At 68.8% G+C, this 115,039-nt stretch carries 109 protein-coding genes (2 of these 109 running past the window's edge); 51 read left to right on the forward strand and 58 right to left on the reverse strand.

The genetic code is table 11. The features are described 5' to 3' along the window. The 3 genes in view from QUE68_RS27650 to QUE68_RS27660 are tightly spaced (at most 60 nt apart) and all read left to right on the forward strand, a layout consistent with a single transcriptional unit that may run on beyond the window. Positions 1–376 carry the 3' portion of a glycosyltransferase family 2 protein gene (locus QUE68_RS27650; RefSeq protein ID WP_286274782.1) on the forward strand. Its footprint begins 974 nt before the window's first position, so 376 of the gene's 1,350 nt are visible here — the last part of the coding sequence; its start codon lies beyond the left edge, outside the window; the stop codon is at positions 374–376. A 60-nt stretch (positions 377–436) separates the two neighbouring features. Continuing rightward, positions 437–1,447 carry a glycosyltransferase gene (locus QUE68_RS27655; protein WP_286274783.1) on the forward strand — a complete coding sequence of 337 codons (1,011 nt, stop codon included), beginning with the start codon at positions 437–439 and terminating at the stop codon, positions 1,445–1,447. Then, a complete protein-coding gene (locus tag QUE68_RS27660; protein WP_286274784.1) occupies positions 1,444–2,268 on the forward strand; it encodes a glycosyltransferase family 2 protein in 825 nt (274 codons plus the stop codon). The genes QUE68_RS27655 and QUE68_RS27660 overlap by 4 nt, the downstream gene beginning before the upstream one ends. A gap of 9 nt (positions 2,269–2,277) precedes the next feature. Here the strand turns inward: QUE68_RS27660 and QUE68_RS27665 are convergent, their stop codons facing one another. The 6 genes from QUE68_RS27665 to QUE68_RS27690 form a co-directional block, all read right to left on the reverse strand. Further along, positions 2,278–2,952: a Crp/Fnr family transcriptional regulator gene (locus tag QUE68_RS27665; protein WP_284231437.1), complete on the reverse strand. Its 675-nt coding sequence runs from the start codon at positions 2,950–2,952 to the stop codon at positions 2,278–2,280. Positions 2,953–3,092: 140 nt separating this feature from the next. Next, on the reverse strand, positions 3,093–3,386 hold the full coding sequence (locus tag QUE68_RS27670) for a putative quinol monooxygenase (RefSeq protein ID WP_284230024.1): 294 nt from the start codon (positions 3,384–3,386) through the stop codon (positions 3,093–3,095). 40 nt (positions 3,387–3,426) lie between these two features. Next, positions 3,427–4,671 (reverse strand): NAD(P)/FAD-dependent oxidoreductase, encoded by a 1,245-nt coding sequence (locus tag QUE68_RS27675; RefSeq protein ID WP_286274785.1) that lies wholly within the window; start codon positions 4,669–4,671, stop codon positions 3,427–3,429. Further along, complete coding sequence (locus tag QUE68_RS27680) at positions 4,668–6,050, reverse strand: NAD(P)/FAD-dependent oxidoreductase (RefSeq protein ID WP_286274786.1); 1,383 nt, start codon at positions 6,048–6,050, stop codon at positions 4,668–4,670. The genes QUE68_RS27675 and QUE68_RS27680 overlap by 4 nt, the downstream gene beginning before the upstream one ends. Further along, the gene (locus tag QUE68_RS27685) at positions 6,047–7,495 is read right to left on the reverse strand and encodes an FGGY family carbohydrate kinase (protein WP_286274787.1); all 1,449 of its coding nucleotides are present in this window, start codon (positions 7,493–7,495) and stop codon (positions 6,047–6,049) included. The genes QUE68_RS27680 and QUE68_RS27685 overlap by 4 nt, the downstream gene beginning before the upstream one ends. Further along, positions 7,492–9,006 (reverse strand): amino acid permease, encoded by a 1,515-nt coding sequence (locus QUE68_RS27690; protein WP_286274788.1) that lies wholly within the window; start codon positions 9,004–9,006, stop codon positions 7,492–7,494. Before QUE68_RS27690 ends, QUE68_RS27685 begins: the two co-directional genes overlap by 4 nt. A gap of 149 nt (positions 9,007–9,155) precedes the next feature. Between QUE68_RS27690 and QUE68_RS27695 the strand changes: the two genes are divergently transcribed. From QUE68_RS27695 to QUE68_RS27705, 3 genes are all read left to right on the forward strand, one after another. Beyond that, positions 9,156–9,899, forward strand: coding sequence for a GntR family transcriptional regulator (locus QUE68_RS27695; RefSeq protein WP_286274789.1), 744 nt, complete (start codon positions 9,156–9,158; stop codon positions 9,897–9,899). Between the two features lie 133 nt (positions 9,900–10,032). Continuing rightward, positions 10,033–11,523 (forward strand): arylsulfatase, encoded by a 1,491-nt coding sequence (locus QUE68_RS27700; protein WP_286274790.1) that lies wholly within the window; start codon positions 10,033–10,035, stop codon positions 11,521–11,523. An 80-nt stretch (positions 11,524–11,603) separates the two neighbouring features. After that, positions 11,604–13,265: an acetolactate synthase large subunit gene (locus tag QUE68_RS27705; protein WP_286274791.1), complete on the forward strand. Its 1,662-nt coding sequence runs from the start codon at positions 11,604–11,606 to the stop codon at positions 13,263–13,265. Here QUE68_RS27705 and QUE68_RS27710 read toward each other — a convergent pair. Next, positions 13,225–13,740, reverse strand: a complete 516-nt coding sequence (locus tag QUE68_RS27710) for a hypothetical protein (RefSeq protein ID WP_284230040.1) — start codon at positions 13,738–13,740, stop codon at positions 13,225–13,227. The genes QUE68_RS27705 and QUE68_RS27710 overlap by 41 nt on opposite strands. Beyond that, complete coding sequence (locus QUE68_RS27715; RefSeq protein WP_284230042.1) at positions 13,740–15,107, reverse strand: molybdopterin-dependent oxidoreductase; 1,368 nt, start codon at positions 15,105–15,107, stop codon at positions 13,740–13,742. The genes QUE68_RS27710 and QUE68_RS27715 overlap by 1 nt, the downstream gene beginning before the upstream one ends. 117 nt (positions 15,108–15,224) lie before the next feature. On the opposite strand from QUE68_RS27715, the gene QUE68_RS27720 reads away from it, so the two are divergent. The 3 genes from QUE68_RS27720 (at position 15,225) to QUE68_RS27730 (ending at position 16,817) form a co-directional block, all read left to right on the forward strand. After that, positions 15,225–15,878 (forward strand): TetR/AcrR family transcriptional regulator, encoded by a 654-nt coding sequence (locus tag QUE68_RS27720; RefSeq protein WP_284230044.1) that lies wholly within the window; start codon positions 15,225–15,227, stop codon positions 15,876–15,878. Positions 15,879–16,076: 198 nt separating this feature from the next. After that, positions 16,077–16,430 (forward strand): hemophore-related protein, encoded by a 354-nt coding sequence (locus QUE68_RS27725; RefSeq protein ID WP_284230046.1) that lies wholly within the window; start codon positions 16,077–16,079, stop codon positions 16,428–16,430. A gap of 75 nt (positions 16,431–16,505) precedes the next feature. Then, positions 16,506–16,817, forward strand: coding sequence for a hypothetical protein (locus QUE68_RS27730; RefSeq protein ID WP_284230048.1), 312 nt, complete (start codon positions 16,506–16,508; stop codon positions 16,815–16,817). Between the two features lie 8 nt (positions 16,818–16,825). Here the strand turns inward: QUE68_RS27730 and QUE68_RS27735 are convergent, their stop codons facing one another. After that, a complete protein-coding gene (locus QUE68_RS27735; protein ID WP_284230049.1) occupies positions 16,826–18,064 on the reverse strand; it encodes a DUF7373 family lipoprotein in 1,239 nt (412 codons plus the stop codon). Between the two features lie 803 nt (positions 18,065–18,867). Continuing rightward, complete coding sequence (locus QUE68_RS27740) at positions 18,868–19,284, reverse strand: helix-turn-helix domain-containing protein (RefSeq protein ID WP_284230050.1); 417 nt, start codon at positions 19,282–19,284, stop codon at positions 18,868–18,870. Between the two features lie 263 nt (positions 19,285–19,547). Between QUE68_RS27740 and QUE68_RS27745 the strand changes: the two genes are divergently transcribed. The 3 genes from QUE68_RS27745 (at position 19,548) to QUE68_RS27755 (ending at position 20,742) form a co-directional block, all read left to right on the forward strand. Next, positions 19,548–19,682, forward strand: a complete 135-nt coding sequence (locus QUE68_RS27745; RefSeq protein ID WP_284230051.1) for a hypothetical protein — start codon at positions 19,548–19,550, stop codon at positions 19,680–19,682. A gap of 19 nt (positions 19,683–19,701) precedes the next feature. Continuing rightward, positions 19,702–20,274 (forward strand): chorismate mutase, encoded by a 573-nt coding sequence (locus QUE68_RS27750; protein ID WP_284230053.1) that lies wholly within the window; start codon positions 19,702–19,704, stop codon positions 20,272–20,274. Between the two features lie 255 nt (positions 20,275–20,529). Beyond that, positions 20,530–20,742 carry a long chain fatty acid-CoA synthetase Faa4p gene (locus tag QUE68_RS27755; RefSeq protein ID WP_349816702.1) on the forward strand — a complete coding sequence of 71 codons (213 nt, stop codon included), beginning with the start codon at positions 20,530–20,532 and terminating at the stop codon, positions 20,740–20,742. 49 nt (positions 20,743–20,791) lie between these two features. Here QUE68_RS27755 and QUE68_RS27760 read toward each other — a convergent pair whose 3' ends face one another. Both QUE68_RS27760 and QUE68_RS27765 read right to left on the reverse strand, forming a co-directional pair. Next, on the reverse strand, positions 20,792–21,292 hold the full coding sequence (locus QUE68_RS27760) for a nitroreductase/quinone reductase family protein (protein ID WP_284234316.1): 501 nt from the start codon (positions 21,290–21,292) through the stop codon (positions 20,792–20,794). Positions 21,293–21,317: 25 nt separating this feature from the next. After that, positions 21,318–21,941, reverse strand: a complete 624-nt coding sequence (locus QUE68_RS27765; RefSeq protein WP_284234318.1) for a DUF3159 domain-containing protein — start codon at positions 21,939–21,941, stop codon at positions 21,318–21,320. Between the two features lie 38 nt (positions 21,942–21,979). Between QUE68_RS27765 and QUE68_RS27770 the strand changes: the two genes are divergently transcribed. Beyond that, a complete protein-coding gene (locus QUE68_RS27770) occupies positions 21,980–22,996 on the forward strand; it encodes a CobW family GTP-binding protein (protein WP_284234320.1) in 1,017 nt (338 codons plus the stop codon). A 3-nt stretch (positions 22,997–22,999) separates the two neighbouring features. Here the strand turns inward: QUE68_RS27770 and QUE68_RS27775 are convergent, their stop codons facing one another. The 9 genes from QUE68_RS27775 to QUE68_RS27815 all read right to left on the reverse strand — a co-directional run bounded on the left by QUE68_RS27775 (position 23,000) and on the right by QUE68_RS27815 (position 34,798). Then, the gene (locus tag QUE68_RS27775; RefSeq protein ID WP_284234322.1) at positions 23,000–23,881 is read right to left on the reverse strand and encodes an endonuclease/exonuclease/phosphatase family protein; all 882 of its coding nucleotides are present in this window, start codon (positions 23,879–23,881) and stop codon (positions 23,000–23,002) included. A gap of 1 nt (position 23,882) precedes the next feature. Continuing rightward, a complete protein-coding gene (locus tag QUE68_RS27780; RefSeq protein ID WP_284234324.1) occupies positions 23,883–25,070 on the reverse strand; it encodes a metallophosphoesterase in 1,188 nt (395 codons plus the stop codon). A gap of 216 nt (positions 25,071–25,286) precedes the next feature. Next, positions 25,287–27,503, reverse strand: coding sequence for a hypothetical protein (locus QUE68_RS27785; RefSeq protein ID WP_284234326.1), 2,217 nt, complete (start codon positions 27,501–27,503; stop codon positions 25,287–25,289). 170 nt (positions 27,504–27,673) lie between these two features. Next, positions 27,674–28,078, reverse strand: a complete 405-nt coding sequence (locus tag QUE68_RS27790) for a YybH family protein (RefSeq protein ID WP_284234328.1) — start codon at positions 28,076–28,078, stop codon at positions 27,674–27,676. Positions 28,079–28,100: 22 nt separating this feature from the next. Then, positions 28,101–29,552, reverse strand: a complete 1,452-nt coding sequence (locus tag QUE68_RS27795) for an aminotransferase class I/II-fold pyridoxal phosphate-dependent enzyme (RefSeq protein WP_284234330.1) — start codon at positions 29,550–29,552, stop codon at positions 28,101–28,103. Beyond that, complete coding sequence (locus QUE68_RS27800; protein WP_286274792.1) at positions 29,539–30,717, reverse strand: amidohydrolase family protein; 1,179 nt, start codon at positions 30,715–30,717, stop codon at positions 29,539–29,541. Before QUE68_RS27800 ends, QUE68_RS27795 begins: the two co-directional genes overlap by 14 nt. Further along, positions 30,704–32,008 (reverse strand): aspartate aminotransferase family protein, encoded by a 1,305-nt coding sequence (locus QUE68_RS27805; protein WP_286274793.1) that lies wholly within the window; start codon positions 32,006–32,008, stop codon positions 30,704–30,706. Before QUE68_RS27805 ends, QUE68_RS27800 begins: the two co-directional genes overlap by 14 nt. Then, positions 32,005–33,492, reverse strand: a complete 1,488-nt coding sequence (locus tag QUE68_RS27810; RefSeq protein ID WP_284234337.1) for an APC family permease — start codon at positions 33,490–33,492, stop codon at positions 32,005–32,007. The genes QUE68_RS27805 and QUE68_RS27810 overlap by 4 nt, the downstream gene beginning before the upstream one ends. 49 nt (positions 33,493–33,541) lie before the next feature. Beyond that, positions 33,542–34,798, reverse strand: a complete 1,257-nt coding sequence (locus QUE68_RS27815; RefSeq protein ID WP_286275959.1) for a type I glutamate--ammonia ligase — start codon at positions 34,796–34,798, stop codon at positions 33,542–33,544. Positions 34,799–35,039: 241 nt separating this feature from the next. On the opposite strand from QUE68_RS27815, the gene QUE68_RS27820 reads away from it, so the two are divergent. Together QUE68_RS27820 and QUE68_RS27825 are read left to right on the forward strand one after the other, a co-directional pair. Then, a complete protein-coding gene (locus QUE68_RS27820) occupies positions 35,040–35,837 on the forward strand; it encodes a class II glutamine amidotransferase (protein ID WP_286274794.1) in 798 nt (265 codons plus the stop codon). A gap of 5 nt (positions 35,838–35,842) precedes the next feature. Then, a complete protein-coding gene (locus tag QUE68_RS27825) occupies positions 35,843–36,697 on the forward strand; it encodes a MurR/RpiR family transcriptional regulator (RefSeq protein ID WP_286274795.1) in 855 nt (284 codons plus the stop codon). 15 nt (positions 36,698–36,712) lie between these two features. Here the strand turns inward: QUE68_RS27825 and QUE68_RS27830 are convergent, their stop codons facing one another. The 3 genes from QUE68_RS27830 to QUE68_RS27840 form a co-directional block, all read right to left on the reverse strand. Then, a complete protein-coding gene (locus QUE68_RS27830) occupies positions 36,713–38,122 on the reverse strand; it encodes a mechanosensitive ion channel domain-containing protein (RefSeq protein WP_284234341.1) in 1,410 nt (469 codons plus the stop codon). Further along, positions 38,119–40,317, reverse strand: coding sequence for an adenylate/guanylate cyclase domain-containing protein (locus tag QUE68_RS27835; protein ID WP_284234343.1), 2,199 nt, complete (start codon positions 40,315–40,317; stop codon positions 38,119–38,121). Before QUE68_RS27835 ends, QUE68_RS27830 begins: the two co-directional genes overlap by 4 nt. A gap of 109 nt (positions 40,318–40,426) precedes the next feature. Beyond that, the gene (locus tag QUE68_RS27840) at positions 40,427–41,647 is read right to left on the reverse strand and encodes an FAD-dependent monooxygenase (protein WP_284234345.1); all 1,221 of its coding nucleotides are present in this window, start codon (positions 41,645–41,647) and stop codon (positions 40,427–40,429) included. Between the two features lie 95 nt (positions 41,648–41,742). Here QUE68_RS27840 and QUE68_RS27845 point away from each other — a divergent pair, with 95 nt between their 5' ends. Next, positions 41,743–42,216, forward strand: a complete 474-nt coding sequence (locus QUE68_RS27845; RefSeq protein ID WP_284234347.1) for a MarR family winged helix-turn-helix transcriptional regulator — start codon at positions 41,743–41,745, stop codon at positions 42,214–42,216. Here QUE68_RS27845 and QUE68_RS27850 read toward each other — a convergent pair. Next, a complete protein-coding gene (locus tag QUE68_RS27850; protein ID WP_284234349.1) occupies positions 42,185–43,321 on the reverse strand; it encodes an NAD(P)/FAD-dependent oxidoreductase in 1,137 nt (378 codons plus the stop codon). The genes QUE68_RS27845 and QUE68_RS27850 overlap by 32 nt on opposite strands. 50 nt (positions 43,322–43,371) lie before the next feature. Between QUE68_RS27850 and QUE68_RS27855 the strand changes: the two genes are divergently transcribed. Beyond that, positions 43,372–44,325, forward strand: a complete 954-nt coding sequence (locus QUE68_RS27855; RefSeq protein ID WP_284230091.1) for a DUF808 domain-containing protein — start codon at positions 43,372–43,374, stop codon at positions 44,323–44,325. A gap of 49 nt (positions 44,326–44,374) precedes the next feature. Here the strand turns inward: QUE68_RS27855 and QUE68_RS27860 are convergent, their stop codons facing one another. Then, positions 44,375–46,015, reverse strand: coding sequence for a PucR family transcriptional regulator (locus QUE68_RS27860; protein ID WP_284230092.1), 1,641 nt, complete (start codon positions 46,013–46,015; stop codon positions 44,375–44,377). 82 nt (positions 46,016–46,097) lie between these two features. On the opposite strand from QUE68_RS27860, the gene QUE68_RS27865 reads away from it, so the two are divergent. From QUE68_RS27865 to QUE68_RS27900, 8 genes are all read left to right on the forward strand, one after another. After that, positions 46,098–47,606 carry a CoA-acylating methylmalonate-semialdehyde dehydrogenase gene (locus tag QUE68_RS27865; RefSeq protein WP_284230093.1) on the forward strand — a complete coding sequence of 503 codons (1,509 nt, stop codon included), beginning with the start codon at positions 46,098–46,100 and terminating at the stop codon, positions 47,604–47,606. A 20-nt stretch (positions 47,607–47,626) separates the two neighbouring features. Further along, entirely contained in the window at positions 47,627–49,012 is a 1,386-nt protein-coding gene (locus tag QUE68_RS27870) for an aspartate aminotransferase family protein (protein WP_284230095.1), read from the forward strand. Positions 49,013–49,104: 92 nt separating this feature from the next. Then, entirely contained in the window at positions 49,105–50,364 is a 1,260-nt protein-coding gene (locus tag QUE68_RS27875) for an IS30 family transposase (RefSeq protein WP_454786199.1), read from the forward strand. 135 nt (positions 50,365–50,499) lie between these two features. Further along, complete coding sequence (locus QUE68_RS27880; protein WP_284230097.1) at positions 50,500–50,922, forward strand: DUF4189 domain-containing protein; 423 nt, start codon at positions 50,500–50,502, stop codon at positions 50,920–50,922. 55 nt (positions 50,923–50,977) lie between these two features. After that, positions 50,978–52,417, forward strand: a complete 1,440-nt coding sequence (gene sthA, locus QUE68_RS27885; protein WP_284234351.1) for a Si-specific NAD(P)(+) transhydrogenase — start codon at positions 50,978–50,980, stop codon at positions 52,415–52,417. A 38-nt stretch (positions 52,418–52,455) separates the two neighbouring features. Next, positions 52,456–53,208 (forward strand): alpha/beta hydrolase family protein, encoded by a 753-nt coding sequence (locus tag QUE68_RS27890; RefSeq protein WP_284234353.1) that lies wholly within the window; start codon positions 52,456–52,458, stop codon positions 53,206–53,208. Positions 53,209–53,234: 26 nt separating this feature from the next. Then, positions 53,235–54,167 carry an NAD(P)-dependent oxidoreductase gene (locus QUE68_RS27895; RefSeq protein WP_284234355.1) on the forward strand — a complete coding sequence of 311 codons (933 nt, stop codon included), beginning with the start codon at positions 53,235–53,237 and terminating at the stop codon, positions 54,165–54,167. A gap of 94 nt (positions 54,168–54,261) precedes the next feature. After that, positions 54,262–54,927 carry a hypothetical protein gene (locus QUE68_RS27900; protein WP_284234357.1) on the forward strand — a complete coding sequence of 222 codons (666 nt, stop codon included), beginning with the start codon at positions 54,262–54,264 and terminating at the stop codon, positions 54,925–54,927. Between the two features lie 19 nt (positions 54,928–54,946). On the opposite strand, the gene QUE68_RS27905 is transcribed toward QUE68_RS27900, so the two are convergent. After that, a complete protein-coding gene (locus QUE68_RS27905) occupies positions 54,947–55,627 on the reverse strand; it encodes a DUF4396 domain-containing protein (protein ID WP_284234359.1) in 681 nt (226 codons plus the stop codon). A gap of 127 nt (positions 55,628–55,754) precedes the next feature. Here QUE68_RS27905 and QUE68_RS27910 point away from each other — a divergent pair, with 127 nt between their 5' ends. From QUE68_RS27910 to QUE68_RS27920, 3 genes are read left to right on the forward strand one after another with little or no spacing between them, the layout of a single operon-like run. Continuing rightward, the gene (locus QUE68_RS27910) at positions 55,755–56,684 is read left to right on the forward strand and encodes an NAD(P)/FAD-dependent oxidoreductase (protein WP_284234361.1); all 930 of its coding nucleotides are present in this window, start codon (positions 55,755–55,757) and stop codon (positions 56,682–56,684) included. A gap of 1 nt (position 56,685) precedes the next feature. Continuing rightward, the gene (locus QUE68_RS27915; protein ID WP_284234363.1) at positions 56,686–57,879 is read left to right on the forward strand and encodes a cysteine desulfurase-like protein; all 1,194 of its coding nucleotides are present in this window, start codon (positions 56,686–56,688) and stop codon (positions 57,877–57,879) included. 46 nt (positions 57,880–57,925) lie between these two features. Continuing rightward, a complete protein-coding gene (locus QUE68_RS27920; protein ID WP_284234365.1) occupies positions 57,926–58,498 on the forward strand; it encodes a thiaminase II/PqqC family protein in 573 nt (190 codons plus the stop codon). Here the strand turns inward: QUE68_RS27920 and QUE68_RS27925 are convergent. Further along, entirely contained in the window at positions 58,495–58,824 is a 330-nt protein-coding gene (locus tag QUE68_RS27925; protein ID WP_286274796.1) for an STAS domain-containing protein, read from the reverse strand. The genes QUE68_RS27920 and QUE68_RS27925 overlap by 4 nt on opposite strands. Further along, on the reverse strand, positions 58,824–62,933 hold the full coding sequence (locus QUE68_RS27930) for a SpoIIE family protein phosphatase (RefSeq protein WP_284234369.1): 4,110 nt from the start codon (positions 62,931–62,933) through the stop codon (positions 58,824–58,826). Before QUE68_RS27930 ends, QUE68_RS27925 begins: the two co-directional genes overlap by 1 nt. Before the next feature lie 301 nt (positions 62,934–63,234). Between QUE68_RS27930 and QUE68_RS27935 the strand changes: the two genes are divergently transcribed. Both QUE68_RS27935 and QUE68_RS27940 read left to right on the forward strand, forming a co-directional pair. Beyond that, a complete protein-coding gene (locus QUE68_RS27935; RefSeq protein WP_284234371.1) occupies positions 63,235–64,224 on the forward strand; it encodes a TIGR03885 family FMN-dependent LLM class oxidoreductase in 990 nt (329 codons plus the stop codon). After that, positions 64,221–65,900: an alpha-amylase family protein gene (locus QUE68_RS27940; RefSeq protein WP_284234373.1), complete on the forward strand. Its 1,680-nt coding sequence runs from the start codon at positions 64,221–64,223 to the stop codon at positions 65,898–65,900. The genes QUE68_RS27935 and QUE68_RS27940 overlap by 4 nt, the downstream gene beginning before the upstream one ends. On the opposite strand, the gene QUE68_RS27945 is transcribed toward QUE68_RS27940, so the two are convergent. Then, complete coding sequence (locus QUE68_RS27945) at positions 65,893–66,732, reverse strand: cutinase family protein (RefSeq protein ID WP_284234375.1); 840 nt, start codon at positions 66,730–66,732, stop codon at positions 65,893–65,895. The genes QUE68_RS27940 and QUE68_RS27945 overlap by 8 nt on opposite strands. Before the next feature lie 347 nt (positions 66,733–67,079). On the opposite strand from QUE68_RS27945, the gene QUE68_RS27950 reads away from it, so the two are divergent. Continuing rightward, complete coding sequence (locus QUE68_RS27950) at positions 67,080–67,325, forward strand: hypothetical protein (protein ID WP_284234377.1); 246 nt, start codon at positions 67,080–67,082, stop codon at positions 67,323–67,325. Positions 67,326–67,363: 38 nt separating this feature from the next. Continuing rightward, on the forward strand, positions 67,364–67,612 hold the full coding sequence (locus QUE68_RS27955; protein ID WP_454786322.1) for a hypothetical protein: 249 nt from the start codon (positions 67,364–67,366) through the stop codon (positions 67,610–67,612). A 64-nt stretch (positions 67,613–67,676) separates the two neighbouring features. Here the strand turns inward: QUE68_RS27955 and QUE68_RS27960 are convergent, their stop codons facing one another. The 3 genes from QUE68_RS27960 to QUE68_RS27970 form a co-directional block, all read right to left on the reverse strand. Beyond that, entirely contained in the window at positions 67,677–68,315 is a 639-nt protein-coding gene (locus QUE68_RS27960; RefSeq protein WP_284230122.1) for a TetR/AcrR family transcriptional regulator, read from the reverse strand. A 72-nt stretch (positions 68,316–68,387) separates the two neighbouring features. Further along, complete coding sequence (locus QUE68_RS27965; RefSeq protein WP_286274797.1) at positions 68,388–69,713, reverse strand: S1C family serine protease; 1,326 nt, start codon at positions 69,711–69,713, stop codon at positions 68,388–68,390. A gap of 163 nt (positions 69,714–69,876) precedes the next feature. Beyond that, the gene (locus tag QUE68_RS27970; RefSeq protein WP_284234379.1) at positions 69,877–71,058 is read right to left on the reverse strand and encodes an ROK family transcriptional regulator; all 1,182 of its coding nucleotides are present in this window, start codon (positions 71,056–71,058) and stop codon (positions 69,877–69,879) included. A 71-nt stretch (positions 71,059–71,129) separates the two neighbouring features. Between QUE68_RS27970 and QUE68_RS27975 the strand changes: the two genes are divergently transcribed. The 3 genes from QUE68_RS27975 (at position 71,130) to QUE68_RS27985 (ending at position 73,987) form a co-directional block, all read left to right on the forward strand. Beyond that, positions 71,130–72,293 (forward strand): MFS transporter, encoded by a 1,164-nt coding sequence (locus QUE68_RS27975; RefSeq protein WP_284234381.1) that lies wholly within the window; start codon positions 71,130–71,132, stop codon positions 72,291–72,293. A 96-nt stretch (positions 72,294–72,389) separates the two neighbouring features. Beyond that, the gene (locus tag QUE68_RS27980) at positions 72,390–72,830 is read left to right on the forward strand and encodes a YciI family protein (RefSeq protein WP_284234383.1); all 441 of its coding nucleotides are present in this window, start codon (positions 72,390–72,392) and stop codon (positions 72,828–72,830) included. Next, on the forward strand, positions 72,827–73,987 hold the full coding sequence (locus QUE68_RS27985; RefSeq protein ID WP_284234385.1) for an RNA polymerase sigma factor: 1,161 nt from the start codon (positions 72,827–72,829) through the stop codon (positions 73,985–73,987). Before QUE68_RS27980 ends, QUE68_RS27985 begins: the two co-directional genes overlap by 4 nt. A gap of 21 nt (positions 73,988–74,008) precedes the next feature. Here the strand turns inward: QUE68_RS27985 and QUE68_RS27990 are convergent, their stop codons facing one another. From QUE68_RS27990 to QUE68_RS28010, 5 genes are all read right to left on the reverse strand, one after another. After that, complete coding sequence (locus QUE68_RS27990; RefSeq protein WP_284234387.1) at positions 74,009–74,725, reverse strand: NUDIX hydrolase; 717 nt, start codon at positions 74,723–74,725, stop codon at positions 74,009–74,011. Between the two features lie 9 nt (positions 74,726–74,734). After that, positions 74,735–75,565 (reverse strand): LLM class F420-dependent oxidoreductase, encoded by an 831-nt coding sequence (locus QUE68_RS27995; protein ID WP_284234388.1) that lies wholly within the window; start codon positions 75,563–75,565, stop codon positions 74,735–74,737. A 215-nt stretch (positions 75,566–75,780) separates the two neighbouring features. Beyond that, complete coding sequence (locus QUE68_RS28000; RefSeq protein WP_284234390.1) at positions 75,781–76,935, reverse strand: glycoside hydrolase 5 family protein; 1,155 nt, start codon at positions 76,933–76,935, stop codon at positions 75,781–75,783. Between the two features lie 185 nt (positions 76,936–77,120). Further along, complete coding sequence (locus tag QUE68_RS28005) at positions 77,121–78,488, reverse strand: MFS transporter (RefSeq protein WP_284230140.1); 1,368 nt, start codon at positions 78,486–78,488, stop codon at positions 77,121–77,123. A gap of 52 nt (positions 78,489–78,540) precedes the next feature. Beyond that, entirely contained in the window at positions 78,541–79,380 is an 840-nt protein-coding gene (locus tag QUE68_RS28010; protein ID WP_286274798.1) for an SDR family oxidoreductase, read from the reverse strand. Between the two features lie 64 nt (positions 79,381–79,444). Here QUE68_RS28010 and QUE68_RS28015 point away from each other — a divergent pair, with 64 nt between their 5' ends. After that, a complete protein-coding gene (locus QUE68_RS28015) occupies positions 79,445–79,753 on the forward strand; it encodes a hypothetical protein (RefSeq protein ID WP_284230143.1) in 309 nt (102 codons plus the stop codon). Positions 79,754–79,756: 3 nt separating this feature from the next. On the opposite strand, the gene QUE68_RS28020 is transcribed toward QUE68_RS28015, so the two are convergent. The 8 genes from QUE68_RS28020 to QUE68_RS28055 form a co-directional block, all read right to left on the reverse strand. Continuing rightward, a complete protein-coding gene (locus QUE68_RS28020; RefSeq protein WP_284230146.1) occupies positions 79,757–80,650 on the reverse strand; it encodes a sucrase ferredoxin in 894 nt (297 codons plus the stop codon). Continuing rightward, positions 80,647–81,882 carry a cupin domain-containing protein gene (locus QUE68_RS28025; RefSeq protein WP_286274799.1) on the reverse strand — a complete coding sequence of 412 codons (1,236 nt, stop codon included), beginning with the start codon at positions 81,880–81,882 and terminating at the stop codon, positions 80,647–80,649. Before QUE68_RS28025 ends, QUE68_RS28020 begins: the two co-directional genes overlap by 4 nt. A gap of 10 nt (positions 81,883–81,892) precedes the next feature. Further along, positions 81,893–82,141 (reverse strand): BatC protein, encoded by a 249-nt coding sequence (locus QUE68_RS28030; protein WP_284230150.1) that lies wholly within the window; start codon positions 82,139–82,141, stop codon positions 81,893–81,895. A gap of 113 nt (positions 82,142–82,254) precedes the next feature. Then, a complete protein-coding gene (locus QUE68_RS28035) occupies positions 82,255–84,546 on the reverse strand; it encodes a glycoside hydrolase family 3 C-terminal domain-containing protein (RefSeq protein WP_284230152.1) in 2,292 nt (763 codons plus the stop codon). Between the two features lie 70 nt (positions 84,547–84,616). Next, positions 84,617–86,845, reverse strand: coding sequence for a catalase/peroxidase HPI (katG, locus tag QUE68_RS28040; protein WP_286274800.1), 2,229 nt, complete (start codon positions 86,843–86,845; stop codon positions 84,617–84,619). Between the two features lie 36 nt (positions 86,846–86,881). After that, complete coding sequence (locus QUE68_RS28045) at positions 86,882–87,337, reverse strand: Fur family transcriptional regulator (protein WP_286274801.1); 456 nt, start codon at positions 87,335–87,337, stop codon at positions 86,882–86,884. Positions 87,338–87,501: 164 nt separating this feature from the next. After that, positions 87,502–88,179: an IF2 family translation initiation factor gene (locus QUE68_RS28050; protein ID WP_286274802.1), complete on the reverse strand. Its 678-nt coding sequence runs from the start codon at positions 88,177–88,179 to the stop codon at positions 87,502–87,504. A 23-nt stretch (positions 88,180–88,202) separates the two neighbouring features. Next, positions 88,203–88,760 carry a CsbD family protein gene (locus QUE68_RS28055; protein ID WP_286274803.1) on the reverse strand — a complete coding sequence of 186 codons (558 nt, stop codon included), beginning with the start codon at positions 88,758–88,760 and terminating at the stop codon, positions 88,203–88,205. A 276-nt stretch (positions 88,761–89,036) separates the two neighbouring features. Between QUE68_RS28055 and QUE68_RS28060 the strand changes: the two genes are divergently transcribed. The 3 genes from QUE68_RS28060 to QUE68_RS28070 are packed head-to-tail and all read left to right on the forward strand — an operon-like array spanning position 89,037 to position 92,191. Next, on the forward strand, positions 89,037–89,516 hold the full coding sequence (locus QUE68_RS28060; protein WP_286274804.1) for an SRPBCC family protein: 480 nt from the start codon (positions 89,037–89,039) through the stop codon (positions 89,514–89,516). Next, positions 89,512–91,107: a phytoene desaturase family protein gene (locus QUE68_RS28065; protein ID WP_455013544.1), complete on the forward strand. Its 1,596-nt coding sequence runs from the start codon at positions 89,512–89,514 to the stop codon at positions 91,105–91,107. Before QUE68_RS28060 ends, QUE68_RS28065 begins: the two co-directional genes overlap by 5 nt. A gap of 55 nt (positions 91,108–91,162) precedes the next feature. Further along, a complete protein-coding gene (locus tag QUE68_RS28070) occupies positions 91,163–92,191 on the forward strand; it encodes an iron-containing redox enzyme family protein (protein ID WP_286274806.1) in 1,029 nt (342 codons plus the stop codon). Between the two features lie 11 nt (positions 92,192–92,202). On the opposite strand, the gene QUE68_RS28075 is transcribed toward QUE68_RS28070, so the two are convergent. After that, positions 92,203–92,901, reverse strand: a complete 699-nt coding sequence (locus QUE68_RS28075) for a HemK2/MTQ2 family protein methyltransferase (protein ID WP_286275960.1) — start codon at positions 92,899–92,901, stop codon at positions 92,203–92,205. Positions 92,902–93,036: 135 nt separating this feature from the next. Here QUE68_RS28075 and QUE68_RS28080 point away from each other — a divergent pair, with 135 nt between their 5' ends. After that, positions 93,037–93,999: a glycosyltransferase gene (locus QUE68_RS28080; RefSeq protein WP_286274807.1), complete on the forward strand. Its 963-nt coding sequence runs from the start codon at positions 93,037–93,039 to the stop codon at positions 93,997–93,999. Positions 94,000–94,020: 21 nt separating this feature from the next. Beyond that, positions 94,021–95,229: an NAD(P)/FAD-dependent oxidoreductase gene (locus tag QUE68_RS28085; protein WP_286274808.1), complete on the forward strand. Its 1,209-nt coding sequence runs from the start codon at positions 94,021–94,023 to the stop codon at positions 95,227–95,229. Here QUE68_RS28085 and QUE68_RS28090 read toward each other — a convergent pair. Further along, positions 95,213–96,022 (reverse strand): YihY/virulence factor BrkB family protein, encoded by an 810-nt coding sequence (locus QUE68_RS28090; protein WP_286274809.1) that lies wholly within the window; start codon positions 96,020–96,022, stop codon positions 95,213–95,215. The genes QUE68_RS28085 and QUE68_RS28090 overlap by 17 nt on opposite strands. A 45-nt stretch (positions 96,023–96,067) precedes the next feature. Here QUE68_RS28090 and QUE68_RS28095 point away from each other — a divergent pair, with 45 nt between their 5' ends. Further along, a complete protein-coding gene (locus tag QUE68_RS28095) occupies positions 96,068–96,757 on the forward strand; it encodes a CDP-alcohol phosphatidyltransferase family protein (protein WP_286274810.1) in 690 nt (229 codons plus the stop codon). Here the strand turns inward: QUE68_RS28095 and QUE68_RS28100 are convergent. After that, positions 96,666–98,210, reverse strand: coding sequence for a phytoene desaturase family protein (locus tag QUE68_RS28100; RefSeq protein WP_284234420.1), 1,545 nt, complete (start codon positions 98,208–98,210; stop codon positions 96,666–96,668). The genes QUE68_RS28095 and QUE68_RS28100 overlap by 92 nt on opposite strands. Further along, a complete protein-coding gene (locus QUE68_RS28105) occupies positions 98,207–99,334 on the reverse strand; it encodes a glycosyltransferase family 2 protein (RefSeq protein WP_284234422.1) in 1,128 nt (375 codons plus the stop codon). The genes QUE68_RS28100 and QUE68_RS28105 overlap by 4 nt, the downstream gene beginning before the upstream one ends. A gap of 93 nt (positions 99,335–99,427) precedes the next feature. On the opposite strand from QUE68_RS28105, the gene QUE68_RS28110 reads away from it, so the two are divergent. Then, on the forward strand, positions 99,428–100,249 hold the full coding sequence (locus QUE68_RS28110; protein WP_284234424.1) for a carotenoid biosynthesis protein: 822 nt from the start codon (positions 99,428–99,430) through the stop codon (positions 100,247–100,249). Continuing rightward, on the forward strand, positions 100,230–101,801 hold the full coding sequence (locus QUE68_RS28115; protein ID WP_284234426.1) for an FAD-dependent oxidoreductase: 1,572 nt from the start codon (positions 100,230–100,232) through the stop codon (positions 101,799–101,801). The genes QUE68_RS28110 and QUE68_RS28115 overlap by 20 nt, the downstream gene beginning before the upstream one ends. Here QUE68_RS28115 and QUE68_RS28120 read toward each other — a convergent pair. Beyond that, on the reverse strand, positions 101,789–102,877 hold the full coding sequence (locus tag QUE68_RS28120; RefSeq protein ID WP_284234428.1) for a spore photoproduct lyase family protein: 1,089 nt from the start codon (positions 102,875–102,877) through the stop codon (positions 101,789–101,791). The two genes, QUE68_RS28115 and QUE68_RS28120, sit on opposite strands and share 13 nt — an antisense overlap. Positions 102,878–102,990: 113 nt before the next feature. Here QUE68_RS28120 and QUE68_RS28125 point away from each other — a divergent pair, with 113 nt between their 5' ends. Continuing rightward, positions 102,991–103,377, forward strand: coding sequence for a nuclear transport factor 2 family protein (locus QUE68_RS28125; RefSeq protein WP_284234430.1), 387 nt, complete (start codon positions 102,991–102,993; stop codon positions 103,375–103,377). Positions 103,378–103,406: 29 nt separating this feature from the next. Here QUE68_RS28125 and QUE68_RS28130 read toward each other — a convergent pair whose 3' ends face one another. Together QUE68_RS28130 and QUE68_RS28135 are read right to left on the reverse strand one after the other, a co-directional pair. After that, positions 103,407–104,645: a YihY/virulence factor BrkB family protein gene (locus QUE68_RS28130; RefSeq protein ID WP_284230184.1), complete on the reverse strand. Its 1,239-nt coding sequence runs from the start codon at positions 104,643–104,645 to the stop codon at positions 103,407–103,409. A gap of 67 nt (positions 104,646–104,712) precedes the next feature. Beyond that, positions 104,713–105,552, reverse strand: a complete 840-nt coding sequence (locus QUE68_RS28135; RefSeq protein ID WP_284234432.1) for an SDR family oxidoreductase — start codon at positions 105,550–105,552, stop codon at positions 104,713–104,715. A 159-nt stretch (positions 105,553–105,711) separates the two neighbouring features. On the opposite strand from QUE68_RS28135, the gene QUE68_RS28140 reads away from it, so the two are divergent. From QUE68_RS28140 to QUE68_RS28155, 4 genes are all read left to right on the forward strand, one after another. After that, positions 105,712–106,254, forward strand: coding sequence for a hypothetical protein (locus QUE68_RS28140; RefSeq protein ID WP_286274811.1), 543 nt, complete (start codon positions 105,712–105,714; stop codon positions 106,252–106,254). Between the two features lie 47 nt (positions 106,255–106,301). Beyond that, positions 106,302–106,796, forward strand: a complete 495-nt coding sequence (locus QUE68_RS28145) for a DUF417 family protein (RefSeq protein WP_286274812.1) — start codon at positions 106,302–106,304, stop codon at positions 106,794–106,796. A gap of 108 nt (positions 106,797–106,904) precedes the next feature. Then, the gene (locus QUE68_RS28150) at positions 106,905–107,540 is read left to right on the forward strand and encodes an RNA polymerase sigma factor (protein ID WP_286274813.1); all 636 of its coding nucleotides are present in this window, start codon (positions 106,905–106,907) and stop codon (positions 107,538–107,540) included. Further along, the gene (locus QUE68_RS28155) at positions 107,537–107,776 is read left to right on the forward strand and encodes an anti-sigma factor family protein (RefSeq protein WP_284230193.1); all 240 of its coding nucleotides are present in this window, start codon (positions 107,537–107,539) and stop codon (positions 107,774–107,776) included. The genes QUE68_RS28150 and QUE68_RS28155 overlap by 4 nt, the downstream gene beginning before the upstream one ends. 23 nt (positions 107,777–107,799) lie before the next feature. On the opposite strand, the gene QUE68_RS29590 is transcribed toward QUE68_RS28155, so the two are convergent. Next, positions 107,800–108,246, reverse strand: a complete 447-nt coding sequence (locus QUE68_RS29590; RefSeq protein WP_353507018.1) for an anti-sigma factor family protein — start codon at positions 108,244–108,246, stop codon at positions 107,800–107,802. Between QUE68_RS29590 and QUE68_RS28160 the strand changes: the two genes are divergently transcribed. Then, complete coding sequence (locus tag QUE68_RS28160; RefSeq protein WP_286274814.1) at positions 108,221–108,481, forward strand: hypothetical protein; 261 nt, start codon at positions 108,221–108,223, stop codon at positions 108,479–108,481. The genes QUE68_RS29590 and QUE68_RS28160 overlap by 26 nt on opposite strands. A 52-nt stretch (positions 108,482–108,533) precedes the next feature. On the opposite strand, the gene QUE68_RS28165 is transcribed toward QUE68_RS28160, so the two are convergent. Beyond that, positions 108,534–109,283 (reverse strand): GAF domain-containing protein, encoded by a 750-nt coding sequence (locus QUE68_RS28165; protein WP_286274815.1) that lies wholly within the window; start codon positions 109,281–109,283, stop codon positions 108,534–108,536. Then, a complete protein-coding gene (locus QUE68_RS28170) occupies positions 109,280–110,791 on the reverse strand; it encodes an FAD-dependent oxidoreductase (RefSeq protein WP_286274816.1) in 1,512 nt (503 codons plus the stop codon). The genes QUE68_RS28165 and QUE68_RS28170 overlap by 4 nt, the downstream gene beginning before the upstream one ends. A gap of 140 nt (positions 110,792–110,931) precedes the next feature. Between QUE68_RS28170 and malQ the strand changes: the two genes are divergently transcribed. Then, the gene (gene malQ, locus QUE68_RS28175; RefSeq protein WP_286274817.1) at positions 110,932–112,947 is read left to right on the forward strand and encodes a 4-alpha-glucanotransferase; all 2,016 of its coding nucleotides are present in this window, start codon (positions 110,932–110,934) and stop codon (positions 112,945–112,947) included. A gap of 23 nt (positions 112,948–112,970) precedes the next feature. Here malQ and QUE68_RS28180 read toward each other — a convergent pair whose 3' ends face one another. Beyond that, positions 112,971–113,981: a zinc-dependent alcohol dehydrogenase gene (locus QUE68_RS28180; RefSeq protein WP_286274818.1), complete on the reverse strand. Its 1,011-nt coding sequence runs from the start codon at positions 113,979–113,981 to the stop codon at positions 112,971–112,973. A 15-nt stretch (positions 113,982–113,996) separates the two neighbouring features. Then, positions 113,997–115,039, reverse strand: partial view of an L-arabinose isomerase gene (gene araA, locus QUE68_RS28185; protein ID WP_286274819.1) — the 3' portion only. 469 nt of this gene lie beyond the right edge of the window; only the last 1,043 of its 1,512 coding nucleotides appear in the window; its start codon lies beyond the right edge, outside the window — the gene reads right to left on this strand; its stop codon occupies positions 113,997–113,999.

Consider the following 115,039-nt stretch of genomic DNA (forward strand, 5'->3'; position numbering starts at 1 on the left):
GCTGACCGGGGCGTCGGCCCACGACCTCCGTCGCCAGCTCGGCGACGACGATCCCCGGATCGGCGTCGGCACCGTCCCCGCGCGCGTCCGGCAGCGGTGCCGCCACGTCGTCACGACCGTCGGCAGACCGGTGCTCCCGCGGTCCGCGACGTCGCGGTTGCTCGCGGCCTGCGCCGAGCCGGGGGTCGGCGAGGTACGGTCCCGCGTCGGAGCCGCCGAGGTGACCTGTCGTTCGTCGTGGGCGATGAACCGTGTCCGTCGCTGGGGCGCGGTCGCCGATCCGGCGCAGTTGCACCGGCTGTCGGAGTCCCGGTCGATCACCGCCGACGAACTCGAGCTGAGCGAGGGCCCCGTCGACCCCTCCCTGGCGTGGTGAGCCCCACGGGTTGGGGTGCGCGGCGAGCGGGCACACCATCGAGGACGGAAGGCTCGCCCCTTGATTGGCTACTACGTGCACCACCATGGCAGGGGTCACCTCGCCAGGACCACCAGCATCTGCGCCCAGCTGGACCAGCCCGTGACGGTGCTCACCTCGCTCCCCCTCGGCGAGCAGACTCCCTTCGACGAGGTACTGCCCCTCCCCCGGGATGACGGCGGCGGGCCTGCCGTGGATCCCACCGCGTCGGACGTCTTTCATTGGGTTCCGTTGCACCACGACGGTTTACGCGAACGCATGCGACTCATCGCGGACTGGATCACGGTCGCCCGGCCGGCTGCGTTCGTCGTCGACGTGTCGGTGGAGGTCGCCACCCTGGTGCGGCTGCTCGGCGTGCCGGTGGTCGTCGTCGCGATGCCGGGTGAACGCACCGACCGGCCGCACGAACTGGTGTACGAGCTCGCCGACCACATCGTGGCCGCGTGGCCCCGAGCCCTGTACCAGCCCGACTGGCTGCGACGTCATGACCACAAGACCTCCTACGTCGGTGGGATCAGCCGCTTCGAGGGCCGGCCACGGCCGGTCCGCCGCGACGACGGCGCGTGCCGCGTACTGACCCTCGGTGGCGCCGGCGGGTCGACCGTCGACGCCGCGATGATCGACCGGTACGCCGCCGACCATCCCCGTTTCCGCTGGAACGCCCTCGGCGTTGCCGGCGGACGGTGGATCGACGATCCGTGGGACGACCTGTGTGACGCCGACGTCGTGGTCGCGCACGCCGGACAGAGCTCGATCGCCGACATCGCCACCGCCGCCCGGCCCGCCATCGTGGTGCCACAGCTGCGACCGTTCGCCGAGCAGGAGACGACCGCTGGGGTGCTCGGCCGGTCGGGCCTCGCCGTGAGCCTGCGACGGTGGCCGGAGTCGCCGGAGTGGGACGAGCTGATCGACCGGGCTCTTCGCCTCGACCCCGAGGCATGGCGCCGGTGGCAGACCGCAGGCGCACCCGCCCGCGCGGCGGCCCAGATCGACGAGGTGGCGGCGCGTCGGGCCCCGGTCTCCGTACCGTGAGGACGTTCGTGGTGACCGCCGTCCGGGGGCGGGCCGCCCATCTGCGCCGCCAGCTCGAGGGCCTGGCCCGAAGTCACGATCGGCCGGCGGGCCACGTCGTCGTCGCCATGGCCGACGACACCGTCGCGGCGACCGTCCGTGCCAGCGGTAGCGCGGCCTGCGTCGTCGACCACCACACCGCGGATGGCCGTTTGCAGGTAGCCGGCGCCCGCAACCTCGGCGCCCGACGAGCCATCGAGGCCGGCGCGGAGTTGCTGGTGTTCCTCGACGTCGACTGCATCCCGGCGCCCGAGCTGATCGCCCGTTACCGGCAAGCCGCCGCCGACGGCCGGTACGCGGACGCCCTGCTGTGCGGTCCCGTCACCTATCTCCCGCCGCCGGAGCCGACCGGATACGACCTGCAGACACTGACCCGACGAATCTCCCCGCACCCGGGGCGTCCGATGCCGAGCGGCGATGCCATCCTGCAGACCACCGACTATCAACTCTTCTGGTCGCTGTCCTTTGCGGTGACCGCGTCGACGTGGACCAAAATCGGCGGCTTCTGCACCGACTACGACGGATACGGTGGCGAGGACACGGATTTCGGTCAGCTGGCGATGTCGAAGGAGGTACCGATGTTCTGGGTCGGCGGCGCCCACGCCTTTCACCAGTATCACCCGGTATCGGATCCGCCCGTCGAGCACCTCGCCGACATCCTGGCGAATGCAGCTGTCTTCCAACGACGTTGGGGCTGGTGGCCGATGCATGGCTGGCTAGACCAGTTCCAGGCCGCCGGTCTGATCACCCGGGACGCCGACGGCAGCCCACACCTCGTGTGAAACCGGTTCCTAGCGAGCGCGTTTCGCGAGTCGCTCGGGGTCGAGGATCAGTACGCTCTTGCCCTCGACGCGGATCCACCCGCGCTGACTGAAGTCGGCGAGTGCCTTGTTGACCGTCTCACGGGAGGCGCCGACCAGCTGGGCGATCTCCTCCTGCGTCAGGTCGTGGGTCACCCGCAACGCGTTGCCCTCCTGCGCACCGAAGCGCTGCACCAGCTGCAGCAGCTGCTTGGCCACCCGGCCGGGCACGTCGGTGAAGATCAGGTCGCCGAGATTGTTGTTGGTCCGGCGCAGGCGACGGGCCAATACTCGCAACAGCTGTTCGGCGATCTCGGGGCGCCCGGCTATCCAGGCCCGCAGCGCCTCGCGATCCATCGAGACCGCCCGCACCTGCGTCACCGTGGTCACGCTCGACGTCCGCGGGCCGGGGTCGAAGATCGCCAACTCGCCGAACATGTCGGACGGTCCCATGATGGTCAGCAGGTTCTCGCGCCCGTCCGGGGTGCTGCGGACGATCTTCACCTTGCCCGAGACGATGATGTACAGCCGGTCGCCAGGCTCGCCCTCCACGAAGATCGTGTGCCCCCGCGGGAAGTCGACGGGCTGCAGTTTGCCGACGAGGTCAGCCACCGCGCTGGGCTCGACGCCCTGGACGATCCCGCTACGCGAGAGGGCGTCCTCCACGTCGCCTGGATCCACCGACGACCTCACACCCGCTCCATTAGTGCGCACATCCTTGTGAGCGTAGGGCCTAGCCCTGCGCCGAGTGGCCACTTATGCCACGCGATCTCGGGAAATGCGTGGCACAACTGGCCACTCGCGGGTCAGACGTCGGTGGTCGAGTACCTGGTCTTCACTGGCGGCGCCGCCAGCAGCGGCGGCAGATCGGTGATCTTGCCGTCGCCGGCGCGGAAGGCGCGGTAGGCCTCGTCGTCGGCCACGGTGTCCCAGACCTCGTAGATGATCCAGTGCGCATCGTCGTCCTCGTCGACGAGCACGTCGACGGTGAGGGCGCCTTGGAAGCCGCGCGTCTTCTGCAGTTCGCGGGCGAACACCTCGCGGGCCTGGGCGACGGATTCGGGCTTGAATCTCAGCTCGAGCAGAACGGTGACGGACATCGATGATCTCCTGACGTGTGCGGGTCCCCGTCCAACCTTGTCAGACGAGGAGTTCGACGACGACGTCGCCACCGGCGAAGTCGGCGTCGGCCACCAGGGACCACGGCGCCCGGTAGATCCGCCCCGGTGCGGCGGGCCACGGCGTCCGCTTCGCACCGATGGGGCGACCGTCCTGCACCGCGCGCAATCGCGGGAAACGGTGGAACTCGTCGACCCAGAACGACAGCTGCCCGCGGGAGGGGCCACACCGGTCGGGGGTGAGCAGTTGCGGTGACACCCAACGCAGCGGTGGCGTGGTTCGCAACCGAATGCCTGTTTCTGCAACGACTTTCCGGTCCAGCCAGTCGATCACGTTCGGTGCGACGTGCCGCCCGTCGAGGGCCGCGCAGTCCGCCGTGTCCACCGGGTGCACCAGGTTGCCGACCGCGAACACGCCCGCTCGGCTGGTCCGCAGACCCGCATCGACGAGCGGACCGCGCGTGCCCGCATCCATCGCAAGGTCGGCGGTCCTGGCCAGCTCGTGGTCGGGGATCCAATCGCCGGTCGTGATCACGGTGTCGCATTCGAGCGTCGAACGCACGCCCGTGTCGAGGTTCTCCACGACCACCGACCGCACCCGCGTCTTGCCGTCGATGCTCACCACCCGGGTCCTGGTCAACATCGGACCGCGAACGAGCGCTCGACCGGGGATCCGAAACGCGGCGTAGGCCTCGGGATGAGGATGCGCACTGACCATCGCGACTGTGGCGCAACCGGATTCACGCAACGTCAGCACCGCCGACCAGCTGACGAGCTCCGCGCCCACGATGACGGCCCGGCTGCCCACCTTCGCGTGCCGGACGTGGACGAGGTTCTGCAGTTGCCCCGTGGTGTAGACGCCGTCGGGCCGATCACCGGGGATCAACCGGGCCGGCCGCGGCCGCTCCCTGGCACCGGTCGCCAGCACGACGGCGTCGGCCGCCACCGTGCGTCGGCCGCGTGGCGAGGTGATCTCCATGGTGCGCTCGCCGGCCCATCCCGTCACCATCGCCTCGGTCTCGAGGTGGGCTCCCGCGTCGCGGGCGGTGTCGGTCAGGCGTCGTGCGTAGGCGGGGCCCGTGAGAAACCGCTTCAGGTCGCGAATCCCATAGCCCAGATGGTCACTGTGCCTGGGGATTCCGCCCGTCTCTGCTTCGCGCTCGATGACGAGCACCTCGCCGTCGACGACCGGGGCCAGGGTCGCGGCGGTGGTCAGCCCGGACGGGCCGCCCCCGATGATGGCGACGGCGACGCGTTGCGCCGTCATCGGGCCGCCTCGAGGAGTGCCGAGGTGTGCGCACCGCAGTAGAACCCCTGACAGCGGCCGTTCATCACCCTGGTGCGACGGCGGAGCCCGTCGAGGTCGCAGGGCGGAATCGTCGAGGCGAACGCGTCGCGGATCTCCCCCTCGGTGACGCGTTCGCAGAAGCACACGATGCGGCCGTACTCGGGGTCCCCGGCGATGCGCTCCACGTCCTGGTACGGCCGGATCCCCACCTCGCCGATGTTCGGCATCCGCGGTGGCGCAGGCAGGTCCGCCCGCGGCGTCACGTCGAGGCCCGTATCGGTCAGCAACTCCAGAAGGTGCTCTGCCACCGCCATTCCCGCAGTCAGACCGGTCGAGCGGATGCCGCCGACCAGGACGTAGCGCTGGGTGGTGTCGACGTCGATGAGGTAGTCATCGCGGTCGATGGCGGCGCGCAGGCCCGCATAGGCCGCGGTGACCTCTTCGTCGAACAGGGTCGGCATGAGCGCGCGACCCTTGCCGAGCAGGAACTCGAAACCCTCCTCGGAGGTGCCGGTGGCAGCGCGGTCGTCCAGGTTCTCCGAGGTGGGCCCCACCATCACGTTGCCGTAGATGGTCGGGCTGACGAGCACGCCCTTGCCTCGCGACGAGGGAACGGCCAGCACGATGCACGGCACCATCGGGCGGGTCAGCTTGTCGAACACCAGCAGCTCGCCGCGACGGGGCGTGACGGTGAATCGCCGATGACCGAACGCGGCGTCGACGTGATCGGCTCCCAGTCCCGCCGCGTTGATCACCCAGCGCGCGGTGACGTCACCAGCCGTGGTGACGACGGTGGTGTGGTCGCCGGTGACGACGACGTCGGTGACCTCGGCGCCACGACGCAGTTCCACCCCGCGCCGAACGGCCTCGGTCGCCAGCGCCAGGTTGGTGGTCCAGGTGCAGATGATCGACTCACCGGGCACGGTCAGCCCGGCCAGTGCACCGGGTCCGAGGTGCGGAACGCGTTGGTAGACCTCGTCAGCGCTGACGATCTCGCAGGCGTGGTATCCGTTGCGCTCCGCCTTGTCCTTCAGCGTCGGCAGGATGTCACGCTCCTCGTCGGTCCACGCCACCAGGAGTGCGCCCGTGCGTTCGACGGGAATTCCGACCTGCTCGGCGTACTCACCGAGCAGGTCGTAGCCGCGAGCGACCAGCCGGGACTCCAGCGTGCCGGGGGTCGCGTCGAAACCGGTGTGCAGCAACGCGGTATTGGCCTTGCTGGTGCCGTCGCCGACGTCGTCGCGGCCCTCGATCAAGGTGACGGTCAGGCCGGTGCCCCCGAGCGCACGGGCGATGGCGCTTCCGACGATGCCTGCACCGATCACGACGACGTCACGAATCTCGTTCGGAGCGTTCACGTTCGGCTCTCCTTCGAGGTGAGTACGGCTGCCGCGGCGTCGCGCCAGCGATTGAGGTGTTCGGCCGCGCGGTCGTCGGACCACAGCGGCTCGTATGTGTGCCGGGGTGTCCAGGTACCCACGACGACGGCCGGGCTGAGCGTCGGGTCCAGGGCCAGGCGTGCGCACGCCGCGGCGCCGAGAGGGGTGGCGTGAGCAGACGGGTAGACCTCGACGGGTATGCGGGCGAGGTCGGCTTGCGCCTGCATGAGGACCGCGGAGCGCGTCAGCCCGCCGTCCACCCGAAGTCGGGTCAGCGGCTGTCCCAGATCCTGGGCAACCAGGTCGGCCAGACACGCGACCTGCGCGGCGATCCCCTCCAGCAGGGCCCGCACCAAGTGGCCGCGGCCGCTGCTGAGCGTCATCCCGGTGAACGAGGCGGCGGCCTGCGCGTCCCACCACGGAGCGGCCAGACCGGCGAGCGCAGGCACGCACAGCACGCCGTCACTCGAGTCGCCCGCAGACGCCGACACGGCGTCGAGTTGGTCGGCCGCGGGCACCAGACCCAGGTCGATCGCCCACCGCACCGCCGAGGCAGCGGTGTACACCTGCCCGTCCGCGCAATACGAGGTCCGGTCCCGAAGCGTCCACGCGACCGAGGTGGTCAGGCCGGCACCCGACCGTGCGGCGTTGTCGCCGAGTTGCGCGAGCAGGAACGCGCCGGTGCCGAAAGTGCACTTCGCCGCTCCCGGGTCCAGGCAGCTCTCGGCCAGCAGTGCGGCCTGCTGATCCACGACGAGCCCACCGACGGGGATCGGCTGAGTACCGAAAGCCGTTGTCTCGCCTACGATCTGATCGCACGCAACGAGCTCCGGCATCGGCTCGTCGCCCAGGCCGAACACCTCGAGCAATTCCTCGCTCCACGTTCTCGCGTCCAGATCGAGCAGGAGTGAGCGGCTCGCGGTCGACGTGTCGGTGACGAAGGCACCGCACAGCCTGTGCACCAGCCAGGTGTCCGTCGTCGTGACGACACCGTCACGGGTCAGATTCGCTCGGAGCCAGGCCATCTTCGGAGCGGAGAAGTACGGATCGAGTACCAGGCCGGTTCGCCGGGCGACGTCGTCGGCCGATCCGGCGAGCGCCGCGCACACCGATTCCGCGCGGCGGTCCTGCCACACGATGGCCGGAGTCAGCGGCCGTCCCGTCGCGCGGTCCCACGCCAGCACGGTCTCTCCCTGATTGGCCAGCGCGACGGCGGCGACGGGGACGCCGGCCTCCTCGAGTGCCCGACGACCCGTGTCGACCACCGAGTTCCACAGCGCCTCGGGATCCTGCTCGACTCCGCCCCCGGCCAGATACTCCGGGCGCAGCGCGACCTCGGCGATCGATACCACCCGCCCGTCGCCGTCGACGACGATCGCCTTGGTGCCCGAGGTGCCCTGGTCGATGGCCAGCACGTAGGTCATGGCCGTAGTGTGCCCGCTTCGTGGTCGAGGACGGCGTCGATCGAATGCTGGTCGGGCATGGCCAATCCCTCGCGCCCGCGTCGGGCGAGCAGGAAGCCGAGGTACCCCGCGCCGATCACGACCATCACGATGACATAGAGCCAGGCGTCCTTGAAGCTGGCGTCACGGAAGAGCGCGAGCTCGAACGTCAACCAGACGACTGCGACGACCAGAATCGGCTTCTCCCACGCACCGAGGTCGAACTTGCCGTTGACGGGCAGCTTCCTTCGCTTGGCCAGATACATCACCACGGTGGCGGCGTAGATGAGCGCGGGCAGCAGCGTGGCGGCACCGAACAGCGTGAACAGGGCGTCCTCGGATTGGGAGAAGATCGCCAGGATCAGCTCGGCGAGGAGGACGAACAGCACGGTCGCCTTGAACGGCGTGTGAAACCGCGGTGAGATCTGGTTCCACTGCTGCCAACCGGGGAGGCGCTCGTCGCGAGACATGGCCCACGTCAAGCGAACTCCGGTCATCATGATGACCAGGCCACACGCGAAGATGGCGATGACCACCATGAGTAGGAGGAGCGTGCTGACCACCGAACCGAGGGTCTTCTCGATGACGTCGGCGATGGGCGTGCCCGATTCGGCGAGCGCCACCGGGTCGCCGGCGGCCAACGTCACGGCGATCAGGAAGACGAAACCCAGGACGCCGGAGGCGATGACGGCCTGACACATCGCCCGCGGGACGACGCGCTCGGGATCGTTGGTCTCCTCGGCGAGGTTGGCGGCGGACTCGAATCCGACGATGGTGAAGGCACCCAGCAGGAACCCCAGCATCCACGGACCCGCGGACGTCCAGTCACCGAAGCTCCAAAACCCCTCGGGGGCAACGGCTCCCTTGCTGAACAGGTTGCCGGGATCCATGTCGCCGCGCACTGCGGCCACGACCAGCAACAGCACCGTCAGGGTGACCATGCCGACGAGTTCGAGGGATACCGCCCCGTTGTTCACGCGCTCGCTCCACTTGGTGGACAGCGCCAGGAGAACGGCCTGCGCCACCAGCACCAGTGCGGTCACCCCCCACGTGACGGTCGAGCTGCCCTCGTAGTTCAGCAGGACGGGAAGGACGGTCGAGGCGATCGTGTAGTCCACCGCGACGACGACGATCGCGAGGAAGGTAAAGGAGATCCACCCGATGATCCAGCCGAGGATCGGGTTGGCCAGACGCGACATCCACTGGTAGGCGTACCCGGTCACCGGCATCCGCGACGCAATGGTGCCCAGGACGAACGCGACGGCGAGCTGCCCCACGACCGCGATCGGCCAGGTCCAGATGCCGACGGGACCCGACGAGTTCAACACCGCTCCGTAGGTGGTGAAGATGCCGGTGGCGATGGAGACGAAGGCGAACGCCACGGCGAATGACGCGAACTTGCCGGTGCGGCGCTCCATCGACTGCTTGTAGCCGAACTGCGCCAGCTCGGCCTCGTCACCCTTGCCTCGGACGGCGGGCTGCGGGTCGGTCATTGGTTCCTCCAGGTGGTATAGACCATGTGGCTCGACCAAAGTATGCGAGCGCTGAACCGCCCCGTCAACCCTGGAAACCGCGTGTTCACACGCGGTGGCCTAGACCAAGTGGTCACCTCGGATGACGGGTCCGGAGCTACCCTGCATGGATGACCGCTTCGAGGGGCGCAACGCGGCCGTCGACCACTCCGCGCTACATCGCCATCGCGGCGCAGGTGCGGGACCGGATCATCGTCGACCAGCTTGGACCGCACACCTTGCTGCCCTCCGAGCGTGAGCTCGCCGAACAGCATCAGGTCAGCCGAATGACGGCGCGGCAGGCGCTGTCGCTTCTGGAGAACGAGGGCGTGGTCTACCGGCGACCGCCGCGCGGGACGTTCGTCTCCGAACCCCGGGTGCGGTTCCACATCGGCAGCTTTTCCGAAGAGGTGTCGCGTCAGGGCCGCCACCCTGCGGCGCGGCTGCTCTGGGCCGAGCAGCAGGAGCCGACGCCGTCGGTCCGCCTGGCCCTCGAACTCTCCGCCGGTGCGATGGTTCATGTCTTTCACCGGCTGCGCACCGTCGATGACGTGCCCTTCGCGCTGGAGACGACGTTCCTCCCCGCGGACCTGACACCCGGCATCCTCGACCTGGCCGACGAAGGATCCCTCTGGGCGACCCTGCGCGACCGGTACGGCATCGAACTGAGCCGCTCGACAGCGGTGTTGGAGTCGATCGTGCTCGACGACTCCTCCAGCGCGCAGCTCAACGTCCGGCCGGGTTCGGCGGGAACGCTGTTGACCAGGACCACCTTCGGCGCGAGCGATCGACGGGTCGAATACGCGCGCGACGTCTACCGCGCAGACCGGGCGTCGTTCGAGGTGTCGGTCGATCTCCGGACCGGGACTCCCTAGCTCGGCTGTGCGCGCCTGCGCCCCCCGGGACGGGGCCCGGCCGCACTGCGGAATCGACCCGTTCGACAATCGAAGGGCCTAGTGTTCTGCCCACGAGCGTCCACAAGAGCGGCGCCAAGGGAAGGCAAACCTCGTGGGTGACAAGCCGAACATCCTGATCATCTGGGGCGACGACATCGGGCAGAGCAACCTGAGTTGCTACAGCGACGGGATGATGGGGTACCGCACCAAGAACATCGACCGCATCGCCTCCGAGGGTGTCCGCTTCACCGACTACTACGGCGAACAGAGCTGCACCGCCGGACGCGCGGCCTTCATCACCGGCCAGAACCCATACCGCACCGGGCTCACCAAGGTCGGCATGCCCGGTGCGCCGGTCGGCCTGCAGGCCGAGGACCCGACCATCGCCACGGCGTTGAAGGCGCAGGGCTATGCCACCGGGCAGTTCGGTAAGAACCACCTCGGCGACCGTGACGAATTCCTGCCGACCATGCACGGCTTCGACGAATTCTTCGGCAACCTCTACCACCTCAATGCCGAGGAAGAGCCCGAGAACGTCGACTATCCGAAGGACCCCGAGTTCCGGAAGAAGTTCGGCCCTCGTGGCGTGCTGCACACCTGGGCCAACGGGGACGGCACCCAGCGCATCGAGGACACCGGCCCGCTGACCAAGAAGCGGATGGAGACCTGCGACGAGGAGTTCCGCGACGCCGCCGTCGACTTCATCAAGCGGCAGGCTGACGCCGACACCCCGTTCTTCGTGTGGTTCAACTCGACGCACATGCACTTCCGCACCCACCCCAAGCCGGAGAGCATCGGGCGCGCGGGCCGCTGGCAGTCCGAATACCACGACACGATGCTCGATCACGACGACATCGTCGGCGAACTGCTGGACACGTTGGACGAGCTCGGCATCGCCGACGACACCATCGTCATGTACTCCACGGACAACGGCCCCCACATGAACAGCTGGCCCGACGCGGGCATGACGCCGTTCCGCAACGAGAAGAACTCCAATTGGGAAGGCGCGTACCGAGTTCCAGCGATGGTGCGCTGGCCCGGACACATCCCCGCGGGCACCGTGCTCAACGGGATCGTCAGCCACAACGACTGGTTCGTCACGCTGCTCGCGGCAGCCGGGGAGCCCGCCATCGCCGAGAAGCTCAGGGCGGGCACCGACCTGAACGGAACCACCTACAAGGTGCACCTCGACGGCCACGACCAGCTGGACTACATCACCGGTGCCACCGACGAGAGCCCAAGGAAGCACTTCTTCTACGTCTCCGACGATGGCGACCTGACCGGGCTGCGGTTCGACAACTGGAAGATCGTGTTCATGGAGCAGCGGGTCCAGGGCACCTTGAAGATCTGGCTCGAACCGTACGTCGTGCTGCGCGGGCCGAAGTTGTTCAACCTGCGCACCGATCCGTACGAACGTGCCGACATCACGTCGAACACCTACTTCGACTGGATGATGGATCGAATCTTCGTGTTCACGCCGGCGCAGGCGTACGTCGCGAAGATGCTGCAGACGCTCGTCGAGTTCCCGCAGCGGCAGGAGTCGGCCAGCTTCAACCTCGAGCAGGTGATGGCTAAGCTGCAGGCGGGCGTTCCCGACTCCTGAGGTCGGCGTGATGATCCGGCGAATGTCGTTCGCCGTCAGCCGCTCTACCAGCCAGGCGGTGTGGCGATTACGCTCGTCGGATGCCAGAGTCCAGTCGCACCACGGCCCAGTTGATCGTCGAGTGTCTGGAGAACGAAGGGGTCACCCACGTCTTCGGCATCCCCGGTGAGGAGAACATCCGACTGGTCGACGCGCTCTCTAGGTCGACGATCGACTACGTCCTCACCCGTCACGAACAGGGCGCGTCGTTCATGGCCGAGGTCTACGGCCGACTGACCGGCAAGGCGGGAGTATGTTCGGCGACCCTCGGGCCGGGTGCGATCAACCTGCTCCTCGGGGTGGCCGATGCGACCACGAATTCGACGCCAGTGATTGCACTTTCGGCTCAGGTGGGCATGCAGCGCAGTTACAAGGAGTCCCACCAGGGCGTCGACCTTGTCTCGATGTTCGCGCCGGTGACGAAGTGGTCGGCACTGGTCGCGACACCAGGTGCGGTGCCCGAGATGGTCCGCAAGGCCTTCAAGCTCGCCCAGACCGAGCGGCCGGGTGCCGTCTACCTGGCCGTACCCGAGGACGTCGAGTCGGCCGACGCCCCCGAGGCGGCCGCTCCGCTACGCGTCAACGTTCCACGTCCCGACGATCCCTCGGCCACGCAGGTGGCGCGGGCGGCCGAGATCCTCCGCGCCGCACGCAACCCGGTGCTTCTGGCGGGACACGGTGCCGCTAGGGCCGGCGCGGCCGACGCGGTCCGACGATTCGCCGAAACCCTCGCCATTCCCGTCGCCACCACGTTCCACGGCAAGGGCGTGATGCCCGACGATCATCCGCTGGCGCTCGGCGCGGTGGGTTTCATGCGCCATGACTACGTGAACTTCGGCTTCGATCAGGCCGACGTCATCATCGCCGCCGGATACGAACTGCAGGAGTTCGATCCGATCCGCATCAACCCGCGCGGCGAGACGAAGATCATTCACGTGCACCGCTTTCCGGCCGAGGTGGACGCCCACTACGACGTGGCGGTCGGACTGAACGCCGACATCGGGCGCAGCCTCGACGAGCTTGCCGCAGCGGTCGAACGCCGCCAGCCACCGACGTCGGGACAGGAGCGCATCCGAGAGCTGCTCGCCGAGGAACTCGACCGCGGCCGGGCGGACGACCGCTTTCCGCTGGCGCCCACCCGCATCGTCGCAGACACCCGGGAAGCCCTGGGCCGCGACGACATCGTCCTGGTCGACACCGGCGCGCTGAAGATGTGGATGGCGCGGCTGTATCCCACCTATGAACCGAACACATGCTTGATCTCCAACGGTCTGTCCACGATGGCGTGGACCCTGCCCGGCGGTATCGCCGCCAAGATCGCGCGGCCCACCGCCAAGGTTCTCGTCGCCACCGGCGACGGTTCCTTCCTGATGAATTCGCAGGAGATCGAGACCGCGCTGCGCGTGGGCACGCCGATGGTGATCCTCGTCTGGGTCGACGACGCATACGGACTGATCAGCTGGAAGATGGACCTCGAGATCGGCCACAACGTCGACACCCGGTTCAACAATCCCGACTTCATTGCCTACGCCGAGAGTTTCGGCGCGAAGGGTTACCGCATCGCCTCGGCGGACCAGCTGCTGCCCACCCTCCGGGCGGCGTTGGCCGCCGACACGGTGAGCGTCGTCGCGTGCCCGGTGGACTACACCGCCAACAGCGTTCTCATCGAGTCGCTTGGGGAGCTGGACGAGTCCTGGTCGTGACGGTCCGCACGACGTAGCAGACGGCGCTGGTCAGGTAGAAACCCGCCACCAGCAGAAGCCAGCGTCCCAGGAACGGCTCCTGGGTCAGGCCGGTCGCGGCGTAGTAGGTGAAGGCACCCTGTTCGATGATCCCCGGCAGGAACAGCACGAAGGTCAAAGCGGCTGCCATCGTGGGAATCCGGAGATAGTTGGTCAGCGGCACCCGGCGCGCGTCGGTCGGCTTCGCGCGGCGGCGTTCCTTGGGCAGGAGCCTCTCCACCAGGGCGTAGAGCGGAAACAGAATGAGGTCGTGGCCGATGACGGCGACGGCGAACCACACCGCGATCGACTGCCACCACACCCGTGGGTTGAACAGCTGATCGATGCCGAGGACCCAAATCGCATAGGCGGCGAGCGCGAGCGCTCCGAGGAGCACGATCAGGTGCAGAACGTGCTCACCGTACAGCCGCCGGAACCGTGCCGACACGTCGTCCATCAGACCTCCCGGAAGTCGATCGAGGCCACCCACTTGGTGCAGTGCACACCGGGAAGGGCGGGGACGATGATCCGGGCCGGGTAGCCGTGGTCCAGGGACAGCTCCGCGCCGTTCACCTTGAACGCCAGTAGCGAGTCGGGATTGAGGACCTGATTGCGTTGCAGCCGAGCGTGATTGAAGGCGCCGAACCGCTCGAGCGAGGACACGATCGCCGAGCCCGGTTCGGGACGACCGGCGGCGGCGGCGAGGTCTGCCAGCCGGACCCCCGTCCATGTCTCGACCGTCGACCAACCCTCGACACACGCGAGCGGCAGTTCTGCGGTGTGCTGAGGCAGCGCGGCCAGCATGGCCCTGTCGAGGATCACCGGTTGCGGGCCGCCGAGCAGCTGCAGCCGCCATCTGTCGCCCGTCAGGGCCGGGTCGATGCGGGCCGAGAAGGCCGTGCGATTGATCTGAAAGTCGTTGGGGCCGTCGCCATAGCTACGCCCACGTGGGAGCAGGATGGCGAACTGGCGGGTCCAGCCGCCGATGGTCTGCCCGGCGGTCAGCACGGCCACCAGCAGGGCGCCTCCGCCGACGACCGCCAGGATGCCCCGTCGGCTCAACGTCGGCGGGTCGGGATCGATTGCCACCAAACCATTCTCGTCGAGCGGCTCGGGCAGCGTATCGGCCCGGGACGTGGCGAGCACCCGACGCATCGATCGTGAGCGCAGGCTGCGAATCATCGTCGGAAGCTTGATGGCCACGTGGGCCACGAACCCGGCGATGAACACCCACGCACCGAAGTAGTGGGCGGTGTAGAAGCTGAAGCCGAAGATGTAGTCGTACTGGATGTTCAAGACACCGGTGACGATCTCGAAGAGCACGCCGCCGACGAGCATCAGCAGCGATACGCGTTCGATCACGTTGGCCACCGAGCGGGCCGGTGGCCACGTGAAGAGTCGGGGGATCACCGACCACAGCTTGGCCAAGACCACCGGGATCATGACGAGCCCCAGGCCGACGTGCAGACCCTGCGTCAGGCGATAGAGCCAGTGCGGGTTGCTCGGCCAGTCGAACGATGGCAGCTTGAGCCACCCGACGTCCGCCGGGATGGCCATGCCGAACTTGGGGCCGTAGGCGATGTAGGACAACAACCCGGTGAGGATCACGATCGGCAGGATGACTAGGAGGACGGCACCGAACACCGACGTCAACCACGGCCCGCGCAACGGGCTCCGCCATCTGATCTTCGACAACCCGGGGGGCGGGTGGTTCTCCAGCGTCCGCCAGATCGCGGCGGGAAACCCGTGCTGCGCTTCCCGGACGGGCGCGCCCGAGGGAGGGGCCGGGTGATCGCCCTCGGCAGGCGGCTCGGCGATTGTCATGTCACTCCTCGTCGACGTCGAGTGCCACGTCCCGACTGTACCGGAGGGTACACGCAGGCAGGGCCGCGTGTGCGGGTGTCGACGGGTCCTACCGGGTCAAGTCATACACTGTTCACCATGCATACCGGTCCGCTTGAAGGAGCGCGACCCCTTCCGACCACCGAACGCGGTCGCCGTACCCGCGCGGCGATCATCGATGCGGCCGCCACCCTGATGTACGAGCGCGGCGTCGCGACGACGAGCCTGGACGAGGTCCTTGCAGCCGCTGGCTCCGGCAAAAGCCAGCTGTACCACTATTTCTCGAACAAGAACGACCTCGTCGGCGCCGTGATCGAGCGGCAGTTGGAATGGGTCCTCGAGGAGCAACAGCCCTATCTCGACCACACCGACTCGTGGAAGGGAATCCAGGAGTGGGCAGCCCAATACCTGGAGCTGCACGCCCCTCCCGAAGGGCCCTTTGCTTGTCCGCTGGGGACCATGGCCGCCGAGCTGAAGAACGATCCCGCCTTCCGTCCGCTCCTCGATGATGCGTTCAGGCGGTGGGAGAAGCCGCTCGCGGACGGGCTGCGCGCCATGCGGAAGCGCGGGGAGCTGAAGCGCAGCGCCGACCCCGACAGGTTGGCGGCAATGGTGATCGCCGCACTGCAGGGCGGGATGCTGCTCGCCCGCGTGCGCGACGACGTCACGGTACTACGTGACGCGTTGTCGAGTGCGATAGCCGAGTTGCACCGCTGGGAAGCCGTCCGGCCCGCGTCACGATTGCGCTCCTGACTGCTACGACCTGCTCCTGACTTCTTTACTGTACTCGATAGTACACATGGAAAGCACTGCTGCTCATGCGTATCGGCAATACTGTACCTACCAGTACTGTTGTTCACGCTACGGTCGTTGTGCGGCCACTTCGCGGCAGTAGCTTTCTCGTGACGGGCTGCCACCAGCCCCCGAGGCGAGTACCGAGGAGTCCGCATCATGAACGCACGCTTCATCCCCGCGCTGGGAGCCGCCGCCGTTGCGGCGACGTTGTTTTGTGCCCCAACGGCTTTGGCGGAGTCCGGTGACCCCGTACCGCCGAACTGCACCGGTGCCGACTTCGCGGGCGTATCGGCCGGCGTGGCGGCCGCCATGTCGAGCTACCTCTTCACCCACCCCGACGTGAACGCGTTCATCACGGGCCTTGAGGCCGACGCCGATGATCAGTCGACGATGAAGCTCGTCGACTACTACGCGACGCATCCACTCGTCAAGGCCGAGACGGACGCCATCCGGCAGCCGATCGCTGATTTCGACCGTCGCTGCGGTTACGGCAAGAACTCTCAGCTCTGAGTCAACTGACCGCCGAACGGCATCCACTGCCACCGCACCGTGGCAGCCGACCGACCTACCCGAGGAGAAGCTCCGATGACCATGCCGTCGACATCACGTAGGCCGCGAGCCCTGGCCCTCTGTTCGTTCGCCGCAGCGGTGACCGCGCTCGTGGCGGCGCCGCAAGCGCTTGCCGACCCGCAGGCGGGATCGGCGTCGGCCGACATCATCGTCAGTGAGCTGACGGCGAGCGGCTTCGACACCCAGATCAACTTTCTCCAAGGCAACCCGAACGTTCCACTGAAGGAATGCCGCGTCGACGCGATCCGCAACCCGAACGGTCCGATGGCGAGCATGATCATGTCGTCGACTGTGTACGTCGACGTGTCCTGCCCCAACGCCAAGTAGCTGCTGACCTATGTCGCGGTGAGCATCACGTATTGCGCGGCCAACTGCTGGTGCACGTCATCGAGTTTCGGACTGCTCACCTCGATCGCGTAGCGACCGGCGGGCGCCACGCAGTAGAACGCCTGCGGCAGCGCATAACAGTGGCTGTCGGGAAGCGGTGCGACGGTGTCGGCCGGTGTGGTGCCCTCCGTTGACGACACCTCCTCGCTGAACGCGTTGGTGATCAAGGCCGCGGAACCCTCGTCCTTGGCTTCGTAGACGTTCGTGCTCCCCATCGCCACGCGGGTGGTTCCCGTGTCATCGAACAGCGCCGCCGAGCCGACCGGATTGCTTTGGAAGTGCTCGGCCCCGCGGACCGCGTACACCGCGTTCTTCGCCGTCACGGCAACGGTCGCGGGGAGGGTCCTGGCGAGCAGTCCGGTGGGGTCCAGTGGAACCGTGGCGAGGTCGACTGCGGGCGTGAACTGGTCGATCACCGGTCGCTGCGTGTCGATCGCCTTGGCGACAAGAGCGGTGGCGGAATCGAGCCCGTCGACCGATTGCACGAACTGCATGAGGACATACGGTCCGTGTGGTGTGAACGAGCGCACCGTGGCGCGGGGTTGGTTCGAGCCGTGCGGTGTGAACGGGTACGTCGACGCCACGGCATCGGGATGACCGGGAATCGGAGCCACCGCTGGCGTGACGCCCTTGACCGGCTGCTTCACCGCCGCGTCACCCATCGCCGCACTGGCCGCCACGGCCGCGGCCGGATCGGGGAACCGCAGCACGGCGTTCACCATGGCGGCCTCATCCGCTTTCTGGCGAGCCGAGGCGAAGCCGTTGACGAGTCCGCTCCGGCCGGCTGCGTTCGCGATCTCCTCGGGCCCCAACTGCTGCAGCACGTCGGCGCTCCCGATTACGTAGTAGCTGTTGAGATAAGTGTCGACGAGCTTCTCGTCGACCTCCCAGGGGCCCACCACGAAGTCGGCCATGTGTTGTGCATCGGCGATCGCACCGGTGGCGGGGTTGCCCGACACCCCCAGTGGCGGACGCGGTGAGGTCGGGTACTTGCCTGCGTCGAGAAGGGACGGGCTCACCACCTGGCGCGCAGGCGGACCCGACGGGCCAGTGCCCGTCGTCTCGCCTACCGCGCCGGTGCCGTTGTCAGCACCGGGATTCCCGCACGCCGCCACGATGAGCAGGCAGGCGGCGAGAGCACGGAACACCCGGACATGTCGCACTGCGCGTCCCGTCGTCGATTGCATGGCTTCCCAACCTAATGGCCTTCCAGTCATCGGGCCTCACTTTGCTGCGCGAACCGCTGTTCGTCATGGACCGTCACGATGAAAAGTCACGTAACCGTGGGCCCTGCCAGAGGTATCGGCCAATGATCTTGGCAAACAGTCAACACATTTGACACATGTTCGCTCCAGCGTTTGCCCGTCGGTGGTCTTCGCGCCGGAGAAGCAGCCACCCAATCGTCACCATCCCTGTTGCCACGCTCGGAAAACCAGCGGCATGACAACTTCGTGACGATGGCTTCTCGAGGTCGCTGCGGGGGGCCACATCCGCTGTAACTTCGACAGTGCGGATCGCACCGACGCCGCGAAACTTTCATGAGAAAGCCTGTTCAAAGGGGAGAATTTCTCTCAGTTCGGTGGACTGCCCCGCGAGACGGACGACGTCGCCCGTCAAAGCGGGTCGTGCGCCGCACCTTCGTCCCGACCTCGACGAGGTGGCCGCCCGGCGCTTTGCTCGATGGCCGACCAGGGGATGCCCGACGTGACCCCCGGAACAGTCGCAAAGTTCGGAAATGAAGTTTGCTTGAGATTTTCGACGGGAGAGAGCACCATGACACTATTGCGTCGTGCGGAATCACCCGGCGCAAGACGAGCCAGCCGTGTCCCCGCTGGTCCGAGGATCGGACCCACCCGTGCACCGCTGGCTTAAGGTAGGCGACGACATGACTTCTCCCATCGACGCTGTCGCGTCCCACGCGATCACCGTCTTGCCGCACTTGCGGTGGGAATTGGAACAGGTGATGACCCGCGTTCGGCCGCAGGATCTGTCAGCCGTTGAGATCGCCGCTCTGCTCGCGGTCTTGCGCCCCGCCCATGCGCGCGTCGTCGGAGGTCCAGCCAGCCGGCCAGGACTGCGCGTGCTCCGCGTCGGCGGCGAGCACCCGTCGCCGAACCTCGCTCAGCAGTGAATCTATCGACGCTCCGCTGAGGTCTCCGGTCAGCGTCGTCAGTTCGACCACGCCCAGCTCGTCACTCTTCAGGTAACCCGCGGCCACGAGGGCCTCGACCGGCGAGTGACCGTAGGCGCGGGCAAGGGCGACCGCCGCTTCCGCTCGAGGCTTCGTGGCGCCCCGCTGCCAGCGCGAGATACTGGATTGATCGATTCCCGTTGCGTCGGCGATGCCCTTCTGACTGGCACTGCCGGTAACGGTGAGCACGTACTGCCACCACGTCGACTCAGCCACCGGTTGAGCGTATGGCATACCTGTCTGGATCGACCCGCTTCCGGCGGAACAGCTAACTCAATGTAGTAGCTGTATCACAACTGCAGGAATGGCGCAGGCCGCACCAGTCGTGGCGCCGTCGCTGTCACCGGCCACCAGTATCGGGCGCCCGCTGTTGCCGAGCGAATGTGTCACGGGGGCCAACGGCAGCCTCGGGTCCAGCCTGTTCCTGCTGAGCCCCGTCACCCACTCCCAATCCCCTGACAGCTGCCTTCAATGGCCCCGTGGAGTTCAAGCTGTTCTACTACGTCATCGGCCTCGCCAGCCTGGTTCCGATCGTCAACATCTTCGTGGCCAACGGCACCGACGGCGCAGCGGGCACCGGCGCCAACGGCGGCGCAGCGGACCGCCGACCCTGACTCGGTCTACGTTGTCGACATGACCACCACCGCTTCAGGCCTCCGCGTCGGGATCGCCGTCGCAGGTGCGGCGCTCGCCCTGCTGGCCGTGCCGACGCCGGCGCAGGCCGAACCGCCGTCCCTGTTCGCGTTGGTCGATGCCGCCGCCCAGCGTCTGGAGACCGCCGACGCCGTCGCCGCCTCGAAGTGGATCACTCACGCACCCATCGAGGATGCGGTGCGCGAGCAACAGGTGATTGACGCCGTGACCGCGGCCGCCGGCGACGTGGGCGTCGACCCCTCCTACGTGGCGCGTGCGTTCCGCGACCAGATCGATGCCACGGTCGCGGTCCAATACGACCGGTTCGGTGAGTGGAAGCTCGACCCCGGCGGGGCTCCCACGGCAGCACCTGATCTATCGGACTCCCGAGCCACCATCGACGCGCTCAATCGCACGATGGTTTCCGAGATTGCCGCACAATGGGATTCGCTGCGTGCACCCCAGTGCGACGTCGACCTCGAGACCGCCAGCAACGACGTCGCCGCCGCGCGTGATCTCGACGCCGAATACCGGCGGGCGCTGGCGTTCGCGACGCGGTCCTACTGCCAGTGAACGGCTGCATGCCGAATGGGTGAACACCCGCTGAACATCTGAAAGTAGTTCTGAGCGAAGACAATTCACGACCACGGCATTCGTCTCCGATCACCGTTGCACGCGGCCTGCGAACGATTAGGTGATTTCGCCGATCCCGCATTATCCTTGCCCGCGGTTCGTCGACGACACAGGAAACCCTTCATGCCCATTCAGCCCACCCTGCGGCGCGCGCAGTCCCTTCGCAGCAACCGCAGGCAGCACCTCACCCACCGCGTGAGCTACCAGACGGTCGGTCAGAGCTTCGACATCGAGATCAGCCGTGACATCGACGGCTGGACGGTCCGCATCCCGGAGATCGGTGGCGTCACCCACGCGCGGCGCCGCGCGGGCGTCGAGCTGGCGGCGCGCGAGTGCATCGCCGACCGGACCGGAATCCCGATCGGCTACGTGATGACCTTCGTCACCAAGGAGACCGTCGGCGCGTAGCTCTGCCGCCTCTGCGATTTCGGCGCGTAGACGTTCGCTGACCGAACGTTTACGCGCCGAAATCGCCTTGAAAGACGGGGATCGAGCGTCCGGGCCGCAACATCACCACGGGGATGTGCCGCGTCGTCGAGGTCTGGTAGCCGAGGTAGGGCGGAAACAGGTGGGTCATGAACGACCACACCTGGTGGCGCTCCTCGTACTCGGGCTCGCGCCAGGTGGCCTCGAACGCCTGCGTCGCGATCTGCACGCCGATCGTCTTGCTCTCGCGGATGTTGAGGTACCACTCCGGATGGGTGTCGGCACCGCCCTTGGACGCGACGACCACGATCTCGCCGCCGAGGTTGCCGTAGATGAGCGGCGTGACGTACGTCTTGCCGGACTTGCGGCCCGCGCAGCTGATCAGGCAGTGCGTCGTCAGCGTGTGACCGCCGACGGAACCCAGGTCGAGGATGTGTCCCCGGGCGCCGCCCGAGCTCAGATACTCCTCGAGATGGTCGTGCACCCAGTCACCTCGCTCAGCGCGGATCGCGGCGGCGTCTGCATCGGCCATGTGTCGTTCCCTCCGAATCGGTGAATCACGCCGTGTCGGATGCGCGTGGCAGCGCCCGAATGGCGGTCCTGACGGCCAAGTAGATCAGGGCCGTGGTCACCACCCAGATCGGCCACCCCATTGCGATGCGCGCGGTGGCGAGCAGTCCGGGCTGATCGGTGTCGTAGAGGTAGTACTGCACCGCGAAACGGGCCCAGGACACCGACGCCATCATGATGGTGGCGAGGTCGAACGCCCGCCGCACCCGAGGCACCCCGCGCCACGCGCCGTCGCGGCCGGTGATCCACGCCCACCCGACACCGATGAGCGGGCGGCGGATCAGCACCGACGCGGTGAAGGCGATCCCCAGCACCAGGTACGTCCAGATGCCGGGCAGATAGAAGTCCTTGGCCCGGCCGGTGACGAACGCGAACCCCGCGCCGACGGCCACCCCGCAGAAGCCGAACAGTGCCGGTCGGACCGACTCGTGCCGCACCAGCTGCCACAGCAGGACGGCCGCCGCGACACCGAGGGCGGCGGCCAGCGACCACCCGAGGTCCGCGAAGGCGTTCACCGCGCCGAAGGCGGTCACCGGAAGCGACGTGTAGATCAGCCCGCGAACCCCACCCGCGCGCGCCATCAACGCGTTGAGCGGAGTGCTTTCAACCACCTGGCCGAGGGTACTGCGCCCCGCCCTACACTCCTCGGGTGCGAGCCATCCCCGTCATCGCTCTCACCGGTTACCTCGGCGCCGGCAAGACGAGCCTCCTGAACCACGTGCTCCGCGCACCGGGCGCACGGATCGGCGTCGTCATCAACGACTTCGGCGACGTCAACGTCGACGCCGGGTTGGTCACCGGTCAGGTCGACGAGCCCGTGTCGATCGCGGGCGGCTGCGTCTGCTGCCTCGACGACGACGGCGGGCTGGACGACGCGCTGGAGAAGCTCACCGACCCGCGCCTCGCCCTGGACGCGATCATCGTCGAGGCCAGCGGTCTCGCCGACCCGGTCGCGGTATCCCGGCTGATCCGCTTCAGCGGGGTCGAGCGGGTGCGGCCCGGCGGCGTCGTCGACGTCATCGATGCGGTCACCCACTTCGACGTCGTCGACCGCGGCGGCATGCCGCTCGCCCGCTACGGGGCGGCATCCCTGATCGTCGTCAACAAGCTCGATCAGCTTCCCACCGACCAGCGGGCCGCCGAGCTGGGTCGCATCGAAGCCAGGATCCGGGAACGCAATCCGCACGCGCACGTCGTCGGCGCCATCGGTGCCAGGATCGATCCGGCTCTGCTCTACGACGTCTCCGACTCCGACGACGGCTCTGGTCAACTGTCGATCCGCGAACTGCTCCTCGACGCACACACCGACGACCCCCACCACGTTCACGCCGCGTCGGTCACGGCGAGCAGTGACGGCTGCCTCGACCCGGGTGTGCTGCTCGACCTCCTCGAGGATCCGCCCGCGGGCGTGTACCGCGTCAAGGGGACCGTGTCCGTGCGCACCCGCGACCGGGTGCGCAGCTACGTCGTCAACGTCGTCGGGGCGTCGGTTCACGTCGCGACGGCGCGGGTGCCGACGCACAGCAACTGCCTCGTCGCGATCGGAACCCACTTCGACACCGACGACGTGCGCACCCGGGTGGAGTTGGCGTTGCGTCCCGTCGACGGGCCGGCGAACGCCGCGGCGATGCGGCGACTGCAACGGTATCGTCGCCTTAGCTTCTGACCCTTACCGTCGCCAGAACCGTTGACTCCGAACCGTTTCCGGTGAGGCGCGGCGTTGCAATCGGCAGATCACCCCGAAGTGGTCCGACGGGAACACCCGCGGCAGCTCACTGGAGATCGGCTCGGTGCCCAGCAGGTCGATGTCCGTCGCCGACCAATCGTCACCCTTGAGGAGCACCCTGTCGAAGCGCACGTGGCGCTGCTTGTTCTTGCTGTCGAGCCGCATCAGGTTGATCGTCGTGTCCTCGGTGAAGCCGGCGTCGCCCGGCCGCAGGGCGGGCCAGAGATCGAGGTAGGGCTCCGGGATGCGGCCGTTTTCGCCATCGCGCATGTTGAAATCGCCGAGTACGACTGCGTTCTCGGCTCGACGGAGGGTGCGAAGGACACGGCCCAGTTGTCGGGCCCGCAACAGCACGGCGGCCTTGCCGCTCTCGAGGTGCACTGCGACCACGGTCAGCGTGGTACCCCCAGCGTCGAGTTCGGCGGTCATGAACCCCCGCGCCAGGTTCGTCGGCAGCGGGGTGTAGCCGACCCGCTCGATCGGCAGCCGGGACAGCATCAGCATGCCGTAGTTTCCCAGGGCGCCACCGGTGACCTCCGCGAAGCGGTAACGCACCCGCACCCACGGCTGGGCGAGGAAGATCTCCAATGCCGCGGGGGTGACTTCCTGAAACACCATGACGTCGGGCATGTTTCGCGACAACACGTCGGCGATCGCGCGGTAGCGTTCGTCGGCGTGGTAGTCGCTGAACCAGATGTTGAAGGTCGCCACCGTCAGCTCGCCGCGGGTCGTCGCACCGACGGCGGCGGCGTCCCTGATCCACCGGTTGGACGCCACGTCGAAGGTGCCGACGGGGACGCCGCGACCACGTGTCCGCAACGCCACGTCAGGCTCGGCGCAGCGTCAGCACCGTGATCTCGCTCGGCGCGAACACCCGGAACGGCGGGCCCCAGAACCCGGTCCCCCGGCTGGTGTAGAGCTGCGTCCGGTCACCGTGGCGGCTCAACCCGTGGACCACCGGTTGATCGAGCCTGACCAGAAAGTTGAAGGGCCAGATCTGGCCGCCGTGGGTGTGCCCCGAAATCTGGAGGTCGACCCCGGCCGCAACGGCGTCGGGTACCTGCTTCGGTTGGTGCGCGAGCAGGAGCACCGGCAGCGTCGGGTCGGCGCCGGCCAGGGCGGCCTCCAGGTTGGCCCCGTGCCCCTCGGTGCCCGATCCCCGAGCGGTGGCGTCGTCCACGCCGGCGAGGACGAGCTCGTCACCGCCGCGTTCGACCACGATGTGCCTGTTGTGCAACGCATCCCAACCGATGTCGGTCATGTAGTCGAGCCAACCCTGCGCTTCGCTGAAGTATTCGTGGTTGCCGGTGACGTAGACGCGGGCCAATCTGCCGCGCACCCCCGCGAGCGGGCGGGTCTGCGGTTCCCGCACGTCCACCGTGCCGTCGGCGAGGTCACCGACGTGACAGACGACGTCGGCGTCGATCTCGTTGATCCGGTCGGCGACCAGCGTCGACCACCGGGTGCGGTCGAGCGGCCCGTAGTGCGTGTCGGTGACCATCGCGACCCGCAGGCCGTCCAGTCCGGGGCCTAGTCGGGGAAGGACGATGTCGACGTGCTTGGTCCGCGGCAGTCGGATCGCCTCGGCGTATCCCCAGACGAGCAGTCCCACTACCACCGCGACGACCGCGACCGCCACCACGCGTGATCTGATCGGGTCATCGACGCCGAGCATCGCCAGCGCCAGCCTCAACAGCTGTGCCAACACCGACCATACGAAGAGCACCCACACCGCTCCGAGCAGGGCGTCGCCGGTGACGGCCGCCCAGTCCAGGTGGCGCCGGCCATGCCCGAGCATCGTCATGACCGGGAGCGCGACGAAGGCCGCCACGAACCCGACGGTCCCGACGACGACCACGGCGGCCGGCCACTGCGCACCCGCTGCCAGCAGCGTCCACCACGGCACCCCCAGCAGGAGCAGTTGGAGGGCGAAGACGGGGATTAGCCGGAGCCAGCTTCGCCCCGGCCGTGAGGGCGGGGCCGGTCGTACCTGAACAGACTGGGGGTCTGACATGACGAGGCACCTCGATCCAGGTCGTGGGGTTACCGCCGAGGCTACCTGCGTTCCTGGATCCGTACGCCTCGGCCTCGGCGCGGTCCCCGGCGAATCCAGGGACAGGTGCTCGGGCGCGCCGAGCGAACGACCGTCTAGCTCGCGGCGAGGGCTGATCCTCTCGCGCTCGCGTTGCTCCGCATCGACTCCCGCCGTGTCGCGTGCGCGAGCTCTGGGTCAGCTACCGGGGTTGCCGTCGGCACCGGCCTGGCCGGGGTTGCCGTTGGCCCCGGGGGCGCCGGGGGTGCCCGCGGTACCGGCTTGTCCGCTGGATCCCCGACTGCCGGCTTGTCCAGGGGCACCGGGTGCGCCCGGTGCCCCAGAAGCCCCGGGGCCGCCATCAGTTCCCGCGGTGCCGGTCTGGCCCGCGGTCCCGTTGCCACCCGCCACTCCCGTGGTGCCGGTGCGCCCGAACACTCCAGCCGGTCCACCGGTGCCTGCCGCCCCACCGCCGCCGGCGGCGCCGCCAGACCCGCCTGCCCCACCGACGCCGGCGGCGCCTCCAGACCCGCCTGCCCCACGGTTGCCTGCTGCTCCCGCGGCCCCGCCGGCGCCGCCGTTACCACCGGTCCCTGCGAGGCCACCCGTTCCGCGCTCACCAGCGAGCCCGGCCGTACCTCCATCGCCGCCTTGCCCGCCCGAACCGTCCTTACCGGGTCTCGCGGTTCCCCCATTCACAGGAACTGAGGCGCTACCGCCGGGGCCGCCGTTCCCGCCGGAACCTCCGGTGGCTCCGTCACCCCCGCTACTGCCATTACCGCCGAGACCGCCGTCACCCCCGCTACCGCCGGCGCCACCAGCGGCCCCGTTACCGCCGTTACCTGCGTTGCCACCTGCGGCACCGTTACCGCCGCTACCGGCATTGCCGCCAGTGCCGCCGGCCCCGCCGTCGGCGCCCAGCCCGCCGCTTCCGCCGTTGCCGCCGGTGCCGAACAGTCCGCCGCGACCACCGGCGCCGCCGGCTCCCCCGGCGATGCCCGGGGTGCCCGGGCGTCCCGCGGTGCCGTTCACGCCGGGCTGTCCGTCCCCGCCGGGGGTTCCGTTCCCGCCGGACCGACCGTCCCCGCCGGGGGTGCCATCCGAACCGGGCAGACCGTCCCCGCCCGCGGTGCCGGCTGTGCCGTTCTTCCCTGCCGCACCCTGGCCGCCATCGCCGCCATTTCCGCCGGCACCACCGACCGCCAGCCCTCTGATCGGGGCTTCGAGTTGGTCGGCAGCGTAGGCGGTGCCGCCGGCCCCTCCGGCCCCGCCACTGGCACCGGTACCGCCTCGACCACCCGCACCACCGGCACCACCGAGCGCGATGGCGTCCGGTCCCATGAAGGTCCTGAGCCTCGCGTTTCCGCCGTCCCCCCCGGCACCGCCGTTGGCGCCAGGGTCGCCGGCACCACCAGTGCCGCCCGCACCGCCGATCAATGCACCCGATCCGATCAAGAGAAGGTTCGATGATGTGCCGTTGCCGCCCCTCCCGCCCGGGTTGCCAGCGCCGCCCCCGGTTCCGGCATCACCCGCAAAGATCTCCCCCGTCTGCGTGGTGTCAGTCCCGCTGATGCCGTCGAGACCGGGGGCGCCGGTGGGGGTCGGGTTCACGCCGGCCGCACCGTCGACGCCGTCCCGGCCCGGCGTGCCATCCGCCCCGTCGCCACCGGTGAGCCCCGCAGTGCCGTCCGCACCAGCACCGCCGTCGAGTCCTGCAGCCCCGTCCGCACCGTCACCGCCGTCCGCGCCGTCACCGCCGCGGGTACCGCCAATTCCCGCCCCGCCATCACCGCCATCACCGCCGATCCCGAACAGCGACAACAACCCCACGTCACCACCACCACCACCAGCCGCGCCGATACCGCCACGCCCACCACTGCCACCGTCACCGTGAAACAACCCACCAGCCCCACCGCGACCACCCGCCACCCCAACGAGCAACCCATCACCGCCAGTGCCGCCGTTGCCGATCAATCCCGCACTACCGCCGGCCCCGCCGTTCGCGCCGGCACCGCCATTACCCCAAAGCAGCCCACCATTACCACCGATGCAAGCCGCACCCGTGCAGGTACCCAGAGCGTCGAGACCATCACCGATCAGCCACCCGCCCGACCCGATGATCGGCCGCACCCACACGGGCTGCGACACCACCGCCGCGGCCAACGCATGCGGCGTAGGGGCCGCGCGCGTACCGATCAGGCCGGTGCACCACAAATCGTCACAGGTGCCGGTGGCCACCGGCGATAGAGGCGGCGCAGGACGTGCCGAGTCGACCGACATCAACACGACGGCCGGGCCGGGCACGGGCGCACCAACGGTGACCCCCAACCACAGCCCCGCACCCACCACCGCCGCTCCCGCAACACCGGTCCCAAGGACCTGAACAGCCACCAAGGCCCGGCCCGGTGCGCTCACGAAGCAATGTCCGACCATCAGCGAATACCTCCCACGGGCACACGCCGACCGGCCGGCCACGCGCTGGTGTCCTCGGGTAAAAACCTAGTCGCTCACAACCCCCGATTCGGCGCTTTCCCCCAAGGAATTAACGCGTTCGTCAGTTCCTTGTCAGGTGGGCCGACCGCTCCTCAGTCCTGCGGCGAATCCAGGGACAGATGCTCGTGCACACCGAGCCACCGACCGTCCGGCTCACGGCGAAGGACGATCGTCTCGCGCTCGCGTTGCTCCTCGTCGACTCCCGCCAGCCGGGTGCGGACGGTGTGGGTGAACACCGCGACGTCGTCGGTGATCAGATCGAGCCGCGGGTTCAGCGACCGGCAGGAGAGGACCCGGAACCCGTCGCGCTCCCAGCCCGCCCACAGCGCCTCGTAGGCCGCCCGCGACGGGAGTAATGCCGGCTCGGCGTGGAACAGGAACGTCGCCTCGGGAGCGAAGCCGGCGAAGTAACGCTCCGTGTCGTGTGCGCCGAACGCCGCGATGACGTCCACCGCCGCCTGCATCGCCGTTGCGGTGCGCTCATCGGAATTCGGCATGCCAGCAGCCTAGGCGTCGGCGTCAGCGGACGACCTTGACGTAACCCAGCGTCGGGTCGGAGGAACTGATCGGATTGCCGGCGTCGCGCAGCGATGTCAGCAGCCCGAGCACGTCGTCGTCGAGCCGCTCCCCCGGCATCACCAGCGGAATACCCGGCGGGTAGGGCGTGATGGCCTCGGCGGAGATACGACCGCATGCCCGGCCCACGGCGACCGTCTCCTCGCCGGCGAAGAACGCCTCGCGCGGGGTCAACACCGTTTCCGGCCGCACGGCCAGCAGATCGGTGACCAACGCCGTTCGCCGCCCAGCCGGACGCATGCCGGCGTACCCGGCGACCTCCGCGAACCCGGCGACCAACCGATCCATGTCGGCTTCGGTGTTGCCAATGGTCGTGATGCACAGGACGTGGCCGGCGCCGCTCAACTCCGGCTGCACACCGTGAACGTCGTTGAGTCGCTTGAGGATGTCGCGGGCATCGAGGTCCAGGCCGGTCGTCCCGACGAGCAGCTTCGTCTCGTCGAGCTGATGGAAACCGGTGCCGGCGCCGGCGAGATGCTCGGGCCGTAGCACCGTGAGGCCGGGGATGGCGGCCAGCCGGGCTGCGGTCCGGCGGGCGCGATCGAGCGTCGCGTCGAGTAGCTCTCGGCCGTGCAGCACCATCTGCCGCCGGGCCAGGTCGATCGACGCCATGATCGCGAAGTGCGGGCTGGTGGTCTGGATCAGCTGCAGCCCCCGCCGCACCGTCGCCGGGTCGAGCAGCGTCGGGTCGACGTGCAGCACCGCCGCCTGGCTCAGACCCGAGAGGATCTTGTGCACCGATTGCACGGTCGCTGCCGCGCCGGCCGTCTCAGCGGGAGCGGGCAGGTCCGGATGGAAGGCGAAGTGTGGCGAATGTGCGCCGTCGACAAGCAGTTTGGCGTCATGTCGGCGGCACGCGGCGGCGAGCGCCGCGATGTCACCCGTGGTGCCGTAGTAGGTGGGATGCAGCACCCAGAGCGCCTTGGCACCGCTGTCGTCGAGGGCGCGTTCCACGACGCCGACGTCCACCCCGTGAGCGACGCCGAACTCGTCGTCCCAGCGCGGTTCCACCCAGACCGGTCGGGCCCCCACCTGAACCAGGCCGGCGAGCACCGACTTGTGGGCGTTGCGCACCACCAGCACCGGCTCATCGGGCCGCAACGCCGACAGGGCGACCGCGATGTTCCCGGTCGTCGAACCCTGGACGAGGATGAAGCTTTGGCCGACGCCCCAGGCGTCGGCGATCAACTCCTCGGCCGCCAGGATCGGACCGTCGGGGCAGTGCAGCGTGTCGGTGTCGGGCAGGTTGTTCAGGTCGAGGTCGGCGAGATGGTCGCGGAACCACGGATCCAAGGTCCGGCCGCCCTTGTGACCGGGACTGTAGAACGGCGCCTGATCCCGCTCGACGAACTGTCTCAGCGCGTCGAATAGCGGTGCGGCGTCATGGAGTTCCATACACCCGCTCGGCGTTGCCCACCCCGATCATGTCGACGATCCGGATCGCATCCTCGACGCCGCAGTCCCCCGCGCGGATCCAACCGCCGAGCACCAAACCCATCGCGCGGCGCCACAGCACCGAACCCAACACGTGCAGTTCGGGCGGACCGAAGGCATCCGACGAGTACAGCTGTTTGGCGAACGGCGCCGTCTCGAGCGCTTCGGCGACCAGGCCCGTCGAGCGCACACCCAGATAGTTGATCGCAAGCCCCACGTCGAAGTTGACGTGATCGAACGCCTGCGCCAGGTAGCCCGCTTGCCGCTGAAAGGGGTAGCAGTGCAACAACAGCACGGGCACCGGTGTCATCGTCCGCAGCAAGGGCAGCAGCAGCATCGGGTCGCTGCGGTGCAGGTCCATGTCGCGGTCGCCGAAGCCGACGTGGAACTGGATGGGCAGACCGTGTTCGGCGGCCTCGTGCACCCCGAATGCGATCACCAGCTCATCGTCGACGCGCAGCGGGCGCGGGCGCTCGGCGAGGTCGCGGGCGTGGGCGACAACCTCGGCGTCGGTCGGACGGGTCCAATCGACGTCGAAGCCGGTGCGGTAGGCCGCAATCGTCTTGGTGCCCACTACCTCTGGGTCGGCGACGGCCGCCCGCAACGCCGTGCGGAATGCCTCGGGGAAGTCGGCCGGCGACGTCCCGTCCTGCAGCAGGTCCTCGGCGAGCCGCTCCAGGCGGAGGATCTCCGACGACGGCACGTTGCTGAGGGCGGTGAGTTCAACCGGGGTGGTGATGAGATCACCCTTGAACCCGGTGTCGACGATCCAGCGAGCGATCCCCGCCGCGGGCAGCATCGTCGTGGAGAGCTCGTCGGCTGACAGCTCGCTGCGGCGCGCCCAGTACTGGTCGGCACCGGCGAGCGCCTCGAGGCCGAGCAGCGGTGCGCACCAGCGACGGATGGAAAGCCCTAGCGGAGAATCGAACTGGGTCATGAAGCTCGGCACGGGGTCGGTCGAACCCTCATTGATCGCGGCCTCGAAGTCACGCCGGCCGACGGGCGCGTTGAAGGTGCCGTGGACGTGGTGGTCGATTAGCGCGATGCCGCGCAGGTGGTCTGCCAGCGCGTCGGGTACGACCTCGTGGACCCCGTCGAAGACGTCCCCTAGCTCACCAGCCGGCATATCGGGCCACCTCTTCGGCGTTCACTCGTCCGGCGGCGGCATCGGCGAGGGCTGCACCGAGGATCTCGACCGCCCGACCCGCTTCGGCTTCGGTGAGCACCAGCGGCGGAGTGATCTCCAAGACGTTGCCCCCGACGTAGTAGACCACCGCACCCAATTCCCATGCACGGTAGACCACCTGCGCGGCCAGCCGTGGATCGCGTTCCCCGGTCTGCGGGTCGACGAGTTCCACCCCGATCGCCAGACCGCGCCCGCGGACGTCACCGATGCGCTCGGAGCCGGGTGATCCGGACAGCGCTCGCAATCCATCGGCGAGCAACGCCCCCACCTTCGCGGCCCGTTCCGGGAGCCGGTCGCCGACGATGGTCGCCAGCACCGCACGCCCGGCCGCCGTGCAGACCGGATTGCCTGCGGTGGTCAGCAGCGCCGCTGCGGGTGGATGGTCCAGGATCTCGGCCGGCCCGACGGCTGCGGACAACGGCAGGCCGCCGCCCAGCACCTTGCCGAAGGTGACGATCTCGGGGACCACGCCATCGTGTTCGAAGGCGTGCAGCGTGCCGGGCCGCCCGAGGCCCATCTTGACCTCGTCGCAGATCATCGGCACGCCGTAGCGGCGGCAGAGGTCATGCAGGCGGGCGAGGAAGCCGTCGGGCGGAACGACGAGACCGCCGTCGCTCAAGATCGGTTCGACGATCAGGCAGGCGATGGAATCGGTGCGGAGGTGTTCGTCGGCGAGTGCGAGACAGGCCGTGACGTCCGCCTCTGAGTCCCGGACCGGACGAAAGGGGTTGGGGTAGGGCAGGAATACGGCGTCCGGATCCGGCGGCACACCCGCGTCGACGTGCACGCCCGACACGGCCATGGCCAAGCCGACGCCGCCGTGGTAGCTGTGCTCGAAGGCGATGACGGTGCGCCGACCGCTGGCATGCCGACAGGCCCGCAGCGCCACGTCGTTGGCGTCGGATCCGGCGTGCCCGAGGTACACCCGGCGCTCACCGCTACCGGGAACCAACGCCAGGAGGTCCTCGGCGAGACCCACCGAGTCGGGATGCACCGCGGACAGGCCACCCGAACCCGGCGCGGTGCGGACCGCCCTGCTCACCGCCTCCACGACGGCCGGGTGGCCATGCCCGAGACCACTTGCCGTCCACGTCGCCGAGAGGTCGAGGAGTTCGCGACCGTCGGGGGTGACCAGTGTCGACCCGTGCCCCGACACGACCTCCAACGGAAAGAAGCGCAGCTTCTCGATTCCCGCGATCGCAGCGTCGTCCCGGGCGTACAGCGTGCTCATTGGGTCTGTGCCAGCTCGTCGCTCAACGACTGACCGACGCGCTTGGCGATACCGGAGGCGGCAATGGCGATCACCAATCCGATGACACACCAATACAATCCGAGTAGCGGGGCGTCCAACCAGGTGACCGCACCCTTGACGTTGAACCACAGGACCGCCGTGATCACCACCGCGCCGAGCGCGGGCAGCAGCAGACCGAGCACCTTGCCCGTACCGCCATGGATGGGGACGAACCTGGGCGCACCCACGAACCACATGGCGGCGATCTCGACCAGCAGATAGCAGACCATCAGGCACACCGAGCCCGCGACGGCGAACAAGAAGTAGGTGTTGATCGCGGGGTTGCCGGTGCCCATGTCGGGCCAGCCCAGGGCACCACAGATGAGGACGACCACCAGTGACACGCCGACGACGAGCCACGTCGCGGTCCGGGGACCGCCGGTCTTCTCGTTGATCTGCGCGATGAACTTGGGGCCGAACCCGTCACGCCCGAACGCGTAGAGCATCCGGCCCGACGTCGCCGAGCAGGCCAGGTGGCAGCCGAACGCCGACACGATCGCGGTGAAGATGATCAACAGGCTGAACCACTGCCCCACGTAGCTACTACCCAAGTCGCCCAGCGTGTTTCCCGAGTTCTGGAAGGCATCCAGCCCTGCCGCGTCGGTACCGAAGCCGACGACCTGGGCGAACATCACCACGACGAACAGCACACCGGTCAGGAGCAGCGTCCCGGCGAGGGCACGGGGAATGTTGCGGCCGGGGTTGTCGGTCTCCTCGCCCATCGACGCACAGGCCTCGAAGCCGGCCCACGACAGGAACGCCGCGACGACCGCGCTGAGCACTGCGGAGGCGGATACGCCGTCGAAGGAGAATGCGCTGAAGTCGATCCCGGTCGTCGGCGCCCCGCCCTTGGCGAAGATCACCACCACCAGCACGACCATCGCCAGGATGCCGACCCCCTCGATGCCGAGGAGGATCTTGGCCAGCAGCCGTACGTCGCGGCCGGAGAGCAGGAACGAGACCACGGCGCCGATCACCACGACCGCGAGCCACGGTACCTGGTAGGGGTTTTCGTTGCCGGGTTGCAGTTCGGCGATGAACGCGTTGACGAAGGCGGCCGTCAACGCCAGCGTGCCGATCGCGAAGCCCACGTACGCCCCGAGCATGGCGAAGCCGGAGAAGAATCCGGCCCGCGGCCCGATGGTGCCGCCCACCAACCCGTAGGCCGAGCCCGCGTGGTTGAGGTGCCGGGTCAGCCGCACGAAGCTGTAGCCGACCAGGGCCACGCCGACCAAGCCGATCAGGAACACCAGCGGGATGGCCTTCCCGACGGTCCCGATCAGGCCCTGGCCGTTGCCGGACATCGCCAATGTCGGCCCCACCAGGGCGACGGACATCGCGAGCGCCACCCAGAAGGGCAGGCGGCGGTGCGGAAGCTGGTCGGCTCCTCCTGATGGACTGGCCGACGACGTGCTGGTGCTCATCGCTGTCTCCTTCTCGGGTGCTGGGTCGGGTACTGGGTCACGAGCTGGGTCAACAACTCCACGCGAGGCGCAACGCCTGCGTGGTCTCGGCCGGTGAGAGGTCGCCGAAGGTGGCGATCTCATAGCGCCGCACGGCGACGACGCCTTCGACGACCTCCGGTGTGAGCAGTTCCGCAGCCAGGGCGGACTTCTCGAGCGCATCGATCGCCGCCCGCTGGTCGAGCGGAAGCGGTGGCGGCGCGGTGGCCGATAGTGCCGGGTTCTCGGGGATCTCGGCGGGCAACTCGAGTCCGCGTTCGACGCCCCGTAGTGCGCTGCTGAGGAACGCCGCCGCAGCCAGGTACGGGTTGGCGCTGGGGTCGATCAGCTTCAGTTCGGCGTTGGCGCCGTGCGGACTGCCGGGGGTGGCGGCGATGAAGCGGACCGCGGCTTCGCGGTTCTCCAGTCCCCAGCATTGCGCGGCCCCCGCCCAGTTCCCCGGCTTGAGCCGCAACGCCGACAACGCCGAACCCGCGTAGACGCCGATCAGATCGGGCAACGCGTCGATGACCCCCGCGATCGCCGATTCCCCGTCGGGCCTCAGGCCATGGGGCCCGTCTCCTCCGGAGAACAGCGGCCCCCGATCGTCGGCCAGCGAGAGATGCAGATGTGCGCCATTGCCCGCGGCGTCTTCGAAGGGCACCGGCGCGAAGGAGATTCGCAGGCCGTGGCGCGCCGCGACCCGGCCGAGCACGATCCGGGTCAGGATCACCGCGTCCGCCGTTGCCACCGGGGTGTCGGGGGCCAGCGAGACCTCGAGTTGGTCGTGGCCGTACTCGGTATGAATCTGCTCGACGCTCAACCCGGCGCGTTCGGCGGTGGTCGCGAGATCCACCAGGAACGCCGATCGGTCGAGCGACGTGCGAATTCCGTACGGCGACCACGGTTCCGTCGACGCGGGGCCGCCATCGGGCGCGATCATGGTGCATTCGAGTTCGGCGCCGATCAGTGCCGTCAGTCCCCGCTCCCCGGCCGCCCGCTCGGCGCGGACCAGCAGCGAGCGCAGGCACATCGGCACCGGAGCACCGTCCTGGACGGTCAGGTTTCCCGGTGCCCAGGCAACCCCGTCGTCGATGATCCGGACGGTGGCCGGGTCGATGCGGATCCGGAGGTCCCCCACGACGCCGATGCTCGGGGTGAACGCGATTCCACTGTCGACGCAGAACACGCTCCACGACGGTGACACACCCATCCCGGAGCGCTGGAAGTCACCGAGCCTGTGCACGGGAACGTACTTGGCCCTGGTGACACCGGCCGGGTCGGTCATCGAACCGGCCACCAGCGCAACCCCTTTGGCGCGGAGAGCATCGATCTGCTGCGCGAGGTCGGTCCCGTCGTCCACGTCGCTCGACACCGACGCCTTCCGATGCTTCTTTCGTCCGCCAGGCATGTCGCCTCCTCACAACCCTCGCTGAGTCTGCGCTAAATCTATGTCATGAATGTTTCAGGATCTTTAAATTCGAACGTTTATGGTTGATTCATTAGATCCAAGATCAGAGGATGGGTGCATGTGTCGGCTCCTGGGTGTCGTGTCGGCCGCCCCGATCTCCGTTGCGGACGCCGTCGGGGACGGCGTCCTGAAGGACTTCGTCGCCCTCACCAAGGTCCACGGGGACGGCTGGGGCGTGGCCGCCGTCGACCGCCTGGGTGACACGCCGCGCGCCACGGTGTCGGCGGGCAGCGCGCTCGACGATCCCGACTTCGTCTCGGCGACGCACGACCGCCGGTCCGCGGCGACCCTGGTCCACCTTCGGTGGGCGACCAGCGGGCTCGCGGTCGAACCGCGCAACTCCCATCCGTTCGTCGCCGACGGGCTCGCGATGGCGCACAACGGCTCGGTCAAGCCGCCCGCTCCGTTGGACGCCCTCCTCGACCCCGAGCACGCCGCATCCCTGCGGGGAACCACCGACAGCGAGCGCATCTTCGCGCTGATTCGCCAATACCGAACTCGTACGAGCACTCTCGCCGAGGCGGTCCGCGACGCGATCTCCGCACTGCGGCGGATCTACCCCGACGCCAGCCTCAACGCCCTCATCCTCGGCGAGGACCAGCTCATCGTGGTCCATGCGCACGCCCATAGCCGTCTGCTGGCCGAGGACATCGAGGAGATCAGCGCCACCGATCTGCCCGCCGAACACCTCGAGGACTACTTCGCGCTGCGCCTCGCGCGGCCACGTGACGACCTGGTGGTGGTCGGCTCAACGGGATTCGGCGACCCGTCGTGGGAGCAGCTGCCATCAGAAACCGTGGTCGCGATCTCGCTCCGCGACCTGTCGCTGACGACCCATCCGCTGATGTCGGATTGACGGCGATGACCGGCGAGAGCGTGGCCGCGCGGACCGGTGCCGCCCTGCCGACGCTGAGCAAGGCCGAGCGCAGGGTTGGTCGGGCCCTGCTCGCCGACTACCCCAGCGCGGGGCTGGCCAGCGCCGCGCGGCTCGCTGAACGCGCCGAGGTCAGCCCGCCGACAGTGCTGCGATTCGCCCAATCCCTTGGGTACGACGGGTTCACCGATCTTCAGGTGGCGCTCCGGGCCGAGCTGACCGCACTGTCCAACGGGCCCATCACCCGGTTTCCCACCGCCCCGGCCGCCGACAGCGCCCTGGAGCGTCTACTGCGGCAGGCGCACGCCCAGAACGACCGGGCCAGTCAGACTTTGGCGCGATTGCCCGCCGCCGCCGTCGAGGCTGCGGTGGCACTGCTGTCGGACACCGGCCGGCCGCTGTACCTGCACGGGGGACGCTTCTCGCACCTGCTGGCGATGCACCTCGCCGCCCATCTCGAACAGCTGCGCCCCGGGGTGCGACTGCTCGCCGATCCCGGCGGTCGCGACCTCGGCGCCATGATCGAGCTGACGCGCAAGGACGTCGTGGTGTTGTTCGACTACCACCGGTATCAACGCAGCGCCGCCGACCTCGCCGCCCGTGTCCATCGGGCCGGCGCCACGGTTCTGCTCATCACCGACGACCTCGCCTGCCCGGTGGCTCCGGAGGCCGAGGTCGTGCTCGCGGCCTCCAGCACGGTGGGCACCACCTACCAGAGCATGGCAGCCGGCTTCCTGCTCACCGAAGTGCTCATTCCTCTGGTGATGGACGCGGTCGGAGAGCCGGCCAGGACCCGGATGGCGCTATGGGAGGAGCAGCGCAGGACCGAGCTGCTGGCCTGAGCCGTCGCGGCTGTTTCACTCGGCCGCAGCGGTGATTGCCTCGCGGGCCTTCGCCCGCCGTTCTGCGATGGTGCGACCGAATTCCTGCATGAGCAACGGGTTTCGTTGGACCAACGTCTCGATGCGATCGCGGTCCACGTGGACGACGGTGACCTCACCGATGGCTCGGGCGTTGCCGAGGACGGCCTGACGGGTCAGGGTGGTCTGCCCGAGGAACCCGCCCTCGTCGAGGGTGGCGATCGAGATCTCCCCGCCGTCCGGTGCCACGCCGGTCAACCGCACACGACCGGAGACGATGAAGGTCATCCGTTCCGGCACCTCTCCGGAACGTTGGATCAACTCCTCGGCGCCATAACGTTCCACGACGGCATCCGAGACGAGCTCCCGTTGATCGTCGACGCCGAGCCGCAGCGTGGGCGCCACCACCCTCCGGACCGAATCGGCGACCAGTTCGGGTGTCGAGAAGTCCCCTTCGGCGGCCTGGTCTAGGTGCAGCCCCTCACGGCGGGCGGCATACCAGACCCACTGCAGGAACGCGGCCCGCGCAGGCCCGTCCTCGGCCGGCGAGGACAGCGGGATGCTGGTGCGATACTGCGAGCCCCCCAGGGGCGCAACGGCGACCGCGGCGTCCTCCCGGCGATGCGGAAGTTCGGTGGCCACGCGCATCAACGTCGCGCACACCCGGTTGGGCGGATCGTCGAGCGAGAACTCGGTCGTCACCGTGATTTCGTGCTTGTTCGCCGGGCGGCTCAGGTTGGTGAACGACGCCCCGGCGAGGACCGAGTTCGGCGTGATCTGCAAACCGGTACTGGTCTCGAGATGCACTGCGCGCCAATTGACTTCCACTACCCGTCCGCGGGCCGCCTGGGTCTCGAGCCAGTCCCCCAGCTGGAACGGCTGCTCGAAGAGCATCAGCAGGCCCGAGATGATCTGGCCGACCGAGTTCTGCAGCGTCAGGCCGATGACGATGGACGTCACCCCGAGCGCCGTGAACAGACCGCCGACGTTCGCACCCCAGATGTAGGAGAAGATGAGCGCGAGTCCGAGCGCGATGACGACGAAGCGACCGACGTCGACGAAGATCGTTGGGACGCGCTGACGCCACGTTCCGGTGGGGGCGCCCTGGAAGAGCGTGGCGTTGACGCCCGACAGGACCAGGAGCAGGACGACGAACGCGAAAAGCGTGCCCACCACCCGGACCGACGTGGCCTCGGCCGGAATCTGTCTCGCCTCGATCAACAGCAGCAGCAGCGCGCCGAGCGGCAGGAGATAGTTGCGCATCAGGGTGACGGGCCGCACCAGGAAGCTCTGCTTGCGGCGCAGCGCATGCTGCCATTCGGTGAGCGCGACCAGACCCACCGGCAAGCCGATTGCGATGCCGACCGCCCAGTAGAACCAGGACGACGCGAACACGTTCGAGATCATCGCGGCTCCTCCAGTCGCCAGATCGGTTGTGGCCGACCCTCGACGTTGATGGTTCCCGCGGAGGTGAACGTCATCGTCTCGCGGAGCGCCTCGTAAACCCTTGTCGTCACGTCGATCCCGGGCTGCAGCGAGCCACTCTTGACCTGGTAGGCGATATTCACCGCAGCGCCCCACATGTCGTAGACGACCGACGGGAAGCCGCCGAGGCCGCTGCTCACCGTGCCGGTGTCGATACCCGCGCGAAAGCCAAGACCATGGTTGGCCTCGCCGTTGAACCGGTCGATGATCCGTTTGCACTCGAGCGCGAAGTCGACCGTTCTGCGGATGTTGTCCAGCCTCGGCACGTTGAGACCACAGCTGCCCAGGTAGCCGTTGCGCACCGAGCGCACGCGTTCGATCCCCAAACCCTCTGCCGCGGCGTCGAATTGACGCTCGAGTTCGTTGACCAGGGCGAGTGACTCCTCGGAGGTCAGCTCGGCCTGTAGACGGTCGAGTCCGATGACGTCGCTGAAGATCACCGTGACGTCCTGATGCTCCTCGGCGGTGATCTCCTCGCCCTGCTGGTACCGCTCCATGACGGGTTCCGGCATCAGTAGCGTCAGCAGCTGCGCGTTCTCCCTGCGCTGTTCGTTGAGCAGCTCCTCCTTGAGCAGAAGGCTGCGACTCATCTCATTGAAGGCCGTCGTCAGGTCGCCCAATTCGTCACGGGTCAGGACGGGGATGGCGATGTCGTAGTCACCGGCACTGATCCGCCGCGCTCCGGCCTCCAGCCGCCTGACCGGTCGCACGAAGAGCTGGGCCAGGAAGACCGCCGCGATGCACACCACGAAGATGATCCCGACCGTGGACAGCACCATCGTCCTGGTGAAGGTCGTCTCGCGCGCGAACGCCTCCGCCGTGTCGACCTTCGCGACGATGGACCAGTGCAGGTCGGCATCCGGAATCTCCACCGGCGCATAGGCTTGCAACGTCTCGTGTCCGAGGTAGTCGGTGGTGATCTGGGTGCCGCTCAGACCCTTCTGGGCGCTCTGCGTCGCCTCCGAGGTCACGGGTTGAACCAGGGTCGTGCCGCCGAGGCGGATCGCCCGGTCGGCTTCGTCGGGTGGGGTGCCCGCCTCGACGACGTCGCGTTTGTAGGCCTGCGGATCCTCGAGGAACAGGCGCGAGTCGGAGCGCATCAGGTCGTCCGGCCCCGCCAGGAAGGTCTCACCGGTCTCGCCCATCCCCGAGGCCGCCCAGTTCTCGCCGAATGTCATCAACCGGTTGATCTTCGACGCGGGGAACTGCAGGGCGAGCACGCCTGCGGCGCGGCCTCCCGTGACGACCGGGGTCACCATCCACGCCGTCGGCTCGTTCTCGGCGGCCTGATAGACCTCGAAGTCGGTGAACCGGACGAAGTCCAGGGCGTTCGACGACAGCGCGTCCTCGTACGCCTGCCGGAGTTTGGATCCGCTGTAGGGACCGGTCAGGATGTTGGTGCCGAGGTCGACGTCCTTGTAGGCCGAGTAGACCACGTTCCCAGCGGTGTCCAGCAGCAGCGCGTCCTCGAACTCGAAGCGGGTGACGATTTCGCGAAAGAAGTCCTGGTACTTGGCATTCGCCGCCGACCACGCGCTGCCGTCGCGCGCATCGTCGATGGTGACGGCGACGTCGTCGGACTTTCGTCGTGCGGTGTATTGCCCCTGCAGGTAGAGCTGCGCGTTGCTGGTCGGGATCAGCTGCGCTGGGTCCAGCTTGACCCCGCTGTACTTCTCGACGTCCTTGATGAAGACGTCGTCGTAGTAGTCGGTGACCGATTGGGACAGCACCGGGTCGACAGGCTGATTCTGCAGTTGCGCGAAGCCCGCGGTGAACGCGGCCAACGCATCCTCGGTGGTGGCCCCCTTGGCGTCGATGATCATCGAGTTCTTGAGATCGGAGAGCTGATCGACCAGGGCTCGCGATTGCGACCCGCGCACCTCGGTCAGCCGGTTGAACACCGAGTCGCGTAGGGAGGTCCGACCAGCCTGGAAGCCGATGACCCCGACGACGACCGCGGCCACGATCGTGCACAGCACCATCATCACGACGAGCTTGGATTGGATGCTGACCTTGGATAGCAGCCGCCCGCGCTGGATGCGGTCGCGCAGATGACCCCTGACCTTCTTGGAGTTGGGCACCGCCTCGACTTCACCGGGCTCGGACACGTTCAACATCGGGTTCCCTTCGCCGGTGCGGCCTCCGCGACGGCTTCGGCGGACACTAACACCGGTGAAACCGTCGAGGCGCGGTCGAGCAACGGTGTTTATCGAATCGACGCAAAGGTCACGGCGAAGGGTTGTTGCCTGACTCGGTGATCGGATAGTCGGGCAGGCGGAAGCCGTCGGCGGCGACGCCGCGGAATCTGTTGCCGAGCAGTGTCATGGCGCCGCGGCCGACGGGGCCCGCCGCCAGTCGGGCGACGGTGTGCAGGACGTTGATCCCCGCCTGGGTACGGGGGTTGGCGCGTCGTAGCGTGTTCATCGAAACCTGTTGCGCCGACTCGGCCGAGGGTCGCACCACCCGTTCGTAGCGCGCCAGCGCGGCGGAGACGTCGTCGGTCGCGGACAGCTCGCCGGCGAGGACGTAGGCCCCGATGAGGCCGTTGCTGGTGCCGCCACCGCCGAAGGTGGCGTTGCAGTACGCGGTATCGCCGAGCAGTGTCACGCGCCCCTTGCTCCACCGGGGGGTGCGCACCTGACCGACGGCGTCGAAGTACAGCGGCGCGTCGTCGATGGCGGCCAGGACGCGAGGAGCGGCACCCCCGACATCGGCGAACGTCTTTCGCAGGATGGCGATTTGATCGTTGCGGGCGAGGTCCCCGAGGCCCCGGACGTCGGAGATGAACGTCAGGATCGCGCGGGTGGTGCCGAGATTGTCCGGGCGCAGGTGCACGGCCCGGTGTCCGGTGGCGTGCTGCCAGTTCCACCACAGGTCGTCGGTGTCCTGGCGGGTGAGGGTGAGGTAGGCGAAGTACATGCCCAAATCGTTGACGTCCGTGGCCGTCACGAACCGGCGTGACCGCGAACGCAGTCCCTCGGCGATCACGACGACGTCGGCGTCGATGGCCGTGCCGTCCTGCAGCAGGGTGGTGACGCGGTCGCCGTGCTCGGTGACGTCGGCGATCTCGGCCCCGAACCGGTAGTCGGTCTCGTCCAAGGTGCGCTCGATCAGGATGCGCGAGAGCTCGCCGCGCAGGATCTCCAATTCGGCTGTGGGACCGTCTCTCTCACCTGGCCCGTTGACCGGAAAGGACGCCGCCGGTGAGCCGTCGGCGCAAGTGAATCGCATGCCGATCTCGCTGGTATTGGCCGCGCGCACCTCGCCTTCGATTCCCATTCGGGCGATGACTTCGCGGGCGGCGCCGCGCACGTCGACGTTCTGACCTTCGTACCGGCGGTGCGGGAACCGCTCGATGACCGTGGTCTGCCACCCGCGGGCGGCGAGTTGATGGGCCAGTGCGGGTCCGGCGATGCCGCCTCCGGAGATGACGGCGTGGCGAGTCACGAGTATCGGATCCGATCTGTCGCATCGGCGCGTCAGTCGTGCCGTGATGGCTAGATTACCGTAATACTTGGACTTCGAGGTATCTGGAAGGTGACGTGAAGCATCGACGCGACGCATCGGGGCACTGGCTGGCCGGGCTCAGCAGCCCCATGCTGTCCATGCGGGGCTTCCTCGAGGCGCACGACGAGCTGCGACGCCGCCAGGCCCGGCGGATGGGGCTCAACGCCACCGACATGCAAGCGCTGCGACTGCTCGACGTGCACGGGCCACTGGGGCCCACCGAACTGGCCCGCCGCCTCGACCTACGGTCCGCGTCGGTGACGGTGCTGGTGGACCGCCTCGAGTCGACCGGCCTCGTGGAACGCGTGCGGGACGACCACGATCGACGGCGCGTCACCGTGCGGGCGCTGCCCGACGCCTTGGACTTGCTGTTCGACATCTGGGCGCCGATCGTGCGCGCAATGGACGACGTCGGCCACGGCCTCACCCCGTCCGAGCAGCGGGCGGTGTGCGCCTACTTCGACCGCCTGGTCGCCGTCATGGACCACGATCCGGCGCCAGACGCCTGACGTCCAGCCCGCGGTCCACCAGATCGGGTGGCGCGGAGTCGCCGAGGACCAGCGCCGCAGCCAACCTGGCCGTCGCGGGTGCCGTCTGGATTCCATATCCTCCCTGGCCGGCCAGCCAGAAGAACCCCGGCGCCCCGACGTCGGCGCCCACGACGAAGTTCCGATCGGGTGCGAACGTGCGCAGGCCCGCCCACGACGAGTTCACGCTCCGGACGTTCAGGTCGGTGGCCGCGTTGATCGACTCGATGGCGCGGGCGATCTCCACCTCGTCGGGCTTGGCATCGCTTGGCGCACAGTGCGTCTCGTCGGCCGGTGAACAAAGGAACTGCGCGCCTTCGGGATTGACGTAGAACGCCTCGTCGACGTCGGAGCAGTTCGGCCAGCCCCGGCTCGCCTCGCCCAGCGGTGAGCTCACCAGGAAGATCGTGCGCCGCAGCGGCGTCAATCCGACCGGCTCGGCACCCGCCGCGAGCGCGACGACGTCCGCCCACGCGCCTGCGGCGTTCACGACGACCGGCGCCCGGTGGACATGACCATCCGCCGTGCTCACCGCCCACCGCTCGCCATGCCGCCGCAGCGTCGTCACCTCGGCGGTCCGGATGATCTCGGTTCCACGGCTGCGGGCGCCGCGAACGTACCCCTGGTGGATCGCCGCCACGTCGAGGGCCAGGGCGCGCGGTTCGTACAGACCGCGCTCGACCGCCCCGGGCTTGAGCAGCGGAAACGCCTCGCGGCACCGAGCTTCGTCGAGCAGCTCGGCGTCGGAGACCAGCGACAGCACGGCCGCGTGCATGGCGTCGATCCGGTCGCCGCGGCCCGCCAGCGCGATCTGCAACAGCGGTCGCGGCGTCACGAGCACTGCATCGAAGCCCTCCGGCGGCGTCTCGAAGAAGGCCCGGCTCGCGGTCGTCAGCGCCCGAATCTGTTCGCCGCCATAAGTTTCCAGGAACGTCGCGGCCGAACGCCCGGTGGTGTGGTACGCCAGCGTCGGTTCCATCTCGAGCAGCGTGACCCGCACCGACCGCGACAACTCGTAGGCGACCGACACCCCCGCGATGCCGCCGCCGATCACGACGACGTCGGCGTGGGTGTCCCTCGCGCTCATCACAGCAGTTTCCCAGACCCACGTACCCTGTGAACCATGAAGGACAGGCGATGAGTGCGGGGCTCTTCGGGCTGCTCGACGACGTGGCGGCCCTCGCCCGGCTCGCGGCCGCCTCGGTCGACGACATCGGCGCCGCAGCGGGACGGGCAACGGCGAAGGCGGCCGGCGTCGTCATCGACGACACCGCGGTGACACCTCAGTACGTGCACGGCATCACCGCCGAGCGCGAGCTTCCGATGATCAAGCGGATCGCGATCGGATCGCTGCGCAACAAGCTGCTCTTCATCCTGCCCGCCGCCTTGCTGCTCAGCCAGTTCCTGCCGTGGCTGCTGACGCCGATCCTGATGATCGGCGCGACGTATCTCTGCTTCGAGGGCGCCGAGAAGGTGTGGGGACGGTTCTCCAAGAACGGGCACGACGCCCATGCCGCGCCCACCGCCGCCGTTGGTGAGGACGCCGAGAAGCAGATGACCTCCGGCGCGATCCGGACCGACTTCATCCTGTCCGCCGAGATCATGGTCATCGCCCTCAACGAGGTGGCCGACCAGGCGTTCGTGCCGCGGCTCATCATCCTCATCGTCGTGGCACTGATCATCACGGCCGCGGTGTACGGCGTGGTCGCTCTCATCGTGAAGATGGACGACATCGGGCTGAGCCTTGCGCAACGTTCCTCGCGGGCCGCCCAGAAGGTGGGGCTCGGGTTGGTGGCGGCGATGCCCAAGCTGCTCGCCGCGCTCTCGGCCATCGGCACCGTCGCGATGCTGTGGGTCGGTGGACACATCCTGCTGCTCGGCACCGACACGCTCGGCTGGCATCCGCCCTACGGGTTCGTGCACCACCTCGAGGAGGTCGTCCGACATGCGACCGGCGGCGCCGGCGGCGTCCTGGCCTGGCTGGTGAACACGGGGATCTCGGCGGTAATCGGGCTCGTCGTCGGGGCGATCGTCGTGGCGGTCGTGCACGTCCTTCCCTTCGGCAAGAAGAAGTCTCACGCGACGGCGTGATTCGTGCACGCGCACCCGCGGTCAGCGCGGGTTGCGGTGCACAGATCACTCAGGGGCGCGCGACGATCATCATCGCCACGTGCAGCGACGTCCGCGACTCGGCATCGTCGAGGTCGATGCCCAGCAGGCGCTCCATGGCGGCGAGGCGCGCGTACAGCGTCGGACGCGAGAGGTGCAGTCGCTTGGCGAGTGCGGCCTTGTTGCCCCCCACCTGAAGGAAACCCGCCAGCAGATCGAACATCTCGTCACCGTGGGTGGCCCGTCGCTCGAGTAGACCGCGCAACTCCGTCTCGGCGAACGCCTGCACGCGGGGGTCGGCGCGGATGAGCGCCACGAGGCCACGCAACCGGACGTCGGCCGCGCGGAAGAACGGCCGGTCGGCACCCGGGTCCCCGGTCATCGCGAGTGCCACCTCGGCGACGTGCCCGGACTCCGCGAGGCCGCCGGCCGCGTCGACGAGTCGGCTCGACCCCGGTCCGACGCCGATCACGCACTCCGCGACCCCGTCGACGTGGCCGACCCCACGGCGGATCGTCGTGGCCACCTCGGCGAGGAGGCCTTCCGCGTCGGACTCCGCACCCCGCGCCATGGCCCTGGGCTGCGGCGCCAACAGGAGATCGATCTGACCGTCGTCCCGGCTGGCGGTCAGGACACTGTGTCCGCCGGACCGGATGGCGTGGACGACCGCATCCAGCGTCCGGCTCCGACGGCGCTGCACCACCAGCTGATTGGCGCCGCCGGTCTCCCGCAGCCGCACCGTCACCGGGAGGTAGGCCAGCGCGGGCCGCAGGCCGAGGGCATGCGCGCGGGCGGTCGCCTCGGCCTCGTCTCGGATCCGGCCGCGCAGGAGGTCGTCGACGAGGCCGCTCTGCGCCCGCAACTCCAGTGACGTGCGGTCGCGTTCGGCCATCCGGTGCAGGGCCAGCGCCTGCGCCGCGCGCTCGAGGGTGGTGACGGTGCGGTCGTCGGCGGCACCGTCGGGGCTACGGCCGTACGGCGCCACCAACCGCCCCCACTCGTGCCGGTGCGGACCGACGGGGCTGACCACCCAGGTGCCCCGTCCGCTCGCCGGGGACAGCCGCGACCGTCGCTCCCAGTCGGTGAGCAGCTCGGTCAGCGGCATTTCGCGCCTCCCGAAGGACAACACCTGACGGTTGAGGTCCTCGAGCACGACCGGGGTGTCGAGCATGTCGGCCGCCGCGGCCACGATGTCGTCGACCGAGGCACGCCGCATGCTGAGGCTGGTGAACGCCTCGTGCACCCGACGCGAGTAGTCGACCTCCGCATACTGTTCGGCGACGATCCGCCGGTGGACCTCTTCGGTGATCTCCACGAATCGGACCGGCCGGTGCAGGGCGACGACGGGCAGTTCGAGGTGCGCGCCAACGGCTCTCACCGACGGCGGCACCTCGTCGACGTGCAACCCGAGTTCGACGACCACCGCGACGGCGCCGGCCCGGGCCAGCTGCGGCAGGTACTCGTCGCGGCGGTCGACGTCGGCCAGCGCCTGTCCGGTGGTGAGGACCAGCTCGCCACCCTCCAGCAGGTTGGCCAGGTCGGGCAGATCGCTGACGTGCACCCATCGCACCGGTCGGTCCAGGGCGCCGGGGGTGTCCGCACCGCAGACGACCTCGGGTGCACCGGCCTGCAGGACCGGCAGCGCCAGGATCTCTCGGACGGTGGGCTGCATCCGACACATCGTAAGGCAAACGGCCGATCTCCTTACACATCGTCGGGCGGCGTTGGCGGTGGCGGCACCAAGGATGAGAGCCATGACACTCAGCACCCGCGTCCGCACCATCGCCCACTGGGCCGGTGGCAAGCACTTCGCCGGCTCCGGCGACCGCACCGCACAGGTGACCAACCCCGCGACCGGTCAGGTCACCGGCGAACTCGCCTTGGCCGACGCGAGCGACGCGCGGGCCGTCATCGACGTCGCAGGCGCGGCCTACCCCGCCTGGCGGGACACCTCGCTGGCCAAGCGCACGCAGATCCTGTTCGCCTTCCGGGAGCTGCTGAACGCCCGCAAGGGTGAACTCGCCGAAATCATCACCAGCGAGCACGGCAAGGTCGTCTCCGACGCCCTCGGCGAGGTCAGCCGCGGTCAGGAAGTCGTCGAGTTCGCCTGCGGCATAGCACATTTGCTCAAGGGCGGCATGACCGAGAACGCTTCGACCAACGTCGATGTGGCATCGATCCGGCAGCCTCTCGGCGTCGTCGGCATCATCAGCCCCTTCAACTTCCCCGCCATGGTGCCGATGTGGTTCTTCCCCATCGCGATCGCCGCGGGCAACACCGTCGTCCTCAAGCCCAGCGAGAAGGATCCGTCCGCCGCGCTCTGGATCGCCGAGCTGTGGGCCGAGGCCGGTCTGCCCGCCGGGGTGTTCAACGTGCTGCAGGGTGACAAGGTCGCGGTCGACGAGCTCCTCACGAACCCGACCGTGAAGGCGATCTCCTTCGTCGGCTCGACGCCGATCGCGCAGTACGTCTACGCCACCGGCACACTGCACGGCAAGCGGGTCCAGGCGCTCGGCGGTGCCAAGAACCATGCGATCGTGCTGCCCGACGCCGACCTCGACCTGGCCGCCGACGCCATGATCAACGCTGGCTTCGGGTCGGCCGGCGAGCGCTGCATGGCGATCTCCGCCTGTGTCGCGGTCGGCCCGATCGCCGACGAGTTGGTCGCCAAGATCGCCGACCGCGCCAAGACGTTGAAGACCGGTGACGGCACACGGGATTCCGACATGGGACCGCTGGTCACCAAGGCGCACCGCGACCGGGTGGCGTCCTACGTCGACGCCGGCGAGGCCGACGGCGCCACCATCGTCGTCGACGGCCGCGGAGTGTCGGTCGACGGTGACGAGGACGGCTTCTGGCTGGGGCCGACGCTGATCGACGACGTCACCCCCGACATGAGCGTCTACACCGACGAGATCTTCGGCCCGGTGCTGTCGGTCCTGCGGGTGGGCTCCTACGACGAGGCCCTGGCCCTGATCAACGCCAACCCTTACGGCAACGGCACCGCGATCTTCACCAACGACGGCGGCGCCGCCCGGCGCTTCCAGAACGAGGTCGAGGTCGGGATGATCGGCATCAACGTGCCCATCCCCGTGCCCACCGCCTACTACAGTTTCGGGGGCTGGAAGAGCTCGCTGTTCGGCGACACCCATGCGCACGGCACCGAGGGCGTCCACTTCTTCACCCGTGGCAAGGTTGTCACCACCCGCTGGCTCGACCCCAGCCACGGTGGTATCAATCTCGGCTTCCCGCAGAACGACTGAGTACGGAAGAGGTATTCGCCATGAGCACCACCACCCCCACCGAGATCCTGCCGTCGGGACAGGACCTCGACACCGCGATCGCCGAGGGCGCCCACGCCTACGAACTCGACCGCCAGCACGTCTTCCACTCCTGGTCCGCGCAGGCGCAGATCAAGCCGATGACGATCGTGGCTGCCGACGGCTCCTACGTCTGGGACGGCGACGGCAACAAGCTGCTCGACTTCTCCTCGCAACTGGTGTTCACCAACATTGGGCACCAGCACCCGAAAGTCGTTGCGGCCATTGCCGAACAAGCGGCCAAGCTGTGTACGGTGGCGCCTCAGCACGTCAATGCCGCGCGCTCCGAGGCGGCCCGGCTGATCGCCGAGCGCACCCCGGGCGACCTCAACCGGGTCTTCTTCACCAACGGTGGCGCCGACGCCGTCGAGCACGCCGTCCGCATGGCGCGGTTGCACACCGGCCGCTACAAGGTGCTGGCGCGGTACCGCTCCTACCACGGTGGCACCGACACCGCGGTCAACCTGACGGGCGACCCGCGCCGCTACCCCAACGACTACGCCAGCAGTGGCGTCGTCCACTTCAACGGCCCGTTCCTCTACCGCTCGTCGTTCCACGCGGAGAACGAGCAGCAGGAGAGCGAGCGCGCGCTGGAGTACCTGGAGCGCCTGATTCAGCACGAGGGCGCGACGTCGTTCGCGGCCATCATCCTCGAGTCCGTACCGGGCACCGCGGGCATCATGGTGCCGCCGCCGGGCTACATGGCAGGCGTCCGCGAGATCTGCGACCGCTACGGCATCATGCTCATCGCCGACGAGGTGATGGCGGGCTTCGGCCGGACCGGAAAGTGGTTCGCGATCCAGCACTTCGACGTGGTGCCCGATCTCATGACGTTCGCCAAGGGCGTCACCTCCGGCTACGTGCCGCTGGGCGGGGTCGCGATCAGCGAGGCCATCTACTCGACGTTCGCCGATCGCGCCTACCCGGGTGGACTGACCTACTCCGGCCATCCCCTGGCGTGTGCCGCTGCCGTCGCGACCATCAACGCCATGGAGGACGAGGGCATGGTCGCCAACGCCGCGCGCATCGGTTCCGAGGTCCTCGGCCCGGGCCTGGCTGACCTTGCGGCCCGTCACCCGTCGGTCGGTGAGGTCCGGGGTCTTGGCGTGTTCCAGGCGATCGAGCTGGTGGCCAACCCGCAGACGCGGGAACCGCTGGCGCCCTACGGCGGCTCGAGTCCGGCGATGAATGCGGTGGTGGCGGCGTGCAAGTCCGGCGGCCTGCTGCCGTTCGCCAACTTCAACCGGATCCACGCGGTGCCCGCCTGCAACATCACCGACGAGCAGGTCGCCGAGGGTCTCGCGATCCTCGACGCGGCGTTGACGGTGGCCGACGGCTACGTGGTCTGAGTTTCGGTCGCCGACCGTGTGGCCTGTGGCGGAGACTCTCGGGGCGGTTTCAAGGGATCGATGCAACACCCTTCTGCTCGAGGAGTGTTGTGATGGGATCTCATGCGATTCAGCCGGTGACGGTGAGTGCGTTTTGGGGGCAGGTTCGGCTGGGTTTTGGTCCGGCTGAGGCTGCGGTCATTGTCGGCGTGTCGCTCGGGGCGGCGCGGAAATGGTTGACCGACGCTGGTGGCGTGAAACCACGTGTGCACGAACCCAAGACGGATGGGCCACGACCCCGACTGACCGTGTCGGAACGGATCGAAATTCAGGTCGGTGTGGGCCGCAATGAGTCCCTTCGCTCGATGGGGCGACGACTGCATAGGCCAGCCTCGACGATCAAACGCGAGTTGGATCGCAACGTCGAGAACCGCTACGACGGACGTGCGTCGGGTTATCGACGCAAGGAGGCCTTCGGAGCCCGTCAAAGCGGCATCAGCTCGACGGTGCGTTACGACGCGTTGGCAGGTGAACGGTCAGCCGCGAGGCGGGCGCGGCGCCCCAAGGTGCGCAAGTTCGCCGTCGCTGACACGTTGCGTGATGAGGTGCAGACTCGGTTGGAGCTGCGTCACAGTCCGCGCCAGATAGCCAGGCGGTTGCGCATCGACTTTCCCGACGATCTGGAGATGTGGGTGTCACACGAAGCCATCTACCAGGCCATTTACGTTCAAGGGCGGGGGTCGCTGCGCCGGGAATTGCACCAGTGCTTGCGGACCAAGCGAGCGATCCGCCGGCCTCGGCATCAGCCCGGGACCCGGCGCGGCCGCATTCCGGGGATGGTCAACATTAGTGAACGCCCGGCCGAGGTCGCCGATCGCGCGGTACCCGGGCACTGGGAGGGTGACCTGATCATCGGCAGCACCACATCGGGATCGGCGATCGGCACCCTGGTGGAACGCTCCACCCGTTTCGTGATGCTGCTGCATCTGCCCGACAACCACGGTGCGGTCGCGGTTCAGGACGCCATCGTGGAGAAGATGACCGAGCTGCCCGAGCATCTACGCCGTTCCTTGACCTGGGATCAGGGCAAGGAGATGGCCAATCACCTTGCCATCGCCGTCGCAGCCGATCTCGACATCTATTTCTGCGATCCGCACTCTCCTTGGCAACGGGGCACCAACGAGAACACCAATGGGCTTCTGCGTCAATACTTTCCGAAGGGAACCGACTTATCGCTGCACGGTCCCGGGATCTTGGACAATGTCGCAGCCGAACTCAACGGCCGTCCCCGCGAAACCCTGAACTGGAGAACACCCGCCGAAGCACTCAACGAACTACTCTCAAAACCGCCAACTGTTGCATCGACCGCCTGAATTCGCCCGGGCTTTTCGACCGCAGGCCACACGCTCGGTGAAAACCAGAAAAAAAGTGTGCGAAGTGCGGGGGTCAATCACCCCTAGCTGGTGAACGCGGCCCAACGGGGGCGGCGAACACCACGGGAGATCGACATGACCACCACCCCGCACACCTCGCGTCGCCGTCTCGCCGCAGCAGCCCTGCTCATCAGCGCTGGCGCCGGTATGGCTGCGATGGCCGGCCAGGGCACGGCAGCCGCCTCGCCGACGACGGTGCCCGCACCTCCGCCGACGTCGGATCGATACGTCGCGATCGCCTACGGGCCGAGCATCCAGTTCACCGGCGTTTCCATCAATACGACCCAGCAGGCCGCGTCCAGCGAGGCGGTGTACCGGTGCAGCTCGAAGGCTCGCGATTGCCAGGTCGTCGTCGTGGCGAAGAACGGCTGCGCTGCGCTGGCGGTAGATGGCACGCGCTTCTTCGGCGGCATCGGTCCCAGCTACGCCGCAGCCAACGGCGACGCCCGGCTCGGGCTCTTCAACTCGGGCACGATCAAGGCGAACCAGTGCGCCTAGTTCGTCTTCGGTCGCCGAGGCGGGCGTAGCCGCGAAATGTGGGTATGCGGTCTGCATGGCCACGGCGACTGAATACGACCTGATCGTTATCGGCTCCGGCCCCGGTGGCCAGAAGGCAGCCGTGGCCGCGGCCAAACTCGGCAAGACGGTGGCAGTGGTCGAGCACGGCCACATGCTCGGCGGTGTGTGCGTGAACACCGGCACCATCCCGTCGAAGACCCTCCGCGAGGCCGTGCTGCACCTCACCGGGATGAACCAACGCGAGCTGTACGGCGCCAGCTATCGCGTCAAGGAGAAGATCACCCCCGCCGATCTCCAGGAGCGCACCTCGCACGTCATCACCCGGGAGATCGACGTCATCCGCGACCAGCTGGTGCGCAACCACATCGACCTGTTCACCGGCCACGGCCGCTTCATCGATCCCAACACGGTTCAGGTGGAGGGACCGGTCGACGCCGAACATCGCACGCTGACAGGCGAATTCATCGTCATCGCGACGGGCACCACACCCCGTCGGCCCGACGGTGTCGACTTCGACGACGAGCGGGTGCTGGACTCCGACGAGATCGTCAGCCTGAACTTCATTCCGACCTCGATGGTGGTCGTCGGTGCAGGCGTCATCGGTATCGAGTACGCGTCGATCTTCGCCGCGCTCGGGAGCAAGGTGACGGTGATCGAGAAGCGCGACACGATGCTGGACTTCTGCGATCCGGAGGTCGTCGAGGCCTTGCGCTTCCATCTGCGGGATTCGGCGGTCATGTTCCGGTTCGGCGAGGAGGTGACCAGTGTCGACGTCTCCGAAACCGGCACCCTGACCACACTGGCCAGCGGTAAGCAGATCGCCGCCGAGGCGGTGATGTACTCCGCCGGTCGCACGGGTCGCACCGACGGGCTGGACCTCGAGGCGGCGGGGCTGCAGACCGACGATCGCGGCCGCATCCAGGTGGACGAACAGTTTCGCACCAAGGTCGACCACATCTTCAGCGTCGGAGACATCATCGGCTTCCCGGCACTGGCCGCGACGTCGATGGATCAGGGCAGGCTGGCGGCGTGCCACGCGTTCGGCGAACCAGCGAACGACATGACGGCACTGCAGCCCATCGGCATCTACACGATCCCGGAGGTGTCCTTCGTCGGCGCCACGGAGTCGGAGCTCACCCGGGACTCCATCCCGTACGAGTTCGGGGTGTCCCGGTACCGCGAACTCGCCCGCGGTCAGATCGCCGGGGATTCCTACGGCATGCTCAAGCTGCTGGTGTCGACCGAGGATCGGAAGCTGCTCGGCGTCCACATCTTTGGCACCGCCGCCACCGAGCTGGTACACATCGGTCAGGCGGTGATGGGCTGCGGCGGAACGGTGGACTACCTCGTCGACGCCGTCCTCAACTACCCCACGTTCTCCGAGGCCTACAAGGTGGCCGCCCTCGACGTGATGAACAAGATGCGGGCCGTGCGCGTCTTCCGCGGGGAGGAGCCGGCGCCCGTCGGCGAGTAGGCGCACCCGCACCCGGGGTCGATGACAGGATCGTGGGCGTGCCCGAGCCCGTCAGTTTCCCCAGCAGCACCGGTCCCCTCCTGCGCGGAGTCATCGACCTTCCCGTCGGCGAGCCCCGCGGGTGGGGTGTCTTCGCCCACGGCTTCACCCTTGGCAAGGACAGCCCGGCGGCGAGCCGGATGTGCAAACAGCTCGCGGCCGACGGCATCGGGATGCTGCGCTTCGACAACCTCGGCCTCGGTGATTCCGAAGGTGATTGGGGCGACGGTTCCTTCTCGCACAAGGTCGCCGACACCGTCCGCGCGGTCGAGGTCTTGAACGACGCCGGTCGCGAGGTGCACCTCCTCGTCGGGCACTCCTTCGGCGGGGCGGCGGCGATCGCGGCCGCCCACGAATGCGACACCGTGGCCGCCGTGGCCAGCGTCGGCGCGCCCTACCAACCCGCTCACGTCGAGCAGAACTACGACGCCCTGGTCCATCGGATCGAGGCCTTCGGCGAGGCGGCGCTCCTGATCGGCGGCAAGGCATTGACGCTGAAACGGCACTTCCTCGACGACGTCCGCGCGGCCGATCTGCACGAGCGGATCCGCACGCTGCGACGGGCGCTGCTGGTGATGCACTCGCCCACCGACAACACCGTGGGCATCGCGAATGCGAGCGAGATCTTCCGGGCCGCCCGCCACCCGCGCAGCTTCGTCTCCCTCGAGGGTGCCGACCACCTCCTCACCGAGAAGAACCAGGCCGCTCGCGCCGCCCGCATCATCAGCGCGTGGGCCGACCCCTACCTCTGACCCGCGGTGTGCCTAGCGTGGGAGAGGTGACCGCCACCGATGAGCCGCGCCTGAAAGTCCTCGTTCCCGACGACCTCGGCATCGACCTGCCGCCGCGCTCGGCTGGCATCGATGCCGCCCACTACCGGCCCGGGGAACCGTGGCCGCCCGACTACGCGGATGCCGAGGTGGTCGTGGTCGGCTTCGACGATGCCGAGGCGACGGGGGTCAGGTTCGTCGACCTGCCGGCGCTACGGCTGGTGCAGACGCTCAACGCGGGGTACGAGCAATGGCTTCCGCATCTGCCCGACGGGGTTCAGCTGTCCAATGGCCGCGGTGCACACGGCGGCTCGTCGGCCGAGTGGGTGGTGGCCGCCCTCCTGTCCATCTACCGGGAACTGTCGCTGTTCGGCGCCCACCAGTCCGACGGCGTGTGGGCCCCGAAGGACACCGAGACGTTGATCGGCAAACGGGTCCTCGTCCTGGGGGCGGGGGATCTGGCCGTCAACCTCGCCGCCCGACTCACACCGTTCGAGACCGACGTGATCCTGGTCGGTCAGCGGGCGCGGGACGGGGTGCTCGCCATGGCCGACCTCGACGACGTGCTGCCCACCGCCGACGCGGTGGTCGCCATGCTGCCCGACACCGAGTCGACCCGGCACGTCGTCGACGGCGACTTCCTCGGCAAACTGCGCGACGGCGCCATCGTCGTCAACGCCGGCCGGGGCGGCGCGGTGGACACCGACGCGCTGCTCGCCGAGCTGAACTCGGGCCGGCTGCTGGCCGCGCTCGACGTCACCGATCCGGAGCCGCTCCCGGCGGGTCACCCGCTGTGGTCGGCTCCGGGCCTGCTGCTGACCCCGCACGTCGCGGGTAGCACCGCGGGGGCCTGGGCCAGGGCCTGGCGTGTCGCACTCGATCAGATCGAGGTCTTCGCCGCGGGCGGTCGCCCCCCGAACCTGGTGGTCGGCCCCGGATAGCGTCGACGCAGCCGAATGACGGGTGTATCTCGGTCCGATAGAGATGTGATGTCACGAATTCCAGTCGAGGGCAAGCACTGTCATCATCGGACGAGTGCCATCCAGACGTGCGACCAAGTCCGACAGCAGGCTGGCCGGCCGCCTGGCAGCAATCGCTTCCCTAGGCGCAGGGGTCATCCACTTGGCGGTAGTGCCGACGCACTGGCAAGAGTGGCTGCCTTCGGGGCTGTTCTTCGTCTCGATAGCGGTGTTCCAGTTGATCTGGGCGCGAATGGTACTTGCCAGGCCCACTACACCGGTGCTCGCCGCAGGGATCGCGGCCAATGTCTGCGCCGTCGCGATCTGGGCAATGTCGCGGACGGCCGGAGCGCCATTCGGTCCACACGCCGGCAAACCCGAATTGGTACATGCCGCCGACCTCTGCGCGTTGTTGCTGCAGATCTATGTCGTGATGGGAGCCGGTTGGGTCTGGTACCGCGGCCACCGCCCAGAGCCGATCCCGGCATATGCGAACACGATCGTCCTTCTCGGCGGAGGTGCGTTCATCGCACTGGCATCTGCCGTCGGAGTGGCCTCTGGTCTCAGTCACGGCCACCATGCACCGGCCGAGGCGGGACCCGATCACCACGGGACGAGCACCGAACAGGTCCACCAGCATTCCGGTGACCCAGCGCCCGCCATCTCACCGACGATGATCGCTCCACAGCCCCCTGCACAGCCATTGCGTGATGCCCACGGCGACCATCACCACGACGAGTGACATCGAATTCCTGACGCGCTCACTTCGATTGATGGACCTCGGAGACTGGGTTCGCCAGGTCGTCGGCGACTGCGACGAGCAGGCCGCCGAGCATGAACGCCGTAATCACCGCCGCGAGGGCACCCGCGCTGAATGCAGGGATGAACTTCCGGGCGCCCGACACTTCGTCGGCGGCGGCCTGGTGGAACTGGTGAGTGAGCGCGTGGCCCTTGCCGCGTTGCAGTAGGTAGCGGTTGACGGGATAGGCAGCGAAGAACGCGGCGGAGAGCGCAATCATCATTCCGATCCAGAAGATCGGATTCACTAGCCCGGCGTTCATTGCTCCGGGGATCACCGCCATGACGATGTTGTCGACCACCTCCATCGTCAGGATCGACAACGTGTCCGCAGCGAGGACCACACTCAGCGCCGTTCCCAGCGCCAACCCGGCTTTGAGGAGCGGCAGCGTGGACAAGGAATAGCCGAAGAAGAACGCCAAGACGACGGACAACGCGATGGTCACCGGGTTGCTCAAGCCGAGCGCGGTGCCAATGACGAGGCCGGCGATCTCTCCGATGGCACAGCCGGTCAGGCAGTGCAAGGTCGCGCTCAGCGCCATCGTGTTGGTACTGCCGCCCATCCCGTGGTGGTCGTGGACGCCGCCGCCGTCACGATCGTGGTGCTCCTGATCGTGATCGTGTCTTTCGGATGGCATGGTCATGACGTCTGCTCCTTGGACTGAGTCGGCACAGCGATTGCCCACGGTCGACTATACCCCCAGGGGGTATGTTCGACAATCGGGGTCAGCGTGCTCCACTCGGGCAGCGGCCCCGACTAGCGTGGACTTCATGTCACCCCGTGTCGCGGTAGTCGGTGCCGGTCTGTCCGGTGCGTCGTGTGCGGCTGCGCTCCGCGAGCGCGGCCTCACCGTCGACGTGATCGAGCGGGGACGTGCGCCTGGCGGCCGGATGGCATCGCCGACATTGCACGGGCGCAGGGTCGACATCGGCGCGGCGTACTTCACGGTGAAGGAGCCCGAGTTCACCCCGATCGTGGACGCGTGGACGGCGGACGGGCTGGCCCGGGAGTGGACCGACACGTTCGACGTGTTCTCCGCCGACGGCCACCGCCGCACGTCCGGCCCGATGCGGTACGCCGCGCCCGACGGATTGCGGTCACTGGTGCGCGCGGTCCTGCCCGACGAGGCGCACACCGACGGCGCCGTCGTCGGTCTCGAGGATCTGGACCACGACGCGGTCGTGCTGGCGATGCCCGATCCGCAGGCCGCCCGGCTGGCCCCCGACGCGATCGACTGGATCGACTACGAACCCGTGGTCACCGTGGTGGCGGGCTGGGGTGAGCGGTGCTGGGCCGTCACCGACGCCGCCTTCGTCAACGACGACGCCGACATCACCACCGTCGCCGACGACGGCTCGCGCCGCGGCGATGGCGCGCCCGTGCTCGTCGTCCATACGACGGCGCAGCGGGCGCGGGCCCACCTCGAGGATCCGGAGGGGGCGGTGGGACCCGTCCTGGCCGCCCTCGGCCGCGTCCTGGTGGTCGAAGAGCCACCGCAGTGGACCGTCGCCCACCGCTGGACTTTCGCCAAACCCATTGCTACCCATGATGATCGGTCGTTCGCCTTGCTCGAGCGAGCAGGTCGTCCGCTGGGGCTGTGCGGCGACTCGTGGTGCCCGTCGGGCGCGCCGCGGATTGAGTCGGCGTGGCTTTCGGGGCACCGGCTCGGTGTGGCACTAGCCGATCAACTGGTTCGGTGACGTGAGCTTCGACGTCGGCGCGGTGCGCCGCTGCTTCCCCGCGCTCGAGGGCGGTACCGCCTTCTTCGACGGACCCGGTGGCTCGCAGACCCCGACGGCAGTGGCCGACGCGGTGCGCGACGCGATGCTGCGGCCGCTGTCCAATCGCGGGCCCGCCACCGCCGCGGCCCGCAATGCCGAGGAGATCGTCGGCCGGTGCCGCGACGCCGTGGCGGATCTGCTCAACGCCGACCCCGACGAGGTGATCTTCGGGCGGAGCATGACCGCGTTGACCTTCGACCTGGCGCGGACGCTTTCCACGCGGTGGCAGCCCGGTGACGAGGTCGTGGTGACACGACTCGACCACGATGCCAACGTCCGGCCGTGGGTGATCGCCGCCGCGGCGGCCGGCGCGGTGGTGCGGTGGGTGGACTTCGACCCCGCGACCGCCGAACTGCTTGTCCCCGACGTCGAGGCCCAACTGAGCGAACGCACGCGCCTGGTCGCCGTGACCGCCGCGTCGAACCTGATCGGCACGATGCCCGACGTGCGCGCGATCGCCGCCCGCGCCCATGCCGTCGGTGCACTGCTGTACGTCGACGGTGTGCACTACACCGCGCACGGCGTCGTCGACGTCCGCGCGCTGGGCGCCGACTTCTTCGCCTGCTCGCCGTACAAGTTCCTGGGTCCGCACTGCGGTGTGGTCGCCAGCAGGCGCGACGTGCTCGCCGACCTGCGTCCGGCGAAGCTGCTCCCCGCCACCGACCGAGTGCCCGAGCGCTTCGAACTGGGCACGCTGCCCTACGAACTGATGGCGGGCACGACCGCCGCGGTCGACTTCATCGCCGGGATGACCGACGCGACCGGCAGCCGCCGCGAGCGGCTCGTGGCGAGCCTGCGCGCCCTCGAACTGCACGAGGATGCGCTTCGGCACCGGATCGAGACAGGCCTGCGGCGGCTGCCATCGGTGCGTGTCCACTCCCTGGCGGCACGCCGAACCCCGACGCTGCTGCTCACCTTCGCCGACCGGGCCGCCGCGGAGGTCAGCGCCGCCCTCGCCGAGCAGGACGTCAACGCACCCGCCGGCTCCTTCTACGCCTACGAGGCGTCGCGGCGCCTCGGGCTCGGCGAGGCGGGTGGCCTACGGGTGGGGTTGGCGCCGTACAACACCACCGACGACGTCGACCGGCTGCTGCGCGGACTCGAGATCGGCTAGCGCCACCGCGATTTGGGCACCGCTGGCATCTGACTACGATCGGGGCGTGCTCGACGCGCTGTGGAACTCCGCCACCCGACATCCCTTTCTCGACGCGGTGCGCGACGGGACCATCAGCGCCGCGGCGTTCGATCGCTGGCTGGCGCAGGACGCGGTGTTCGTCGCCGACCTGCTGACGTTTCAGGCCCGGCTACTGGCCCGCGCGCCTCGCTCGGCCCAGAACGTGCTGGCCGGCGGGTGCGTCGCGCTGGTCGCGGAGCTCGACTGGTTCGAGGTCCAGGCGGCGCGGCGCGGTCTCGACCTCGGGCCACCCGCGCTGCCCGCGACGCTCGCCTACCGGGAGCTCCTACAGCGGTTGGACTCGCTGCCCTTCGACGCGGCGGTCACGGCGCTGTGGGTGCTCGAGCGGGTGTACCTGTTGGCCTGGTCGTCGACCGCGTCGAGCACCACGCCGTTCGGCGAGTTCGTCGACCACTGGGCTGATCCCGGCTTCGCCCAATACGTCGACGGCCTCGGCGCGCTCGCGACCCCGGACGAGCGCCACGATCTGGTGAGCGAGGTGCTGACCCTCGAGCTGGCGTTCTGGGACATGGCCCTCGAAGACGAGGGAACCGGCTAACCGCCGTCCGTCGCAGTCGGGGCCGGTTCGACGGTCGCGACATCGCTGAGCCCGCTGATCGTCAGCACGCGAATCAGGAACGGGTGCACGATCAGATGCAGGCCGTCGACTTCGTCGGCGTGGTCGAACAACACGTTGATCCCGGCGCTGTCGAGGTACTTCACCGCGCTCATGTCGACGGTCAGCGGCGTGCGGCTGCCCGCGCTCGCCGTCGCGAGCGCCTCGGTGAAGACGGCGACGTTGCTGAGGTCGATCTCCCCCACCGCCACCACGCGGGGTCCCCCTTCGGCGTCGTGGTCGGCGTGCAGCGTGAGTGGTGTGGCCATCAGGTGATCCTCGCGTGCAACTGAACCGTGGTTCCGACGTCGTCGGTGGTGATCGTGAAATCATCCATCAGGCCCCGCATGAGACCGATCCCGCGGCCGCGACGGATGTCAGGGATCTGGCTCGGCGGTCTCCACCGTCCGGTGTCGGTGATGGTCACCTGCAGGCGGTCGGCCGACGCGGCCGCCTGCAACGAGATGGTGCCGTCGGGCCGATCGCGGTGGCCGTGTTCGATCGCGTTGGAGACGGCCTCCCCGGTCGCGGTCAGCACGTCGTTGATCTGAGCGGGCTCCACCCCGGCCTGAGTCAGCCACGCGCGCAGGGCATCACGGCTCGGGGCGAGCTGATTGACGGCAGGGGCGAAGCTCGTGGCCAAGGGGACCGGCTGCCGGTACAGCAGAAGGGCCACGTCGTCGGGATACCCCCCGGGTGGCTCGAGCCCCGACATGAGGTGGTCGGCGAGGTCGTCGAGTGTCGAGGACCGGCCGCCCCGAACGACGTCGGCGGCCAGGTCCATCCCGTCGTCCAGTGACGTACCGCGGCGTTCGACGAGGCCGTCGGTGTACAGCAATAGCGTCGAGCGCGCGGGCATCGTCATCCGCACCTCGGGTCGCAGTCGGCCGATGCGCAGGGCCAGGGGTAGCCCTCGACCGCCCTCCAACATCTCGATGGTTCCCTTCGCCTCTACCAAGATCGGCGGCGGATGACCGGCACTGGAGTAGACCAACTCACCGGTGCCGGGCGTGAGCACCGCACAGAACACGGTGGCGCAGCGAGCCCCGTCCAACCGCGCGGCGAAGCGGTCCATCCCCGCGAGAACCGCACTGGGCGAAGATTGTTCGAGTAGGAGTGCGCGGCAGGCACTGCGCAGCTGCCCCATCACGGTGGCGGCCCCCAGACCGTGGCCGACGCAGTCACCGACGACCAACGCGACCCGTCCGTCGTCGAGGTCGACGACGTCATACCAGTCGCCGCCGACCTGCAGCGGGCGGCTCGCGGGGCGGTAGCGCACCGCGAAGCCGGTGGGCAGGCTAACGGGCCCGAGCATCGCGTGCTGCAGGGCGAGCGCGGTCTCACGCTGCTCGTCGAGTTGGTAGACGCGCTGAAGGCCCTGACCCAATCGCCCCGCCAGGACGCTGAGCAGCGTGTGGTCCCTGGCGGTGAACGGCCGCTGCTCGGCCAACTCGACCCACACGACGAGCACGCCCCGGGGATGTTGCAGCGCGATACCTGCGGCATTGGCCTCCCCGGCCATCGTGGTCAGCAGGTCGGCGTGCCGCAGTGATTCGATCAATTGTTGCTGCCGTGCCGGCATTTCGGACCACTCGAGGTCTTCGCCGACGCACAGCACCTCGGCCGGACTGGGGGCGGTAGCCGAAAACGTTACGGCCATGACCCGGCGCGCCTGCCACACCGCGCGGAGCTCCTCGACGGCTCCCCTCAGAGCATCGTCGAGTGAATCGGCCTGAACGAGCTGGTGATTCAGCGCGGCCAGCGCCGATTCGCGTTGTACGGCGTAGTGCTCGGCGGTGACGTCGCGGAAGGTGCCGACCATCACCTGCCGGGCCGTGTCGGGATCCTCGGCGTGGTTGATGTTGACCGCGACCCACAGCCGGTGCCCGTCTCGGTGGGTCACCGGAACGGTGAAGGTGTCGTGGCTCTTGTTGATCAGGCCCGCGAACGCCGTCTCGACCTGCCGGAAGGATTCGGGGTCGGTCTCGGCGTCGGGCCACCACGGGTGCACCGCCGCGTAGGGCAGTCCCTCGGGGCCGTAACCGAGCATCTCGGCGAACGCCGTGTTGATCTCGATGACGGCGCCGTCGTCGTCACAGACGAAGAACGCCTCCTGCAGCGAGTCGACAAGCGCCGTCCGCCACCGGGCGTGGTGGTTGCGCAGCCGGGCGAGTTCGATGTTGGCCCGTACCCGCGCGAGGAACTCGGCGGCCACGAAGGGTTTGACGAGGTAGTCGTCGGCCCCGGCTTGCAGACCCTCGATGGACGCGTCCTGCCCGGCGCGGGCCGACAGCAACAGGACGGGCAGGGCGGCTGTCCGCGGATCGGAGCGCAGCGCCGCGAGCAGCTGCAGGCCGTTCAGCCCGGGCATCATCACGTCGCTGATCACGAGGTCCGGGGACTGGCTGCGGACCGCGTCGAGCGCCCTTCGGCCATCGACGACGGCGCTGACCTGGTAACCGGAGGTCCGCAGCAGGCTGGTGAGGTACTCGCGCATGTCGGCGTTGTCGTCGGCGATCAGCACCCGGATCTGTCCGTCGCCGGTGTCCGCGGGCGTGATGGTCGGCATCGGCTCGTCGGAGACCGGCGAACCCGGGTCGCTGGGCAGCCAGCGCAACGCTTCCTGCACGTACGGCTCGCCGATGGCGCCCGCGGTCGCGCCGGCGCCGCTGGGAGCCGAGACATCCTCGGCGGCAAGGTGTCCCGAGCCGAAGGGCACGCTTACGGTGAACGTCGAACCTACGCCCTCCTGGCTATCGGCGGTGATCGTGCCGCCGTGCAGGGCGACGAGTTCGCGTACCAGGGCGAGCCCGATGCCACTGCCCTCCGTCGATCGGGCGCGGGCGGTCTCGATGCGGTGGAACCGCTCGAAGAGGCGAGGCATCTCCGCGGCGGAGACGCCGATGCCGGTATCGGCGACAGTCACGACCGCACCGCCGTCATCGCGGCGCACCCGCACGGCGATGGACCCCTCGAAGGTGAACTTCAGCGCATTGGACAGCAGGTTCAGCATCACCTTCTCCCACATGTCGCGATCCAGGTAGACGGGTTCGTCGTGCGGCGGGCAGTCGACGGTGAACGTCAGCCCGGCCCGGTCGACGGCCGAGCGGAACACGCTGGCCAGTTCGGCGGTGAAGGCGGCCAGGTCGACGGGTTCGAACCGGGCCTGAATCCGTCCAGCCTGGATTCGGGAGAAGTCGAGCAGGGTGTTGACCAGCTTCGCCATCCGCAGCGCGTTTCGGTGGATGAGCTCGAGCTCGTCACGGGCCCGCGCATCGAGTTTGTTCGAGCGGCTCCGCAACTCGTCGACCGGCCCCAAGATCAGCGTCAGCGGCGTGCGGAACTCGTGGCTGATGTTGGAGAAGAAGGCCGTCTTCGCGCTGTCCAGCTCGGCGAGTTCCTCCGCCCTCTGCTGCTGTGCCCGGTAGCTGCGGGCGCTGCCCACCCCGGCGGCGATGTGTCCGGCCACGAGCTCGATGAACCCGCGGTAGGACTCGTCGAACGGACGGTGGCGGTTCAGCGCGGCGACCAGCACCCCGACGGGCGCGCCGCCCCGCTGCAGCAGCGGTGCGACGAGGGCCTGCACCGGTGGCTCCGCCCAGGCGCCCTCCGGGAGGTCCGGGATGCCGTCGAGCTGGACCAGTTCGGCCTCCCCGCGGGACGGGTTCGCGACCGGCCATACCGACGAGCTGTGGTCGGGGAGCACGTCCGGCGCCGCCGGATGCCCGAGTGCGATACCGCTCACCCCGGCGAGCCGCGCGTCACCGGCGGCGTCGAACAGGTAGGTCATCGTGAAGGGCAGGTCGAACGGATTGCCGGCGAGCTGGTCGGCGGCGAAGTTCAGCATCTGCCGTTCGGTGCGCACCACGCTCGGGTCGGAGCCCAGGTCGCGCAGCGTCTCCATGCGGCGCTCGCCGATCACCCGGTCGGTGTCCTCGCTGACCACGCAGAGCATCCCGACGACGCGACCGGCCTCGTCCCGCAGCGGGCTGTACGAGAACGTGTGATAGGTCTCCTCGGAGTAACCCGACCGTTCCAGGAAGAGCAGCAGAGCTTCGTCCCACGTCGCCTCACCCGTCGACAGCACCCGATCGATCCGCGGGCCGATGTCACTCCAGATCTCCTCCCACACCTCGCTGGCGGGCCGGCCGAGCGCCCACGGGTACTTCTTTCCCAGGGTGTCGCGACGGTAGGCGGCATTGCAGAAGAACGTTAGGTCCGGGCCCCAGGCCATCCACATCGGAAACCGCGACGAGAGCAGGATGCTGACGGCGGTGCGCAGGCTCTGTGGCCATGCGTCCGGCGGCCCCAGCGGGGTGGACGACCAGTCGACCAGCGTGAGGTCGCGGCCGATCTCATCGTCTGCGCGAAAGACCACGGAGATGCCTCTCGCCTGCCGACCTCAAAGGACGTCGACGCCGCAATGGTCTAGACGGCCGACATCGTCACCATAAGGCATACAGGCAGCGGCCCCCTGCCGCCACCTTTTGGCGCCAGTACCCCATCTCCTCCCCAACCCCGCGAGCGTGCGTGTTTGCGGCCGACACGCCGGGCCGGGTCGGGAGTTCGCGCACGCTCGCAACCGCTCGACCGATCGACCGGCCCCGCGTCGTGGGCGGAGCGGCGGCAATTCTGACGTCCGCGTAACCATCCGGGCTGAAATGGGTATGCCCCATGCCATGACGGTCATCGGTTTCCACTGTTCCCACGAACAGATCAGTCCAAGTCGGTTGCTACGCGACGTGCAGCACGCCGAACGGGTCGGTTTCACCGCTGGCATGTCCTCGGACCACCTCAGTCCGTGGAGCGTGCGCCAGAACGAGTCGGGGTTCGCCTGGGCGTTCCTCGGCGCGGCGTTGGCCACCACCGGCCTGCCCTTCGGTGTGGTGAATGCGCCGGGGCAGCGCTACCACCCGGCGATCATCGCCCAGGCCATCGCGACGCTCGCCGAGATGTTCCCCGGCCGGTTCTGGGCCGCGCTCGGCTCCGGCGAGGCGTCCAACGAGCGTGTCACCGGCGAGGTCTGGCCGCGAAAGGACGTCCGCGATCAGCGGCTCGTCGAGTGCGTCGACGTGATCCGTCGGCTCCTCAAGGGCGAGGAGGTCAGCCACGACGGGTTGGTCCAGGTCAACCGGGCGCAGCTGTGGACGTTGCCCGAGCAGGTGCCAGATCTCGTCGGACCGGCGGTCACCCCGAAAACCGCTGCGCGCCATGCCGCGTGGGCGGACGGACTGATCACGGTCAACCAGCCCGCGGACACGCTGCGGCAGGTACTGGATTCCTACCGCGATGCGGGCGGCCGCGGGCCAGCCCGCCTGCAGATCCACCTCAGTTGGGCGCCCACTGAGGACGAGGCCATCTCGATCGCCTCCGACCAATGGCGCAACAACGTGTTCGGCCCACCGGTGGCCTGGGATCTCGAGACCGTCGAGGCGTTCGACGCGATCGGCGACACCGTGACACCCGAGCAGGTGCGGCAGTCGGTTCGGGTGTCCGCCGATCTCGGCCAGCACACCGCCTGGCTCGCCGAGTACGTCGAGCAGGGGTGGGACGAGTTGTACCTACACTTCGTCGGCCAGCATCAGACCGCCTTCATCGACGCGTTCGGCGAGCGCGTGCTCCCCCAACTCTCACCGACCGCCCCTGCGACGTCGGCGGCCATGGCATGAGAAGCACTGACACCGGCGACCTCTGGTGGAAGAACGCGGTCTTCTACTGCGCGGACGTCGAGACGTTCTGCGACTCCAACGGTGACGGCACCGGCGACATCCGCGGGATGGCCGATCGCCTGGAGTATCTCGCTGACCTCGGCGTGACCTGTCTGTGGCTGATGCCGTTCTATCCGACGGCGCGCAAGGACGACGGCTACGACATCACCGACTTCTTCGGCGTCGACCCGCGGCTGGGCAATCTCGGCGACTTCGTCGAGCTGGTGCGAACGGCACGCGCGTCCGGACTCCGGGTGATCATCGACTTCGTCATGAACCACACCTCCGACGCCCACCCGTGGTTCAAGTCCGCACGACGCAGTAAGGACGACCCGTATCGCAACTACTACGTGTGGAGCCCGACGGAGCCGCCGTCGAGTCCGAAGGACGTCGTCTTCCCCGACCAGGAGGACAGCATCTGGGAGCTCGACACCAAGACCAACGAGTGGTATCTGCACCACTTCTACAAGCATCAGCCCGACCTCAACATCGCCAATCCTCAAGTGCAGGAGGAGATCTCCCGGGTACTCGGGTTCTGGCTCGCGCTCGGCGTGTCGGGGTTCCGCATCGACGCGGTTCCCTTCCTGTTCGCCGACGACGGGGTGCCCGGTGATCCGGGTGTCTTCGATCCGTACGAATATCTCGGCGACGTCAGGAGCTTCGTCACGCGCCGGGCGGGTGACGCCGTGCTCCTCGGTGAGGTCAACGTCGCCTACAAGGACCAGAAGAAGTTCTTCGGTGGAGCCGACGGCGACGGCCTCAACATGCAGTTCGACTTCATCGGCATGCAGAACACCTATCTCGCGATGGCCCGCGGTGATGCCCGCCCCCTGGCCAAGGTGCTGCGTCAGCGCCCCAAGCTCGACGTCACCAGCCAGTGGGCCAACTTCGTCCGCAATCACGACGAGCTGACGCTGGACAAGTTGAGCGACGTCGAACGCCAGGAGGTCTTCGACGCGTTCGGCCCGGACCCCGACATGCAGCTGTACGACCGCGGTTTGCGCCGACGCCTGCCGACCATGGTCGGTGGCGACCAGCGCCGGATGCGGCTGGCCTACTCATTGGCCTTCTCCCTGCCGGGCAGCCCCGTTCTGTTCTACGGCGAGGAGATCGGAATGGGCGAGAACCTCGACATTCCAGGTCGATTGGCCGTTCGCACGCCGATGCAATGGACCGGCGGCGCCAACGGCGGCTTCTCGTCGGCACCGAAGCGACGGGTCACCCGCCCGCTGCCCGACGGCCTCTTCGGTCCCGAGCAGGTGAACGTCGCCGCTCAGCGCCACGACAACGATTCCTTCTGGTGGTTCATCCGCGATCTCATCTACACCTACCGGCAGCAGCCGGAGATCGGGTGGTCGACGCCCGAGGTGCTCAAGCAGCCGAACCACGCCGTGCTGGCGCACGTGTGCCGGGAGCAGTCGGGATGGCAGATGTTGGCGCTGCACAACTTTGGAGCCGAGAGCTGTCTGGTGCCGATCGAATTAGCGGACGCACCAACGGGTTCGATTCTGGTCGACCTGCTCGACGGGCTCACCGAGCATCACCTCGACCGCGCGGGCCGCATCGAACTCCATCTGGAGCCCTACGGTTACCGATGGCTGCGGCTGCTGCGGCCCGACGACGATCCGATCATCTGATCGGCGCAGTCAGTCCGCTGGCGGCGACCGGGTCGGCGCCCGTGTTCGACACCAGCGTGTAGAGCGGCGTGACCCAGTCATGCTCGCCACCGGGCACGGGCGCATATCCCGTGTGGATCGAGAGAGCGGCCGGTGACAACGCGTCGGTGTCGGCGTCGGGCCCGGCGTCGCAGACCGGATCGCCGACGTCGCAGACGCTGATGGTGCGCATGCCGATCGAGGGCGGCAGCGGCGCAGTGGGGGCCGAGGCCAGGAACGAGTGCTCCTGGGCGACGCCCTTGCCCACACCGAGGGTGACGGCCGTCGACCCCAGGTTGAGGGTGGTGTCGGTGGGCAGGCGATCGCCGTCGGCGATCAGAAGCGCGGCCGCGACGTGGGGATCGTCGGCCAGGTCGTGCAGGTTGCGATGGATCACCATGGCGCCCTGCGAGTAGCCGGCCAGCACCACCTTGGTGTCCGGGCAGCGGGCGGTGAACGCGTCGAACTGCTCGGCGGTCGCGTCGGTGCCGTCGTCGACGCTGTCCATGAAGTCCATCCAGCCCCCGACGCCACCCTCCAACGGGACCGGCGCCGCCGGGTACTGCACGGCTTCGGCGCTGATGGTCTGGCCGTCGGCCGCCAGGTCGTCGCGCAGTTGCAGGTAGGACTGGTAGACCACGCCGCCCATGCCGCCGTTGGTGGCCAGGCCCGCGGCGTCACGCTGACCGGATCCGGCCGCGCCAAGCCAGTGGTAGTCGGTGCATCCCGGGTCGGCGTTTGCGGTGCCGGCAGACAAGCCCGCCGCGGCGACGACGGCGGCCGCCGAAACGGCCACGTGCAGAAGACGGATCACGCGATTTTCCTCCAACCCTGGCGGCAGCAGGCTGATGGTCGGGCTGCCGCGTCAGTCGGTTGATCGTTCCCACGGCCAGCTGGCGTTACAGATTGCGCGAGACGGTTGGGGCGAGCCGGTGCGCGGTTGGACGAGGAAGTCCGGTTGGGCGGTTCACCCGCAGACCGGCGGTCCGCCGCATCGTCCCTGGCCGCACGGGGCCGTCGGCACCGTGAACACACTGTTTCCACCCGCGACGCAACCAGCACGTCCTGCGGTTTTCGCCTTGACGCAAAGTCGTACTGGACGATATAGTTCAGTTCACATCAGCCTGAAATTTTCCCGCTTGCATGGATAGGATCCGGATCATGAATAGTCGGCTTACCCGGCGCATCGCCGCCGGCCTCGGCGTTGCAGCCTTCGTCTCGATGGGTGCACTGACCGCCTGCAGCAGCAGCGAATCGCCCAGCCCGTCCAGCACGACGGAGACCACGACCACCGCTCCCTCGGTCACGCCGACGGAGAAGAGCATCAACCCAACCGGTGGCAACCTCTTCACCCCGCCCATCAAGGCCCCGCCCGCGCCCACCGCCATCCCCGGCACCCACAACTGATCCACCGACCCCCACCCAGCACGGGAGAGGAATTCACCTTGTCCAGTCGACTCACTCGCCGCGTCGCCGCGGGAATCGGCGTCGCCGCGTTCGTCTCGATGGGAGCGCTGACCGCTTGCGGTGGCAGCGAATCGCCCAGCCCGTCGAGCACCACGACGACGACGACGGCTCCCTCGGTGACCCCCACCGAGAAGAGCCTCAACCCGACCGGCGGCAACTCCTTCAGCCCTGGTGTGAAGGCACCGCCTGCCCCGACCGGGATGCCAGGCACCAACCACACCGGCTAGAGCCAACGACCGTGAAGGGCGGGCCAGTCATTCGACTGGCCCGCCTCTTGCGTTCCGGCTCCCGTCAGGCCGTCGACCCGGCCAGCCGGAATGTCTTGATGTACTCGATCGCCGAGTCCAGTGCGGTCTGCATCAACCTCGGATCGTGCGCGGTCTGAGACAACAGGTATCCGCCCTCCAGAGCCGCCAGCAATCCGGTGGCCAACGCCGGCGCATCGATCTCGGCTCGCAGCAGGCCGCTGTCGCGCATCCTCTCCAAGGCCGCCGCCAGGATGGCCCGCCACTCGGCGAAGTGCGCGGCCAACGCCACGCGAGCCTTGTCGTCGCTATCCGCGAGCTCAGCTGCCAGCGACCCGAGTTCACAGCCCCACAAACCGCGTCGCAGCGAGCACCGCTGCACCATCGCATCCCGCCACTGGTAGATCCCGCGGAACGAGTCCACCTTCTCCAGCCGCAGCCGCTGCCACGACAGGATCTCGTCGGCGCGAACGGTGATGACGTCGTAGACGAGGTCCGTCTTGTCGTCGAAGTGCTGATAGAACTGCGACTTGCTGGTCGCGCTGGCGGCCAGTACTTCGTCGACGGTCGTCGCCGCGACGCCCTGCACGTGCATCAGCTCGGCGGCTGCGACCACGATCCGGTTGCGCGTCGCGGCGCCACGCGACGTCAGCTTGGGCCGCGACGCTTCGTTGGAGGGCGGCATCGTTCAACTGTAACCCTTGTTTTGGACTTTGAAGTCCAACTCGGTCAGTACATTCCACGCCACGGCGGCCGACTACCGCTGCGCCGTGCCCAACGTCACCTGGGCGGTTTGCGCCGCACCCGACGGGTCCAGGTATGTCAGCGTCACCTGCTCGCCAGGGGCCTTCGACCGCACGGCGGCCACCAGTGCCTCGGGCCCATCGACGACGCGATCGTCCACCTTCGTCACCACCACGCCACTCGGTAGGCCTGCCGTGGCGGCGGGTCCTCCGTCGACCACCTCGGCGATCGCGGCGCCGGGCGCACTGGCGTCCTGGCCAAGCTGAACACCCAGCGACGCATGCGTCGCCGTTCCCGTGGACACCAATTCATTGGCGATGCGCTTGGCCTGATCGACCGGTATGGCGAAGCCGAGCCCGATCGAACCGCTCTGCGCGCCGGAGGCGTTGCCACCGCCACCCAGGGAGGCGATGGCGGAGTTCACTCCGATCAGTTCACCGTTCATGTTCACCAGTGCGCCCCCGGAGTTGCCGGGGTTGATGGCGGCGTCGGTCTGGATCGCGTCGAGCACGGCATTCTGGTCCTGTCCCTCACCGCCGGTGGACACGGGACGATTCAGGGCGCTGACGATGCCGGTCGTGACCGTGCCCTGCAGGCCCAGCGGTGAGCCCACCGCGACGACGTTCTGACCGACCTTGAGGTCCTTCGACGATCCCAACGCGATCGGGGTGAGTGACGAAAGGCCCTGCGCGCGAACGACGGCGATGTCACTGGAGGGATCGGCGCCGACGACGCTGAATGGGGCGGTGCGGCCGTCGGACAGGGTCACGGTGGCGCGCATGGCCGTCGGGCGGGGGACCTCCTGGCCGCTCGGCGCCACCTGCACCGCGTCGCCGGTCGGAGCCGAGTTCAACGCGGCGACGACGTGGTTGTTGGTCAGGATCAAACCGTCGGAGTCGAGGACGACGCCGGAGCCCTCTTCGCTCTGACCGCCGCCCATGTCGATCTGAAGCTTCACCACGCTGGGTACCACCTTGGCGGCGACCTGTTCGACGGAACCCTGGGGAAGGGTGGCCGGAGGCGGGGTGGCCGGCAATTGGCTTGGTGCCGTTGCCATTGCGTTGGCGAGACCCGTGGCGGCCGAGCGATCGTGCTGGCTGGTCAGTGCGACCGCCCCGGCTCCTGCGGATACGACGGCGACGGCGGCAGCGCCCGCGATCACGGCGCCCATGCGGGATCGCCTCCGCGGCTTGGTGAGTGTCGCCATGGGGGCGGTGATCGCCGACGATGGCTGATGGTGAGGGCCGTAAGGGGGCAGCTGTTGCGCATAGCGCCAGTCGTGGGGCTGCTGGTGGGTGTAGGGGCCCGAGTGTTGCGGATGGCGTTGGTGACTCGTCATGGTGTGGCGTCATACTTTCGTCGAGCGGGCAGCAATGTGTTGAGGCCCACGGTGCACGTACCGGCTGAGACGGGACTGAGAGCAAGTTCTATGCAGTCGAAGACTTTTCGCCACCTGCGTCCTTACGCTGACGGCGAAATGCTCTCGGGGCGGCGGGATTCGATCAGCTGACGCGCGAGGCCCAGTCGTCGAGTGCGGCCTCGGTGGTCACGTGATCGAGTGCCAAGGCGGCTGCACCGCGGATGGGACCGTCGTCACCGTGGATGCCGTCCCGCACCGGGGGTGCCGACGACTTGCGGAATGCCATCAGCCCGTCCCGGTATCCGTCGTCGAAGGCCTGCGGCGCCGCCGCGCGTAGCGGTACGGCCAGGCCTCCCAGCGTGACGACCTCGGGATCGTGCAGGTTCACCAGCCCACCGATGCCCGCGCCGAGCGCCTCGGCCACCGATTCGAGCGCCTGCCGCCGCCGTGCCCCGAACGGCCGGGCCAGCACCTCGTACGCGTAGCCGACCGGGTCCGCGGGGGGTTGTTCGCCAAGCTCGCGGGCCAGCGCGCGGCCGTCGATGTCGAGATCCCAGCAGCCGCGAGCACCGCACGGACACAACAGCTTCCGGTTGCCGAACGGCACGTGACCGTACTCTCCCGCGGCACCGTGGGCACCCGTCACGGGCTCGCCGTCGACCACCAGCGTGCCGCCCAGCCCGACCGCGACGAGCAGGTGCAGCGCCGTAGTCGCGCCTCGTGCGGCACCTGTGCGAGCCTCGGCGAGGCCGGCCAGGGTGGCGTCGTTGCCGACCAGCAGGGGCACGCCACCGGGCAGATCCGCGGTCAACACCGATGGGTCGACGTCCGTCCAGCCGCGAGTGGTGAACTGCCCCAGGCGGGCATCGCTGACCGTGCCGGCCACGGAGACCGCCACCGCGCCGATCCGCTCGGGCTCCTCCTGGTGGACGGCTGTGATCGCGTCGCGCATGTCCGACAGCAGGCGGGCGGGACCGTTGCCGTGGTTGGGCGCCTGCGCCACGACGCGTGGCTGACCGTCGAGGCTCGCGATCGCCAACCTCCAGTCCCCCGCACGGAGATCGGCCGCGAGGACTAGCGGACCGCTCGGATGGGCGCCGAGCACCGCCGTGGGCCTGCCCCGGCGCGTGGCGGGGGCCGGGGTCTCGTCGAGGAGACGCGCCCTGCGCAGGCGGGCGACCAGGTCGGCGGCGCCACCGGTGCCGATGCCGAGCCGTTGAGCGGCCGAGGCGCGGGTGATCCCTGGTTCGCCCCGCACCAGCCCGATCAACTGCGCGGCACCGAACCATCGCTGCTGCGCTGCAGATCGTTGGTCGGGGGACATCGTCAGACATCCTCCCGGTTGATTAAACTCATCGGCTGAGTATATTCGGCGCGAGTGTTCGCGCCGTCGACGTGCCGCATGGCGGTCTGCGAACCCACCTGCCGGGTCTGTCGTGTCTAGCCCTGGCCTCCTGCCTGGCGGTCACGACCGAGATGTTGCCCATCGGGCTGCTCCCGGCCATCGGTCAGTCGTTTCACGTCGGCGATTCCGTGACCGGACTCCTCGTCGGCCTCTACGCCGTCATGGTCGCCGCACTCGCCGTTCCACTGACCCTGGCCACCGCCAGATTCGGCCGAAAGCCGCTGCTGTTGACCACCCTGCTGTGCTACGCGATGAGCAATCTGATGGTCGCCGTCGCTCCGACCTTCGCCGTGCTGGCCGGCGGCCGGGTGGTCGGCGGGGTGACCCACGCGCTGTTCTTCTCCCTCTGCATCGGCTACGTGCCCCGGCTGATCACGGGCCCGCAGGTCGGTCGTGCACTCGCGCTGGCGGCGGGCGGTGCCACGGCGGGTTTCGTCCTCGGGGTGCCGCTCTCCACGTCGCTCGGCACGGCACTTGGATGGCGGGTGCCGTTCGCCGTGCTCGCCGGCCTGTCCGTCCTGACCCTCGCGCTGGTCGCCAGGGTGTTGCCGCGGGTCTCCAACGACGAGCAACCACGATCGGCCGACGAAGATCGCAGTGGCAGAACCCAACTCGCCGCGGTGGTGTCCGCCAACGCCCTCACCTACCTCGGCCACTTCACCGTGTACACGTACGTGAGCCTGCTGTTCCTCACCGCAGGCGTCGGCCCGACGCTCATCGGCCCCCTCCTGCTGCTGTGCGGCGCCTGCGGGGTAGCCGGACTCGTCTATGCCGCAAAGGCATTGGATCACCGGCCGCGTCGCACCACGATCATTACCCTGGCGATCGTCATCGCGGCGCTGCTGGCGCTGGGCGGTGGCATGCCCGCGCTGATCCCCGTCATCGCCGCGGCGGCATTGTGGAACGGCGCGTTCGGCGCTGTGCCCTCGATCTTCCAGACCTGCGCGGTGCGCACTCGCGCCGTACCGCCCGAACTCGCCGGGGCATGGGTCAACGCGACCGCCAACTTCGGCATCGCGGGTGGGGCGGCGATCGGTGCCGGGCTGCTCCCCGTCATCGGCATCGGCGGACTGCCATGGGTCAGCGCGGCGCTCGTCGGCACGGGACTCGCCGTGGCCCTTGCAGCGCGCCGTGGGTTTCCGGCACGCCCCTAGCGCAGATTCCGGAGGCGATGTCGAGAACGCCCCCGCGTCTCCGTCCCAGGGGTGAACGTGGCCAGAATGGGCCGCATCACAACAAAGGAGACCAGCATGGCCAAGTACCTGTTGCTCAAGCACTACCGCCGTTCCAGCGCCCCCGACGCCGTCGCGGTTCCCGGTGCCGATTGGTCGGCGGCGGGCGTCCCCATGGATCAGTGGACGCCGGCGGAGATCGACGCCCACATGCAGTACATGCGCGACTTCGCCGCGAAGCTCGAGCAGAGCGGCGAGTTCGTCGATGCGCAGGCGCTATCCGCCGAGGGCACCTTCGTCCGCTATGACGGCCCGGGCCGCCCGCCCGTCACCGACGGGCCGTTCGCCGAGACGAAGGATCTGATCGCTGGCTGGATGGTCATCGACGTCGACGGCTACCAGCGTGCTCTGGACCTCGCCGGCGAGCTGTCCGCCGCGCCCGGCAAGGACGGCCAGCCGATCTACGAGTGGCTGGAGATCAGGCCGTTCCTCACCGGACCGCCCACGGTCACCGAGTGACCGCCGAGCCGGGTGACGGCCTTCTGCGGGAACTGGTCCCCGCCGTACTGAGCGTCCTCGTCCGTCGCGGAGCTGACTTCGCGACGGCCGAGGACGCGGTGCAGGAGGCCTTGATCGCGGCGATCCACAGCTGGCCCAGCCAGCCGCCGGACGATCCGAAGGGCTGGCTCGTCACCGTGGCGTGGCGCAAGTTCCTGGATCTAGCCCGCGCCGATGCCGCCCGGCGCGGGCGGGAGGAGCGCCTCGTCGCAGAGCCCGCGCGGGGTCCGACCGAGAGTGCCGACGACACACTCGAGCTGTACTTCCTGTGCGCCCATCCGTCGCTGACGTCGGCATCGGCGGTGGCCCTCACCCTCCGCGCAGTAGGTGGTCTCACCACGCGGCAGATCGCGGCTGCCTACCTCGTTCCCGAACCGACCATGGGGCAGCGGATCAGCCGCGCGAAGCGAGCCGTCTCCGACCTCCGCTTCGACCAGCCGGGCGATCTGGGCACCGTGCTCACCACGTTGTACCTGGTATTCAACGAGGGTTACTCGGGTGACGTCGACCTCGCCGCCGAGGCCATCCGACTCACCAGACGATTGGCGGCCGCCGCCGACGACAGCGAGGTGAGCGGACTGCTCGCGCCGATGCTGCTGCACCACGCCCGGCGTGCTGCCCGCACCCGCGCGGATGGCAGCCTGGTCACGCTCGCCGAGCAGGACCGCGGTCGCTGGGATGTCGAGCTGATCGCCGAAGGAGTCGAACTGCTGCAGGCGGCACTCGTCCGCGACGCGCTCGGCCCCTATCAGGCACAGGCGGCGATCGCTGCGCTCCATGCCGACGCCCGCTCGGTCGATGAAACCGACTGGGTGCAGATCGTGGAGTGGTACGACGAACTGCTCGCTCGCACCGACACCGCGGTGGTGCGGCTCAACCGTGCCGTCGCGGTCGGTCAGGCGGACGGGGCCCATGCCGGACTCGTCGCTCTCGCCGACGTGGACCCGACTGTGCCCCGCTTCCGCGCGGCGGCCGCTTTCTTGCACGAGCGAGACGGGGACCTCGTCACCGCGGCCAGGATGTACGCCGAGGCAGCCTCCGATGCCGGCAACATCGCCGAACGCGACCACCTCACCCGCCAGGCCGCCCGTATCCACCAAGTCCTGCGTACTCGATAGCTGCTCGCCGGACGAACTCCACTACCTCCAGGCGAAGACCGGTTGCTCGAGTTCGTCGACCGGGTCGTGGCGCCCTTCGAGGCACCACCAGCGCAGTTGCAGAAGAACCGCGCCCGTCGGCGCGTGGATCAGGTCGTTGCCCAAGGGAATCTGCACGACGGGTCGAGGGCTCTCCGGGATGGCGATGAACCGCGGCGAGTCCTCGCGTTGCAGTTGGTGCAGGCCCACCCGGTAGGCGGCCACCACCTCGTCGGGTGCGGGCCGGACGTCGAGTCGCCCGCCACCCCAGACGACCACCGGCGTGATGACGTAACCGGACCGGGTCGGGTAGTCGTCGAGCAGGCCGAGCACGGCCGCATCGGCCAGCGCGATCCCGAGCTCTTCGTCGAGTTCCCGAAGCGCGGCCTGCACGGCGGTCTCGCCCTCGTCCAGCCGCCCGCCGGGCAGCGCCCACTGGGCCGCATGAGTCCGGAGTCGAGATGCTCGGCGGCACAACAAGAATGATGCACCACCGGAGACGTCGACCATGCGTCCGTCGAGGCCCGCCCCCATCGGTCGACCGTCGATCCAGTCATCCACGGGCGCCGGGTCCACCCTGTCCTCGCCGAGATCGGAGTCGACGAGGACGACCGCCACGGCGGCGCGCCGCTTCGTCGGGTCGGTGACCTCACGACGGCGGTGACTCGCCAGATGTCGCTGGATCCGTGCGCGCAACGCCTCGTCGTAGGTGATGGTCACCGCTGCACCCTAGCTGCGGTACTGCTCCACCTTCGTGGCGTACTCGTCGAGCAGCCGCAGGGACTCGTCGCGCGGCTTGGTGGGCAGCAGCAGCGCCACCTGGTCGAAGCCCAGATCATCGACGGCGCGCCAGTAGTCCGGGTTCGCCGGCGTGCCGAACTGCGCCAGCGGGACGTCGTGACCGGAGCCGTCGCGCATCTGACCGATGCGCTTGGCCAGGTGCTCGGCGGGCAACGGGTTGGCAATCCAGCCGGCCTCGTGCCGGATCACGCGCTTGACGGTCGCGCCGGAGTCACCGCCGATGTAGACGGGCGGATGCGGTTGCCGGATCGGCTTGGGACGGAGGTAGGACGAATCGAAGTCGACGTACTTGCCGTGGTACTCGGCGGGTTCGGTCGTCCACAGCGCCTTGATGGCCTCGATGCGCTCGTCGAGCAGCGCGCCGCGGGTCTTTGGGTCGGTGCCGTGGTCGCGCAGCTCCTCGATGTTCCACCCGGCGCCCACGCCGAACACGAAACGACCGCCGGAGAGGAGGTCGATGCTCGCGGCCTCCTTCGCGGTGATGATCGGGTCGCGCTGGATGAGCAGTGCGATGCCGGTGAACAGTTCGATCTTCGTGGTCACGGCCGCGGCTGCGGCGAGCGTGACGAACGGATCGAGAGTCCGGTAGTAGATCGACGGCAGCTCGCCGCCCATCGGATACGCCGACTCCCGGCTCGCCGGGATGTGCGTGTGCTCGGCGATCACCAGCGATTCGAAGCCCCGCTCCTCGATGCCGCGAGCCAGTGACACGGTGTCGATGCCGCCATCGGTGACGAAGGTGGATATGCCGAATCTCATGCGAACCTCATCTGTCGGGCGTCACGGGTACCAACGGTGCCAAGGTCAGGCTATTCCCCCGTCCTGGCACGTTCGGTCGGTGGGGACTGCCACGCTCGGGGTGTATTCGACGGATTCGATTGTCCAACAACGTGTTCGACGCAGTCTGGCCGACGTCGTCGCACACCTCGACACCGGTCCTCATCGTGCCGCAGTGCGTGGACGTCGACTAGCGGCTACTTCGCCCTGAGCAAGGGGTTCAGCCGCCGGATGGCACGAATCTCGTCGTCCCGGTACGGCCGTCCGTCGATGTTCAGCAGATCGCTGAACCACGTCGGCGGGGCGGGGTTCGGGCGATCCCACGAATCCCAGGGCAGATACGTCTGGGTCTTCCCCGCCACCAGCCCCCAGTTGAACGCACCGACGCCGTGTCGCCGAGCGGTCGGCAAGATCCCCTCGACGCTGCTCCCCAGTGTGCGCGCCAGGTACTCGGTGCAGACGATGGGCCGTTGCAGAGGTGTCAGTTCGGCGATCCTGGCCTCGAAACCCGCGGGGTCGGCATAGGAGTGGAAGGTGATCACGTCGGAGTTGTCGAGCTGGATGCCGGCGATCTCGCTGCGACGCCGCGGATCCGCCCAGGCGCCCTGCCACACGCCGCTGGTCAACGGCTGGACGGGATCGACTGCCCGCGCCCACTGGAACACCCTGGGGAGCAGATCGGCGACGAGTTCCACCTTGTCCGCCCGCTCCACCCGGCGATAGACGGACGCGGGGTTGTCGGGCTCGTTCCACAGATCCCAACCCAGGATGCGTTCGTCGTTCCGGAACTGCGTCAAGAGGCCGGTGACGTACTCCTGCAGGACGGCAGCGTAGCCAGGGTCGCCGAGACCCGCGGCGCCGGGACTCTGCACCCACCTGGAGTTGTGCACACCGGGGACCGGCGGGCGCTGGGGACCCGGCTTGGGATGCGGATCCCAGCAGGAGTCGAAGAGGACGAACAACGGTTTGATGGCGTGCCGCGCCGCGATGGTGACGAACTGCATCAGACGCCGGAGGAAGCCCCGGCGATCCTGGGTCCACAGCAGATCGTGCAGGAAGACGCGCACCGAGTTGAAGCCCAGGCGTCGCGCCATGCTCAGTTCGGCATCGATGCGACGAGGATCGTAGGTCCCGGGCTGGAACATCTCGAGCTGGTTGACCGCGTTCGACGGGATGTAGTTGGCACCCACCAGCCATCGCTGCGCGCGATACCAGTTGGCAGCCCGATCGGCCGGCCACCGCCCCCCACCCGCGGCGACGGCGCGCGGTGTCCTGGTGACGGCGGCACCTCCCGCGAGCAGCAACGGAACCTTGAGGGCGGTCCGACGACGTACGACGCGATCTTCGACCAAGCTGTCATCCTTCGAATGAGAACGTCGACCATCATGACCGGCCATACCGGCAGGGCGACGAAATACGTTGCCGCGCAACATCTCTGCGCAAAGCGTTTCAGGCGACGCGCCCGTGCTCCCCTTCACGGGCAAACGTCACGCCCCACCGTACGTGAACATCGACCGCGAAGCGCGGCCCGTGCGGCTCAGCGGGCTGCCGGCACCGCCCAGGCACTCCCCTGTTCGCGATCGAGCACGGTGAGGCCCTTGTTCTTCAACCCGAAGACGTACACCAGCAGGCTCACGCCGATCACCACCGTGACGTAGACGATGAACAACGTGACGTGATCGGGCTTCGCTGCCTGGTACAGCAGCGGAGCCGTGCCACCGAAGACCGAGTTGGCCAGGGCGTAGCCCAAACCCACGCCCAGCGCTCGGATTTCAGCGGGGAACAGCTCGGCCTTCACGATCGCATTGACCGAGGTGTACCCGGTGATGATCACGTAACCGACCGCCAGCAGCAGGAACGCCGTCAACGGCGAGGTGGTCTGCGGCAGGAACGTCAGCAGGATGTAGGTGTAGATGACGCCACCGACGCCGAAGAAGAGCAGCAGGGGTTTGCGCCCGATGCGGTCGCTGATGAGTCCGCCGACGGGCTGCAGGCACATCAGGAAGATCAGCCCGGCCAGGTTGACCCACGTAGCGGTGAGGGCCCTGTCGGACCCGAAGGTCGCCTTCACGATCGCCGGCGCGTTGACGCTGTAGGTGTAGAACGCGATCGTGCCGCCGGCGGTGATGAGGAAGACGAGCAACAGCGGGCGCCAGTGCACGGTGAACAACGTCTTCAGTGATCCCGCGCCCGGGTCCTTCCCCTCGCGGATGGCCTCGAGGTGCGCCTCACTGAGCGACTCGTCCATGGAGCGGCGGATCCACAGCACGACCAGCGCGGCGACACCACCGATGAAGAACCCGATCCGCCACCCCCAGGCGCTCAGCGCATCGGTGTCGAGGAAGTGCAGCGCGATCAGGAGCGTGAACTGCGCGAGGACGTGACCGCCGACGAGGGTGACGTATTGGAACGACGACAGGAAGCCGCGTCGGTTGGCGGTGGCCGCCTCGGACATGTAAGTGGCCGACGTGCCGTACTCCCCGCCGGTGGCGAATCCCTGGACCAGCCGGGCGATGATCAGGATCACCGCGGCCCACCACCCGATGACCTCCCTGGTGGGCATGACCGCCACGACGAACGAGCACGTCGACATCACGGTGATGCTGACCATCAGCGCGGACTTGCGGCCGCGACGGTCGGCGAACCTGCCGAAGAACCACGAGCCCACCGGGCGCATGAGGAACGTGACCGCGAAGATCGCGTAGATGTAGACCGTGGAGTTGGTGTCCGCCTTGTCGAAGAACTGCGCCTCGAAGTACGAGGCGAACACCGTGTAGACGTAGACGTCGTACCACTCGACGAGATTTCCCGCCGAGCCCTTCATGGTGTTGAGGACCGCCCGCCTGGTGCTCGTGGGGGCGAGCGTCGGACCGGTGTGGCCGGTCGGCTCAGCCGCTTCGCTCATGGTGCGACGATAACGGACCGGCGCACCCGTTCGTGGCCGGTTGGAGCACGGCTCAACCGTTTTCGGCGGTTTGCCGGGCCCGCTCCCTCATCGAGGCGATCACCCCGCCGTCGTTCAAGATGTCGGTGCCGGTGAGATAGCCGGCCGCGTCGCTGGCGCAGAACACGAACAGCGCGGCCATCTCCTCTGCCGTACCCCACCGCGGGACCGCGAAGTCGGCGACCATGGCACCCGCCCCCGCGTTCTCCTCGAGTCGGCCCATCTCGGTGTCGACGGAGCCCGGGGACACCGAGACGATGCGCAGCCTACGACCGTTGAACCGTTCGGCCTGCGACGTGGAGTACCACCTGACGAAGCTCTTGCTGACCCCGTAGGCCAGACCGGGCCGGGACTCCTCGGGCGCGATCTCGTAGGCCGCCGTCATCTCGGCGAGGAAGCGGTCCTGGTCGTGCAGCGCGAGTGGGAAATGAGCTGTGGGAACCAGACTCTCGGGCAGCATGTGGGCCGCCATGGACGCCGCGTTGACGATGGCGGCGCCTTCGCCCGCGACGTCGTAGAACGCCTCGTTGACGTTGACGGTGCCGATGGCGTTGGTCCTGGTGACGTAGTCGGCGTCTCCCATGCTGGGGCTGACCCCCGCGGTGTGGATCACCGACGCGACCGGACCCAGCGCGGTCGCCGTCTCCATCAGCCGCGTGACCGCAGCTCGATCGGTTACGTCGCAGTGCACGGCCGTCGCGGAAATCCCCGAGGCCCGCAGGGTTTCGACGGCGGTGTCGAGCCGCTCGCGACGGACGTCGCAGAGGACGAGCGCGCGGTCGCCCCCGATGGCCCTCGCCGTCGCCACCCCCATGCCGCCCGCGCCACCAGTGATCACCGAGACTGAGTCCATTCGGCACACACTGCCATGCCCGGCTGCGGTGAGGGGATATTCCGGCCGCCCTAGACTCGACGGGGTGAGTGAACCGTCGAGAACCGAAGACGGTCACTACGTCGTGATCAACGGCAGGCGGTGGCGGGCCACCGACCCCGCCATTCCCGACGAACGACGGGTAGAGCTCACCCGCGTGCTGATGGCGTGGCGTCGAGAGGTGCGACGCACCAAGGGAACCCCCGAGGAACCGGTGTCCAGGGCGGGTGTTCAGGCCGCCAAGGTTGCCCTGGGTGAGCGTGGCACCCCGCCGTGGTGGGAGCAGACCGACGCGCAACGTCGGGCGCGGTGGCAGGCCGACGTGGCGGCGCCAGGAGAGGACCGGCAGGCGTGAAGTTCACCTCGGTTCGGTGATCGAGACGAGTACGTGGTTGCGCACCCGGCCCGGAATCCTCGCACTGCACTGCGACAGCAACGGTTCCGAGAGCTGCTCGCGGACCGTGACGTCGATCGGGCCCGAATCACCTTGCAGCACCATGTGAGTGAGCACGCCATCGGACTCGACCCGCAGCGGCGCCAAGGCGTCGATGCGGTCCTCACCCGTCAGCTCGCGCGCGAAGTACTGCGCCGCCTGCACCGCTTGGGGTAGCGACGTCCGCCCGCGGAGATGGGCGTTGTCCAGCCGCCCGTCGAGGTACAGCCGGACCAATTCGGGCGGGTCTGCCTCGTCGACCCGGCCGTAACACAGTCCCTCTGGCAGCACGAGCATCGTCGCCGCGAACCGGTCACCGCCGAGATGCGAGCATTCCCAGGTGTTCTCGGGGTATCGAGCCGCGATCGCGGCGAGGGCTCCGCGCCCCCGGACGGCGCAGCACTGATCGTGCTTGCCGTGCGCGCAGACCGCGACCAGCGGGCCCTCCACCGGACGTCCGTCGGAGCCGTCCAGCGCCACGTGCAGATACCCCCGCGGATCGCTCACCTCGCCGTGGTGCAGGGATTCCCCGCCGACCCCTGATTGGGCGACGAACCAGCGCCAGCGCCGAGGTGCCGTCCGGCGGCCGTGCCGTCGGATGGCCACGATCCGCAGGCCCGCCGTCTCCGCGCGATGGACGATGGCCCTGCCGAGCTGCGGGTCGAGGACCGACGGCGACTGCAGGAACGCGGATTGGCCCCAGGGACCACATAATTCGAGCAGTAACCACGACGTCCCCGCAGAGGCGGAACCGTACATCGGGTCGTCGCGCTGTCGCGACCGGTCACTGCAGGGCGCCCATTCCGACGCGGCCGTCATCCGCCCGTCGATCCGCCGGCGGTCCGCCGATCCACCGGTACGAGGACGGCCTCGCGGAGCAGTCGGCGGATCACCACCTCACCGTCGGCCCGGTCGAGGCCGGGCAGGCTGCCGGCATCGGCGACGAGACCGCCGTGCAGCGCCGTGACCGCGTCCGCACACGAATCGGGCAGGCTGATGGTGCGGTCCGACAACTGCAGGGACACCCGTCCGTCGTCGCGCCGGACGGTTGCGAACAGCCCGTGCCGCCAGCCGACGGTGACCGTGGCGGCGTGTTCGACGGCCGCCAGGGACGCCAACGGCCGCACCGCGACGGGCCTGGTGCGGTGCGCGAAACGGCGGGCGAACCGGGTTGCCGTGTCCTCGGCGAGCTCGGACGTACGGTCCCTCAGCATGTCGGTGAGTTCGGCGATCAGCTTCGTGGTCCTGGCCGCCATGTCGGCGTGATCGGTGGCGTCGATGGCCAGCGGCAGGGACTTCCGGTACTCGCCGACGGTCTCCAGCTGGTCGACGACCGCCCGCAGGACGTCCATCCCGGTGAGGCTGGATACGCCGACCGTCAGATGGATCGACAGCTCCCCGAGGGCTCGGGCCGAGTGAATCCAGCCGCGTGGCAGGTACAGCGCGTCGCCGGGCCCCAGAACCGTGTCGATCACCGGGTCTTCGCGGACGCGCGCCGCGATCGCGGTCCGGTGCTCGGTCCACGGCTGCGACGGAAGCGGATCGGCGTGCACCGGGGCGTGCACGGTCCAGTGCTTGGATCCGGTGGTCTGCAGGACGAAGACGTCGTGGACGTCGTAATGCGGGTCGAAGCCGCGACTGCCGGGCGGGGTGACGTACGCGTTGGCCTGCACGGGATGGCCGACGTCGTCGACCATGCCGCGGACGAAGTCGATCAGAGGTGGCCATGTCCGGTGCAGGCCCTGCAGCACAATCGTTGCACCCGAAGCGAATTGGTCGAGGACCTTCGCCGAGTCGACCTGGTCGGGCATCTCGGCCCCGAAGCCCGCGGGCCCCAGGTAGGACTCCCGCGCCAGAACCTCACCCTCCTTGGCCACCCGGATGAATGGCGCGCGCACCCCGCGTTCGGCGAGTAGCTCGTCGACGGCGCTGGCCGTGACGAGGTCGTCGAAGTCGCGGGGCAGGGTGTCCGCCCGGCTGAGCAACGGCGACCGACCCCAGTGTTCGCGGGCGAACGTCTGGGGGTCGGTGCCGATGCAACGGCTAAGCATGGCGCGTCGATCAGGCGGTGCCGTCCGCACCGCCGTCGTGACCCTCGGGGTTGGAACCACCGTCGGCCGGACCCTCGCCACCGGCGGAACCGTCTGCGCCGCCGTCATGGCCCTCGGGGTTGGAACCACCGTCGGCCGGACCCTCGCCACCGGCGGAACCGTCGGCACCGCCGTCATGGCCCTCGGGGTTGGAACCACCGTCGGCCGGACCCTCGCCACCGGCGCCCGTGGTAGTGATGTCGTCGTCGTTGATCGCCATAACCATCTCCTCCATCGAAACCGCGTCCAGTCTGCAGCAGGAGGGGTCCTGCTACGCCGCGGTGGTTGCGTGTTGCCCGCGGACGGACTTCTCAAACCGTAGGCGCGGCTGCCCTAGGGGTGGGCGTCGGGGGACGCGTTGGCGGCCTCGATGAGCGCGTCGATCATGGTGGGATCGACGTCCATCCCACCGGCGGAGGCGAACATGTCGACCCGGCCGATCGGAATCGACTCCAGCATCCTGCTCGTCTCGACGCCCTCGGGCATGACACTGTCTGCGCCGTCCGCCTCGCCCATCATCGCGGCGACCGCGGCCTGCAGGATCGGGCCCGCCACCGGATGGGCCATCACCTCGGCGATCGACGAGTCCCGCGACAACGGCACGACCACCGCATCGCCGTCGACGTCGACCCGTGTCGTGGACCGGACGTCGCGGCTCGACGCGGCCACCTCGACCGCGTACGCCCCACCTTCGACGATCCAGGAGTCAGTGCGAATGTCCCAGTACGCCAGGTCACTTCGGCTGATCGTCACGACGACCTCGCGGACCTCGCCGGCATCGAGGGCGACCGAAGCGAAGGCCTTGAGCTCACGAGGCGGTCGCTGCATCCGGCCGCCGGGCAACGAGGTGTACACCTGAACGATCTCGCGGCCCGCCACCGGACCGACGTTGCCGATCGACACGTGAACGTCGACGTCACCCGCGGAGTTCACCACGGCCGTGGCCTCGCCATACTCGAACGTGGTGTAGGACAGGCCGTGGCCGAACGGGTAGGCGACCTCGATGTCACGGGCGTCGTACCAGCGGTAGCCCACGAACAGGCCCTCGCCGTAGCGCACGTGGGATGACTCGCCGGGGAAGTCGAGGTAGGCCGGGGTATCCGCGAGGCGCAGCGGAACCGTCTCGGTGAGCTTGCCCGACGGGTTGACGGCCCCGAACACGACGTCGGCGATCGCGCCGCCGCCGGCTTGGCCCAGGAGCCACCCTTCCACCAGCGCAGGCACTCTCGCGTTGAACGGTACCGCCACCACGCCTCCGTTGGACAGCACGACGACTGCGTTGGGGTTGACGTCGAGCACGGCGTCCAGCAGCTCCAGCTGCGCTGCGGGCAGGTCGATGTCGTCGCGGTCGTAACCCTCCGATTCCAAGCGGGCGGGTAGCCCGAGGAACACGACGACCACGTCCGCATCGGCGGCCACGCCGACGGCCTCGTCCCGCAATTGGGCCGACTCGGCAGGCGTCATCTGCGCCGCGAGCCCGAACCCCGGTGCATAGCTGACGGTTCCCGTTGCCAGGGAACGCATTTCGTCGAGCGCGGAGTCGAGGCGGGTCGGATTGATCATCGAAGAACCAGCGCCCTGGTAGCGCGGCTCGGCCGCGAACGCGCCTAGGACCGCGACGTTCGCGTCCCTCGACAGGGGAAGGACGTCACCCTCGTTCTTCAGCAGCACGATGGATCGCCCGGCCGCCTCCCGAGCCAGGGCGTGCTGGGCGTCGACGTCGACGGATCCGCCGACCGACCCCCGGTCCGCCGCGGCGCGGACGAGTCGCAGTACCCGGCCGGCTGCCTCGTCCACGCGCTGCGGGTCCAGCGTGCCGTCGGTGACCGCCGCCACCACCTGGGCATCGGTGACGCCGTTCGCCCCTGGCATCTGCAGGTCGAGACCTGCCGCCAGCGCCGCGACGCGGTCGTCGACCGCACCCCAGTCGGAGACGACGAGACCGTCGAACCCCCACTCCTCGCGCAACACCGTCGTCAACAACCATGGGTCCTGCGACGCGGGCACGCCGTTGATGCGGTTGTACGAGCACATCACCGTCCACGGCCGTGCATCGGTGACGACGCGTTGGAAGGCCCGCAGATAGATCTCCCGCAGCGGGCGGGGGTCGACGTCGGCGCTGACCCGCATCCGGTCATACTCCTGGTTGTTGGCCGCGAAGTGCTTGAGCGAGGCGCCCACGCCCCGGGACTGCAACCCCTGCACCATCGCGGCGCCGAGCGCTCCGGCGACCACGGGATCCTCCGAGAAGTACTCGAAGTTGCGACCGCACAACGGCGATCGCTTGATGTTGATCCCGGGACCGAGCACCACCGCAACGTCCTCCGCGGCGGCCTCGGCTCCGATCGCCGCTCCGATTCGTCGGACGAGTTCGACGTCCCAGGAGCAGCCCAATCCGACGGCGGGCGGGAAGCACGTCGCGGGCACGCTGTCTCCCAGGGCGAGGTGGTCCCCGCCACGGGACTGCTTGCGCAGGCCATGCGGACCGTCGGTCAGCATCAGCTTCCGCACGCCGAGTCGCTCCACCGGGGTGGTGTGCCAGAAGTCCGAACCGCTGAGCAGGGACGCCTTCTCCTCGAGGGTGAGTGCGGCGATCGTGGACGCGACGGTCGGCGGGGTCGTCATGGGTTCCATCGTGCCGTGAAACGGCACCAGGCCGGACCCCGAGAGGTCCGGCCTGGCGTCGTTGGGTCGATCAGTGCAGGTCGAACCGATCGGCGTTCATGACCTTCACCCAGGCGGCGACGAAGTCCTCGACGAACTTGCCCTTGTTGTCATCCTGGGCGTAGACCTCGGCCATGGCCCGCAGCACCGAGTTCGAGCCGAACACCAGGTCGTTGGCGGTGGCCGTCCACTTCACCTCACCGGAGGCGTCCCGACCCTCGAACACGTTCTCCATCGCCTGCGACGGCTTCCACTGCGTCCCCATGTCGAGCAGGTTGACGAAGAAGTCGTTGCTCAGCACGCCCGCCTGAGTGGTGAACACGCCGTGCTTGCTGCCACCGTGGTTGGCGCCGAGCGCCCGCAGACCGCCGATGAGCACCGTCATCTCCGGTGCGGTGAGATCCAGCATGTACGCCTTCTCCACCAACAACTGCTCCAGGGCGGCCTTCTCGCCCGGGCGGACGTAATTGCGGAACCCGTCGGCCCGCGGTTCGAGCACCGCGAACGACTCCACGTCGGTCTCCTCCTGCGACGCGTCGGTGCGACCCGGCGCGAAGTGGACGTCGATCTCGTAGCCCGCATCCTTGGCGGCCTTCTCCACCGCCGCGGATCCGGCCAGCACGATCACATCGGCCAGTGACACCTTCTTGCCGCCGGTGGCCGAGCCGTTGAAGTCCTGCTGGATGCGCTCGAGCGCGGGCAGTACCGTGACCAGCTCGGAGGGCTCGTTGACCTCCCAGTTGCGTTGCGGCTCAAGGCGAAGGCGGGCGCCGTTGGCGCCGCCACGCTTGTCGGTGCCGCGGAAGTTCGAGGCCGCCGACCACGCCGCCTTCACCAGTTGCGGGACGGATAGCCCGGAGTCGAGCACCGTGGCCTTGAGCGAGGCGATGTCCTGCTCGTCGACCAACGCGTGGTCGACGGCGGGCACCGGGTCCTGCCACAGCTGCGGCTCGGCCACCCAGGGGCCGAGGTAGCGGGTGACGGGCCCCATGTCACGGTGCAGGAGCTTGTACCAGGCCTTGGCGAACGCCGCGTTCATCTCCTCGGGATGATCGAGCCAGCGCCGCGTGATCCTCTCGTAGATCGGATCGACCCGCATCGAGACGTCGGTGACGAGCATCGTGGGCTTGCGCGGCGGGCCACCGAAGGGGTCCGGGATGATCGCCTCGGCGTCCTTGGCTTCGAATTGCCATGCGCCGCCAGGACTCTTGGTCAGCTCCCACTCGTTGCCGTAGAGCAGTTCGAGGTAGGCGTTGCTCCACTTGGTCGGCGTGGGTGTCCACACCACCTCGAGCCCGCTGGTGATCGTGTCGCCGGCATTGCCGGAACCGAAGGGGCACTTCCAGCCCAGGCCCTGCTGCTCGATCGGCGCGCCCTCGGGCTCGGGTCCGACCTCGTCGGCACTGGCGCCATGCGTCTTGCCGAGCGTATGGCCGCCGACGATCAGTGCGGCGGTCTCCTCGTCGTTCATCGCCATCCGACCGAAGGTGTCGCGGATGTCGTGGGCCGCGGCCAGCGGATCCGGCTTGCCCTCCGGACCCTCCGGGTTCACGTAGATCAGGCCCATGGTGGTGGCGCCGTACGGCTCCGCCAGGTCACGCTCACCCGAGTAGCGCTGATCGGTGCCCAGCCAGGTGTCCTCCTGACCGAAGAGGATCTCCTCGGGCTCCCAGATGTCCTCGCGGCCGAAACCGAAGCCAAAGGTCTCGAAGTCCGCCGACTCCAGCGCGACGTTGCCGGCGAAGACCAGCAGGTCGGCCCAGGAGATCTTGCTGCCGTGCTTCTGCTTGACGGGCCACAGCAGCCGTCGCGCCTTGTCCAGGTTCGCGTTGTCCGGCCAGCTGTTCAACGGGGCGAAGCGCTGGCTGCCCTGACCGCCGCCACCACGGCCGTCGAAGATGCGGTAGGTGCCGGCGGCGTGCCAGCTCATCCGGATGAAGAGACCGGCATAGCTGCCGTAATCGGCGGGCCACCAATCCTGCGAGGTGTTGATGACCGAGAGGACGTCTGCCTTCAAGGCCTCCACGTCGAGCTTGTTGAACTCCTCGGCGTAGTCGAAGTCGGGACCGAGCGGGTTGCCCTTCTCAGACTGCCGGTGCAGGACCGACACGTCGACCTGCTCGGGCCACCAGTCCTGATTGCGACGTGGCGCATGGGCTTTGGGCTTCGGCGACTCGATCGCCGGGTTCTCGGACTCGCTGTGGCTAGCGGTCTTGGTGTCGGAGTGCGGAGGCCGTGCATCGGAGGTATCTGACGACACTGTTATCCCTTTCGTGGGGTTGACGTGGCTGGGTGATCACGGCTGTGATCGGGAAACTCCCAAGGTGGAACAGTCCGGACAGAGGCCCCAGTAGATGACCTCTGCCTCGTCGACGGTGAACCCTTCGAGGAGACCGTCGTCGTCGGAGGCGACGAGGCAGGGCGTGTCCCCGACGGCGCAGTCGACGTCGGCGATGCTGCCGCACGACCGACAGACCACGTGATGGTGGTTGTCGCCGACGCGGGATTCGTAGCGCGCGACCGATCCCGCGGGTTGGATGCGCCGAACCAGACCTGCGGCGCTGAGCGCATTGAGGGCGTCGTACACCGTCTGGTGCGAGACCTCGGGTACTTCGACCCGGGTCGCGCGGATGATCGACTCGGTGTCGGAGTGCGGGTTCCCGTATACCGCGCCGAGCACGGCCACCCGTGGCCTGGTCACCCGCAGGGCCGCGTTCCGCAACAGCTGCTCGAACTCTGCGGGGGTTGACACTTCACAAGTTCTAATACGTTTTCTTGAATCAGTCAAGAGAAATCCTCTGGTATGGCCTGCAACGGCAGGAGACCCCCGAGGTGACGTCTGTTCCCATGCAGGAACCGACGTCACCCGGGGGTCTCCGGTGACTCAGTGCGCGGTCGTCACGACCGCCGTCGAGATCAGGACTTGGCGGCCCGCTCAGCCTGGCGCTTTTCCTTCTCGACGTCGGCAAGCTCCTCGACCCGATCGGCCTGTGCGCGGGTGGCCTCGGCCTCGTCACGCTTGGCGCGGGCGTCGCCGAGCTTGTCACTGGCCGCGGTGGTGGCCTTCTTCTCGGCCTTCTCGATGCGTTCCTGGTCGCGGCGCTTGGCAGCCTCAACCGTCTCCCTGCGCTTCGCCGCCAGGTCGTCGGCCTGCTGCTTGGCGGACGCCGCGCGCTTCTGCGCGGTCGCGGTCGCGTTCTGCTTGCGCTCCTGAGCCGAGGTGCGGGCCGCCTCGGCTGCCTGCTCCTTGTCCTTGCGCGCCTGCTTCAGATCCCCGGCCACTTCTTCGCGTGATTCGGCGAGGTCGGCGTCGGCCTGCTTCTCCCGCTGAGCTGCGGCGGCATCGAGGCGCGCCGCGTTGGCGAGCTCGTCGCTCCGCTTGGCGAGCGAGGCACCGCGCCGCTTGAGCCTCGGGTCGCCGAGGGCGTTGCCGACGGTGGCGTCCAGGACGCCGAGTGAGCGCTCGTACACGAGCCGGGCGGGTGACTCACTGTCCATCCGAGCTACGAAGCGATCCTCGATCACCTGCAACGGAATTCGGACGAATTGGTACTGGAAGCGCAAGATCGAACGGGGGATGGTGGCGATACTCATGGCTATCTCCTGGGTGTTGGGGGTTAGGGCAGATCGGCTTGGTTGGACAGCTGGCCCGCGCGCTCGCGGGCTCGGTCGGCTGCCTCCCGCGCCTCGGCTGCGTCCTGCACGGCGTCCTGGTGCTCGTCGACGGCGTCGGCGGCCTCGTTCGCTGCAGCCCGCACGTCGACGCGCTCCTGCGCGGCGGCCTTCTGCAGTTCCTGCTGGGCCTGGTGCTCCGCCTGCGTCCTCTGTTGGGCGGCGACCTGCTGCGCCGACTGCTCGGCGGCAGCCTTCTGAGCGGCCTGCTCCGCTGCGACGGACCCCTCGACCGCGGCCGAGGCCGCATTCACGGCAGCCCGCTCCTGGGCACCTTCCAGGCGTGCCTCAGCCGATTCCTTGCGCGCCTCCTGCGCCTCGGCATCGGCGACGGCCTCCACGCTGTTGGCCTCCTTGCGCTGCTGGGCCTGCGTCTGCTCCAGCTGGCCTTCGGCGGTGAGCGAGTCGTTCCCCGTCATGGCGCCGGCGATCTCCTTCGCCTTGCCCTTCACCGAGTCAATCAGTCCCTTGCGGGCCTGGTCAGCCTTGTCGTGTTCGGTCACCTGTTCTCCTCTGTCAACGGCCGGCAGTGGTTGCCGGCTCCCCTGCAATAGCGCCGAGGCGCCGGGTCTGGACACACTTGGGTGAACCCATCGGCTCCCTGTTGGGATGCTCGCCGCGGAGGCATTCCAAACGTGGGGCAAGCCTCCGGCCCGTCAGGGTTGAGCCACCCGGTCGCGGGGTACTGACCTGCGATGACGGGAGCGCGCGACTCGCGCTGTGACCGACGTCTCCTAGCGGCGCACCGCCGCCGGTTCGATCGAAAGGACCTACCGGACATGGCATCGACACCCGAGAGCACCAGTCACTTGATCGTGAAGAGGGATACGACGGCGACCCGCGAACAGGTTTGGGAGCAAGTCGCCGACGGTTGGACCTACGCGCAGTGGGTGGTCGGCAACAGCCGGATGCGCGCCGTCGACGCCGACTGGCCCGCGCCGGGCAGCACCATCCACCATTCCGTCGGGATCTGGCCGCTGCTCCTCGACGACGAGACGGTGGTGGAGACCTGCCTCCCGCCATCCGAACTGGTCCTGATCGCCAAGGGCCGGCCGGTCGGCGCCGCCCGGATCACCCTGCGGCTGACGGACACCGACACCGGCTGCCGCATCGAGATGTCGGAAGTTCCCGTCGGCGGCCCGCTGAAGTGGCTGCCCGAACGCGCGGCCCTGGCGTCCGCGTGGCCCAGGAACCGCGAGTGCACCCGCCGCCTCGCCGCGTTGGCCGAACGCCGCACAGGCCCGGACCGCGACCATTAGCAGCCGGGAGACCGTCGACGCGGTGGTCATCGGCGCGGGACACAACGGCCTGGTCGCGGCGGCGCTGCTCGCGGACGCCGGCTGGGACGTCCTGGTTTGCGAGGCGCAGGCCGAGGCCGGTGGCGCCGTGAAGAGCGCAGCCCTGACGCCGGGCTACACCAGCGATCTCTACAGCGCGTTCTACCCGCTGTCGGCGGTGTCGCCCGCGTTGCGCGATCTGCACCTCGAAGACCACGGGCTGAGCTGGACGCACGCGCCGACCGTCGTCGGGCACCCACGCTCGGCCGCCGACGAGGACGCCCCCGTCATCCATCGCGACGTCGACCACACCGCCGCCGAACTGGACCGCCAGCATCCCGGCGACGGTGAACGTTGGCGGCGCCTCTTCGAGCAGTGGCTGCAGATCAAGGAGCCGCTGCTGAATTCGCTCTTCGACCCGTTCCCGCCCCTGCGCGGAGCGGCGTCGCTGCTGCGGACCCTCGGCACGGGTGAGGCACTGCGCCTGGTGCAGCTGCTGCTGTCGCCTGCGGGGGTGATGGCTCAGCGGCTATTCGAGGGTGACGCCGCGCGACTGCTCCTGCTCGGCAACGCCATGCATGCCGACGTGCCGATCGACGCGCCGGGCAGCGGCGTCATGGGGTACCTGCTCATCATGATGGCCCAGGACGGCGGCTTCCCGGTCCCGGTCGGCGGCGCGGGCCGGTTGACGGCCGCACTGGTCGACCGGGCAACGGCCGCCGGGGCACGCATCGAATGCAACCGGCCGGTGGAGGCCATCGAGGTCAAGGGTGGCCGGGCCGTGGGCGTGCGCACCGCGGACGGCACCTACGTCCAGGTGCGGCGTGCGGTCGTGGCCGACACCTCGGCGCCGCAGCTGTACCGACACCTGTTGCCGGCCGACGCGCTGCCCGCCGTCCTGTTGCGCGACCTCGATCACTTCGTGTGGGACACACCGGTTCTCAAGGTGAACTACGCGCTGAACGCTCGGATCCCGTGGCGATCGGCCAGCCTCGCCGGCGCAGGCACCGTGCACCTGGGCGCCGACCACGACGGGCTGATCCGCTGGATGGCTGACCTCAACACCAGAACGGTGCCCCAGTCCCCGTTCCTGTTGTTCGGGCAGATGACCACCGCCGATGCCAGCCGGTCACCGGAGGGCACCGAGAGTGCGTGGGCGTACACGCATTTGCCGCGGGGGGTCGCCGACGACGCGTCATCGGACACGCTCGCCGCCGCCGTCGACCGGGTGCTGGAGGCGCATGCCCCCGGTTTCTCCGACCTCGTCGTTGGCAAGCACGTGCAGCGTCCGTCGGACCTGGAGGCCGCTGACGCCAACCTGCACTTCGGTGCGGTCAACGGCGGCACCTCACAGTTGAACCAGCAGCTGATCTTCCGGCCCACTCCCGGACTCGGACGCACCGAGACACCCATCGGGGGTCTATTCCTGGGCAGCGCAGGCGTACATCCCGGCGGCGGCGTGCACGGGGTGTGCGGCCGTAACGCGGCCCGCGCGGCGTTGGCCAGTGACGGTCTGCGGGGCTGGCCCCGGCGCCGGCTCACCCACGCCGCCGTGTCGTTGCTCACCCGGTGAACCGGGTCGGCTCGAGCATGGTTGCCGAGTGCCCGGGCCGGGTAAGTGCCCGGACGTGACGATCGAAGCAACACCCCTGATCCTGCCCGCGACCCTTTCGCTGCTGCCGACGCCCGCCGGGCCCATCTCGGCGCGCGTCGTGGACGTGCTCGGTGACGCGTGGACGTCTTCCGACGACGCGGTCGACGTGGACGGGGCCGATCCCTATGGCCTGGACCTGCATCTCGCGCTCTACACCTGCTACGAACTGCACTATCGCGGTTTCGACGGAGTCAGTGGTTCGTGGGAGTGGAATCCGAGCCTGCTCGAACTGCGGGCGCGTTTGGAACGGGTGTTCCTCGAGGCGGTGCGCCGCGACGTCGGTGACGCCGACCCCGACGAGACGGTCATCGACGCCATGGCCGCCCTCTCGATCGAGCCGGTCGACGGCACCGGGCTGTCGTACCACCTGCGTGACGAGGGCACCTGGGAACAGATGCGCGAGTACTTCGTGCACCGGTCGCTCTACCACCTCAAGGAAGCTGACCCGCACGCCTTCGCGATCCCCCGGCTGACGGGGACGGCGAAGTCCGCGTTCGTGGCCGTGCAGAACGACGAGTACGGCGCAGGCCGGGGGCGGCGGATGCATCAGCAACTGTTCGCCGGCCTCCTGGAGGCCGCCGAGCTGGACGCCACCTATCTGGGCTACCTAGACCACGTGCCCGCGGATGCCCTGAGCGTGGTGAACCTCATGTCGCTGTTCGGGCTGCACCGCGACCTTCGCGGCGCAGCGGTCGGACACTTCGCCTCGACCGAGATCACCTCTCCGCCAGGTTCGGCGCGCATCGTCGCGGCGCTGGAACGCATGGGTGCGCCGGAGACGTGCGCGATCTTCTACCGCGAACACGTGGAGGCCGACGCCGTCCACGAGCAGGTGGTGCGCCGCGACGTCGTCGGTGACCTCGTCGCCCGAGAGCCCAGCCTCGAGGCGGACGTGATCTTCGGCATCCGGGCCCGCGACGTCGTCGAGGACCGGCTGGCCGACCACATGGTCGCCAGTTGGCAGGCCGGTCGGTCGTCGCTACGGATCCCGCTGACGCAGTAGCCCCGACCCGCTCAGGGGCGGTCGGCGCGGACGACGGCCAGGCGCTCCTGGCGCCTTCCCGCTTCGAGCCGTCCGGTGCGCTCCAACCACTTCGCCCGTGCGGTCATCACCGGTCCGAACGGAATCCATTGCTCGGCGACGACTCGGGCACGCAACCCGGAGTCCTGCAGCCCGGTGACGGTCTGCTCGATGTCGGCGAACTCGGAGTGCACGATGAGGATCGTGCCGCCGTCGGCCAGCATCTCGGACGCCTGCTCGCACAACGGATCCAGGATGCGCCGACCGCTGCGCCCGGCATTCCACGCAGTGTCGGGGCCCGCGGCGGCGGGAATCGGCCCGTCGTCGGCACCCTCGTCGAAGGGCACGTAGGGCGGGTTGCACGTCACGACGTCGAACGGTTCGAATTCGATTGCCCGAGACCACGATCCGCGATGCACCCGGACGTTGTGGCCGGCGGCCGACGCGTTCGCCCGCGCACAGCTGACGGCACGCGCACTCATCTCGAACGCGGCGACCGACGCCGCGCCCTGCGTTGCGGCGGCCAATGCGACGACACCACTGCCCGAACAGAGGTCGGCCACCCGACTCCCCGGTGCACGCCCGGTGTCCCGGAGCGCATCGATCAGCAGCGCCGAATCCTCCTGCGGTGGATAGACACCGGTCGGCACGAGGATCGGACGCGGCTGATCGATAAGGTCATCGGTGAAGATCGAGGTCACAACGGTGCTCCATCACATCTGAAAGTTCGGTAGCCGCGAACATGCCCCGTAACGAGAACGTTCAATCATCGAAACGTCGACGAATTGCGGAGGTTTGGCCGCAGGCCCCGTGGGCATGTGTTCGGGGTGGGGCCAGCAACGGAGAGCCGAACCATCCTCTTCTGGAACACGCACCGCGCGTGGGCCGAAGCGTTCGCCGGCGGTAGGCACCGCTACCTCACTCCCGGCGACCGGTCGACCGCGAACGCCGAGGACTCCCCACCGGGCGTGGACGAGGTCGACATGGCCGACCTGAGCGACGAGGACGTCGATCTGGTCGTCCTGCAGAACCAGAACGAGCTGGAGCTCACCGCCCGATGGCTGGGCCGTCGGCCCGGAGTCGACGTCCCCGCCGTCTACATGGAGCACCGCCCGCCGCGGCCGTTCGCCGTGAACAGCCTGCACCCCATGGGCGGACGCAGCGACATCCCGATCGTGCACGCGACCGACTTCAACAGGGTGATGTGGGACAACGGTCTCGCGCCGTCGTGCGTCGTCATGCCCGCCGTGGTCGACCCCGGCCGACTGTTCACCGGCGACGTTCCCGCGGCGGCGACCATGATCGACGAGCCGATGCGCCGGCTCCGCGAGACGGGCACCGATCTACTGGCCGAGGTCGGCAGGCGCGCTCCCATCGACGTGTGGGGGGTCGACAGCGACGTGCTCAACGCCAAGTTCCGGACGGTCGCGCGCATCCGCGGGCGTGGACCCGCGTCTCGCCCGCAGATCCTGCGCCAGCTCGCCCGGCGGCGCGCGTACGTGCACACCGCGCGGTGGACGTCACTGGACGCCGGCCTGATGGAGGCCATGTACGCCGGGCTGCCCGTGGTCGCCTTCGCCTCGACGATCGCATCCACCATGATTCCGCCCGAGGCCGGTGTCGTCAGCGCCGACACCCGGACGTTGGCCGCCGCGACGGAGACCTTCGTCGCCGACCGCCGGGCCGCGGCCGCCGCAGGCAAGGCGGCCCGCGACTACGCCGTCGCCCACTTCGGGGTGGATCGCTTCCACGCGGAGTGGGACGCGATCATCGCCGAACTCACCCGATAACCGAAGGACGAACTCATCGCCATGGACTCAAGCGCCGTCGACGCGTCCTTCGACGTCCTCGTCATCGGCGGGGGCAACGCCGGCATCAGCGCCGCAGCACGGCTCCTCCGCAAGGGCATCCACAACGTCGCGGTGATCGAGCCGCAGACCATCCACACCTATCGGCCCCTGCTGTCCTACGTCGGCGGCGGCCAGGCCACCATGGCCAGCGCGGAACGCACGCAGCGATCGGTGACCCCCAAGGGCTGCACCTGGCTCATGGACACCGCCGTCGACGTGGACGCGGTCGCCCGCGTCGTACGCTGCGCCTCGGGGCGCGAGTACCGGTATCGAGACCTCATCGTCGCGACGGGGCTGGTACCCGACACCGAGGCGCTACCTGGCATCGCCCGGGCACTCGACGACCCCGCCGTCGCGAGCAACTACCTGGATGCCGCCGACAAGACGTGGAAGGTGTTGCAGCGGATGCCCGTCGACGGTCGGGCGATCTTCACCGTCCCCCGCGCACCGGTGAGTTGTACGGGCACCACGATCAAGCCGCTGTTCCTGGCGGCGGAGCATTGGAAGCGGACGGGGAGATCGACCGGCGTGGCGATCACCCTCGTCGTCGACCGGGACCGGCTGTCGGACGCGCCCGACCTCGATGCCCGGCTTCGAAACCTCCTCGGCGAGTTGGGCGTTCAGGTCCTGTACCAGACCGGTGTCACCGGCCTCTTCCCCGACGAACGCAGCATCACCGTCACCGACCGCGGCGACGGCACCGTGCGGCGATTGTCCTACGACATGCTCCACCTGGTGCCGCCGTTCCGCGGACCGGAATGGGTCACGTCGTCGGGTCTCGCGGCGGACGGTTCGTTCGGTCTCGCCGACGTCGACCCCGGCACCTTCCAGCACCGCGCACATCCTCACGTGTGGGCGGCGGGCGACGGCGCCACCGTGGACACCGATCCCTCCGGAGGTGCGCTGCGGCGGCAGATCGCGATCCTGGTCGACAACCTCCTGGCGGTCCGGACCGGCGGTCACACGACGGCGTACGACGGCTACACGGTCGCGCCGATCACCACCGACGCACACCGCCTCATCCTCGGTGAGTTCGACCGGTCCGGTGCGCTGGCCTCGGCACTCCCCTCACCTCTCGACCCGCTGAAGCCCCGCCGCACGGCGTGGGCGTTCGACCGCTACGGCCTGCCGCAGATCTACTGGAAGTTGATCCTCAACGGTCGGCTCTGAAGATTTCGTCGAGTACCACGGTCACTCGGAAACCGCAGAGCACCAGAATGTGGATCAGGAAAAGCCACAGTGCGAGCGCCGAGACCGCACCGATGATCGGCAACCCGCCGAAGGGCGCCGACCAGGACACGGGGATGGCCAGGAACAGCACGAACCCCTGCAGGAACCCGGCCAGGATCGCCCCGGAACCGAACGCGCCGACCAGCAGTGCCCGCCAGCCCAGCCGGCCCGGCCCGATCAGCGCGAACACCCCGAGCAGCGCGGTCGACACGGCGAGCCAGACCACGTGGAACCCGACGACCACACCCCATACCAAGGTCCACCCCTCACCGGCGTACAGCGGGCCGACGTAGGGCGCGGAGGCGAGGACGGCCAGCACCAGGAACGGGGCCACGGCCGCCACGCCCAACAGGCCGGCACGGCCGCGCCAGCCGGTCAGGGTGTCCTTGGCCGCCGACATCTGGACGAAGGCCCGCCGCAGCCCCTCGCCGTACAGGCTGGCCGGAAACAGGACGACGAGCGCCTGCCACAGCGACATCGACAGCGCGACCGACGTCAGGGTGCGCAGCGCCTCCGGGGTGCCGTGCCCGCTGGGCAGTCCCGCGATGCCGGCCTCCATCCCGTCGGTGACGGCCTGGTGACCGACGATGTTGCCGACCGCCCACAGTGACACCAGCGCGAGTGGAACCAGCCCGATAGCGCCGAAGTACGTCGCGCCTGCCGCCCACAGGGCGAGATCGCTCCCCGGAAACGTCCGGGAGACCCCGGTCCCGAGCTCACGCAGGCGGCTCATCGGGATGCCCGTCCGCGTCGGCCCGCGTGCTGGCAGGCTGGCGTCATGAGACCCGAGGACTCCGGGGGCGAGGACGACGATGACGCCGGGTGGTCGTCGCTGCACGACGGCATCCAGCCCTCGCCGGTCGTGCGCGGGTGGCTGAGCATGGTGCGGGTCCTCGCGTCCGGGCCGGTGCTGCGGATCCCGCCCGACGTGCTGTCGACGGCGGGCGTGCTCATGCTGGCGGGTGCCTGGCTGGCCGTCGCAGGTCCGCGGTGGCCGGCCCTGGCCGTGCCGCTGATACTCGGCGCCGGGGTGCTCGACGGTCTCGACGGCGCGGTGGCATTGCGGACCGGAAAGGCGAGACCCCTTGGGGCCATGATCGATTCAGTCGCCGACCGGATCGGCGATCTGTTCCTGGCGGCGGTGCTGTGGTCGTTGGGCGCGCCACTCGCCTGGGTGTTGGCGGCCGTCGGTTTGGTTCTGCTGCTCGAGTACGTGCGGGCCAGGGCGCAGGCGGTCGGGATGCCCGGCGTCGGCGCGGTGACCGTGGCCGAGCGCCCGACGCGGTTGATCCTCGTCATCATGGCTGCGGGCGGCGCCTCGGTGCTGCCGGCCGGGGTGCCGGGTCCGGGGTGGAGTTGGGGCGCCACGTTCGCCGTCACGTGGACGGTCGTCGGCGTGGTGGGGATGGGTCAGCTGCTTCGCGGGGTGGGGCGGTCGATGCCGCCGCAGTTCCCGCCGCCCCGATGAGACGGGCGACGATTTCGGCCGACATCAACACCAGCGGAATGCCGCCGCCGGGGTGTGCGGACCCGCCGACGAGGTAGAGACCCGGCAGCGGGCCGCGGTTCGCCGGTCGGCGTAGGGCGGCCCGCGGCCCGTGTGACGCCGTGCCGTAGATCGCGCCGCCGGGGGCGCCGGTGCGCCGTTGCAGATCGGCGGGTGTGAGGGTTTCGGTGAACAGGATGCGGTCGCGGACGTCGGCACCTCGGCGGGCCAGCACGTCCAGCACGTGCCGGGCGTAGCGCTCCCGCAGCCCTGGGTCGTCCCAGTCGACCCCGCGCCCCGGGTCGTGCGAGGGGGCGTTCACCAGGACGAACCAGCCCTCGGTGTCGTCGTCGGGACGCAGCGCCGGGTCGTCGGGGGCGTGGACGTAGATGGTCGGGTCGGCGACCGGTGACGGGTGGCGCCCGAAGATCGCGTCGAATTCGGCGTCGTAATCGGCCGGGAAGTACACCCGGTGCGACGCTCCCGGCTGATGTCCCGAAAGGCCAAGCAGCAGAACGAAGCCCGCCATCGACCGCGAGCTGCGGCGCATCCGGCGCCGGGCTCGCGACGCCGTGCCGGCAGGTAGCAGCCGATCGTGCAGGACGGCAGCGTCGGCATTGCTCACCACCACGTCCGCGGGAACGTCGCGGCCCCCGACCCGGACGCCGACGGCCCGGCCGTCCCGGACCAGCACCTGCTCCACCGCCGCCCCGGTGTGGATCTCGACACCGAGATCGCCACACCGCGCGGCGATGGCGTCGACGATGCGGCGCAACCCGCCTGGCACGTACCACGCGCCGAACTCCTGCTCCACGAAGGACGTGACGGCGAGCACGGCCGGGGTGCGTCGCGGATCGGAGCCGGAATAGGTGGCGTAGCGGTTCAGCCAGGTGCGCAATCGCGCGTCGGGCAGCATCCGCCTTCCCAGACCGTCGATCGTGCGCCATGGCGCGACCGCGCGGAGGTCAGCGGGCCTGATGCTCATCCTGGCCAGGGAGGTCAACGAAATAGGTTGTCGCAGAATGGGTTCCCCGACGAGCTCCCACAGCCGGCGCGAGTGGTCGTGCAGCCGCCGCCACGACTCGCCCGCCCCCTCGCCGAGCGCTGCGTCCAACGCCGCCCGAACCCGATCGGCGTCATGCGGGAGCACCAACTCGGTGCCGTCGGCGAAGACGTAGGCGCACGCGGGGTCCACGGCGGTCAGCTGCAGCTCGGCCGGGCCGCCGGTGTCACCGAACAGCTGCTCGAGGACTGCGGGCAGGGTCAACAGCGACGGGCCGGTGTCGAACCCGAAACCATCGCGCTCGAAGACGCCGAGCTTGCCGCCGACTGTCGGGGCAGCCTCGAACACCGTCACGTGATGACCGGCTGCGGCCAGCCGCGCCGCGGTGGCCAGGCCGCCGAGACCCGCACCGATGACGACCGCCCGACTCATACCGCCCGACCCTTCCAGCTCAACGTCCCGCGCCACCGGCCCGCCCACGACGATGCCAGCAGCCAGAGCAAAGTCACCACCGACAGGGGATGCGCCATCGCATCCCATCCGAAACGTCCGCCACACCATCGCCGGGCCGCCAGCCGCCCGACGACTGCCGCCGCATAACCGAGTGCGCCCACCCGCGAACCCCTCCCCGCGGCAGCCGCGGGGACGACGTAGACGACGGCCAGCGCGACGGCGACCGCGAGCGCCCCCACCGGTGAGCCGAACGCCGCCCACAGCGACTTGCGGTAGCCCTCGCGCAGTTCGTGCCCGTTGTCGTACATCCGGCAGGTCGCCAGCGCCGATCCGTCGGCGACCCCGGTATGGCCGCCCGACGCGCGGACCGCGCGGGCCAGCGCGATGTCGTCGAGCACGGCGCCTGCAACGGATTGCCAACCGCCGGCCCGGGCCAGCGCCTCGGCCTCGACGAGGAGGAACTGGCCGTTGGCCACCGCCATCGACGGTCGCCGCGAACGCTCCGCACGGCGGAGGGGCAACGTGGTCAGCCACGACCAGGCGAGCAGTGGTTGGACCAGGATGCCGAGCAGCCCGGAGGCGGTCTGACGTGGCCACGGGCAGAGCAGGTCCAGCGGCGCAGCACCGCCGCGCAGGACGGCCACCGCGGCGGCCACGGCGTCGGGCGAGAGCACGACGTCGGCGTCGACGAAGACCAGGATCTGGCCGCGCGCCTCGGCGGCCAGCTGGGCGCAGGCGTGCGGCTTGCCGAACCAGCCCGGCGGCGGCGGAGTGCCGGTCAGCACCCGCAGCCGCGGGTCGGAGCCGGCCACCCGCCGGACGACGTCGGCCGTGCCATCGGTGGAGCGGTCGTCCAACACCACGACCTCGACGTCGGTCAGCCCGCGCTGCCCGAGCAGGGAACGGATCGTCGGGGCGATCCGGTGCGCCTCGTCGCGGGCGGGCACCAGGAGTGACACCGTCACGGTGACCGGTGCTGGATTGCGGGGCGGCTGCCGCAGTCGACGCTGGTTGACCAACTGGTGCGCCGTCCCCAGGCAGGCAAGTGACGTCCCGGTGACCACGACCGCGTGGCGGGTTTCACTGGAGAGCGCGAAGGGCACCTCGAAACTCTACGGAGGCCCCCGGCCAGCCCTTCGACGAGGCGAGCGGAATACTTGACCTACCGACTTCCTGACCACCTGGGAGGTGTCCGCGTGGCCTTGGCCGTGCCCGGCGCGTCGCTGCGCCCAGCGTCTCCGGCGTGGACGCTTGCTGCGGCGGCCGTCCTGGTGCAGATCGCCTACCCACTGATGCCGGAGGCGTGGCGCACCGAGGTGACCATCACCAGCGTCGTGGTGTTCTTCCTCGCGGTCGTCGTCGACACGGGACGGGTGCACGGCCCGTCCGGCGCCGCCTGGCTCGTGGTGGTGGCCGGTGGTCTGGGCCTGCTCGCCGAGGCGATCGGCGTCGCTACCGGATGGCCGTTCGGTGACTACGCCTACACCGGCACACTCGGAGCCGAGATCTTCGGCGTGCCCGTCGTGGTGCCGATGGCATGGGTGATGATGGCGTGGCCTGCGCTGGTGGTGGCTCGCACTCTCGCCGTGCGCGGCCCCGCCGTGATCGCGGTCGGTGCGGCCGCTCTGACCGCGTGGGATGTGTTCCTGGACCCTCAGATGGTGGCGGCCGGGCACTGGACGTGGTCGGATCCCTCCCCCGGGCTTCCGTTGGTCCCCGGCATCCCGTTGACCAACTACGTCGGCTGGCTGCTGGTGTCCGCTGCAGTGATAGCCATCCTTAACACCACGCTGGACCGCGAGGCCGAGCCGTCTGCGCCGGCAGCGGCGCTGTATCTCTGGGTGTACTTCTCCTCGGTGTTGGCACACCTGGTCTTCTTCGGCCTGCCCGGGTCCGCGGTCACCGGCGGATTGCTCATGGGCGCCGTCGCCATCCCGTTCGCCATCAAGCTGCTGCGCCTCGCGCACCCGCCACGTCGTCCCAATAGGAAGCAGACCCGTGAACGACCCGCTCACTAGCCGCGCCGCGCCGTTCCGGATGCGTCCCCGCCACCTCGTCACCCCCGATCCACTGCTGCCCCGCGAGGTGGCGCCCGGCGCCGAGGCCGTCGTCGTCGGCGGCGGCATCGCCGGCATCTCGGCTGCTGTCGTCCTCGCCGAGCGCGGCGTCGAGGTGACCGTGCTCGAAGGCGCCGATCATCTCGGCGGGCGTCTGGGCGCGTGGCCCGAGCGACTTCCGGACGGCGACGAGCAGAACGTCGAGCACGGGTTCCACGCGTTCTTCCGGCACTACTACACGTGGCGTTCGATCCTGCGCCGAGCCGAGCCGGACCTGTCCTTCCTGTCGCCCGTCGCGAAGTATCCGGTCATCTCGGCGACGTGGCCGCCCGAGGACCTGTCGGGTCTGCCCGCCGCGCCACCGCTGAACCTGCTGACGCTGGCCCTGCGCTCCAAGAGCCTGAACCGACGCGAGCTGTTGGCGGCCAACCCGGACGCGGGACGGGCCTTGCTGGCGTACGACCGGGCGACGACGGTCGCCGAACTCGACGACGTCGACGCGGCGACGTTCCTCGATCGCCTCGGCATGAGCGAGCGCACCCGCAGCATGCTCTTCGAGGCGTTCGCCCGGTCGTTCTTCTGCAACCAGGGCCAACTCTCGGCTGCCGAGCTGGTCGCGATGTTCCACTACTACTTCCTCGGCAACCCCGAGGGCATCGGGTTCGACGTGACGAACACCGATCACGCGACCGCGATCTGGCATCCACTGCGCCGCCACCTCGAGGGCCTCGGCGCGCAGATCCACACCGGCGCGAGGGCCACCGGCATCGAACCGGCCGGTCAGGGCTGGCGCGTGGCCTTCACGGGCGCGGCGGACGCCGGTGAGATCACCACCCGGCACCTGGTCCTCGCGCTCGACCCCGGTGCGCTGCGGTCACTGATCGACGCCTCCCCGGCGACGACGGCCGCCGCCCCGCTGCTGGCCCGGCAGTGCGACGCCCTGCGGGTGGCGCCGCCGTTCGCCGTCAGCAGGCTGTGGTTCGACCGCGACGTCGCACCCGAACGGGCACCGTTCAGCGCGGTCAGCGGGCAGCCGAATCTGGACTCCATCGCCGTCTACTCCCGGTTGGAGGAGCCCAGTACCCGGTGGGCAGGTGCCACCGGCGGCTCAGTCGTCGAATTACATTCGTACTCTTGCCGTTTGAGTACGGCCGAGGCCGCGGCGCGGGCCATGCGCGACGAGCTCGCCACGCTCTGGCCCGAGACCGCCGATGCCGTCGTGCTGCACAGCCACGACCGGTTGGAGGCCACCGCCCCCGCCTTTCCGCCCGGGTCGTCGGGCACCCGGCCGGGAGTCCGTACCGACGCCCGCGGACTGCGGCTGGCCGGGGACTACGTCGAGCTCCCCTACCTCGCCGGGTTGATGGAGCGGTCGTCGATGTCGGGGGTGCTCGCGGCCAACGACGTCCTGGCGGAGCTCGGTGCGGCGGCCGAGCCCATCATGGGCGTGCCCCAGCGCGGACTGCTCGCCGGAGTGCCACGGATACCCGGCACGCGCGCTCAGGTCCAGTAGAGGCTGCGGGCCCCGGGCAGGACTGCAGCCAACTCGCGAGCGAACCACGACTGCAGCTCGGCCATCGTCGCCTTCGGGTACACGTACTTGGCAGCGCCGTACTTGCCGAACTTGCGCGTCCGGTCCGACTCGCTCATCTCCAGTTTGGTATTCGGGTACCAGCCGAGCAGGACGTCCTTGCTCTTCTCGGTGAACCGATGGGTGATGCACTCCACCGTGAGGTCGAGGCCGGGCACGTCCGCGACGGCGTCGGCCACGTCGCGCAGCAGGGCGCCATAGCCGTCCCGCCACTGCGGAATCGGCATGATCGGCGCGATGGTCAACCCGACCCGATACCCCGCGAGCGCGAGGGCACGCAGCGCGGCGATGCGTCGCGGCACCCGCGCGGTCCCGCCCTCGAAGCGGTTGGCCACGTCACCGGCGTTGACCGAGACGCGGACTCGGGTCCGGCCTCCGTGCGGCAGGTCGAGCAGGGGCGCAACGTCGTCGTACTTGGTGGTGAACCGCAGGCCGACCGGGCCAGGCCAGGCGTGGGTGCCGACGTGGGCGATCGTCGTCGACAACGAGCCGGTGAGATGCTCGAGGGCCAACGGGTCGGTGTAACAGGACGCCTCGAACGTGGTGCCCTCACCCGAACGGTCCTCGGAGACCGACGTGATGGTGCCGCGGCCGACGTGATCGTCCATCTCGGCGAGGATCTCGGGCAGGTTGGCGTACACCCGCGTGATCGGCGGTCCGGACAGCGAGCCGGCGAGGTAGCAGTACTGACAGTGTCCGGGACAACCCTCAGCGAGATCGATGCGCCAGTCCGCACTCGGCGGGATCGGCTGCAACCGCCGCTTGCTGGGTGGTGCCACCACCACGGCCAGGGTGCGTTTGGCCAATGCGTAGGCGGCGCGGTCGTTCTCGGCGCGCATCGGGGGCAACCGATCACCGGGCAGTACCGTGATCTCCGGTACGCCTGCAGCCTCGCAGCGCGCCACGATGCCTGCGCCGTGCGGTAACTCGGAAGCGGACCGGGTCACCAGCACGCGGGCTGGCTTCCACAGGGTGGGTGCGTCGGGGGTGCCGTTCATGCTGCCTTGGAGAACGCTCCCGCGGACAGTTCACATCCCCGGCGGGTTCGTCGACCTCGCCGCGTCATGAAGCCGAAAGATTCTCCGGCCCAACGCCGGGTACGTGATGGCACATGGATGACCTCACGAAGAAATTCATCAACGCACTCGGCGATCTGCACCGCAATGGCAACGTCGCACCGCTCGTCGACCTCTTCGCCGACGACGCGACCCTCAACAAGGCCGGGATGCCCCACGGGCAGCACGGCAAGGACGGCGCCAGGACGTTCTGGGAGCAGTACCGCCACGTGTTCGATCAGATCGAGGCAACGTTCAGCCACACCGTCACCGATGACGGCATCGCCTATCTGGAGTGGACGTCGAACGGCACGCTGGCCGACGGAACGGACTTCAGTTACGACGGGGTCAGCGTCCTCGAGGGCAGCGGAGACGCGATCGAGGCCTTCCGGACCTACTACGACACCGCCGCCTTCCTGGAGAAGAAGAGCGCCGTCGATTAGTGACCCGCACGTGGGTAGCCTCGGGCGCACTACGCCGAATGACCGCGCGTGTGGCGTAACCGCTTCCCTCGTTCGATGTCCTTGTCCTCCTTGGCCTGGTTCTTCTCCGCGACTCTGGTGTCACGGGCTGGCAGCTGGAGGTCACGTTCGGCGGGGATGCCGGCCTGGAGCTGACGGCCACGCTCCAACTCGGAATCGATCTCCGCACCAAAGAGCAACGCCAGGTTGGTGATCCAGAGCCACAGCAGGAACACGATGACGCCGGCCAGGGCGCCGTAGGTCTTGTTGTAGTTGCTGAAGTTGGAGACGTAGAAGCCGAAGCCGACCGACGCCACGATCCACACCAGGATGGCCACCCCGGCCCCCACGCTCACCCAGCGGAACTTGGGTTGCTTCACGTTCGGCGTGGTGTAGTACAGGATCGCCACCGAGAGAGCGACGAGGATCAGGAGCAGCGGCCAGCGGGCGACATTCCAGACGGTGACGGCGGCCGAACCGACGCCGATCGCGTCACCGACCGCCTTCGCGACGGGCCCGGTGATGGCCAGTGACAGCGCGGCGGCCGCCACCACGACGAGTCCGGCCAGTGTCAGGAGAAGTTGAAGGGGCCGCAGCTTCCACACCGGCCGCCCCTCGTCGATCTCGTAGATGCGGTTCATCGCCCGACCGAACGCACCGATGTAGCCCGAGGCGGACCAGAGGGCACCCGCAATGCCGATCAGCAACGTGAGACCGGCGCTAGGCGACTGGACCAGCTGCTCGATCGGACCTCGCAGGGTGTCGACGGCCGAGTCGGGGCCAACGCTCGAGACGATCTGCAAGATGGCGTCGACCGTGGATTGGCCCTGCCCGAGGACGCCGAGCAACGACACCACCACGACGAGCGCGGGGAAGATCGACAGCACGGCGTAGTACGTCAGAGCAGCCGCCAGATCTGTGCACTGGTCGCTGGTGAACTCACGCATCGTGCTGCGCACCACGAACATCATCGACGGCTTCGTCAGCTGAGCGGGCGAGTCCGGCTTGCGGGGGTCTTCCGGGTCGGCGACGGAATCGGGCGACTTCTGTCGATCAACTGTCACGGGATCATCTGTCCTCTCATCGATCTCGTGCGTCTGCGTACGTTCGGCCTGCTCGTCGGACTCGACTCCCCATGGGCTCGACGGCGATGCGCCCGGATGATCTCGGCGGCTCTGACGTCGGCTCAGGGCGCGGGTCGCCGCCACCCCGCCGGCAACGCTGAGGACGAGGTAGGTCGTCTTGGACATCCTGTTCACGGATAGCCAGTTACCCCGGCCGAGTCGCCGGAAACGTCGCCTTCGGGGGTCCTTACTCCTACAGAACCGGTCTGCCGCCAGTGACGGCCACCCGGGCGCCCGACACGTAGCTGCCGTCGTCGGAGCCCAGCAGCACGTACACCGGTGCCAGCTCGGCGGGCTGTCCCGCGCGACCCAGGGGCGTGTCCGATCCGAAGGACTCGACCTTCTCCGGTGGCATGGTGGCCGGGATGAGCGGGGTCCAGATCGGGCCGGGTGCGACGCTGTTGACGCGAATGCCCTTCTCGCCGAGTAGCTGAGCGAGGCTGGCCGAGAAGTTGGCGATGGCCGCCTTGGTCGCCGCGTAGGGGGCCAGTTGCGGTGAGGGCATGTCGGAGTTCACCGACGAGCTGCCGATCACCGACGCCCCGGGGGGCATGTGCGGCAGGGCCGCCTTGACCAGGTAGAAATAGGCACCGATGTTGAGCCGGAACGTATAGTCCCACTCTTCATCGCTGATCTCGTCGAGCGAGTCATGGCTCATTTGGTAGGCGGCGTTGCTCACCAGGATGTCAATCTTGCCGAATTCGGTTGCCGCTCTTTCGATCACCGCGCGGCAGTGCGCCGGGTCCGCCAAGTCCCCGCGGACCAGGATGCACTTGCGGCCTTCCTTCTCGACCAGCCGAGCCACTTCGGCGGCGTCGTCGTCCTCGTCGAGGTAGGCGATCAGCACGTCGGCCCCTTCGCGGGCGTAGGCGATTGCCACTGCCCGGCCGATGCCGCTGTCACCGCCGGTGATGACGGCGCTCTTGCCGGTTAGCCGATCTGCCCCTCGATAACTGGTCTCACCACAGTCCGGCACCGGGTCCATCAGGGATTGCACGCCTGGCGGTGTCTGCTGCTGCTTGGGAAAGCCCATGTAACTGCCTTACCCGCGGCGCAGCGGGTGAAACCGGCGGCCGGGTCAGTGCTGGGCCGTAACGCGGGCAGCCTCTCGGACCACTACGGATCCGTACGCCGGCCGGAATGGGCATCGAGTGATGCCTCAGCCCGCTGGCCCAGCATGAAGGAGCCGTCGATGACATTGCCGCAAGAGGCGACGCCGCAAGAGACCGAACGGGCCGGTGCCCTCGCGACCCCCACGCCCACATCCTCTGAACGCGCCACGCCCACTCCAGGGTGGCGCTTGGCATTCCTGGCCGGTCTCGCACCCCTGGCCGCAGGGATCGTCACGCTGGTGACCACCTGGTTGGCGATCACCCGTCCCGACGAGCCGTGGTGGACCGGAATCGGTGACCTGGGGTTCAGTTATGCCAGCTTGTCTGCGGCGGGCTCGGGTGCCGACGCGTGGGTGCAACTCAACGCCTCGGTTGGTGGCGTGAACATCGTCGCAGGCGCGATCGCCGTGATGACGGTCGCGGCATTCGCCCTGAGGAGCGGCGAGCGATGGGCCTGGTGGTTCCTTGCCTTCTCGCTGCTCTGGGTCGGGCTGCACGACGCGACGATGGCCACGCTGTACTTCCTGCAGACGGGCCAACCCGTGATGCTGCTGCCCTACTCGTACTGCGCGCTCCTAGCCGCCGGCCTGATGCGGTCTCGTCGCATCGCGATTGCGCGTTAGCCCTTGCCAATTCACGACCCCATGACCATCAGATACGAGGAAACGCCATGACCATCGAAGAAGCACGAACCGCAGCGGCCGCCAACACTCTCACCGCCCTCGGCGCCATCATCCTGCGAGTCGGGCTGGTGGTGCCGCTCGCCTGGATCGGGATTCAGAAGTTCACCGCCGAAGAGGCCAATGCGATCATGCCCCTGATCGCCGAGCAGCCCCTGATGAGCTGGCTATACGACGTTCTCAGTGTTCAGGCGCTGTCCAACGGGCTGGGCGCGGTCGAGATCATGGCCGCGGTTCTGATCGCGATCAGGCCGTGGTCTGCGACGGCATCAGCGCTGGGCAGCGCGATCGCCGCGCTGCTGTTCCTGTCGACGCTCAGTTTCCTCGTCACCACCCCGGGGGTCGTGTCGTCGTCGTCGCTGGGGCTTCCCGTCCTCACCGAGACCGGCGGGTTCCTGATCAAGGACATCGCGCTGCTGGGCGCCGCGGTGTGGACGCTCGGAGAAGCGTTGCAGGCCCGCGCCGGAGCCCGGGCGTCGCACTGACCGAGTCGGGTGCGGACATGCGTGCGGTGGACCGTACGGTACAGCGGTTACGTCGTTTGATTGTTGCCGTTCACCATTCGTGAACGTCGAGAAGCTAGACTGCCGTGGATGTCGGAGACCGCCGAAGACGAGGCCCTGCTGGTCGCAGCACTGCGAGCCGGCGACGAGCGGGCGTTCGCCCGCCTGGTGGATCGGTACGCCCCCTCGATGTTGCGGGTCGCTCGCGGCTACGTGCCCAGTCACGAGGTCGCCGAGGACGTCGTACAGGAAACCTGGATTGCCCTACTTGGCGGGATCTCCAAGTTCGAGGGCCGTTCCTCGGTGCGCACGTGGTTGTTCGCGGTGCTGGTGAACATCGCGAAGAACCGAGGCGTCCGTGAGCGGCGCACCAGCGAGGGATCCAATGACTCGACGAAAACCGTTGACTCCCGGCGCTTTCGCCCCGCCAATGACCCGGAATGGCCTGGGCACTGGAAGGAGGAGGCCGAGCCGTCCCCGTTTCCGGACACGCCCGAGGGTTCGGCGCTGGGTGCGGAGTTGGTGGCCGTGGCGCAACGAGAGATCGACCGGCTGCCCGAGCGGCAACGCGTCGTCGTCACGATGCGCGACGTCCTAGGACTCGATTCCGACGAGGTGTGCGAACTGCTCGACCTCAGCGTCGGCAACCAACGCGTCCTGCTGCACCGCGGCCGTGCGATGGTGCGGGCCGCGCTAGAGTCCTATCTGCAGGAGGAGGGCAGATGACCGACGGACCGATGGCGTGCGAGGACTTCGTGGAGCTCGTCACGGCGTACCTCGAAGACGCCATGGTCCCGTCCGCGCGCGCCCGGTTCGACGAGCATCTCTCCGAATGCGACGGCTGCACGGACTACCTGCAGCAGTTCCGGGTCACCATCGAGACGATGGGGCGAGGCGGCGAAGGCGACCTCACTCCGGAGTTGCGCGACCGGCTGCTGACGGCTTTTCGCACCTTGCGCTGACCGGCACCGTCTCGGCCCGAGAGTCATTCCGATCGATGGAATGCGGCGAACAGCCGCTCGCGGTACCTCGGCTCTAGGGGCTCGTGGCCCATCCTGCGCAGAATCGTTCGGGTCGCATGCACCTGCGCGAGGTAGTTTCGGCATCCGGCACAGCACGCGACGTGGTCCCTGACGGCCGTGGCCATGGCGACGTTCAGCTCCGTATCGCCGTAGGCCGAGGCTAGCTCGGTGACGGCTCGGCACGAGATGTCGTGATGGCGGCGCATGTGGCTGATCCTCTTCGTCGAGTGGGTGTTCCTCTCTCCGGTGGTGTTCGGGGGCGGGTGAACCGTTACGTTCACCAAACTGTACTGAACCGTACAACTCCGCCTCGTAACGCGAGTCGGGCCGCCCGGCACTACGCCATCGCGCACGAAACTCGTGCGCACGACGAAGGGATCACGAATGAAGAGTTTCCTCTTCACCATCATCGCCGCGGGCGCCTTGACGGGCACCGCGCTCGGATTCGCCGGGGCGGCGTCGGCCGCCGGCGGCGCCGACGCGACAATCAACGGGCTGCGCAGCGAGGGCTACCTCGTGCAACTGAACGGAGCACAGACCGCTCCGCTCACCGCCTGCACGGTGACCAACGTGGAGAAGGAGGACCCGTCGGGTGGCAGCAGTCTCACCGCGTACGTGAACGTGGCCTGCCCCGACGGTTGCTAGCTGCGGCCGAGCTGACACCGCCGTCGGAGCGCGGACCGCGGCGGTGTCAGACTCACTCGTCGAGTCCGCCGACCAGCCGCACGCGATTGGCCACGATGTCGGCGGTGACCTCGCCGAGCCGGCGGCCCGACGCGAAGGTGTGCGCACGCACCCTGTCGATGGCCTCGCTCACCGTCACGCCGAGCTGCTCGGCGACCATCCCGGCCGCCACGTGCATGCGGGAGCGGCTGGGTGGCGATCCCGCCAGCCGCGCGAGATCACCGGACGCCACGTCCGCGATGCGCACGGACAGTTCGTCCGCGGCCGCGTGCAGCACGGTCCCGATGGCTTCGGCGTACTGCCGGGCGGCGTCGTCGTCGGCGGCCTTGAGCGCACCGCTTTCATGGCGATAGAGCTCCAGCACACCCAAGGGGACGGAACCGTCCTCGATTGGGTAACCGAAGACGGCGTCGACGCCGACGGCACCTGCCTCCCTGGCGAACGCGGGCCACCGCGTATGGCTGCGCTCGCTGTCGAGGTCGGCGGCGGTGATGGGGCGACCACGGCGGTAGGCGTCGACACATGGGCCCTCACCGACGAGGAACTGCAGTTCGTCGAGGTGTTCTGCCACGGCGTCGGTCGCGTGCAACAGCTCGCGACTGTTCGAGGGCGTGTTCAAGATCACGAGTGCGCCGCCGTCGACCTTGGTGGCGCGCACTGCCATGTCGCAGAGCAGCCCCACCCCGCCGGCGATGAAGGTGAGGGCGGTGTCGTCGGTCCAGTTCTCGGGATCGCGGGGCATGTCGACCATGTCGGGGCTCACCCGAATTCACATGGCGTGAGGTCGTCGGTCGCCGGCCCTTCCAGCCGAGTGCCGTCGGGGGCGAATCGGGAGCCGTGGAGCGGGCATTCCCACGCCATGTCGGCGTCGTTCCAGTTGACGATGCCACCGAGGTGCGGGCACACCGGCGACACGACCCGCTCGACCCCGTCGACGACGCTGCGGGCGCGCAGATGCCACGGTGGGCCGCTGACCACGCCCCATCCGGTCGGAGGCCGATCGGTCGACGCGGCGATCGGAGTCACCCATCCCTTGGCGAGGTTGAAACCGACTTCGAGGTTCGCCTGCGCCAAGGTGGCGATGCCGGCCAGTTCGTGGGGGCTCCAGCTGGCGAACGCATCGGACCAGTCCATCCGACCGCCGAGGATCCGGCTGGACAGCGCCAAGGCGGCGGCGACCCCGTTGGTCATTCCCCACTTGTCGAAACCGGTTGCCACACAAATACTGTCGAGACGCGGCAGGATCGGGCCGACGTACGGCAGCTCGTCGACGGGCGAATAGTCCTGGGCCGACCAGACGTGCGTGCGCACCGCCCCGGGGAAGTGCGTCGTCGTCCAGGCGGCCAACTCGTCGAGTGCCTCCGACGGCGATTTCTCCCTGCCGACGGGATGGCCGGCCCCGCCGACGACCAGGGCCTCACCGTTCGCGGTCGGCGCGTAGCGCAGGGATCGCGTCGGTGAGTCGGCAGCCAGGTACATCCCGCGGGTGATGTCTCCGGGGACGTCGAACGCCATGCAGTAGGAACGCTGTGCCTTCAGTCGGGCGAAGAACCCGCCGCGGTCCAGGATCGGCATCCCCGTTGCGAGGACCAGTTGCCCCGTTCGGATGACGGTGTCCTCGGAATCGGTGTTCCGCACGTGCACCTTCAGCTTGCTGCCCGCACCGGACACGCGATGCACCCGGGCGCCCTGGACGAGCCGCCCGCCATGGTGTTCCAGTTCGGCAACCAGGCTGTCCAGCAAAGGCATTGGGTCGATCTGCGCCTGATCACGCAGCCGCACGCCACCGCGGTAGGGGAACGGCGTGCCGGCGTCATCTACCCATTCGGCGTCCAGGCCGGCGCCCTTCGCGGCCGCCAACTCCGCCTGCACCGTTGGCAGCCCATCCCCGGACTGCGCATAGGTGTAGGCGTCCTCCTGCTGGAAGGCGACCCCGCGACTCTCGCAGTGGCGAAGCAGCCACGCCTGGCCCTCACGGTTGCCCTGGACGTAGGCCGCCGCCATCCGGGATCCATGCTTGGCGGTGATCTTCGACAGCTTGCTGCCCTGCAACAGGCTGATCTTGCCCGTCGTGTTCCCCGTCGTGCATGCGCCCACCGTCCGCGCCTCGAGGACCAGCACGTCCTTCCCCGCCCTTGCTAGCAGGGCGGCGGTGACGAGGCCGGTGATGCCCGCCCCGACGACGACCACGTCGGCCGACGGCCGGCCCGGCACTCCGACGCGCGACGGCATGGCGGTGACGACACGATCAGCAAGCCAGAGCGATGTCATTCTCGCCGCCATACCCCGATGAGGGTCGACCAAACGCGCTCTGCACCTCGGTGTAAGCGGCACGACGTCGGGTATAGGTCCGCGGTGCCCCTTACACAGCGCTCCCGCCCTGCCTCCGCCAAGCACTTCTGCGGCACCTGGTGACGGCCGCACCCACGCCGGTGTCCGAGGACCTGCGCCGCCTGGCCGCCGCACACGGCGTGGCCACCTCGTATCGCAACGAGAAGCGGGAACCGGTGGAGGTCGACGCCGACGTCGTGATCCGCGTGCTCGGGTTGCTCGACGTCGAGGCGGGCACCGAGGCGGATCGCCGTCGCGAACTGCTTCGCCTGGCCGAACTCGACCGCGCGGGGGCGCTCCCGCCGACGGTGGCCGTGCGCGTCGACGGGCGTCCGCATCGGATCCCGGGTGCCGTCGCCCTGGTGACCGAGGACGGCGACCGGATCGAGGTTCGCGACGAGCTTCCCGGTGATCTGTCGCCGGGCTGGTATCGCCTGCACACCGCCAACGGCCAGGACGTCACCCTGGTGGCCGCTCCACCGAAAGTCCCTCAGGCACCAGCCACCTGGGGCTGGATGCTCCAGCTCTACGGGCTGCGTTCGGACCGCTCCTGGGGAATCGGGGATCTGGGCGACCTGCGGGAGTTCGTCGAGTGGACCGCCGAGGAACACGGTTCAGGCGCCGCCCTGCTCAACCCGCTGCATGCGCCGGGCCCGACGCACCCGGTTCAACCGTCGCCCTACACACCATCCAGTCGACGGTTCGCCAACCCGCTCGCGCTGCGGATCGAGGACATCGACGCCTACCGCCGGGCCGACCCCGACACACGCGCGGAGGTGGACGCACTCCGCGTCTCGTCGCACACCGAACGCATCGACCATGACCTGGTCTGGGCGGCGAAACGCGCCGCCCTGGAGCTACTTTGGCGCGCGGAGGGTCGACCCGATCCCCTAACCGCGCCGGACGCGACCGAAGGCCTCCGGGACTGGGCCACCTACTGCGCCCTCGCCGAGCGGCACGGTGGTCGGTGGAGCCGGTGGCCCGCACCGCTGCGCGACGTCACCGCACCAGCGGTGGCGGCAGCGCGTCGGGAGTTGGCGCCGCGGTTGGCGTTTCACGCCTGGGTGCAGCAGCGGTGCGCCGAGCAATTGACCGCCGTCCGGGACACCGCCCGAGACGCCGGCATGGCACTGGGCGTGCTGCACGACCTCGCGGTAGGGGTCGACGCGGACGGTGCGGATGCGTGGGCGCTAGCCGACGTGCTGGCCGCCGGAGTCAGCATCGGCGCGCCGCCGGACAATTTCACGCCTCGCGGTCAGGACTGGGGGCTACCGCCATGGCGGCCGGATCGTCTCGCCGCGTCCGGCTACGCCGCGCTGCGCGACATGCTGCGCGCCGTGCTCGGCCACGCCGACGGGTTGCGGATCGACCACGTCGCCGGACTGTGGCGACTGTGGTGGATTCCGCCGGGCGACAGCCCGGCTCGCGGCACCTATGTGCACTACGACGCGGACGTCATGCTCGCGGTACTCGCGCTGGAAGCGCACCGGGCCGGGGCCACCGTGGTCGGCGAGGACCTGGGGACGGTGGAGCCCGAGGTCACCGAGGCACTCGCCGACGACGACATGATGGGCTGCGCGGTGTCCTGGTTCACCCGCGACGAGGACGCGCCGGGGGAACCACTACTGCCGTCGAAGGCGTGGCCGGCGCGGGCCGCGGCCAGCTTGTCCACGCACGACCTGCCGACGGCGGCGGGATTCCTGCGCGGTGAGCACGTTCGGGCGCGGGCCGACCTGGGTCTGCTCGACGACGTGCCCGCCGAGCAGGCCAACGCCGACCGGGAGCGTGCCGAATGGGTGGCGCTACTGCGGGCCGAGGGTCTGCTGCCTGCCGGCGACGGCGCCTCGCCACCGGAGGAATCGGCGATCATCCTCGCCATGCACCGCTTCCTGGCGTCGACGCCCAGCCACCTCAAGCTGGTGTCACCCTACGACGTGATCGCCGAGCCGCGGCAGCCCAATCTGCCGGGGACCGTTGATGAATACCCCAACTGGCGGCTCCCGCTGGCGATGACTCTCGAACAACTGCGCGACGACCCGAGGGTCGCGGAGGTCGCGGCCGCCTTTCGCTCCGTGGACGCGGCCGGCGAGGGCTAACCTGCCCGGGTGCCGCGGCGGGCTCAGCTGGCCGACGCGGCGACCACGACCTTGTCGCCGCGGCGTTCGGCGGCGGCTCGAAAGGCCTTGTCCGCCTCGGCGAGTGGATACCGCTCGGTGACCAGTAGGTCGAGGTCGACGCCTGAGCCGGCCAGGGCGATGGCGCGCGGGTAGGTGTCGTTCATCCGTCGGACCATCGCGAACGTCAGACCCTTGCGGCGGGCCGGAGCGGCCGGGAACGACGACCGCTCTTCAGAAGGTATCCCCGCCAATGCGATTCGGGCGCCCGGCCGGGCCGCGGCGACGGCGGTGTTGATCGCCGCGTCGGTACCCGCCACCTCCAGCACGACGTCGACCCCTCTGCCGGCCGTGGCATCGAGCACCGCGCCGACGCCATTCTCGGTCGACCACGCCTCGTCCGCCCCGCACCGCAGCGCCGTCGCCCTGCGGTGCTCGAGGGGTTCCACGGCGAACACCCGCGAAGCACCCTGACGTCGGGCCACCTGGATGGCCAGCGCTCCGATCGGGCCGGCGCCCACCACCAGGACGTCGGACCCGCGCCGCAGGTGGCTGACCCCCACCGTGTGGAGCGCGACACCAAGCGGTTCTAGGAGTGCTCCCGCATCGTCGCTGAGATCGTCGGGCAGCGGGTGCAACAGCCGGTCCGGCCAGAACAGCTGCTCGCGCATCGCGCCGTCGAGCGTGCCGTGACCGGCAAACTGCACGGTGGGACAGAGGTTTTGGTAGCCGACGCGACACATCTCGCACACCTCGCAAGGGATCGCGGGGTCGACGGCCACGCGGCGCCCGGCGTACGGTCCGGTGAGAGCGACGGCCGCGAACTCGTGTCCAGGGACGACGGGTCTCTCGATGCGGTTCTCGCCGATGCCGCCGTCGGTGAACCAGTGCAGGTCGGATCCGCAGATGCCGACCGACGTCACCGCGAGACGCGACCAACCCGGTTCGGGTTCAACGGGTTCCGGCTCGTCCCCGATACGCAGGTCGCCGACGGCGTGCAGGCGGGCGGCGATCATCGGGTCATGTCCGCGTCACAGCCCGGCGGCGACGTGGTGGTACACGTCGTTCCACTTCAGTTCGTGGGCGATGCCCCGGACCGTGGTGTCGGCGTCGATGACCAGCAACTCGGTGTCCGTCATCGCGGCGAAGTCGTCGATGGTGTCCGTGCCGACCGCGGTGGTCAGCACGGTGTGGTGTGGCGCGCCGGCCATCAACCACGCCTCGGCGGAGGTGGACCAGCACGGCAGCGGTTCCCACACCGCGCACGCCACCGGTAGGTTCGGTAACGGCTGCGTCGGCTCGACGACGTGAACCTCGTTGGCTACCAAACGGAATCGTGAACCCATGTCGCAGATGCCGATGATGACGGCGTCGCCGGCGGCGGCGGTGAAGCGCAGTCGCACCGGGTCTTCGCGACCACCGATGGCAAGTGGATGCACCTCCAGCGTCGGGGTGCCCGCGGCGATACTGGGGCATACCTCCAGCATGTGCGCGCCAAGGATGCGCTCGTGGCCCGCGGTCAGATCGTAGGTGTAGTCCTCCATGAACGACGTACCGCCCGGCAGTCCCTCGGCCATCACCTTGACGGCACGTAGCATCATCGAGGTCTTCCAGTCGCCCTCGCCGCCGAACCCGTAGCCGTCGGCCATCAACCGCTGCACCGCCAAGCCGGGTAGCTGTCGCAGCCCGCCGAGGTCCTCGAAGTTCGTAGTGAAGGCGTGGAAATTACCGTCCTGCAGGAACTTCCGTAGACCCAGCTCGATCTGAGCCCCGTGCCGCAGGGAGGCGTGCCGGTCACCGCCGGAGCGCAGTTCGGCAGCGATGTCGTAGGTGTTCTCGTACTCGCGGATCAGCTTGTCGATGTCGGCGGGCCGGACCCGCTGCACCACCTCGACGAGGTCGTTGACGCCGTAGGTGTCGATGGACGCGCCGAAGTGCGCCTCGGCCTCGACCTTGTCGCCCTCGGTGACGGCGACCCCGCGCATGTTGTCGCCGAACCGCGCCAGCTTCAGCGTCGAGAGCTCGGCGTGCCCGAGTGCTGCACGCACCCACGACCCGATCCTGGCGCGGGTGT

Origin of the sequence: Mycolicibacterium sp. TUM20985 (assembly GCF_030295745.1) — a bacterium.
Classification (GTDB): domain Bacteria; phylum Actinomycetota; class Actinomycetes; order Mycobacteriales; family Mycobacteriaceae; genus Mycobacterium.

Bases quoted from the DNA above. Each gene is read 5' to 3' on its own strand.
- QUE68_RS28030 (WP_284230150.1), bottom strand. From the start codon at position 82,141: ATGGCGATCAACGACGACGACATCACTACCACGGGCGCCGGTGGCGAG.
- QUE68_RS28180 (WP_286274818.1), bottom strand. From the start codon at position 113,981: ATGATCGCCGCCCGCCTGCACGCCGTCGGCGACCTGCGTATCGGGGAC.
- QUE68_RS27855 (WP_284230091.1), top strand. From the start codon at position 43,372: ATGAGTGCGGGGCTCTTCGGGCTGCTCGACGACGTGGCGGCCCTCGCC.
- QUE68_RS28100 (WP_284234420.1), bottom strand. From the start codon at position 98,210: ATGAGTCGGGCGGTCGTCATCGGTGCGGGTCTCGGCGGCCTGGCCACC.
- QUE68_RS28020 (WP_284230146.1), bottom strand. From the start codon at position 80,650: ATGACGGCCGCGTCGGAATGGGCGCCCTGCAGTGACCGGTCGCGACAG.
- QUE68_RS27805 (WP_286274793.1), bottom strand. From the start codon at position 32,008: ATGAGCACGCTGTACGCCCGGGACGACGCTGCGATCGCGGGAATCGAG.
- QUE68_RS28010 (WP_286274798.1), bottom strand. From the start codon at position 79,380: ATGGACTCAGTCTCGGTGATCACTGGTGGCGCGGGCGGCATGGGGGTG.
- QUE68_RS27960 (WP_284230122.1), bottom strand. From the start codon at position 68,315: ATGCCGCCCTCCAACGAAGCGTCGCGGCCCAAGCTGACGTCGCGTGGC.
- QUE68_RS28035 (WP_284230152.1), bottom strand. From the start codon at position 84,546: ATGACGACCCCGCCGACCGTCGCGTCCACGATCGCCGCACTCACCCTC.
- QUE68_RS27980 (WP_284234383.1), top strand. From the start codon at position 72,390: ATGGCCAAGTACCTGTTGCTCAAGCACTACCGCCGTTCCAGCGCCCCC.
- sthA (WP_284234351.1), top strand. From the start codon at position 50,978: ATGGCCACGGCGACTGAATACGACCTGATCGTTATCGGCTCCGGCCCC.
- QUE68_RS28140 (WP_286274811.1), top strand. From the start codon at position 105,712: ATGACATTGCCGCAAGAGGCGACGCCGCAAGAGACCGAACGGGCCGGT.
- QUE68_RS27760 (WP_284234316.1), bottom strand. From the start codon at position 21,292: ATGGCCGATGCAGACGCCGCCGCGATCCGCGCTGAGCGAGGTGACTGG.
- QUE68_RS27935 (WP_284234371.1), top strand. From the start codon at position 63,235: ATGACGGTCATCGGTTTCCACTGTTCCCACGAACAGATCAGTCCAAGT.
- QUE68_RS27910 (WP_284234361.1), top strand. From the start codon at position 55,755: ATGTCACCCCGTGTCGCGGTAGTCGGTGCCGGTCTGTCCGGTGCGTCG.
- QUE68_RS28060 (WP_286274804.1), top strand. From the start codon at position 89,037: ATGGCATCGACACCCGAGAGCACCAGTCACTTGATCGTGAAGAGGGAT.
- QUE68_RS27865 (WP_284230093.1), top strand. From the start codon at position 46,098: ATGACACTCAGCACCCGCGTCCGCACCATCGCCCACTGGGCCGGTGGC.
- QUE68_RS27670 (WP_284230024.1), bottom strand. From the start codon at position 3,386: ATGTCCGTCACCGTTCTGCTCGAGCTGAGATTCAAGCCCGAATCCGTC.
- QUE68_RS27875 (WP_454786199.1), top strand. From the start codon at position 49,105: ATGGGATCTCATGCGATTCAGCCGGTGACGGTGAGTGCGTTTTGGGGG.
- QUE68_RS28150 (WP_286274813.1), top strand. From the start codon at position 106,905: ATGTCGGAGACCGCCGAAGACGAGGCCCTGCTGGTCGCAGCACTGCGA.
- QUE68_RS27685 (WP_286274787.1), bottom strand. From the start codon at position 7,495: ATGACCTACGTGCTGGCCATCGACCAGGGCACCTCGGGCACCAAGGCG.
- QUE68_RS28090 (WP_286274809.1), bottom strand. From the start codon at position 96,022: ATGAGCCGCCTGCGTGAGCTCGGGACCGGGGTCTCCCGGACGTTTCCG.
- QUE68_RS28170 (WP_286274816.1), bottom strand. From the start codon at position 110,791: ATGACATCGCTCTGGCTTGCTGATCGTGTCGTCACCGCCATGCCGTCG.
- QUE68_RS27735 (WP_284230049.1), bottom strand. From the start codon at position 18,064: ATGCAATCGACGACGGGACGCGCAGTGCGACATGTCCGGGTGTTCCGT.
- QUE68_RS27820 (WP_286274794.1), top strand. From the start codon at position 35,040: ATGTGTCGGCTCCTGGGTGTCGTGTCGGCCGCCCCGATCTCCGTTGCG.
- QUE68_RS28155 (WP_284230193.1), top strand. From the start codon at position 107,537: ATGACCGACGGACCGATGGCGTGCGAGGACTTCGTGGAGCTCGTCACG.
- QUE68_RS27720 (WP_284230044.1), top strand. From the start codon at position 15,225: ATGCATACCGGTCCGCTTGAAGGAGCGCGACCCCTTCCGACCACCGAA.
- QUE68_RS27705 (WP_286274791.1), top strand. From the start codon at position 11,604: ATGCCAGAGTCCAGTCGCACCACGGCCCAGTTGATCGTCGAGTGTCTG.
- QUE68_RS28130 (WP_284230184.1), bottom strand. From the start codon at position 104,645: ATGTCCAAGACGACCTACCTCGTCCTCAGCGTTGCCGGCGGGGTGGCG.
- QUE68_RS27795 (WP_284234330.1), bottom strand. From the start codon at position 29,552: ATGGAACTCCATGACGCCGCACCGCTATTCGACGCGCTGAGACAGTTC.
- QUE68_RS27710 (WP_284230040.1), bottom strand. From the start codon at position 13,740: ATGGACGACGTGTCGGCACGGTTCCGGCGGCTGTACGGTGAGCACGTT.
- QUE68_RS28085 (WP_286274808.1), top strand. From the start codon at position 94,021: ATGGACTCAAGCGCCGTCGACGCGTCCTTCGACGTCCTCGTCATCGGC.
- QUE68_RS27870 (WP_284230095.1), top strand. From the start codon at position 47,627: ATGAGCACCACCACCCCCACCGAGATCCTGCCGTCGGGACAGGACCTC.
- QUE68_RS27880 (WP_284230097.1), top strand. From the start codon at position 50,500: ATGACCACCACCCCGCACACCTCGCGTCGCCGTCTCGCCGCAGCAGCC.
- QUE68_RS27835 (WP_284234343.1), bottom strand. From the start codon at position 40,317: ATGTTGAACGTGTCCGAGCCCGGTGAAGTCGAGGCGGTGCCCAACTCC.
- QUE68_RS27810 (WP_284234337.1), bottom strand. From the start codon at position 33,492: ATGAGCACCAGCACGTCGTCGGCCAGTCCATCAGGAGGAGCCGACCAG.
- QUE68_RS27825 (WP_286274795.1), top strand. From the start codon at position 35,843: ATGACCGGCGAGAGCGTGGCCGCGCGGACCGGTGCCGCCCTGCCGACG.
- QUE68_RS27690 (WP_286274788.1), bottom strand. From the start codon at position 9,006: ATGACCGACCCGCAGCCCGCCGTCCGAGGCAAGGGTGACGAGGCCGAG.
- QUE68_RS27675 (WP_286274785.1), bottom strand. From the start codon at position 4,671: ATGACGGCGCAACGCGTCGCCGTCGCCATCATCGGGGGCGGCCCGTCC.
- QUE68_RS28160 (WP_286274814.1), top strand. From the start codon at position 108,221: ATGAAGAGTTTCCTCTTCACCATCATCGCCGCGGGCGCCTTGACGGGC.
- QUE68_RS28120 (WP_284234428.1), bottom strand. From the start codon at position 102,877: ATGAACGGCACCCCCGACGCACCCACCCTGTGGAAGCCAGCCCGCGTG.
- QUE68_RS27905 (WP_284234359.1), bottom strand. From the start codon at position 55,627: ATGACCATGCCATCCGAAAGACACGATCACGATCAGGAGCACCACGAT.
- QUE68_RS28135 (WP_284234432.1), bottom strand. From the start codon at position 105,552: ATGGGCTTTCCCAAGCAGCAGCAGACACCGCCAGGCGTGCAATCCCTG.
- QUE68_RS28095 (WP_286274810.1), top strand. From the start codon at position 96,068: ATGAGACCCGAGGACTCCGGGGGCGAGGACGACGATGACGCCGGGTGG.
- QUE68_RS27950 (WP_284234377.1), top strand. From the start codon at position 67,080: ATGAATAGTCGGCTTACCCGGCGCATCGCCGCCGGCCTCGGCGTTGCA.
- QUE68_RS28050 (WP_286274802.1), bottom strand. From the start codon at position 88,179: ATGAGTATCGCCACCATCCCCCGTTCGATCTTGCGCTTCCAGTACCAA.
- QUE68_RS29590 (WP_353507018.1), bottom strand. From the start codon at position 108,246: ATGATGGTGAAGAGGAAACTCTTCATTCGTGATCCCTTCGTCGTGCGC.
- QUE68_RS27715 (WP_284230042.1), bottom strand. From the start codon at position 15,107: ATGACAATCGCCGAGCCGCCTGCCGAGGGCGATCACCCGGCCCCTCCC.
- QUE68_RS27815 (WP_286275959.1), bottom strand. From the start codon at position 34,798: ATGACCGACCCGGCCGGTGTCACCAGGGCCAAGTACGTTCCCGTGCAC.
- QUE68_RS27995 (WP_284234388.1), bottom strand. From the start codon at position 75,565: ATGAGATTCGGCATATCCACCTTCGTCACCGATGGCGGCATCGACACC.
- QUE68_RS28005 (WP_284230140.1), bottom strand. From the start codon at position 78,488: ATGAGCGAAGCGGCTGAGCCGACCGGCCACACCGGTCCGACGCTCGCC.
- QUE68_RS27940 (WP_284234373.1), top strand. From the start codon at position 64,221: ATGAGAAGCACTGACACCGGCGACCTCTGGTGGAAGAACGCGGTCTTC.
- QUE68_RS27695 (WP_286274789.1), top strand. From the start codon at position 9,156: ATGACCGCTTCGAGGGGCGCAACGCGGCCGTCGACCACTCCGCGCTAC.
- QUE68_RS27730 (WP_284230048.1), top strand. From the start codon at position 16,506: ATGACCATGCCGTCGACATCACGTAGGCCGCGAGCCCTGGCCCTCTGT.
- QUE68_RS27780 (WP_284234324.1), bottom strand. From the start codon at position 25,070: ATGTCAGACCCCCAGTCTGTTCAGGTACGACCGGCCCCGCCCTCACGG.
- QUE68_RS28125 (WP_284234430.1), top strand. From the start codon at position 102,991: ATGGATGACCTCACGAAGAAATTCATCAACGCACTCGGCGATCTGCAC.
- QUE68_RS27790 (WP_284234328.1), bottom strand. From the start codon at position 28,078: ATGCCGAATTCCGATGAGCGCACCGCAACGGCGATGCAGGCGGCGGTG.
- QUE68_RS27925 (WP_286274796.1), bottom strand. From the start codon at position 58,824: ATGGCCACACCACTCACGCTGCACGCCGACCACGACGCCGAAGGGGGA.
- QUE68_RS27800 (WP_286274792.1), bottom strand. From the start codon at position 30,717: ATGCCGGCTGGTGAGCTAGGGGACGTCTTCGACGGGGTCCACGAGGTC.
- QUE68_RS27850 (WP_284234349.1), bottom strand. From the start codon at position 43,321: ATGAGCGCGAGGGACACCCACGCCGACGTCGTCGTGATCGGCGGCGGC.
- QUE68_RS28145 (WP_286274812.1), top strand. From the start codon at position 106,302: ATGACCATCGAAGAAGCACGAACCGCAGCGGCCGCCAACACTCTCACC.
- QUE68_RS27725 (WP_284230046.1), top strand. From the start codon at position 16,077: ATGAACGCACGCTTCATCCCCGCGCTGGGAGCCGCCGCCGTTGCGGCG.
- QUE68_RS27750 (WP_284230053.1), top strand. From the start codon at position 19,702: ATGACCACCACCGCTTCAGGCCTCCGCGTCGGGATCGCCGTCGCAGGT.
- QUE68_RS27965 (WP_286274797.1), bottom strand. From the start codon at position 69,713: ATGACGAGTCACCAACGCCATCCGCAACACTCGGGCCCCTACACCCAC.
- QUE68_RS28025 (WP_286274799.1), bottom strand. From the start codon at position 81,882: ATGCTTAGCCGTTGCATCGGCACCGACCCCCAGACGTTCGCCCGCGAA.
- QUE68_RS27970 (WP_284234379.1), bottom strand. From the start codon at position 71,058: ATGTCCCCCGACCAACGATCTGCAGCGCAGCAGCGATGGTTCGGTGCC.
- QUE68_RS27830 (WP_284234341.1), bottom strand. From the start codon at position 38,122: ATGATCTCGAACGTGTTCGCGTCGTCCTGGTTCTACTGGGCGGTCGGC.
- QUE68_RS27860 (WP_284230092.1), bottom strand. From the start codon at position 46,015: ATGCAGCCCACCGTCCGAGAGATCCTGGCGCTGCCGGTCCTGCAGGCC.